This window comes from Pedobacter sp. WC2501 (genome assembly GCF_052682415.1).
Genome location: NZ_JBQZFI010000001.1, coordinates 4,149,779 through 4,265,121 on the forward strand (window position 1 = coordinate 4,149,779; position 115,343 = coordinate 4,265,121).

Consider the following 115,343-nt stretch of genomic DNA (forward strand, 5'->3'; position numbering starts at 1 on the left):
CTGTTCGTATCTTCTCTCTTACCAGTTCATTTCCTTCTGTATCCAGATAAGTACAGGTCATTTCTTCCAAATCAGTTACCCATTTTTCCACTCCTGCATCTGCCGCCTGTTTACAGAAAGTAATATAATCTGTTTCACCTTGTTGATGTACTTCTAAAGCGTGCTCTAACTTTCCGGCAGAAGATTCTTCATTGATAACCAAAGTTGGATATTCATCAGGACTCACCTGTTGTGCATTATCTTCGTCATCAAAATAGATCGACAAACCATTGCTTACATAAACATCGTTCCGTTTAACACCCAATTCCTTAATTTCTTTTATAAACTGTGGGAAATCTGCACCAGTTTTAATTTTTGATTCTGCTGCCCGGATGTTTTCGATGTTGAACATAATTTATTTGTTTAATGAAACTTTGTAAATGGTTGTTTGCGTGTACAAATCTTCTGGTCTTAATATGGTACTTGGAAATTCAGGGATGTTTATTGCATTGGGGTGATGCTGTGTTTCCACACAAAAAGCACCGAAGCTGCCGTAATCCCTTCCGCCTTTACCATTTTTTACATCCAAATATTTTGAGGTATAAAGATGTGCTACCGGCTCTGTTGTATATACGCTTAAAACTAAACCGCTTTCTTCTTCAATTGTTTTGGTTGCCAGCGATAAATCGCCATATATTTTATCCAGAACGTAAGTTTGGTCGTAGCCTTCTTCTTCATCCCAATCCTGCCCAATCGCTTTAGATTTTGTAAAATCCATGTGCGTACCTTCAACAGGGATCAGTTTACCTGTTACAGAATAATTACTGTCCTGCTCTAAATAATTCGAAGCGAAAATCTGTTGCTTATGGTTTTTGACGTTTCCGCCTTCAGGAGCCAGGTTAAAATAACCATGGTGTGTTAAATTGATTGCAGTAGCCTGATCAGTCTCTGCTTCATAACTTAAAATCAATTCATCATTTTCGGTAAGGTCGAAAGTAAGGTCAATGATCAGGTTGCCTGGGAAATTCTCTTCGCCATCCACACTTTCATACTGTAAAGTAACCGACGATTGTGACCCTTCGCCCACTTCAACAACATCCCAAACTTTTTTATCAAAGCCTTCTATACCTCCGTGTAGCGTATCAGTACCAGCATTTTGTGCCAGTTGATAGTCTTCTCCATCAATGGTAAAACGGCCATTTTTGATACGGTTGGCATAACGTCCCACAATAGCACCCAAATATGGATACTGGGTTAGGTAATCTTGATTAAGGTATTCGTCGAAAGTATCAAAGCCCAATACAATATCCTGCATTTCGCCTTTGGCATTTTTAACGATGAATTTATTAATAATCGCACCATAATTGAATATTTTAACATAAGTGCCTTTACTGTTGATTAATTCGATTGCGATAACTTCTTCGCCATCAATAATTTTTCCGGTAGGTATTTGCTGAACGCTCATAAATTGTAACTTAGGGCTTTTGTTTCCTAAACAAACATACTATTATTAATGCTTTTAATAAATATATTTTAGCCAAATGAATATTAACCTTGAGGAAAAATTTGAAGCGCAATACCATAAAAAAGCAGCCGCCATATATTTCACACCCGGTCGCGTTAACCTCATTGGCGAGCACATTGATTACAATGGCGGTTTAGTAATGCCCTGTGCCATTACCCTCGGAACCTGGTTGGCCATTGCGCCTAATAACGATAACAAATTTAGGTTTAAGAGCCTGAATTTCGAAATGGAAACCACTGTTGAAAGCAATGTTTTAAATGAAAAAGACGGAAGCCACTGGGCCAATTATCCTATAGGTGTAATTAATGAAATGATCAAAGATGGAAGAGAGATCACCGGATTGGATTTTCTTTTTTATGGGAATATCCCCATCGGATCAGGGCTTTCTTCTTCTGCATCAATTGAGATTGCTACGGCTTATGCCTTAAACAGTTATTTTAACCTGGGTTACGACCGATTGGATCTTGTTAAGATTGCCAAACGGGTGGAGAATGATTTTATTGGCCTAAACTCAGGCATAATGGATCAGTTTGCGGTTGCTTTCGGCGAAAAAAACAAAGCGATTGTTTTAGACTGCGAGACTTTAAAATATAAAATGGTTGATATTGACCTAGGCAACTACGTGCTGGCCATTATCAATACCAATAAACCGCGTGAACTGGCAGATTCTAAATATAATGAACGTGTTGCTGAATGTCAAACAGCCTTAAAGCTATTAAACGAAGAAATTACACTTCACTATCTTTGTGAGCTTAATGCTGAAAAATTTGCTTTGCACAGCCATTTAATAACAGATGAAACTATTTTAAACCGTGCAACACATGTAGTTAAAGAAAATGATCGGGTTCATTTGGCTGCTAAAGCATTAAACGGCGGAAACCTGGAAGAATTTGGCCGCTTGATGTATGCCTCACATGAATCGTTAAGAACATTATATGAAGTAAGCGGTAAAGAACTGGATGCTATAGTAGATTTCTGTACCGGCTATGACCATATAATCGGCGCCCGCATGACAGGAGCTGGTTTTGGAGGTTGTGCAATTGCATTGCTGGAGAAAGGTTACGAAGAAGACTTTGCAAAACACTTAACAGATTATTATGTAGCTAAAATTGGCTACCCTGCTGCAATTTATATTAGCGAAATTGGTAATGGTCCAATTAAGTTGTCGGTGTAATCACTTTTAAAATAATGAGAAAATTAAAATTAGACGAGTTAAACCGTCCTGATATTGAAGCTTTTAAGGCCCAGGAAAAATTGCCTGTTGTAGTGGTTTTGGATAATGTGCGCAGCATGCATAATGTAGGGTCAATATTCCGTACTGCTGATGGGTTTGCTTTAGAAAAAGTGATTCTTTGTGGCATAACTGCACAACCACCACATCGCGAAATTGAAAAAACGGCTCTGGGTGCTACACAATCGGTAGACTGGATTCACTATACAGACACTTTACAAGCTGTTGATGCCCTTAGGGATTTAGGATACGAAATTATTGCCATTGAACAGGCAGAGAATAGCACGATGCTAAATACTTTCACACCTGATCCCGATAAAAAATATGCGCTTATTTTCGGGAATGAAGTTGATGGTGTTAGCGATGAGGTAATGGCTAAAATTGATGATTGCATTGAAATTCCGCAATTTGGGACCAAACATTCTTTTAACATCGTAATTTCTGCGGGGATAGTATTTTGGGATTTCTTTGCTAAATTAAGACTTTAATAACTTCATTTCGACTGAGGTGCAACGGAATGAGAAATCTGTGATTATTTATAATTCATAGATTTTTGCCACAGATTAACTGTTAATGGTTAATTTTTTTTACAAAAAATAAGGGAATTGAGAGGACAGATTAAGATAAATCGTCCTTTTGACAGCATTGGAGAAATCTTTGAATTCTGTTTACAGCTGAAAAGTCCTACCCTCTACAGCCAACTCAGTATTTTCGAAAACAGACTGTGCTTCTTCTAAAAGCATTTGTAAAGTTTTGTAACGTGAAGAAAAATGGCCGATGAGTAATTTCTTAGCTCCACTGATTTTTGCTACCTCTGCTGCCTGTAAGGCGGTTGTGTGATGTGTTTCTTTAGCCCTGTCCAATAAGTCGTGCATAAAGGTAGCTTCGTGGTATAAGGTATCGCAATCTTTTATGGTAGCAAAGTAGCTTTCGTCAAACAAGGTATCAGAACAATAAGCATAACACCGTGGTGCATCTGCCGGTGTGGTGTAATCTTCACTGCGCAAAATATCGCCATTGGGCAGTTCTACATCAATTCCTTTTTTTAAGGTCGTATAATAAGCCATAGGCACTTGATCAGTTTTCTCTTTTATTAATTTACGTTGTCGTTTCTTTTGCTGAAAGATAAAACCTGTAGTAGGGATACGGTGATTTAAAATAATGGTTTTAACTATTAAATCGTTATTCTCGAATATCTGTATTGACTGATCGGCTTCGATGGGAAAAAACTCAATTGGATATCTTAACGTTGTATCAGAATATTTAAACTGGATCTCTAAAATTTCCAATAAAGGTCTGGGACCAAATATCTGCATGGGTTTTAACCTGCCATTTAAATGCAAACTGGAGAGCAATCCGATTAAACCGAAGTAATGATCGCCATGTAAGTGGCTGATAAAAATATGATCTATACGGGCTGCTTTAAGGTTGTATTTAGCCAATTGTTGTTGGGTTCCTTCACCACAATCAATCAGGTAATATTTTTCATTACAATTTAACAGCTGTGCCGAAGGATTCCTGTTAAATACAGGGGTTGCAGAACTGCTTCCTAAAATTGTAACTTCAAATTTCATCATGATAAGATATAAAAAGCCTCGTAGATTTTTAGAAACTACGAGGCCGGAATTTTATTTAAATATTTTGTTATTTAGCGCCTCTAAACTCTTTCTCCAACTCATCCATAAAGATAAAATCAGTAGCCTCATCTATTGTATTAACAAACGTTACTGATTGAAATATGTTTGATAATTCGATAATTGATGCCAACTCGTCGTTAATTCCCGTTACGATAAATAATCCGCCTGCCGATTTGCAAAGCCTGTCGCCAACCAATAAGCAGCTTAAATCCTGTGCATCACTACACTCTGTAACATAACTTAAATCAACAATGATGTTCTGAAATCCCCCGGCATTAAGCAAATAGAACTCTGATTTTAAACCTGGGGCGTTATCGTTCGTAAACTTATGTTCTTCTAACTTTAAGGTTACATATTTGTCGTGTTTATCTACTGAAAATTTCATCTCTCTAATCTTTATGGTACTAATGTATAAATTTCTTTCGAATTTAAAGTGTTTCTAAAGCCTTTAAAACATTAGTTTCAATACGGCTTGAAATTGCATCAGCATCAGCTTTTATAAAGGTCTCCCCTACAATTTTTTCATAAAGTTCAATATAACGTTCTGAAATTGAATTTACGATTTGCGGTGTCATTTCTGGTACAACCTGCCCATCTTTTCCCTGAAAACCATTTTCAATTAACCATTTTCTTACAAACTCTTTTGAAAGTTGTTTTTGTGGTTCATTATTGTCCTGGCGATCCTGATAACCATCGGCATAAAAATAACGTGAAGAATCTGGAGTGTGAATTTCGTCGATAAGGTAAATTACGCCATCAGCCATACCAAACTCGTATTTCGTATCAACTAAAATCAATCCGCTTTTTGCCGCAATCTCGGTTCCCCTTTGGTATAAGGCATGCGTATATTCTTCTAACTTTTCATATTCGGTTATGGAAACAATACCTTTTGCTAAAATATCTTCTTTTGAAATGTCTTCATCATGCCCTACTGAAGCTTTAGTGGTTGGTGTAATAATGGGTTGAGGCAGTTTATCATTTTCCTTTAAACCTTCAGGTAAAGAAACACCGCAAACAGAACGTTTGCCAGCGCTATATTCTCTCCAGGCATGTCCGGCTAAATAACCTCTGATCACCATTTCTACTTTAAACGGTTCGCAGATACGGCCAATAGTAACCATAGGATCTGGAACAGACAAAACCCAGTTGGGAACGATATCTTGAGTAGCTGCTAAAAATTTAGCTGCAATCTGGTTTAATACCTGTCCTTTAAATGGAATCGCTTCAGGCAATACTACATCGAATGCAGAAATACGATCTGATACCACCATTACCATAAACTGATCGGCAATTGTATATACATCGCGTACTTTACCTTTGTAAAAATTACTTTGATTCGGGAAATTGAAATGGGTTTCTTTAAGTGCTTTCATGAGGGGATAAAAATAGGAAAAAAGTGTGAAAGTCCGAAGTCTTGAGTCCATAGTCCAAAGTCAATTTAGACTCAAGACTATAGACTAGCGACTCGGGACTCAACTACTGAATATCACCGTAAGCTTTCAGGATATCTTTCACCAATTTATGTCTCACCACATCTTCACCGCTTAAGTAAATAATATCAATTCCTTTTATATCTTCCAAAATCCTTAAGCCGTTGAATAAGCCCGACATTTGTTTTTTAGGTAAATCGATCTGTGTAACATCACCGGTAACAATAAATTTAGCTGTTGGTCCCATACGGGTTAAAAACATTTTTAACTGCATATCGGTGGCATTTTGTGCCTCATCTAAAATCACAAAGCAATTATCTAAGGTACGGCCCCGCATAAATGCCAGGGGAGCAATTTCTATTGTACGGTTTTCGATGTAGAATTTCAACTTCTCAGCAGGGATCATATCATCTAATGCATCATATAGCGGGCGTAAATACGGATCGATTTTTTCCTTTAAATCGCCTGGTAAAAAACCCAGGTTCTCTCCTGCCTCAACCGCCGGCCTAGTTAAAATGATGCGTTTAATTTCTTTGTTTTTTAAAGCCCTAACCGCTAGTGCTACTGCAGTATATGTTTTTCCCGTCCCGGCAGGGCCTATGGCAAACAGAATATCATTTTTAGCAATACTGCTTACCATTTTACGCTGATTTGCAGTTCTTGCTTTTACCAACAGGCCGTTTGTACCAAAAACAATCACTTCTCCTCCTCCACCTGTTGGTTGTTCTACATCTTTTTTTGCAACGCCCGTTGCCTTTGCACCTAATATTGTCTCAACATCATTATTGCTTAGTGAGCTATATTTTTCAAGATGTGCAATCAGTTGGTTAAACTTCTCTTCGAAAGCCTTAAGTTCCTGTTCATCACCGAGAACCTTAACATCACTTCCTCTCGCCACCAGTTTTAACTTTGCGAAAGCGCCTTTAATCATTTCGTAATTCTCATTGTTCGGCCCCCAAAAGTGAGCAGGATTTACGGTATCCAGGGTTAATTTTAATTCGTTCAAACTGTAGTATTTTAAAAAGTTATCGGGGTATATTAATTAAAATTTGAATATTTGCAGGCGCTTAGGCCTGTACACAAGAATAAGCAATAATAATGAATTTTTAATGGGGATAATTACTTTAACAACAGATTTAGGTTCAAAAGATTTTTACCAGAGTGCCCTTAAAGGTAGTCTGTTGAGTCTTATGCCTAATGTTAATTTAGTTGATATTACCCACGAGGTTCCATCATTCAATATTTCCTACGCTGCCTTCGTTTTAAAAAATGCTTATCCTTACTTTCCGAAAAATACCGTGCACCTAATCGGTATCGATTCTGTATACAGCGAAAACACCAAATACATTGCTATAAAGCATCGTGATCATTTTTTTGTAGGCGCTGACAATGGCATTTTCTCGCTTCTTTTTGATGATGTTCCTGAAGATGTGGTAGAGCTAAACATTATGCAGGACCTGAAATATTTACATTTTCCTTTGGTTGATATTTTTGTTAAAGCAGCAACGCATCTGGCTAAAGGAGGCAAACTAAAAGACATCGGTTTACCTGTAGCAGAGATTGAACAGAAGATGCTTTTGCACCCTGTAATTGAGCGGGATGTAATCCGTGGAAGTGTAGTTTATATTGATACTTTTTGCAATGTGATTACCAATATCACCAAAGATCTTTTTACTAAAATTCAGAAAAACAGGGACTTCACTTTATACTTCAGGAAAAGCGAAACCATTACACAATTAAGCTGGCACTATAATGAAGTGCCGGAAGGCGAAAAACTTTGTCTGTTCGGCATTAGTAACCATTTAGAAATTGCCATTAACAAAGGAAAGGCAAGTGGATTGTTAGGCTTACACCTTGGTGATATCGTAAGGGTTGAATTTCATCCTTAAAAGCGAAAAGACCAAAGATAAAAGACTAAAGCGGAAAAATCCATATAGAAATTATCGTCCTTTCGACCGAAATGGAGAAATCTATTGCCGAACTTATTTCCTGATAGATCTCTCCGTTCCCTTGTACTTCAGTTGAGATGACGAATATTTTGGGAACTTTGCATTACAAATGAACTAATGACGACCGAACCAATAAAACAACTTCTACCCTTTTCGCGTTTATATCCACATGAAGAAATATTTTTATCTGCTCTCGCTTATCTTATTTAGTTTTCAAGTTTTTGCGCAACAGGATACTGCCGCTTATGCAGCACAACGGATTAAAGTAAATTCACTGCTTCAAGAACGAAGCGCAAAATTTGGCCAATATGATGAAAGCTTAACGCAGCGTTCAGGTATTTTTGGCTGGCAAACGAAGAAAGACATCAAAAATTCAAATGAAATTCTCCGTCAGGTGGTTTTAACCGATAATAATATTTTTAAGGAACTGAAAATTTTAATGGATTATAAAGACCTGCAGAACCAACAGAAAGTAGCTGTGGCAGACAATTCGCAGGAGCGCATAGAACGTTATATGCAAACCATTAAAAAATTACAGGATCAGAATGCACAGCTTAAAGAAGATTTAGAGAAAAAAAATAAAGGAGGTTTATCAACTTACATCATTGTCTTTTTGATTTTAATAATGGCTGGTGGATTTTATTTCTTCAATAGAAAACTACAGAGGTATGAAAAAAGGACTGTTTAAAATCTTGGCGAAGATAAACAAGGCTGTTCTGCCAAGCTTGTATAAAAAAGATCCAAATAAACTCACTACTTTTCAGAAAGCGATATTGGGCTATCGGTATTGGGTTACAACGAATGCGTTGGACTAGTTTAGAAAAGAGGCTGTATCATAAATTGTAATTCAATTGAATTTGTCACGTTGAGCTTGTCGAAACGCCTTGTAAGACATTTAAAACAGGCCCTTCGACAAGCTCAGGATGACAATTCTATATTTATGAAACAGCCTCTTAAAATATTATTACTTCTTAAAATGCTCAATAATCAACGTAGCCAATTCCGTACCAATACGTTCTTGTGCTTCGTTTGTTGATGCGCCGATGTGCGGTGTTAAAGAGATTTTAGGATGGGTTAAAATTTCTGCCAATGGAGTTGGTTCGTTATCGAAAACATCTAAACCCGCAAAAGAAACTTTGCCTGAATTTAAGGCTTCAATTAAAGCTGGTTCATCAATTGTTCCACCGCGTGAGCAGTTTACAATACCAACACCGTTTTTCATTTTAGCAAATTCTTCTGCACCCAAAATCGGTTTATCGGCAAATGGAGTATGTAAGCTGAAGAAATCACTTCCTGTAATTACTTCATCTAAGGAAACCGTTTTAATTGGAATACTTACCGATTTACCACCCTGGAATTCCAAAGTAATTTCAGATTCTGAAGGATATAAATCGTAAGCCAATACATTCATACCTAAACCTAAAGCCACTTTTGCAGTTGCACGACCAATACGACCAAAGCCGATAATACCGATGGTTTTGCCGCTTAACTCAGTTCCTTTAGCATAAGCTTTTTTAAGGTTATTGAATTGTGTAGCACCTTCAACAGGCATTTTACGGTTAGCATCCTGTAAAAACCTGATACCGGTAAATAAGTGTGAAAAAACCAACTCAGCAACAGATAAGGAAGATGCAGCTGGTGTATTTACTACTGCAACACCTTGACTGCGTGCGTATTCTACATCGATATTGTCCATACCAACGCCACCTCTACCAATTAATTTGATATTAGGTACAGCATCAATTAATTCTTTTCTAACTTTTGTTGCGCTACGAACAGTAATGGCATCGTAGTTTTTTAGAGCTTCTGCTAATTTATCCTGAGGAATGGTTTCTGTATCAACCTGGAAACCTGCTTTTTCTAATAATTCTTTTCCGATCGGATCAATCCCATCGTTTGCTAATATTTTAATCATTATATATATGATTGCACAGATTTGATTGATTACAGCGATTAAATAATCGCTGTAATCATCTGTGGTTAAAATTTAAATTAATTTGTTTTTGCTTGTTGTTCTTCAAATATCTGCATGGCCTCTACCAAAGCATGAACACTTGTAATTGGCAAGGCATTGTACATCGAAGCTCGGAAACCGCCTACACTTCTGTGGCCTTTAATCCCCACAATACCTTGTTCTTCTGCATATTTTAAAAATGGTTTTTCCAATTCTGAATTTTCCATTACGAAACAAATGTTCATTCTGGAACGGTCTTCAACTGCGCAAGTTCCTTTAAACAATGGATTACGATCGATCTCCCTGTAAAGTGCCTCAGCTTTTTGTTTGTTTTCTTTTTCAATTTCTGCAACACCACCTTTTGATTTTAACCAACGAAGGTTTAATAAAGCAACATAAATAGAGAAAACTGGAGGTGTGTTATACATTGAACCGTTATCAATATGCGATTGATAGTTCAACATTGATGGAATTTTACGGTCAATTTTACCTAAAATTTCATCTTTAACAATAGCAATGGTTAAACCTGCTGGACCAACATTTTTTTGCGCTCCGGCATAAATTAAATCGAACTGAGAAACATCGATTACACGGCTCATGATATCTGACGACATATCGCAAACTACAGTAACATCGGTTTTAGGTACTTCGAAAAGCTCTGTTCCATAAATAGTATTGTTTGAAGTATAGTGGAAATACGCACTATCAGCAGGAATTTCAAAATCTTTCGGTATGAACGTATAATTCGCATCTTTAGACGATGCAACTACATTCACATTGCCGATAAATTTAGCCTCTTTTAATGCTTTGGTTGCCCAAACACCAGTATCTAAATAACTTGCTGTTTGTCCGTCTCCCAATAAGTTCATCGGTACCATTGCAAACTGTAAACTTGCGCCACCTTGTAAAAATAAAACGGAATAACCCGATGGCACATTTAATAATTCTTTTACCAACTTATCAGCTTCAGCAACAACTGCCTCAAATTCGGTTGTTCTGTGCGAAATTTCTAAAATTGATAATCCATCGTTAAAATCTAAAACAGCCTGAGCTGCTTGTTTAAACACTTCTTGAGGTAAAATACAAGGGCCTGCGCCAAAATTATGCTTCATCTTATTATATAATGTTTTATGGCAGTAAATGTAAAATTTTTAAAGCAGTTATGCCCATAAAATCGTCACCTAAAAAATTAAATTTTGTTAAAAAAAAGCATGAAATTGATTGATTTATTGCAGTTTTTGCAATTAAATCGTTTTATTGAAATGAGACGAAAAAAACCAGTTATATTCGTAAACCTTTTAGGTTAAAATGTAGCAAAATCAGCTCCCAATACAAGCCCAGTAGGATAATACGATTTGAAAATTACAGTAATCATCCCGCGAAGTTTTCAATACTTGAAGATTCTTCCGGTTCAGTTTGCAATTCTCTATTAACGATTTACAATTAGATTGACAGTAAAGAATTAAAAGCCTTTTAAGACTAAGCTTAGTTTTTCAACTTCACAATTAACTTTAAATTAAACTGCCGGCCGGTTAGATAATTTGGAATGGCATATTGTACATTATCTACATCTTTTAGCCAGAGATAAGAAACGGTATTATTGAGATTCAGCATATTAAAAACTTCAAAATACAGAATTACAGCATTAAAATTTCTATCCAGAAATTTTGGTTTATGTATGGCTGCATCATCTAAAAAATCTTTCGAAAATCCGATATCAACCCGCTTGTAAGATGGAATGTAAAATTTATCTAAATATCTGGGCGTTTGCGATGGACCAATTGGCAAACGCGAACCATAAAGTGCGTTAAGGTGAACTTTATAAGTTGGGCTATTCAATAGTTTATCCTGAAAAAATATGGAAAAATTCAGGCGTTGATCTGTTGGTCGTTTTAAGTAGCCCGGATAAATTGTGGTTCCATTTTGAACATAACTATCATCAATAATATCTTCATTGGCATGCATTACCGACATCCTGAAATAGGAAACCAGATCCTTTACAAATTCGCCGCCAATACTGAAATCAGCGCCGTAAGCATAACCACGCGAGACTTCATTCGCCAGGTACTTAATCCTCAGATTATCAATTTTATAGGGGATTAAGCGGTCTGAATATTTAAAGTAGGCTTCTGAAGTAAACTTTAACCTTGTCCCTAAAGCATCAAAAGCATATTCGTAACCCAGCGAAGTATTATATGAACTTTGGGCTTTTTGGTTGATATTTAACTGCCCGGAAAAATCGCGTATGGTACGGTATGACGGTGGTTGTTTGTATACACCTGCAGAAAACCTCAGAATCTTATTGTTCGAATTTGGCCTATAGGCGATCAATATCCTCGGGCTGATCAGTAATTGTTTACTTAAAGAGCTATAAGTCGACCTCGCTCCCAGCTGCAATTCTGCAGAACCGGAAAGTGAATAACTATCCTGGATATAAGCGCTATAATTGCTGATATCAAGATTGTTTTTTACATTGATTACGTTTTGCAAAATAATGTTTTTGGAGTTATTGGGTAAGATAAACCCAGCCGAATCGGTATAATTGTATTCGTTTAACTGATCCTTATATAAAGATTTATCGAATTTTAAGCCCCAGGAAAAAACATGGTTATCAAAATTCTGGTCGACCTTAATTTCAGAAGCAAAAATTTGGGTATTTAAACTATTTCTTCCATAATTATAATAGCTGCCAATCCCCTTATTTTTACTTACCGGCCCAAAATTCTCCCTAGGAAAGCTATTATCCACTTCGTCAAAAATATAGCTGCCGTTGATATCAAAACGTTCCCTTTCAATAGTGTTAAAATAGCTATTGATAAACTTGATGACTAGGTTTGGTTTGGGAGAATAAGTAGCGGTAACAGCGCTACCTAAGGTTTGGTAATCGTCAATCTCCTGTCCAGTGTAATCTACATTTAACCTTAATGTAGTGCTTAAAGTACCAAACTGTGTTTCTCTGTTTGTGGGTACCAGTTTAAACTGCCCAAGATTAAAACTTCCCAAATAACTGATATTGAATTTCGGCGAAAAATCGTACTGATAAAGCAGCTGTGCATCGGCAAAATTAGGACTATAACTACCTTGCTCATCTTGTTTAAGCAGCACGCTCGAATTATTTTTATAGCGTAAGCCAGCCAATAAAAAACTGTTTTTAAATATCCTTTTTGTAACTAACGAGGTATTTAAAAGACTGGTGCTAAAAGTAGTTTGATTGCTATCTGGTTTATCGTATCTGATATCTAAAATAGAAGAAAGTTTATCGCCATATTTCGCTTCAAAACCACCGGCAGAGAACTTTGCTTTACTGACTAGGTCTGAATTGATAAAACTCAGCCCCTCCTGCTGTCCGTTGCGGATCAATACAGGCCGGTTAATTTCTACATCGTTTATGTAAATCAGATTTTCATCAAAGTTGCCTCCCCGAACACTATATTGGGCACTTAATTCGTTATTTGTGGATACACCGGGCAGCGTTTTGAGCATGGTTTCAAAATTACCAGAAACCAATGGCATGGAGGATACATCCGCAATATTTATGGTAGTGGTGTTACTTAGCTGATTCTGTTTATTGGTGATGTTAACCTGCTCTAACTCATTAATATTAGCGATTAAGTTTACTTGCTTAACAATCCGCGCACCAGAACGTTCATTAAATTTGATGGTTTGGGGCTGGTAACCTAAAAGAGAATATTTAATGCTAAATGTTTTCGACTTGGAATAAATGGTATAAACACCAAATTCGTCAGTAACAGTTGATTGCGCCTGACCTAAAACAATAACGGTAACCTGTGATAGAGGCAGTTTCTCATCGCTATAAACTATTCCTGAAACCCTTACCAATGGCTGTGCTAAAGCAAAACTGCAACCAGCAATTAAAAGGAGAAGGATTAGCCGAAATTTGAGCATTTTTAGTAGCGAGATGTAAAAGTATCAAGATAAAAGTATTGAGTATCAAGATGATTACAACTCTATCCCCCCTTATCATTGGAACAATTTAGCAATAAACAATTAAATGCTTATAGTACTGGTTAACTGTTGTTTCATCTTAGCAATCGTTTCAGTCGGATTATCTGTTGCAAAAATTGCATTTCCGGCCACAAAAGCATTGGCACCTACTGATGCTAACATAGCAATATTTTGTAAACCCACACCACCATCTATTTCAATAATCAAGTTTTCGTTTACCCCTTGAGTCAAGGCTTTTAAATCTTTAATTTTCTTATAAGTATTATGAATGAACGCCTGCCCGCCAAAACCCGGATTAACCGACATAATCAGCACCAGATCCAGATCTTCAATTACATCCTGTAATAAGGCTACCGGTGTATGCGGATTCAAGGCCACACCAGCCCTGCAACCAGATGCTTTAATTAACTGGATAGTTCTATGCAAATGCGTGCAGGCTTCATAATGTACTGTAATTCGATCTGCTCCTGCTTTCGCAAATTCACCAATAAATTTATCCGGCTCAACAATCATTAAATGTACATCCAAAGGTTTAGTGGCATGTTTTTTTACAGCAGCCATTATCGGGAAACCAAAAGAAATGTTAGGAACGAAAACACCATCCATTACATCAACGTGGAACCAATCGGCCTCACTTTGGTTAATCATTTCAATATCGCGCTGTAAGTTGCCAAAATCGGCAGAAAGTATGGATGGGGCAATGATGTATTTCATTTAATGATTTCTTAGTACTAAAGTAACATTTTAAAATGACCGTCACCCTGAATTCATTTCAGGGACTTATGAGTAGGTAAGATGCTGAAATAAATCCGATAGCTATCGGATCAGCATGACGGTATGATGCAAGTTACAAAAGAACTGTGAAAATTTTTAAGTTAGAAACAAAGATGCTGAAATAAATTCAGCACGACGAAGCGCATTAATTCGATTTAGAAATAAAAAGCCCTTTCAGTTTTACACTAAAAGGGCTAATCTTAATATCTTCCGACTCCGGTCTCCCCGACTTCGGACTTGTTTTACGCTTGTGGCGCAGCTGGTTTTTCTGGTCTTGGCAATAAAACTTTGCGAGAAAGTTTCATTTTACCTTGTTTATCGATGTCTAACAATTTAACTTCGATTTTATCACCTTCTTTTAATACACCATCCATGGTTTCTAAACGTTCCCATGAAATTTCAGAGATGTGTAATAAACCATCTTTACCCGGCATCACTTCAACAAATGCACCGAATGGCATAATTGATTTTACTTTACCTTGGTAAACCTCACCAATTTCTGGTTTAGCTACGATGTTACGGATACGGGTAACTGCAGCATCGATAGCTGCTTTGTTATCAGCAAAAACTTCTACAATACCTTTACCATCAACTTCTTCTATAGAGATTGAAGCACCGGTTTCGCGTTGCATTTCCTGGATAATTTTACCTCCAGGGCCGATAATTGCACCGATAAATTCTTTATCAATTGTTAAAGAAACAATACGTGGAGCATGCGGTTTGTAATCTTCGTTAGGTGAGCTGATGGTTTTCTTCATCTCGTTTAAGATGTGTAAACGACCTTCTTTAGCCTGTAACAAAGCTTTAGTTAAAACTTCGTAAGATAAACCATTGATTTTTAAATCCATTTGACAAGCAACAATACCATGTTCAGTACCGGTTACTTTAAAGTCCATATCACCTAAGTGATCTTCATCACCTAAAATATCAGAAAGGATTGCATATTTACCAGTTTTCTCATCGGTAATTAAACCCATTGCGATACCAGAAACCGGAGATTTGATTTTAATACCAGCATCCATTAATGCTAATGTACCAGCACAAACAGTTGCCATTGACGAAGAACCGTTAGATTCTAAAATATCAGAAACAATACGGATGGTATAAGGATTTGCTTCACCTTGAGGCAATACTTTTTTCAATGAACGTTGTGCTAAAGCACCGTGACCAATTTCACGACGGCCAGCGCCTCTGTTTGGTCTAACCTCACCAGTTGAGAAACCAGGGAAATTATAGTGCAATAAGAATTTGTTATAACCATTAAAGAAAGCACCATCAATCATTTGCTCATCATCTTTGCTACCTAAAGTAACCGATGTTAAAGATTGAGTTTCGCCACGTGTAAATACAGCCGAACCGTGAGCAGCAGGTAAATAACCAACTTCACTCCAGATTGGACGGATTTCTGTAGTCTTACGACCATCTAAACGGATACCTTCATCTAACAATAAATTTCTGATCGCATCGTACTGAACATCATGGTAATAATGTTTGGCCATTGCTTTGGTCAAATCTGCAGTATCTTCTGGCATTGCTTCAAAGAATTCGTTAATGATTGCAGTGAAACCTTCTTTACGAACATCTTTATTGCCACCAGCTTTTGCTACAGCATAAACTTTATCGTAAGTATCAGCATAAACTTTAGCTTTTAAATCAGCATCATGATCTTCGTGGTTATATTCACGTTTAACCGTTTTGCCTGTCGCCTCTGTTAATTCAACCTGAATAGCACATTGAACTTTAATTGCATCGTGTGCAAATTTTAAAGCTTCAACCATTTCATCTTCCTGAATTTCATCACACTCACCTTCAACCATGCCTATATCGTTAGCTGAACCAGCAACCATAAACTCTAAAGTTGCGCGTTCTAAATCGCTGGCTTTAGGATTGATAATTAATTTACCATCAATTTTAGCCACACGTACTTCAGAAATCGGACCGTTGAAAGGGATATCAGAAACTGATAATGCAGCAGATGCTGCTAAACCTGCCAAACAATCTGGCATAATATCTTTATCAGCAGAGATTAAAGAAATCATCACTTGCGTATCAGAGTGATAATCACTTGGAAACATTGGGCGTAAAGCTCTGTCCACTAAACGAGAGATTAATACTTCGTAGTCAGATAATCTTGCTTCACGACGTAAAAAGCCTCCCGGAATACGGCCTGTAGCCGCGTATTTCTCCTGATAATCAACCGATAAAGGTAAAAAATCAGTACCTGGTTTAGCACCAACAGTAGATACAACTGTTGCTAACAACATCGTATCGCCCATTTTAACTACAACCGAACCATCAGCCTGTTTAGCCAGTTTACCAGTTTCAATTTCTACAATTCTGCCATCGCCCAAATCGAACGATTTTTTTATTACATTCATTTAATTAGAATTATGGTGTGTTTTCCTCTTTCTACACACCGTTGTTTATATATGTTTTTGTTTTTGCAAACGAAGATAGGATTAAAAAAGCCTATCCATAATAAAACCCGTTAAAAAAATTAACAGGGAAGTAAAAAGCCATTCCCTAAAGAATGGCTTTTAATGATAAACTTGCGCTTATTTTTGTTTGATGATATCACGAAGCGATAAAGCTTTGATGATAGCACGATAGCGCTCAATATCTTTTTTGTATAGGTAAGCCAAAATACCGCGGCGTTTACCTACCAATTTTTGAAGTGACAACTGAGTAGAGAAATCTTTACGATTTTTCTTTAAGTGTTCTGTTAAGTGCGCAATACGGTATGTAAATAACGCTACTTGACCTTCTGCAGAACCCGTGTTGGTTTCTACTTCGCCGTGCTCTTTGAAGATTACAGCTTTTTTCTCTGGACTTAAATACATTCTTGAATAATATTAAAGCAATAAAAATTAATTAATTGTGGCGCAAAGATAAGGTTATTTTGGTTAAAAACAAGTGGTGTTTTTTATTAACATGTATCAGATAAGTCTGTAGAAAAGTCGTCATCTCGACTGAAGCATAGCGAAATGGAGAGATCTATCTTGACTGATTTAGCTTCGCTCGAAATGACGACTTGAGACTTATAATCGCTAATATTTTAATGCTTTTGACTAAAAAAATAATCTCACTATATGACGATCGCACAGGAAAGATTAAAAATTAAATTATCAGAATAAAAATTAAACTGCTACTTCTTATCAAAAGATATTATATGGTTGGCTTACGAATTACAAGCCCCTTGCCTTGCGGAGATTTTAATGGCTTGCCGCCGTTCATGGTACCCGAAATGTAATTAAGCTGCAGAACGCCAAAAAAACGCTGCTCGGGGGGTAAGGCTCAAATAAATAGCATCACATTCCTTAACAATTGTTTCGCGTGGAGTATTGACATCATATAATTTGAGTTTTCCCATTTCACATCAAAAATACGAAAAAAGATTAGATATATTTACATCAAGACGTCTTTACGTCATATATCAAAAGCTATTTATACTTTTGCACAAAACATTTACCTTGGAAAAAAATCAATACAGCATTTTTGAAAGCGAATTACGCGTCCGTCCTGATGATATCGATATGTTTAATCACGTGCATAACAGCAAATACCTGGATTATGTACTGGCAGCCCGCTACGAGCAGATGGAAAAGTTCTACGGTATGCCCTGGGAGCATTTTACCAAACAAGGTTTAGGCTGGGTAGTGAGCCATGTCGATATTAATTTCAAACGCCCACTTTTAATGAACGATTTGATGTTAATACGCACAGGTATATTAACCATGCATGATAAGGGTTGCTCGGTGCAGTTCGAAATCATCAATAAGAAAACAGGAAAAGTAGCCTCCGATGGAATTTTCGATTATGTACTAATTGATTTAAAGACCAGTCGCGGAACAAAAGTTACTGATGAAATGATAAAAGCGTATAGCATATAAAAAAATTCAATCTTATTAAATGAAAACCATTAAATTAATAATAGCTATTAATATCCTATTGATTTCAATATCCTGCAATTCTCAACAGCGAGAAACTTCGGAGTTTTACGTAAAATATAAAGCCAATAATACTCCTTATAAAATTCTCTTTTTAAAACCTGATGAAAGTGTTTATGATATCGATTCTACTACAGCTATCAGAAAATTTGAGCATTTAAGGGATAGTGTAATTATAGACAATGATAAGGCGGATTTTAATTTCTCCTTTTACAAAAACAGTAGCCCTTCAAAAGCTAAAAATATAATCTTCATTATTGAAAAGAGTTTCATATTAGCTCCCAAAGAATATAAAGTTGCTGATTTTGATTTAGACAAACCAATTAGTTTTGAAAAAAGAAATAATGGCTATGATGGTTTAGCAGAATATAGCATGCCAAATGGACGATTATATTCTTGGCAATATTCGTGGGTAAAAAATCATAAACCAGCAAAATGGACCATTACAAAAGTGGATAAGGCTACTAAAACAATATCAGGTACTTTTTCTTTTACAGCAACACAGGCAGATAGTGATGGAAATACTGATCTTAGTAAGAAAAATACATTTCTAAAAGTTATCGAGATTGATATTACAGAGGGAGAATTTCATTTACCATATAGTGAATTGAAACATTAATTGGCTTTCTATATTATCTTTATCTTATCTTTTTAAGGTAAGCATTTATTCCTCCATTATGCCCATTTTCATTTCTTAAAATTTTTAAATTAATAATCAAAATTACCTATCTTTACATCATCAAAAAGACCAGGGCCATGATAGTATCTGCAATCCGTTTGAGGTTCTAAACAACCGAGGATTCCCTCCATTTCAATTTAGGTATGTACGCTTAACTGCGTATCATTGGTTTATACATCACATTTATTTTTATTATATGTCACAGTCTAGAAAGGCACAGGGCAAACTATCGTCATTTTTCGATATTCTAATCCAGTCTATAAAAGGTCACGAAGTTGACCTCACTTCCATTAGTATAAAACGCGCCATTATTTTATTGGCCATTCCCATGATGTTGGAAATGGCTATGGAATCGGTTTTTGCTTTGGTTGATTTATATTTTGTTGGCCACCTGGAAAATAGTAGTCATGCTATACAGACCGTTGGTTTAACGGAATCGGTTTTAACCATTATTTATTCATTAGCCATTGGCTTAAGTATGGCTGCAACTGCTGTGGTTGCACGTAGAATTGGCGAAAAAAATCCAGAAGCGGCATCAAAAGCCGGAATGCAGACCATTATAATAGCTGTTTTCATAAACATTATTATCAGTATCCTGGGGTTAATTTACGCCAGAGATATTCTATTGCTCATGGGGGCTTCAGCTGAAACTGCTGAGCAAGGTGTCGCATTCGTCCGCATTATGATGGGCGGAAGTATCATTATTGTACTGCTATTCTTGATTAATGGAATTTTTAGAGGTGCTGGTAACGCGGCAATCGCAATGCGGAGTTTATGGATCGCCAATATTGCCAATATCATCCTCTGCCCTATTTTTATTAACGGTTTTGGACCAGTACCTGCATTTGGTTTAACGGGCGCTGCAATTGCAACTACAATTGGTCGTGGTTTGGGAGTAAGTTATCAGGTATACAATCTATTTAGCGGTAAAAATGCGCTTAAGATACGTATCAGCCATTTTATTCCAGATTTTACGCAGATTAAGGCGATTGTTAAAATTGCCGCTCCTGCTATTTTTCAGTTTGTAATTGCAAGCTGCAGCTGGGTGTTTTTAGCAGAGCTGGTTGCCACGACTGGTGGTGATACGGGATCGGCAGGTTATCAAACAGCCCTGCGACTCATGATGTTTTTTATGTTACCAGCCTGGGGTTTAAGTAATGCAGCCGCTACGTTGGTCGGTCAGAATTTGGGTGCGGGCCACATAGATCGTGCTGAAAAGTCCGTTTTCCAGACCTTAAAATATATTTTGATTTTTATGGCGGTAGTAAGTGTACTCTTTCTTACTTGTGGGCATTTGTTCGCTGCATTTTTCACTTCAGATGAAAAGGTAATAGCTATTGCCGGTAAGGCCCTTAAAATTATGAGCCTCGGTTTTGTGATTTATGGAGCGGCAATGGTATTTAGCAGCGCATTTAATGGAGCCGGCGATACCTGGACGCCTACAAAAATTAATGTTTTTGCATTTTGGCTGTTCCAGATTCCTTTGGCTTATTTCCTGGCTAAATATTTAGAAATGGGCCCAACCGGAGTTTTTATTGCTATACCAACGGCAGAGGCTGGAATTGCTGTAGCTGCTTACTTCTTATTTAAAAAAGGTAAATGGAAGAAAACGATGGTTTAACAGGATTTAACCACAGATCAAATGGATAGACACGAATGAATTTATCTGTATTGTTCATCACCATCTGTGGTTAAAATTCTTATTGCTATTCCTCTATCCCTTTTAAATCGATTTTATTAAACATAATGAAGTAGTATAAAACACAGCTGCCTAACAGCACTAAGCTGAACAAAAGATAATAATGGCCGAGTATCGACCACATGGCAATAAAAAAGAAAAACAGCAGCCATTTCAGATAGTTGTCCATATTTAACCTAACTATATATAATAATGTTAAAAGAAAAGATAATCCTGCAATGCCGAATAAAATTCCATTCGCTATAGCATATAGGTTAAGGCGAGCAGCGATGATCAAAAATATCCATTCAGGGATTAAAATAAAGACAAAAACCAATAACCAGTTTAGCATTCTTTTGAATATAGAGATCTGCAGGCTTTTATTAAAATTTAAAAATTCAGTTTCAAATTTTAGCAGGGTAAAAACTAAAACTGCATGACATAAAACAGATGCCAGTAACGCAACCAATATTACACGCATATCGTTACGCACATCAGCAAACATCCATAACATTCCCTTAAAGAAAATGAATGATAAGACCTTGCACATCAGCAACATTAATGGTTGTTCTTTCAATAAATGAAACAGCGGCCAGCTAAAGAATGGTTTATTTACCTTCAGCCCTACTGATATCGATTGTTTGTCTTTTTTCAGAAAGCCTAATGTTACGGATTGATAGGTAAGCCAGAATAATCCAAAAATTATCAGTGAAAAAACAATTAAAATAAATGCGATACTAATGAAAAAGTGGTGATGGATACTTAAACCAATGAGCAGAAAAACATAAATAATAACCGGTAAGAGAATGGAAAAATAAAACCTTAACCACAATGTTAGCTGCATCTTTTTTTCCAGAGCAGCTGTTTCTTTAATAAAATTATACCTGGCTGATGCTAATTTTTGTTTCATAAAGAAATGAACTTTTGTGGCGTATAAAAGCCAGGATATAAATACAACGGCCATTCCGATCGGAGAAGAAACACCAGCTAATAATAAGGCTGTTTGGTAGCTGACTAATTGCGAGGGCTCTACTATGCCAAATAACATGTAAATGCCAACAAGAAAAAAGCCAGCATGTTGCTGGTAAAATTCTTTCGACAGCGTATTAATCAATAACTTCAGCATTTAGAATTGAATAATTTGTTTATCAACGATTTGAAGCACAGTATTAAGCTGAAGTTTATCGTTATTTACCTCTTGGTGTGATGATAAAAGAAACCCCTTTCCCTGCGCTGCTTTTTCTGTAATTAATTGATACAGTTTATCTGCCGAGTTTACATCAATAGTAATTAAAGGTTCATCTAAAATGTATAAATCGGAGTTACCAATAAATGCGCAGATCAGCGAAAGCTTTTTTAACATTCCACTAGAATAACTCCCTATTTTATTGCCAAGAAACAGCGTCATTGCAAAATATAGTGCAAGATCTTCTGCCTGTTTTCTTTCAGCACCCCGGGTTTCAATATAAAAATCGATCAACTCCTGCCCGGTTATAAATAAAGGATATTGGGGCTCAGCTTCGGCAAAACTAATGGTGGATTTAAATTTTACGGGGTCTTTTTTAAGGCTGATACCATTAAGCTCTACTTCTCCTTTAAAAGGTATTTGTCCGGAAATAATGCGAAATAAGGTTGATTTACCAGTGCCATTCCCTCCTTTTAACCAATGGATTCCGTTATCGATTTTCCATTCGCTAAAGTTTAATACTTCGTGGCTACCGTATTTTTTGTTGATATTCGTTAAACTGAGCAAAATGTTTGATTTTAGTTCTCTTTTAGATTTCATGATGTTTAATTTGTTACTTACTAAAGCCTCTTGCCAGAAAAATGCAAATAGTACCATTATCTTAAGTTTAATAAACCTGATTGGAACGAACACGCAATGCAATGGAGTAAAGTGGAAAGGTACTGTCTTTAAAAGCAAATAAAAGTTGATAAAAATTTAGCTTTTGAGAAGCATTAATTTAAATGCCTTCCATTTGTAAAACAGCACAATAACTTTACCTTTGTTTTAGTGAAAACTTCCTTCTGGAATTTTATCATGTGTAGCTCTGGATTTTTCTGGAGCTATTATTTTTTCTAAATGATTGAATTGGGGATTGTATTTCTGCTCATTTTTCCAAAGATGGTACATCATTACCAATAGTTTCTTTTGCACGGCTACATAGCCCTTCATTTTAAATCCTGTCCGCTCAACAACTCTTTGATAAAGATTTTTGAATTGCGGCTGGTCATCCCTTACCGCACAAAATGCTGGCATAAATAGAATTCTTCTGATCCGGGAATTTCCCTTTTTTGATATTTTTGTTTTCCCTATATGCTTGCCTGATTGGTTTTCTATCACATCGTAACCTGAGTATTTCACCAAAGATGCCGAACTTTTAAATAATGTAAAGCCATTGGTTTCAGCTACGATTACACAAAAAGATAGCAGGTTAATTCCTTTTATTGCCGTAATGTTTTCATAGTGAAGATTTAAGAGCTTGTCTGTTTTAACAAGCTTTTCCATTGCCTTTTCCATTTCTAATACTTGTTGCTCAAGCAGTTTTATCGTTTTGTTCAGCTGCTTTATAACTTCCCTGCTTTGGAATTGACCATGGTTCAGTGCCTCAAGCTGGTTACTGATAACATTGATGGTCTCTTTTAGGTTTTGATGCTGACGGGTATAGTGTCTGAGTTCATACAATTTCTCACTTCCCGGAGCCCAAGGTCCCAGGTTCTTTTCTGCACCAATTTTAGCAAGACCGCGGGCATCTATACTGTCATTTTTAGAGTTTGCTCCGTCTGCCTGCAGGTACTTCTTAGCCTTATTTGGCAATAAAATACTTAACACTAAGCCTTTGGAATGCAGAAACCATGCAAGTTGTTCATGGTAGACGCCAGTGGCTTCCATTACGATGCGAAGGGGCAGGTCTTCTTTCTGGTGCTGTTTGATCCATGCCAAAAACTCTTTAAAACCGCCAGGACTGTTGGATAACTTACGGCTGGATTTTACAGTTACTTTCTGGTGCTGTCTATGACCGACAAACAGCAATGAAAATCTTTTTTTGATACATCAATTCCGATAGAATACTTTAAGTTGATCATACCTTTTTTATTTAGATTGAAATAATCAATAATCTCTTAGTTTTTGCTCATGATATAGATGATCCAAATACAGCGAAATGGTCAATAGGTACTGTTCAAACTTTAAGAAATAAAAAAAGGGAGGGTTATCCTTTCACAACGGCATCGGTTAATTTTTGTGCCTTGCGGGACTACAAGTTTTTCTCCCTCTTCTGATTATTTTTATTATAAAGGTAAAGATATGAGCAGGACTACTGTAACCGAAAAGCCACTGCATTTGCTTTTCAAATCAAAGTGCTTGAAGCAGATATTTTCTAGATTAAAAATTACCTTAAAAAACATATCTTTGCGCAAAGATGAAGCATATACGTAATTTTTGCATTATAGCACATATCGACCACGGTAAGAGCACCCTGGCCGATAGGTTATTAGAATATACAGCGACGATTTCGCAGCGTGAAGCGCAGGCGCAATTGCTCGACAACATGGATTTAGAGCGTGAGAGAGGCATAACGATTAAAAGTCATGCCATACAAATGAACTATAAGGTCGGTGATATTGAATACAATTTTAACCTGATCGATACACCTGGACACGTAGATTTCTCGTACGAGGTTTCACGTTCTATAGCAGCCTGTGAAGGTGCATTACTAATTGTAGATGCTTCGCAAGGGATTCAGGCACAGACTATTTCCAATTTATACCTGGCTTTAGAGCACGACCTTGAAATTATTCCGATTTTAAATAAAATGGATTTACCCGGGGCTATGCCTGAGGAAGTTAAAGACCAGATTATTGATTTAATTGGCTGCAAACGTGAAGATATTATTCCTGCGTCTGGTAAAACAGGTTTAGGGATTCCTGATATAATTCAGGCCATCGTAGACCGCGTTCCTGCTCCTGTTGGCGACCCTGAAGCGCCCTTACAAGCCTTAATTTTCGACTCCGTTTTTAATTCTTTTAGAGGGATTATCGCTTATTACAAAGTGGTAAATGGTGAGATTAAAAAGGGAGATAAGGTAAAATTTATTAATACGGGCAAAGAATACCTGGCTGATGAGGTTGGTATTTTGAAGCTGGATATGGCACCTCGTAGCGTGGTTAAAACCGGCGATGTGGGTTACATTATTTCTGGCATTAAAGAAGCCAGAGAGGTAAAAGTTGGTGATACGATTACAACTGTGGCCAGGCCGTCGTTAGATGCCATTCAAGGTTTCGAAGAGGTTAAACCAATGGTTTTTGCAGGGATTTACCCTGTAGATACTGATGAGTTTGAAGAATTACGTGAGGCAATGCATAAGTTGCAGCTGAACGATGCTTCTATCGTTTTCGAGCCGGAAAGTTCTGCGGCACTTGGTTTTGGTTTCCGTTGCGGTTTCTTAGGGATGTTGCACATGGAGATTATCCAGGAGCGTTTAGAGCGTGAGTTCGATATGACGGTAATTACAACGGTTCCCAACGTATCGTACATTGCACACACTACAAAAGGTGATGAGTTTATCGTAAATAATCCATCTGATTTGCCAGATCCAAGTAAACTGGATTCGGTTGAAGAACCTTACATCAAAGCAAATATTATTACCAAGTCTGATTTTGTTGGTCCGATAATGTCGCTTTGTATCCAAAAACGAGGAGCGATTATTAATCAATCATATTTAACATCAGACAGGGTTGAGTTGGTTTTCGAAATGCCAATGGCCGAAATCGTATTCGACTTTTATGACAGGTTAAAAACACTTTCTAAAGGATACGCTTCGTTTGATTATCACCAGATTGGTTACCGTAAATCTGATTTAGTGCGATTAGATTTATTGTTAAACGATGAACCTGTGGATGCTTTATCTTCGTTAATCCATAGAAGCAATGCTTACGATTTCGGAAAGAAAATCTGCGAGAAATTAAGAGAATTAATCCCTCGTCAACAATTCGAAATTAAAATACAGGCATCAATTGGTGCCAAGGTTATTGCCCGCGAAACACTAAGTGCCTTACGTAAAGATGTAACGGCTAAATGTTATGGTGGTGATATTTCCCGTAAACGGAAGTTATTGGAAAAACAGAAAAAAGGTAAAAAACGCATGCGTCAGGTGGGGAACGTAGAAATTCCACAGACAGCATTTATGGCAGTTTTGAAATTGGATTAAAATAGAATCAAGATACAAGTATCAGGTATCAAGATTCTCGCAAATTTAAATAATAGTTAAAATTATAAAGAGCAATCAAGTAGACCATTTAGTCTTGATACTTGGTACTCACTACCCGATACTTTTAAAATGAAATTATTAGACGGTAAATACGTATCAGAAAAAGTTAAAGTTCAAATTGCGGAAGAAGCCGCTGAATTTTTAAATAAAAACGGTCGCAAGCCACACTTGGTTGCCATTTTAGTTGGTAACGATGGCGGCAGCGAAACCTATGTGGCCAGTAAGATGAAAAACTGCGAGAAAGTTGGTTTTAAATCATCACTACATAGATATGATAATTCGGTAACTGAAGCAGAATTATTAGCAAAAATTGAAGAAATTAATCAGGATGATGATGTGGACGGATTAATTGTTCAATTGCCTTTACCTAAACATATTGATCCGGAAAAAGTAACTGAAAAGATTGATTATCGTAAAGATGTAGATGGTTTCCATCCTGTAAATTTGGGCAGGATGATGCGTAACCTACCTTGTTTTATTCCGGCAACTCCTTATGGTATTTTATTGATGTTGCAAGAGTATGGTATCGACACGACAGGAATGCACTGTGTTGTTGTTGGCCGTAGTAACATTGTGGGTAGCCCAATGAGCATTTTAATGGCTCGTAACGCAAATCCAGGCAACTGTACGGTAACACTTACCCATTCACGTACTAAAGATTTAAAAGAGCAGGTCTTACAAGCAGATATTGTGATTGCCGCAATTGGCAAAAAGAATTTTGTTACTGCCGATATGGTAAAACCTGGCGCAATTATTATTGACGTAGGTATCAATAGGGAAACTTCTACTGAAACCAAATCTGGTTTTAAGTTATATGGTGATGTAGATTTTGAAAACGTAGCACCTAAAGCCTCTTACATTACGCCTGTTCCTGGTGGTGTAGGCTTAATGACGATTGTTGGTTTATTGAAAAACACACTGGCATCAGCTAGGAAAGAAATATATTCTTAAGGCTAAGGGGTTAAAGACAGAAGGTCTAAGACAAAAGCGGTTCATACATTTGAGCTGCTTTTTTTACGTATACTATTTTTAAATTGTACGTGTATTTTGTATATTTGTTTTATAAAACAACAAGACAATGGATGCTAAACTAACATTAAGCTTTAACCAAAACGTAGTTGATAGGGCAAAAAAATACGCTGCTGAAAACAACATCAGTCTTTCTCGCCTGGTAGAGCACCTCTTAACCCAGGTAACTGCTAAAGAATACAAATCTTTAGAAGACTTTCCCATTTCGGATTGGGTGAGCATGGTTGCTGAGGGTGAAGTAGAATATAAAAAAACGCCAAAATCAACACGTAAAGTTTCAAAAGATGAATTCTTTTCTTCTAAAAAGTAATCGATGGAGATATTTTTAGATGCGAATGTTCTTGTTTCTGTATTGAATAAGGAATATCCTCTTTATACCTACTCGTCGAGAATTTTAAGTTTAGCATCGCATCCAAATTTTGAAATTTATACTTCTCCACTTTGTTTAGCTATAGCATTTTATTTTGCTGAAAAAAAACATAAATCACATTTGGCCAAACAGAAAATCGATTTGCTTTGCCAACATATTAAGATTGCAGGAAATTCATCAAAAAGTGTTTTGGATACCTTGTCGAATAAATCAATTCACGATTTTGAAGATGGTTTAGAATATTACGCTGCCAAATCTGTCAATTGTAAATGTATTATCACAGAAGATATTGAAGATTTTTATTTCTCAGAAATTGAAATTTTGAACTGTCAGGAATTTTTTAAAAGATATTTGCTAAATTGATTTTATAATAGACTCGGCACTCTGATCTGATAGCTATAGGATTTATTTCAGGGCTTAATTAAAGAGGTGTTGAAATAAATTCAGCATGACGAGAGTAGATCATCTCCAAAGTTTACTCCACCAGCTTTCTTCAAAACCGATATAGAGACCATCTTGACGTAACTCTGTTTGATAGATATTGATATAGTCACCCTGTCCTTCGGCTCCCCTGCCTGTAGTTAAACTATATTCATATCGATGGATTGGGCAAACCAGGTTTCCGTTTTTACACCAGCCACCACTAAAATGGCCACCAGCATGTGGACAATGAGATTGGGTAGCAATGATTTCATCTTCATTGTTGATCAGACAGATCTGTTTTCCTGCAACCTCAATTGTTTTAATTGTATCAGGTTGAGGAATTTGATTCTTATTTAGCGCCTTAAACCACTTCATTTTGCTAAAATAATGCAAATAAATATCACTATTGTTTCATCTTTCTATTAAATTTCAAAAGAGGAACAGCATCACCATATTTTTTTAGGATATTTGCATCCTCAAAAATGAAACAAGAAATACCAGAAGACGGCACATTACTTCCTTTAATGGAAGAATTTTATACTATACAGGGCGAAGGATTTAATACTGGTAAAGCAGCTTATTTCATCCGTTTAGGAGGCTGCGACGTGGGTTGCCACTGGTGCGATGTTAAGGAAAGCTGGGACGCCGAAATGCATCCACTTACCCTAGCTGATGTAATTGTAGAGAATGCCGATAAATTTCCGGGTAAAGCTGTTGTAATTACCGGTGGTGAACCCTTAATTTATAATCTTGATTATTTAACCAACAAATTAAAAGAAAGAGGTATCCTTACCTTTATCGAAACGTCTGGTGCCTACCCACTTTCCGGAAATTGGGATTGGATTTGTTTGTCGCCAAAGAAATTTAAAGCACCAAGGCCAGATATTACACCATTTGCACACGAATTGAAGGTTATCGTTTTTAATAAAAGTGATTTTAAATGGGCAGAAGAATATGCCGCAATGGTATCTCCTACCTGCAAATTATATCTTCAGCCAGAATGGTCTAAGTCAACAGAAATTACTCCATTAATTATTGAGTATGTAATGGCTAATCCTAAATGGGAGATTTCTTTGCAAACACACAAGTTTTTAAATATTCCTTAAATTAGTTTACATTAGCTTTAATAACCAATGTTAATGTATGAGGTTTTGTCTATTCTTATTCTTGAGCCTATTCAGTGTTAATGCGTTTGCTCAGGTTTCGGGCAATAAAAAAGCACAAAACTTTTTCGAAAAAGCAAATCCGTTTATTCAAAAGCAAGATTATACCTCTGCAGAACAGGCTTTAAAAAGTGCTGTTGAAGCTGATCCTTTATTTCAAAATGCTTATATACTGCTTGCTGGGGTCTACAAAGTGCAAAAAAAATACCAAGAGGCCAGAACGGCTTACGAAAAAGCGATATTAATTAATAAAGCAGTAGCTCCTGAAGTAATTTATAACCTCGCAGAGACAGAATTTGCTACGCAGGATTATTTAAAAGCAAAACAGCATTTTAGTGATTTTTCGATGCAAAATTCTTCATCTGATCAAGCGAGAAGAGCAAAAAAATACCTTTTAGATTGCGATTTTGCTGCTATTGCAATAAAGAAACCGGTAAAATATAGCCCGACAAATTTAGGTGAAAGTGTAAATACAACCGATGCAGAATACTTTCCTGCAATAACTGCTGATGGCGAAACGCTAATTTTTACCCGCCAGGTTAATGGAAATGAAGACTTCTGGACTTCTCAGTTCAAAAATAATTCATGGAATACTGCTACTCCATTGTCAAGCAAGATTAATACGGCTAAGTACAATGAAGGTGCCCAAACCATTTCGCCTGATGGGAAATACCTGTTTTTTACAGGATGCAACCGACCAGATGGTTTAGGCAGGTGTGATATTTATGTTTCTCACCGTGAGGGGAAAGATTGGGGTGAGCCTTATAATGTTGGTCAGCCCGTTAATTCTGAATTCTGGGAATCACAACCTGCCATTAGCCCCGATGGAAGGACTTTATATTTTATTAGTAACCGGCCTGGCGGGTATGGTGGTTACGATATCTGGAAAAGTACCATTACCGATGATGCCAAATGGGGGCCTGCGATTAATCTTGGTCCAGAAATTAATACAGCTTTCGATGAGAATACGCCTTTTCTGCACGTAGATGGTAAAACGTTGTATTTTTCTTCAGATGGTTGGCCGGGTTTCGGGAATAAAGATATTTATTATAGCAGAATGGATAATGAAGGCAAGTGGCAAAAGCCAATTAATATCGGTTATCCAATCAACTCTTTCGAAGATGAAAGCGGTTTGGTAGTGAGTGCTAATGGCAATTCAGGATTATTTTCATCAACCTTAAAAGGTGGTTATGGCATGCAGGATATTTACAGTTTTGGCATGCCTGAAATAGCTAAGCCGCTAAAGGTATCTTATGTGAAGGGAATTGTGCGGGACCTGGACACTAAAAAAACGATTGAAAGCAACGTTCAGGTCGTAGATCTAAAAACCAATAAAACTGTTTTCGATGATTATACCGATCCGGAAACCGGACAATTTTTAGCTGTAATGCCTGTTGGAAGTAATTATTTGTTTAATGTAAATGCCGAAGGCTACATGTTTTATTCTGAAAACTTTGAGCTCAAAGCTGGTGATATCAACAAACCTTACCAGATTGAAGTTTACATTGAAAAAATAAAACAGGGCGGTAATGTAACCTTAAGAAACATTTTCTTCGATACCAATAAATTTAATCTTTTACCCGCTTCTATCCGTGAATTGGATCTGCTTATTGATTTTTTGCATCAAAATGAAAAAGTACAGATTGAAATTCAGGGGCATACCGATAATGTTGGTGATGATAAATTGAATGAAAAGTTATCTTTTAATAGGGCGAATGCCGTTTACGAATACCTGATTAAAAACAGTATAGATGCAAAAAGGCTTACTTTTAAGGGCTTTGGGACAAGTAAACCGATCGCTGATAATAAAACTGAAATGGGGAGAAAAAATAACCGTAGAACGTCGTTTGTGATTACGAAGGTTTAATTTTTCTTGTGTTCGTCATTATCCTTGACTTGTTTAAGAACCCTCCTCCAAGTAATCATAGTCCTGAAATAAATTAAGCATACAGAAATCTATAGCGTAAATCTAATTTTTTCCCTTTTAAGTATCCAAATTTCTGGTTAGTATCCGGTTAAAAGTTTATTTCTGGCTTGATTTGCTGCAATTACATCTTTTCTATTGTCTAATATTTTTGTAACTCCCTGGAAACAAATCATTAACAAAATAATTTTCAAAATGTTCATCCAATTTATACTTTTATAACATGGACAATGTAAAACCACTACCCGACTTATCAGCAGAAGAACAACGTGTTTTAGGCTCTTTAATAGAAAAAAGCCGTACTACACCCGATTATTACCCAATGACTTTAAATAGTTTAACAGCTGCATGTAACCAAAAAAGTTCGAGAAATCCTGTGGTAAATTACGATGAGGAGACCATAACTTTAACGCTAAACCAACTTAAGATAAAAGGTTTAATATCCACTGCTACAGGTGGTTCAAGCCGCGCAACTAAATACAAACATAATTTAGCCATTGTTTATCCTTTATTACCTTCGGAACTAGCTATTATCTGTCTGTTACTTTTACGTGGTCCATTAACACCAGGCGAAATCAATAGTAACTCAGGAAGATTATATGAATTTGAGAGCATAGAAGAGGTTTTAGAACAACTTCAAAAATTATCAGATGACGAGCCTGCATTTGTAAAACAATTGCCTAAAAAACAGGGACAAAAGGAAGCACGTTTCATTCATCTTTTAGGTGAACAAGCTGAAACCACTACCGAAATGGAAACTGAAACTATGGCTTCATCGCAGTTTGATCCTACAGAACTGGAAAACAGAATAGAAAAATTAGAACTGGAAATTGAAGAATTAAAAGAACTGGTAAATTTATTGATGGATAAGTAGGTTTTCTGAGTATGGTCGAAGACCCTTGCAAATTAACTTTCCGTGGTAAAAACTATTAAAAAACCAATGTCTTAGCGAGACGCTAAGACTAGTATAGTTAGAACTGGAAATTGAAGAATTAAAAGAGTTGGTTAATTTGTTGATAGATAAGTAGGTTTTTGAGTATGGTCGAAGACCCTTGCAAATTAAGTTTCCGTGCTTCTGTGTTTCCGTGGCAAAAACTATTAGAAAACTAATGTCTTAGCGAGACGCTAAGACCAGTATAAATCGTGATGCAAGCGCTTTAAGATTCCCGCATGCGCAGGAATGACGACCGTATTAATGGATTCTGTCTATAGTAGTGTAACGAAGAATCTCTGCATTTCTTTGTAGCAACTTTGGAAAAGCACTGCCAGAAAACTTTCTATTACTAAAAGATTCTTCACTACGTTCAGAATGACAGGGAAGTGGAATTTGTGAGGTGGCAACTCCAGAGATGATGGCCGTATTAAAACTACATCCATAAAAAAAGTGCCTGGCGATTAACCAAACACTTAATAAAATCCCTAATTAAGCTGGGAATAATAAAATCAATTAAGCCTTGTACTTTTTAAAAATAGTACTCGCGGTGTGACCGCCGAAACCAAAAGTGTTATTTAAAACGTAGTTGATCTCTTTTTTAATACTTTCTCCTAACACGAAATTCAGTCCTTTTGGAATATTTTCATCCAGATTTTTAGTATTAATCGTAGGCGGCACGATATTATCTCTGATCGATAAAATACTGATTACACTTTCTACCGCTCCTGCGGCACCAAGTAAATGACCTGTCATCGATTTTGTTGCGCCAATCACCACTGGTAAACCATTAAATACAGTATTAATTGCCTGAAGCTCACTTAAATCACCCAATCCGGTTGAAGTAGCGTGTGCATTAATATAATCGATTTTATCGGCAGTAATTCCGGCATCTTTCAAAGCTTTAGTCATACCCAGGGCCGCACCGATTCCATCTGGAGGTGTTCCTGTTAAATGATACGCATCAGCTGCCATTCCGCCACCAACAATCTCGGCATAAATATGTGCACCACGCTGTAAAGCGTGTTGCAGCTCTTCTAAAACCAAAGCACCTGCGCCTTCACTCATCACAAAACCATCTCTATCTTTATCAAAAGGTTTAGAAGCCCCCTGAGGATCGTCGTTATTTTTTGATAGCGCCTGGGCGGCGTTAAATCCGCCCACTGATGATTTAGTTAAGGCTGCTTCCGAACCGCCGGCAATCATGATGTTTGCTTTGGCCAAACGAATGGTATCAAAAGCATTAATAATGGCGGTATTAGACGATGCACAAGCCGATACGGTACAATAATTGGGGCCACGTAATTTATGACGGATAGAAATGGCTCCGGCAGCAATATCAACGATCATTTTCGGGATAAAATAAGGATTAAACCTCGGTGTTCCATCTCCGGCATGGAATTCTTCCAACTGTGATTCAAAAGTACCGATACCACCGTTTCCAGTTGCCCAGATTACCCCAACTTCTGCCAATTGCCCATCATTCATGGTACTAAAATTCAATCCGGCATCTTTTATCGCCTGATCACTCGAGCCGATAGCATATTGCGTAAAAAGGTCGTACTTTTTAATCTCTTTTTTCTCCAGGTATTCTTCAGGATTAAAATCCTTTACTTCACCTGCAAATTTCGTTTTAAATTTACTCGAATCAAATTTTGTAATTGGGCCAATGCCACTTTTTCCAGCTAATATTTGTTGCCAAAATTGCTCAACAGTATTGCCAAGCGGGGTTATCGCACCTAAACCTGTTACTACTACTCTTTTCATTTTATTGTTTTTTAGTCAATTCCCCTGGATAAAAATCAACATTAACTATCCAAAAGGTATTTTAATATAGCAGGAATAGCTACAAAGACCCTATCGTTTCATTAAGATTGAGTAAATACAGGATTTACACTTAATGGCGCGAAAGTAACAATTCCTATACTCAAAAGCGTCATCTAAATGGAAACAACAATTTCTTTTGCTTTCCTGCTATATTATTTTATTGCTCAACAGAATCGATCCAGGCTTTTCTATCTGTATTCATCACATTTAAAGCATCAACTGGCGACTGCCTGAACAGTTCATAAATTTTAGCCGTATCACCTACCCTGATTTCAAATTCATCACTAGCTAAAGCGGCCAAAAGCTCATCGGCTACAACCGAAGGTTTAATTCCGTTATGTCCACCAATTTCTTTCGAAAATTCGGTATCAACCAATGGTGGCATCAATTCAAAAACTTTAACAGTTGTTTCTTCTAAACTTAATCTTAACGAAGTGCTGTAAGAATGTAATGCTGCTTTACTGGCCGCATAAGTGGGTAAAGTAATCCCTGGAACGTAAGCTACGATAGATGAAACGTTTACAATAGCTGAAGTTTCTTGCTGTTTTAGTATCGGTAATAACTTTTGGTTAATCCTGATGATAGACAGGTAATTGGTTAACATTTCATCCTCTGCGTTGGCAAAAGCATCCTGGTTTGGATCGGCCAAATTATAAAGCGACGCTCTTCCAGCGTTATTGATCACGATGTTCAATTGGGGAAATTCTGCTTTGATTCGAGCCACCAATTGATCCACATCTTCAGCTTTGCTCACATCAGAAAGAATGGTGGTTACATTTTGTAGCGATGCTGCAGCTGCATCAAGCCTTTCCTGGTTTCTGCCGGTAATAATTACATGGTTATCCAAAGCAGTTAATTGTTTTGCGATTTCTAAACCGATGCCAGCTGTTCCGCCGATCAATAAAACGGTATTTTGTGAAGTTTTCATTTTTATATTTTTTAAAATTTTAAGATTAAACAAGTACTCAGGGCATGAGTCAGCGGAAATTTATAACTGCTCATGGCTTCAGATAATCAACACCATTCATCTGTAGCGCTTCCTTTGCTCCTCTAATGGGATATTCCCAAGTTATTATTTTGGTTATTTATTTAATAAAATACCAATCGGTATATTTTTAGTTAAAAATTTTTAGCCGAGGCTTTCAACATATTTTTTTAGTGACCCCATAATGAGGTTCCAATATTCCATTTTTGAGGTCAGCTTCGAAATCATGATGCCTCCTTCTACCATTGCGATAATGGTTAAAGCAATCTGTTCAGGATTTTGATCTGGATTGATCTCTTTACTGGCAATGCCGGCTTCAACCAGTTTGGCAATTTTGTTTTTCCAATCTAAAACAGCTTTTAACACTCTTCCACGTAATTCGGGGTGGGTATCGTCAGCATCAATTGCAGTATTCAAGACCGGGCAACCTCCTTCTGATAGTGAGCCATCCATAAATTTTTGATAAATACTAATGTATACTAAAAGCTTATCCTTTATGCTACTTTTCCTATTCATTTCAACGTCTATCGTTGATGATACATTTTTCAGGTTATAATCAAAAGCTGCTAAGGCCACTTCATCCTTATTGGCGAAGTTGCCATAAATGCTCCCCTTAGTTAAGCCTGTAGCAGCAGTGATATCATTTAGAGAAGTACCTGCATAACCTTTCATATTAAAAATCGGTGCGGTTTTCTCTACAATAAAATTTCTCGTTTTTTCTGCTTTGGTCATATTGTTCTGAATTGACGATGCAAATATATACCAATCGGTATATTAATTCCAAATTGTTTTATCACCAGAATCTCCTTTTCGCATGAAGCTATTATCAATTAATGTATGCCAAAGAAAAAGTGCATTATTTGTTTTACGTTTGAATTTTGTAACTTTGATTTATGAACAAACCAGAAAGCATCGAAGACTTTTATCAGAATAAATTTAGTTTTCTTCCCGATAATTTACAAAACGGCGTTGGACACTTTAACGTTTTTAAACTGGAAGATTGTTTAAGGGACGATTCAAAACCGATGAGTTATAACCGAAGGGATTATTATAAGATCTGTCTTACCCGTGGTCATAATGTATACCATTATGCTGATAAGAGTATCGAAATTAATGGCACTGCACTCATTTTTTTTAATCCGTTGGTACCTTATACCTGGGAACTCGCCACTGGCAATAAAAGTGAAGTAACGGGTTATTTCTGTATTTTCACAGAAGCTTTTTTTAAGGAAAAGATCCGTGGAAACATTGGTGATCTGCCCATGTTTACGCCTGGGGGGAAACCTGCATATTTTTTAAATGAGCAGCAGGATAAACAGATAGAGGCTATCTTCGGTAAAATGTTTGATGAAATCAACACTGATTATGTGTATAAATACGATCTCCTTAGGAATTACATTACTGAAATTACCCACTTTGCGCTAAAAACCCAGCCATCAGAAAGTTTATTCAAACATACCGACGCCAACACCAGGATTACTTCCGTTTTTACGGAACTACTGGAACGCCAGTTTCCAATTGAAACTACCACGCAAAGGCTTACCATGCGCTCGGCCAAAGATTATGCCTCACAACTTTCGGTACATGTAAACCATTTAAACCGGGCCATTAAAGAAACTACTGGTAAAACCACCACAAACTATATTACAGAGCGTTTATTGAGTGAAGCAAAGGCTTTACTGAAGCATACGGACTGGAATATATCAGAAATAGGTTATTGCCTGGGGTTTGAGGAACCTACTCATTTTAACAACTTTTTTAAAAAACTGACCAACCATACCCCTACTTCTTATCGGATTGTTTGAATTTCGTAATCATAAGTTTGATTAACGTAATAAAGTGAATCCATCTGCGCCGTAATTTTGTCTTAACAAAAAGGATAAAACTATGGGCATGAAAAAAGTTTGGTTTATTACCGGAGCTTCAAAGGGCTTAGGATTAAGTTTAGTTCACCAACTCTTAAAAGCTGGCCAATCAGTTGCGGCCACCTCAAGAAATATTGATGAACTTAAAAAAGCAGTAAATAATAACGGTGGAAAATTTCTTCCACTGGCCGTCAACCTGGCCGATGAAAAAAGTGTTGAGGAAGCGATACAGGCTACCATCGCAAAATTCGAAAGAATAGATGTTGTGATCAATAATGCAGGTTATGGCATTGGGGGCAGTATTGAAGAATTGAGTGATTCAGAAACGCGCAACAGTTTTGATGTAAATGTTTTCGGAACGCTAAATGTAATCAGAAAAGCTTCACCTTATTTAAGGGCACAACGTTCGGGGCATATCATTAACATTGCATCAATTGCAGGTATTGCTGGCGCAACCGGCTGGGCAGTATATGCAGCAGCAAAATCAGCTGTGATTGCATTATCAGAAGTATCGGCCGAAGACCTTAAAGAATTTGGCATAAAAGTAACCGTGGTTGCTCCGGGCGCATTTAGAACCAGTTTCTTAACTGCTGATTCGTTGATGTTGGCTGCCAATCCCATTGCTGAATATGAAGAAGTAAGGGCAATCCATTCCAAATATTTAAAAATGGATGGCCAACAGGTTGGAGATCCGGAAAAAGCAGCTGCAGCCATGATCTCGCTGGCCAGTATGCCTAATCCACCGGTACATTTACTATTGGGAAATGATGCTTTTCAAAGGGCAAACACGAAGATAGAGACTTTAACAAAAGAGTTCAAAGACTGGAAAGCCATCACGATTTCGACGGATTTTGACAATTAATTATGAGCTAATGGCGATTTAGCAATCAAAAAAGAGGTTGTATCATAAACCTAATTTCACTAGAATTTGTCACGTTGAGCCTGTCGAAACGCCTTAAAAAATGTTATGGGATGTCCTTCGACAGGCTCAGGATGACAGTGTTATTTTATGATACGCCTTATCAATTCATTTCATTCTAAAAAAAAATATCATGGAAAATCAAAAAGTTTGGTTTGTAACAGGCGCGTCCAAAGGTCTGGGATTAACCTTAGTAAAAACATTATTAAACAATGGCATTAATGTTGCTGCAACTTCAAGAAATTTAAACGATTTAATCAAAGCGGTTGGAGAACACGAAAACTTTTTACCTTTAAGCGTTGATTTAATCAATGAAGAAAGTGTAGAGACTGCAGTGAGTCAAACGATCAGTAAATTTGGTCAGGTAGATGTGGTGGTAAACAATGCTGGCTATGGAATGCTTGGTGCATTGGAAGAATTGAGCGACAAAGAATCGCGTCAGAATTTTGATGTGAATGTTTTTGGTTCGTTAAATGTAATCAGGAAAGTGCTTCCTCAATTGCGGAAGCAACAATCGGGTCATATTTTCAATATTTCCTCTATCGGTGGATTCTCTGGGAATTTCCCAGGCTTCGGAATCTACTGTGCCACAAAATTTGCAGTAGTTGGCTTTACAGAGTCATTAGCGGCTGAAGTAAAATCACTAGGCATCAAAGCAACAGTGGTAGAGCCTGGTTATTTCAGAACAGCATTTCTTACAGAAGGATCATTAGCAGTGCCAAGCTCACCGATTGATGCCTATAAAGAGGTGCGCGACTCGCAAGCGGCACATCAAAACGACATCAATAACCAACAGCCAGGCGATCCGGCCAAAGCAGTTGAGGTGATTATTGAAGCTGCAAAAAGTGAAAACCCACCGCTTCATTTATTCTTAGGCCCTGATGCTTATCAGGTAGCTGATGCAAAAATTGCAGATGTACAAAGAGATATGGCGAATTGGAAATATCTGGCGACAGCTACCAATTTTGATGAGGTTGGAGCTTAATATCTAAATCAATCGTCATTGCGAGAAGGCTTTTCAGCCGACGAAGCAATCTTACAACGATCGCTAGTCGCGTGAGCTTTAAGATTGCTTCGTGCCTCGCAATGACGATTTTTCTACTTGATTTTGCCCTTCAAAATATCTCCTCCTAAACCACTTCGCCACGTTAACCAATGCAATTAATGCTGGTACTTCAACTAATGGACCGATTACACCGGCAAATGCCTGTCCAGAATGAATTCCAAATACACCAATGGCCACAGCAATTGCCAGCTCAAAATTATTGCCTGTAGCCGTAAATGCAATAGCGGTACTTTTTCTATAATCTGCACCAAAATATTTACCAGCAAAGAAGCTGATCACAAACATTACCACGAAATAAATAACCAACGGCAGGGCAATTCGCAGCACATCCATTGGGATCTGCACAATTAATTCTCCTTTTAAACTAAACATTACCACAATTGTAAATAGCAGGGCAATTAAAGTTACCGGCGAAATCATTGGAATAAAAGTTAAGCGGAACCATTCTTCACCTTTCCATTTAATCAGTATTTTTTGACTTAAAATGCCCATTAAAAATGGAATGCCCAGGTAAATACCCACACTTTTTGCAATCTCTATAATAGAAATTGATACGGCCAAGCCTTTTAAACCGAATAAAGGAGGCAAAATGGTAATAAAGAAATAGGCGAATACACTATAAAGCAATACCTGGAAAATACTGTTCAGTGCGATTAAACCTGCAGCGTATTCGCGATTCCCATCGGCAAGCTCATTCCAAACCACCACCATGGCAATGCATCGCGCCAAACCGATCATAATTAAGCCGACCATGTATTCAGGATAACCATGTAAAAAGATAATCGCCAGGAAAAACATCAGGATTGGTCCGATTATCCAGTTTAAAACGAGCGATGTGCTTAATATTTTTACGTTTTTAAATACTTCACCTAAATTCTGATATTTAACTTTTGCTAAAGGAGGATACATCATCAGGATCAATCCGATGGCTAAAGGAATATTTGTACTCCCGCTCGAAAATGAATTGATCAAGACCGCAGATGAAGGAAATAAATAGCCCAACGATACACCTAAAAGCATGGCTAAAAAAATCCAGAGTGTTAAATAACGATCTAAGAAGCCTAGTTGTTTTCTTTGAGCTGCCGATGCACAAACGTTTACTGACATATTAGCCTTTTAAGTTTTTGTTTACAAAATCTTCCATGTAAGCCTTTACCAGATCTCTCGTGCTTCTAAATTCGACCATAATTTCCTCATCACTACCTACCGCTTTTGCAGGATCGGGAAAGTTATGGTGTAGTTTTATTGCCTGCGTCGGGAAATATGGGCAGCTTTCTTTAGCGTGGTCGCAAACAGTAATCACATAATCGAAAGGCACATCAAAATACTCCTCAATATTGTTAGAGGTTTGACCTGAAATATCGATTCCATCTTCAGCCATTACTTTTATCGCCCTTGGGTTAACGCCATGAACTTCGATACCCGCGCTGTAGATTTTAGCTTTGTTTTTAGCGAAATATTTTAAATATCCTTCTGCCTGTTGACTTCTGCAACTATTTCCGGTGCAAAGCACCAATACATTTTTCATCATTTTAAAATTTAAATTCTTAACAACAACCGCTGCCTGGTGTACAACTATTTTGATCAGCAGCGAGGTTAACCAACTCGATTTTTCTTTTTAAAGGCTGAGCAGGTGCACAACATTCTTCACCTGCTGCAGTAGTGCCACAACTTCCGCCACGGTTAATTGCTTTACATTGGGTAGCATCAGGTGTTAGATCCAAAATCAGGTTCTCGCCGTCAATTTTAAATTCACCTGGAAACATCTGCCTGGTATCGAACGCAGAATTGCCGAATTCAATTTTCACAATTCCATTGGGGTTTAGCTGCAGTTTACTTTCTACCAGTTCGATAATTGACAATGCTTTTTTAACCTGCATCGCCCTACCCTCTTCTTCTTCGGTGGGTTCCCATAACTGTATAATAATTTCAGTCCAGGCGTTCATCACTCCTCCACAATCTACCGAAACAATCGGTGCCTGTTTAATTTCGGTGATGTGATAATTGGCATTCACCCATTTACCCGGAGCATATTGAAACTGGAATAGCAATTCTGGATGTTGTTGAAGTTGGGCCTTAAAGATGCTCCATGTTGTCGAAGATGTATTGATCATAATATTGCAATTTAACGATTGATTTAGATAAAAAATTTTAACAGCAGTTTTGTTCGCCTTTATATGACGCAAAGAAATCACCCAGCTGTGTTTGTAATAACTTCCAGGTTTTAGGTTCAATGCAATAACAAATGCTCACTCCTTCAATGGTTCCCTGTATAATACCTGCATTTTTAAGTTCTTTTAAATGCTGAGAAATAGTTGCCTGAGCTAAGCCAAGTTCTTCAACTAAATCACCACAAATACAGGTATTCGATTTAAGGATGCGCTGAAGAATCGCAATCCGCGCAGGATGTGCCAGCGCTTTTAATAACGCTGCCATCTGGTTTTGTTCTTCAGTAAAGATTTCTGTTTTGGTAAGTCCCATAATTTTACATCGCAATATTACGATAGATAAATTAGATATAAAAATTTATTTTTAATTATAGGTTTTCAAAACAGATTATTTAGAGAAAGAGTTGGTGTGTTTTTTTTGCCACGGAGGCAAGGAAAAACACGGAAATTTGGGCGACAATGGCCCTTGCCTTTCACTCCGTTATAAATGCAGAGAATTTAACAAAAAGTATCGTCATCTCGACTGAAACGCAGTGGAATGGAGAGATCTATCTCGAGATAGATTTTGCTTCGCAGAGCCTTCGGGTTCTCGACTACGTTGCACTCCGCTCGAAAGGACGACATTCGAAGGGTAAACAAAAAACCGTTGACCAAAAATTAGTCAACGGTTCAATACTAAAGTGATGTATCGCCTATTTCTTCGGTTTTGCGCTCATGTAAAAAGTAAGCTTTCCACCGTTGGTGATATCTGCATGTCTGATTTTATGATCGGTAATTTCTTTGCCGTTTAATAAAACTTTTTCTACATAAACAGTTTTATCGCTTTGTTTGATAGCTTCAACAGTAAATGTTTTACCGTTCTCTAAGTTAACTACAGCTTTATTAACCAACGGACTACCCAATGAATATACATCAGAACCTGGTGCTACCGGATAAAATCCTAACGAAGAGAACATATACCAGGCGCTCATTTGTCCACAATCGTCATTTCCACCCAAACCATCAGCAGTAGGTTTGTACTGCATGTTTAGGATGTGGCGGATCTGTGCCTGTGTTTTCCATGGCTGGTCGGTCCAGTTGTAAATGTAAGCGATATGGTGCGCGGGCTCATTACCATGCACATATCCGCCAATAATACCTTCGCGGGTAATATCTTCAGTATGCGCAAAAAACTCGTCGGGTAAATGCATCGTAAACAAAGTATCTAAACGAGTTGCAAATTTCTTTTTACCGCCCATCATTTCAATCAGCGAAGCCGGATCTTGGGGAACAAAGAAACTGTAATTCCAGCTATTACCTTCAATAAAACCTTGCCCTTCGGTATCTTTTGGATCAAACTCCTTTTTAAAAGAGCCATCTGCCAATTTAGGGCGCATGAAACCAGAAGCACTATCGTAGTTGTTTTTCCAGTTGTTAGCGCGTTTGATAAATTCGTCGTAAACATCCATACGGTTTAATTTCTTAGCCAGTTGCGCAATCGACCAATCATCGTAAGAATATTCTAAGTTATTGGAAACAGAAATACCCGATTTTTCTGCAGGGATATAACCTTTATCCATATAATAGCCAATTCCTTCATAGTCGCGGTGTTTTGCTGTTGCAATGCAGGCATCCAATGCTTTGTTCGCGTCGCCATTGTAGGTGCCCTTAATAATCGCATCAGATATTACAGAAACACTGTGGTAACCGCTCATACACCAGTTATCGTTGGCATAATGCGACCAGATCGGCAACATGTGCAAACTACTTTGATCGTAATGCGCCATCATCGATTTCACCATGTCATTACTTCGGCTTGGTTGCATAATATTAAAGAATGGATGCAGGGCGCGGTAAGTATCCCAAAGTGAGAATGTAGTGTAATTGGTAAAACCATCAGCTTTATGCACCCCTTGATCTAAACCTTTGTATTCTCCGTTAATATCGGTATATGTTGTTGGATTGATAAAAGCATGATATAAGGCGGTGTAAAAGTTGATTTTATTATCGTTAGAAGTTGTTACCTGTATTTTATTCAATTCTTTATTCCAGGTAGCTTGTGCCTGTGTTTTTACTTTTTCGAAATCCCAGCCTGCAATCTCTGCACGCATATTCTGCAAGGCATTTTCCTGACTAACCGGAGATAAAGCAAATTTAATCTTGATCTTCTCCCCTTCCTGGGTATCGAAATCAAAGAACATTTTTAACTTCTTGCCTGCAATTTCAGGGAAGTTCTGTTCCTGGTTAAACTTTCCCCAAAAACCTCTATAAGCCTGTTTAGCATCGTAACTTTTACGTCCATAGCTTTTAAAAGGTTTAGAAAAACTCATTGCAAAATAAACTGTTCTGGTTCTCGCCCACCCATTGGTTTGACGGTAACCGGTAATTAGTGTATCATTCACAACACGAACGTAAGTCCACACTGTTTTTTCTTCGTAATTGTAAATACCAGCCATCAGGTCCAAAATAATATGCGATTGATCCGATTTAGGAAAAGTATATTGATGCATTCCTACCCTTGTGGTTGAGGTTAATTCGGCGGTAATGTTATCATCGTCCAATTTAACTTTGTAATAACCTGCCTCTGCAACCTCATTGGCATGAGAAAATGCAGAACGGTAACCACCTTTTGGATCTGATGCTGTACCTGGATTCAATTGTAATTTACCCTGAGTAGGCATAATCAGAAAGTCACCTAAATCTGAGTGGCCGGTACCACTAAAATGCGTATGACTAAAGCCGGTAATGGTTTTATCCTCATATTTATAACCTGCACAGTATTTATATACATCGCCATTGTATTTTCCGTTTACTTCGTAGGATAAAGTATCTGTCTCGGGGCTTAGCTGAACCGAGCCAAATGGAACTGTTGCACCAGGATAGGTATGCCCCATTTTAGATGTACCAATAATGGGCTTGACATACTGCACCAGGTTCTGCTGTGCCGATGCCATCATGGCTGAAAGCAAAAGACAAGGCAGGATAACTTTTTTAATCATATCTTTTAAAATTTAGCTTGTTTTTTTATTGAATTTTTATTGAAAATTCTAAGGTATTAATTTATCTTCAAATATGCATAATTCACACAACTAAAACGTTTAAGTAAAACAAAAAATACATTTTAGATTATTGAACATACCATTTATTATTGCTTTAAACCACACAGGCTTTTATAACCTGCGAGTTTTGGAGAAAAAGAAGTCAATTTTTATATGCACCACGCTATTTTAAACTTGACTTCTTTTGTTTTTAGGCCAAATAGTTTACTAAAAAAGCTTTTTCTCTGCTATGGAATACAGATTCTGTTAAATAAACCTGATATAAGCGTAAAGCCCACATCCCGATTTTTCATCGGGAGAGAACTTGCAGCGATAGCGGGGCTACGAACAGCTATTAACACTGAACCGCTCATTTTCAAAGTAACGTTGACCACCTTAGCCACCTTAAGGAGATAAAGGCAAGTAATTTAGTCGCTGCTTTTTACAAGTAACTGACTTCCTTTAAATAATTTCAGCTAAATAAACCTTATTTTTGCATCCAATATTTTTAAGATGAGTAAACACGGTAGAATTCTGGTTGCCATGAGTGGCGGGGTTGATAGTTCGGTAGCGGCTGTAATGTTGCACGAGCAGGGTTATGAGGTTATTGGCTTAACTATGAAGACCTGGGATTATGCTACTTCTGGTGGGAGCAGTAAGGAAACTGGCTGTTGCTCATTAGACAGCATTAACGATGCCCGTACACTTGCCGTAAACTATGGTTTTCCGCATTATATCCTCGATATCAGGGACGAATTCGGCGATTATGTAATCGATAATTTTGTTGATGAATACCTTGCCGGAAGAACGCCAAACCCATGTGTATTATGCAATACACATATTAAGTGGGAAGCGCTTTTAAAACGTGCCAATAAGCTGGATTGCGAATTTATTGCAACCGGGCATTATGCCAATATCCGTCAGCAAGACAGCGGCCGTTATGTAATTTCGAAAGGAAAAGACGAAAATAAGGATCAATCTTATGTACTGTGGGGTGTTTCGCAAGAAAACCTCTCACGAACCAAATTCCCATTGGGCAGCTTTGCAAAATCTGATATCAGACAGATGGCTTTAGATATGGGGCAAGAGGAACTGGCTAAAAAATCGGAGAGTTACGAAATCTGTTTCGTTCCGGATAACGATTATAGGGCTTTCCTAAAACATAAAGTAGAGGATTTAGAAGACAGAGTAGCCGGTGGAAATTTTATTTTAAGTAATGGAATGGTTGTTGGGCAACATAAGGGTTATCCTTTTTATACCATTGGTCAACGTAAAGGTTTAGGCGTTGCCTTTGGTGAGCCCATGTTTGTGACGCAAATTCTGCCTGAGAGCAATACCGTAGTTTTGGGTAAAGCTGAGGAACTTGAACGCCGCGAAGCTATGGTACGTAACATTAACCTGATAAAATATGCAAGCATTGAAGAACCAATGAATGATGTAATTACTAAAATCCGTTACAAAGATGCAGGTATGTTAAGTACAATTGTTCAGGAAAAAGATAAAATGCGTGTAGTTTTTGATCATAATGTTTCAGCAATTGCCCCTGGTCAATCGGCTGTATTTTACGAAGGAAATGATTTACTGGGTGGTGGGTTTTTGGTTTAATAGATTGTCAATTCTTCTTATTGAGCATTAATATAATAGGCGGCGACTCTAGATCTAAGCGGTCGTCATTTCGAGCGGAATGGAGAAATCTGTCTAGATAGATCTCTCCATTCCGCTGCGCTTCAGTCGAGATGACGATCTTTTTTTATAAAAGAATTTTATAACTATTCACTTCCCTTAAAAACATTAATCGATGCGGTTTTCCAGTGGATGTAACCTAAATTACCGCAGGTTTGCGCTACAAAGTTTTCTACATCCTCCGGCACATCGTTAACTACACGCCATCTGATTTTATATTTTGGGTTATAACTGATATAAACCACCAAATCATCACTACGTTGCCCGATGGCTTGTAAATGCTGCAAATGGATGTCCTGCAAATCTGCAGCAGCAATCCTCAGTCTTTCATTCATGATTTTACCTAATGAAAGATCTGGTCTGAAATCTGTTTCGAATATGGCTAAAACGGTAACGGTCATAGAAAAATAAATATATCAGCAAACAAACCAAGCTAGAAGCTTTTTGTTTAAAATCATCAATTAAATACATCGAATTATCTTGATGATAGTTCCTGTATCTTGTCTCTCCAAAAGCAAATCTATACTAAAAAAATTAGTATCAAAATTTATTTTTATATTTTTTTTAGTCAGCGTAAAAATTATAGAAACGTATGACAAGAGCCACTAATAAGGTTAATAACTCAGGAATTGTGCATAACTATCTTAAACATCTGATAACTAGATTAGTTATCCATATAACAAAAGTAGAGCTTATGAAAAAGTGCATCTATGTAGTGGAAGATAATCCGAGTATCAGAGAAATCATCGAATTTTTACTGATCGAAGAACTTTACGAGGTAAAAACCTGCCCTAACACCTACGATTTTTGGTTCGAAATGAGTAAACACCTGCCAGATATGGTAATTCTTGACATTATGTTACCAGATGGAAACGGGCTGGACATTTGCAATACCCTTAAGCGAAATATTAAAACATACAATATTCCGGTAATGATGATGTCGGCCAATAACCATTTAAATGCAGTTAAGGCAAAGTGCGATGCAGAAGATTTTATCAATAAACCTTTTGATCTAAATGATTTTGCCAGCAGGGTTGAGAAATATTTAGCAGCGTAATTTTTTAGTCTAAAGTCATTAGTTCACAGTCTTTAGTCGATTATTTATTTTACTAATGACCAGTGAACTAATGACTAATTAACCATCTAAATTGATATACTTTCGATTGCTTTATCCAAAGCCATATCCTTTAAATCTGGAATGCTTACGCCTTCTGCGCGATATGCGGTAATATCGGTCATGCCCATAAAGCCAAGAACGGATCTTAGATAAGATTCTGTAAAATCAAAAGGTTTCATCGGTCCTTCTGAATATACACCACCGGAAGAAATCGCCAGGTATACTTTTTTATTTTTTACCAAACCTTCAGGGCCTTTTTCTGAGTAGCTGAATGTTTGACCGGCACGTGCAATATGATCGATCCATGCTTTTAAAGTAGATGGGATGCCGAAATTATACAATGGCGCACCGATTACAATCACATCAGCATCTTTAAGTTCGGCAATGGCCTCATTTGAATGTTTTATTGCTTCCGTAAATTCTGCGGTGTGATTTTCTTGCGGTGTAAAAAAAGAATTGATGTGCACCTCTTCCAAATGTGGAAATGGGGTATTGGTAAGGTCGTGAGTTGTTAAAGTACTATCGGGATTTGCAGCCTGTAATTTTTCTACGATCGCATTTCCCAATTTAATACTGAAAGATGCGTTGCCTCTAGGGCTTGATATAAGATGTAATATTTTCATTTTTTGCCTTTTATGTCTGGCAAAATTATGGATACAAAGTATCAAAAAGCTATTACTATACCAAAGGATAGTGCTATCCTTTGGTATAGCTGTCTATTTTTTTAGAACAAAAAAATCCTATTTATTTGATTTACTGGCTAAAGCATTCACCTGTTTTAAATGTTTTTTCAATACGGGTAAATATTTATTGGCATATACTTTAACCTCCGGATCAGTAGACTGCGATGCTTTTTCAAACAAAGAAGTCGCACTTTGATGATCGATAGCCATCATCTCGATATAGGCTTTATCAAATGAAGTCCCATTTAAGTTTTTCAATTTTTCAATCGCATTGGTCACGTCAGCTTCAGTAGCACCATTTGCAGTTATTTTCGCCAGACCTGCATTACCTGCTTCACCGCCGGCATTTTTGGTTCTTGAAGTATCCCGCATGTTCTCAGGTGATGAATCTACCCTTCCATCTGGTCGTAGTTCACCTTCTGGCCTGCTCATTGGTAAATTTACTTTCTTAAGTTTTGCCAATGCTCTTAATTCTTCATTGGCCCTGGTATGATCATCAATCATCATCTTGCCAAATGCCTTGATCTTTTTATCTGTTGCTTTCTCTGCCGCAAGTTTACCTGTCAATACCTCTTTCATTCCTGCAATTGCTGCTTGTTGCAAAAATTGCGCAGTTGTTAATGTATCTTGTTGGTGCGTATAATCTGTTAAAATTGAATAATGCCAATCAGCTTTTGCAATCGCATTAAATGAAGTAGCTGAAATTATCATTCCCACTACTGCTATTTCCCTGGTATTGAAACGGTTTTTCATGATTAAGTAATTAAGGTAAAACGCATTAATAGAACCCGGTTAAGACATAAAAAGTTTGAATAATAAACCTCATTATTTAAAATGGTACAACACCAGGGGTTTAAGATTTTAAATTTTCACTAAACTTAATCCAATTTTATCCTGTTCTATTATAAAAAACATATACTATGGAAAATCAAGAAAACAACCAACCAGAAGAAGAAATTCAAAATATTGAACAGTTCCAAATCAACCGTTCGGAGGGAAATGCAGCCGATGGTCATGCGACTCCTGATCCATCTGAAGATAATGAATATACAGAGGATGAAGTGCAATTTGCTGATGGAGAAGGCACACAATTAAACGAAGAGATTGAAGATCCGGAAGACGAAGAAGATGATGATGAAGCAGAAACAGATGATTACAACGAGTCGGATGTAGAAGAGTTGGATAAAGATCCAAACGCCTACGAAAAGGAAGATGGCGAAATGCTATAAAGCAATTCTATATCAAGAATACAGGATGCCAGGCAAAATTGTCTGGCATTTTTATTTAAACAATGACGATCCGCAGTATTTACAAAAAAGTGCATCACTATCGTGCCCTTCCCTGCTACAACCCGGACACGATTCTGGCATTTCTTTTTTATGTTTTGCAGCCATAGCAATATCGTGGGTAATGATTCCTGTGGGTACAGCAATAATGGCATAACCGATTAACATTACAACAGAAGCTACAAATTTACCTAATGGCGTAATAGGCGAAATATCGCCATATCCAACGGTGGTTATGGTTACAATAGCCCAATAAATACTTTCGGGGATGTTTGAAAAACCATTTTCCCGTTTTTCTACCAAATACATAATAGAACCCAGAATTACCGTGATGGTTAAAACAGTAAGCAGAAATATGCTAATCTTTCGGACGCTATTTTTTAAGGCCTGGGTTAAGAAATTAATCTCTGTTAAAAAATGTCCCAGTTTGAAAATCCTGAATACCCGAAGCAATCTTAACGCCCTAAAAACCAGCAAAGATTGTGCACCGATGAAAAATATGCTTAAATAAGAAGGCAATAAGGCAATCAAATCTATAACACCCAAAGGACTAGTGATATACCTGATTGGTTTGCGGATACTCACCAACCTTAAAATATATTCGATGGTAAACAGCGCGGCAAAAATCCATTCCATGATATTGAACAGCTTACCATAATGTTGGTGAATACCAACAACACTATCAAGCATTACCACAATAATGCTCGAAAATATCGCAATCAATAATCCAACATCAAAAGCCTTACCGGCTGGTGTATTCGATTCGTAGATAATTTCGTGCAGTTTAAAACGCCAATCTTTAGGTGAATCTGATGCCATAATTTTTCAAGTAGTTTTAAAGGTAACAGAAATTACCCATTTACCACTTCTCCACCATTAACATGTATTACCTGCCCCGTTATAAAAGAAGCATCTTCAGATGCAAGAAATACATAAGCAGGTCCAAGTTCTGAGGGCTGTCCTGCCCTTTCCATTGCGGTTTCACTACCAAAAGATTTGATCTTTTCTTCGTCAAAAGTAGATACAATGAGTGGTGTCCACACAGGTCCGGGTGCCACCGCGTTTACACGGATCCCTGTTTTGGCTAAATTTGTAGCGAGTGAACGGGTAAAAGATGTTATTGCACCTTTAGTTGAAGAATAATCGATCAGGTTTGGCGAAGAACGATATGCCGTTACCGACGTGGTATTGATAATGCTATCGCCTGCCTGAAAATGTTTCAATACTTCATCAGCAAAATAAAAATAACCAAATATGTTGGTGCGGAAAGTATCTTCCAGCTGTTTTTCATCAATTTTTTGTGGGTCTTTTTGTGGGATTTGCATTCCCGCATTATTGACCAGAATATTGATCTTACCAAATTTTTTAACCGTGGTTTCCACAGCTTTTTTGCAAAAGGTTGATTTTTTTACATCTCCTTTAATCAATAAACAATTTTTACCTTCAGCTTCAACCATTTTCTGGGTTTCTTTTGCATCAATATCTTCATTCAAATAAACAATAACTACATCAGCCCCTTCCCTTGCAAAATGAACCGCTACTGAACGGCCAATGCCGCTATCTCCACCGGTAATGAGCGCTACTTTCTGATTCAATTTTCCGACACCTTTATAACTAGCCTTTATTACTTCTGGTCTTGGATCCATTTTCGCTTCTATGCCCGGTTGTTTGTTTTGTTTGGCAGGTGTTTTTTGTGTTTTCATAGCTTATTATCAATTAAAATTCCTTCGTGCTGCCATTTAAACAAGAATTGCATCATCAAAGTTTTAATAATACTTATCACATAAAGAGACACCTAACCAATTTAACTTAATATTTTGCTCATATTCCATCATTTTAGAAGCCTCTGGTGCAGTAAATTAGCTATTTAAATGCTAACCAAAAAAAACCACAAATGAGAAAAATAATCCTGACAGCTTTATTTGTCATCAGTTTAACCTTACCCAACTTTGCTCAAAAACGTTTGAGCAATGAAACCCCAGTCCAAAAAACCAAAAGAATGGAATGGTGGACGGATGCCCGTTTTGGCATGTTCATCCACTGGGGTTTGTATGCATTGCCCGCGCGCCACGAATGGGTTAAAAGCAATGAACACATCACCAACGAAAACTACCAGAAATATTTCGATCAGTTTAATCCCGATTTATTCAACCCAAAACAGTGGGCTAAGGAAGCAAAAGCCGCTGGAATGAAATATGCCGTACTCACCACCAAACACCACGAAGGCTTTACCTTGTTTGATAGCAAATACACCGATTATAAAGCCACCAATACACAGGCAAAAAGAGACCTGGTAAAAGAATTTGTGGAGGCTTTCCGCGCAGAAGGCATCAAAGTAGGTTTTTATTATTCGCTGATTGATTGGCACCATCCTGATTTTACAGTTGATAGGTATCATCCCTTAAAACCTAATAATGATAACGAAGCTGAATATACAGCATTAAACAAAAACAGGGATATGGCTAAATATCGTAAATATCTATACGATCAGGTAACGGAACTGTTAACCAGGTATGGGAAAATCGATATTCTATGGGCCGACTTTTCATATCCCGGCAAACACGGTAAAGGCCGTGATGATTGGGGCTCGGTTGCACTACTTAAACAAATTAGAAAACTGCAACCACAAATTATTGTAGATAACCGTTTGGATCTTAATGATTATGAGGATGGTACAGATTTCGAAACACCAGAACAGGTTAGTCCGAAAGAATTGGAAAAATACCGCGGAAAAGTTTGGGAAACTTGTCAAACATTCTCAGGCTCATGGGGATACCATCGAGATGAAAACACCTGGAAAAGCAATAGAAAACTATTGGATCTACTCATTACATCGGTAGCCAACGGAGGAAATTTATTACTAAATGTTGGTCCTACCGCCCGCGGTGAATTTGATAACAGAGCAAACATTGCTTTAGATAGCCTAAGCCTTTGGATGCATGCGAATTCGAAATCGATTTATCACTGTACTTTTGCCTCATCTGAATTTAAAGCACCTGAAGGCGTAAAACTTACCTATAATAAAGGCACCAAAAAATTATATGTGCACTTGTTCGAATACCCTAATACTGGTTCCATTACTTTAGAAGGTTATAAAGACAAAACGAAATATGCGCAGTTTTTACATGATAATTCGGAGGTACAGATCGACTATGAAAAATCAACTGGTAATACGCTGGTATTAAAACTACCCAAGAAAAAGCCTGATTTTGAAATCCCTGTAATTGAATTAACGCTCAACTAATCAACCCATATTAATCATCGAGAGCCTGCGAGTTAAATCCTGCAGGCTTTTTGTTGATCGGGCTTTATGTTCTCTAACCAAAATTGAACAAAACATATCTTGGTTTTTATTGTCTTACATTAAAAACTATCATGAAAGTAAAAGGTGCATTTATTTATACCCTTAAAACAGGCGAAAATGCTTTGATTCTATTAGCAGATAATAAAATAGAGCAGGATAAACTTTATCAGCATTTAGCCGTTGATGCTTACCAGTTTAAAAAAGAAATTGTAGCAGAAGAGCCACGTATCGTATTGATATCCGCCGGTTATAAAAATGAAAATAATGAAATAACCTGGAACCGGGAATATATACCAGTACCCAAATGGTACGATCTAAATTAAATCAGGCTAAACATATTAGGGGCAGCTGATGTTAAATTATTTATGAAGTTTGTTTTACCATTACTTTTACTCTGTTTCTGTTATGCGAAATCCTTTGCTCAATATACCGATAGTACCAATTACCATGTATTGCTTACCTCAACCGGATCGGTTAACCGCACAAATGACGACCGTGCCTATTTGTTGAATAATGCACTAAATTTTGGCATGAAAAAGAAAAGTTTTGTATTAAATTCTACTTCAGCCTGGCTTTATGGCAAACAGAACAGTGATTTAACCAACAACGATTTTTCTACTACCTTGAATTTTAACCTGTATAAAACCTTCCCGCATTTTTATTATTGGGGTTTGGTGAATTACAATACCAGTTATTCTTTAAAATTAAAAAATCAGTTGCTTGCAGGTGGTGGCATCGCCTATAGCATATTAGACAAACCCAATGCCTATATCAACTTGAGCGACGGGGTATTATTTGACCAAAGCAGTTTAATTGTAGGCGATAGCTACCACACTTATCGGAATTCATTAAGGTTACAATATCATTTCGCAATAAAGGAACTGATTACCATTGACGGGAATCATTTTTTGCAGAATTCATTCTCCAGAAAAGGTGATTACATTATCCGTTCTTCGGCAACTCTTGGATTAAAACTTCGCAAATGGATAAGCCTCACCACGGCACTGAATTATAATAAATTGAATATTACGCGTAGCGAAAACCTGAACCTTACCTATGGGTTAACGCTTGATAAGTATTTTTAGGTTAGTCTTGAGTCGGTGGTCTGGAGTACAATAATATTCTTTGTCATCTTGAATGCAATGAAAGATCTCTCACGTTGACCCGATAACCGTTTACCAAGTTTTTACCATGTAAGAAATATAAGATCATTTAAGTTCTTAATTGATGATTAATTCAGAATTGATAACCAATTTAAACACTTACCCTATTAGCTGACCATTAAGTAGTTAAGAGAGTTAATGTTTTAGCAATCCTATAAGCGACCTGTCTATCAGATAATAAGCCTTCGTTTGAGCTTTTGGCATCAACTGGTTGAACCAATTACCCTATCTACGCCGACAACAATTCTGCCTGATTCAGATTCGCATAGGCTTTAGCCTGCACTACATTACCAATGATAATAATGGCCGGGTAAGTTAAACCAGCGTTTTCTGCAGATTCCTGTAAATGCTGCACCGAACATACTACTTGCTTTTGATTGGGTAAGGTAGCGTGCTGAATAATTGCGGCAGGCATGTCACCCAAGCCCGCATCCGAATAGGCTTTAGAAATTTCGCCAACTTTTTTCATACCCATATATATTACTACTGTAGCCGAACTTTTCATGGCACATTTTAAATCGTTGGTTAAACTTCCATCCTTTTTAGTTCCGGTAAGTATCCATACACTTTCACTAATTCCACGGTGTGTTAAGGGCACGTCAATAAAACCTGCCCCCTGCATACTACTTATACCTGGAATATAATGACATTTAATCCCTCTAGCCTCTGCATAAATTAATTCTTCGAATCCTCTACCGAAAATAAAAGGATCTCCACCCTTTAAACGCACTACTACCTGGTTATTTTGGGCATTTTCGACAATTAATTCATTTATTTTCTCTTGTGGGGTGTATTTTCCATAGGGTTGCTTGCCAACATAAATCATTTTACATGTTTTCGGAGCAATTTCGAGCAATTTTTCATTACTTAAGTTGTCATAGAGAATAACTTCTGCTCTTTTTAATACATTAAATGCCTTCATTGTAATTAATTCCGGGTCTCCAGGACCTCCCCCCATTATAAAAAGTCCAAAATCGGTAGTTTTTTGATTCATAATTTTAATGATTTAGCTATTTAATCATAAAAGTGATTAAAATTTATTAAAAAGTTAAATATTTTATGATAAAAATCATGTTAATATAAATTTTTATACAATTAATATATATATTTGACTATCAAAAATCATATAAATATTAAAAACTATAATTCAATTATGATTATTTAATAATAAAAAGCATCAAATCGAATAATCTGAAATTAAAAACAACCAACAGGAACTAAAAAACACTAAACACCTTGAGATTTATGAAAGAACCACAAATAATCGTAATAGGAAATGGAATGGTGGGATATAAATTCTGCGAAAAGCTTAGATCAAAAACTTCTTCTTTTAATCTTATTGTTTTTGGAGAAGAACCCCGTAGAGCTTACGATCGTGTTCATTTAAGTGAATATTTTAATGGCAAAACCGCCAATGACCTCTCCCTATCTACAGAAAACTGGTATCAGGAACAAAATATTACCCTATTTCTCAATAACCCAGTTACTAAAATAGACCGCGACCTTCAAAAAGTTTATACTGCCAATGGTGTGGATTACAACTACGATATCCTCGTTTTTGCTACGGGTTCTGGTGCTTTTGTTCCAAACATTCCCGGAATTGAGAAAGAAGGTGTTTTTGTTTACCGTACTATAGAAGATCTTGACCTTATTAGCAGCTATGCAAAAAAGGCTAAAACGGCTTCAGTTATAGGCGGAGGTTTATTAGGACTGGAAGCAGCTAAAGCCTTGATTGATCTGGGTATCGAAAAAACAAGTATTATTGAATTTGCACCGCGCCTAATGCCAAGGCAAATTGATGCTGCCGGTAGTGACATGCTTAAATCAAAGCTGGCAGATTTAGGTTTACAGATCCATCTAAATAAAAACACCACGAGTATTGAAGGTGATGGCCGTATTACTGCATTAAAGTTTAGTGATGATACCGCTTTAAATGTTGATATGCTGGTGATTTCTGCCGGCATAAAACCACGAGATGAGCTAGCGAAAGCCTGCGGCATTGAGGTTGGTCCAAGGGGCGGAATTGTAGTTGACGAAAAAATGCAAACCAACGATCCGGCTGTATTTGCTATTGGCGAATGTGCTTTATACGATGGAATGATTTATGGTTTGATTGCGCCTGGCTATGAAATGGCCGAAGTGCTTGCTGCAAATCTTTGCGAAGGTGACAAATCCTTTACAGGATTTGATATGAGTACCAAACTCAAACTGATCGGTATTGATGTAGCCAGTTTTGGTGATAATTTTATTACCGAACCAGATTGCCGCACCATCATCTTCGAAAACAAACACAAAGGAGTTTATAAAAGAATAAATGTTAGTAATGACGGGCAATACCTTTTAGGAGGTATATTAATTGGAGATGCAACAGCATATAACCTGCTGTTGCAAACCTCTAATAATCGTATTGTATTACCAGAAAATCCTGAAGAACTGATATTGGGTGCCCGTGGCGGAAGCGAACCTGCAGGTGGAGCGGGAATTACAGGTTTACCAGATAGTGCATTAATATGCAGTTGCGAAGGTGTTAGTAAAGGCGACATCTGCTCTGCAGTAGCAGATGGTTCTTGCGAAAATATTGATGACCTGAAGAAATGCACCAAAGCAGGTACAGGTTGTGGCGGCTGTTTGCCGATGGTAAAAGATTTAATGACCTACACCTTAAAATCGCAGGGCAAATACATCAAAAATGTAATCTGCGAGCACTTTAATTACAGTCGGCAAGAGCTTTTTGACCTCATTCATATTCATGAACTAAAAAGTTACGACGAAGTATTGGATGCTTTAGGCAAAAATGACGGTTGTGAAGTCTGCAAGCCGCTGGTATCCTCGCTCCTTGCCAGTCTTTGGAACGAAATGATCCTTAAAAAAGGAAACGACGTAGCGCAGGATAGCAACGACCGTTTTCTTGCCAACATTCAAAAAGGCGGCTCATATTCTGTAGTGCCAAGAGTTCCGGGTGGAGAAATTACACCCGACAAATTGATTGTAATTGGCGAAGTAGCTAAAAAATACAACCTCTATACCAAAATTACAGGCGGCCAGCGGATTGATATGTTTGGTGCACACCTAAACGACCTTCCTGTTATCTGGGAGGAATTAATTGCTGCAGGTTTTGAAAGCGGACATGCTTACGGGAAAGGTTTAAGAACTGTTAAAAGTTGCGTTGGGAGTACCTGGTGCAGATTTGGCTTGCACGATAGTGTAAGTTTTGCCATTAGGATTGAAGAAAGATACAGGGGGATCCGTGCGCCGCACAAATTCAAATCAGCGGTAAGTGGCTGTATCAGAGAGTGCGCAGAAGCCCAAAGCAAAGATTTCGGCATTATTGCCACCGAAAAAGGCTGGAATCTATACGTATGCGGAAATGGTGGAAGCAAGCCTCAACATGCCCTTTTATTGGCAACAGATCTCGATAGCGAAACCTGCATTAAATACATCGATAGATTTTTGATGTTTTACATCCGCACAGCTGATCCCCTTACCCGAACCGCAACCTGGCTGAACAAAATGGAAGGCGGGATAGATTATTTACGGAATGTAATTATCAACGATAGTTTAGGCATGGCCGCCCAGTGGGAAAATGAAATTAAAAACTTGATCGCTTCTTATAAATGTGAGTGGAAAGAGGCCGTAGAAAACCCTGCGATCAGAAAGCGTTTCTCTCATTTTGTAAATGCACCGGAAGACAAAGACCCAACCATAGAATTTGTTGAAATGCGTGGACAAAAAAGAACAGCTGAATGGAAAACAGTTTAATCAAGAACCTTTACAAACCTAATAAACCCCTAAATGATGAATGAACAATCAAATTGGCTTGCAGCCTGCCGAGTCGAGGATGCCATTGAGAACGGTGGCGTTTGCGTAAAACATGGTGAAGATCAGATTGCACTTTTCTATTTCACCAGGAGAAATGAATGGTACGCCACACAAAATGAATGCCCGCACAAAAAGCAAATGGCATTGAGCCGTGGAATGATTGGCTCTACTACCGACGAACCTAAGGTAGCCTGCCCTTTCCATAAAAAAACATTCTCATTGAGTACCGGCGAATGTTTAAGCGGCGATGAATGCGCCATAAAAACCTATCCTGTAAAGATAGAAAACGGAACTGTTTATATTGGTATAATGCCAAAATCTTAACCTGACCCCGTAAGATTTAAACTTTTCGGGATTAAAATTTAACCCAAACCAAACCGACATGAAAATTTCTAATTATGTAGCCCTAACAGGCTGCCTTGCACTTACATTGTTCTTTTTTTCAGCTAAATCGCAAACTAAAGCCGTTTTATTCGACGGTACTATTGTTGCCGGATATGTTGATCATGGTGCTTTTATAAACTGTACAGGCCCGAGCATCAAATTCAGTAAAAAACCTTACACTGTTTTATTGGGACTATTGCCCAGTTTAAGAATTAAAGAAGATAAAGTTGCTGCGGGAGCGCCAAAAAACGCGGCACTTACTCCTAATCTTGGTTTTGGGTTAACAACAGCGTTTCGCCATATCGCCTTACAAGTGCCCTTATACTACAACCCTAAAACTGCAGTCAAAAATGGCGAATGGAACGTTGGTGTAGGTTTGGGCTATAAATTTTAAAAGAACCTATTCATTTACGCTTAAACCAAACGTTATGACACTAAACACCATTACTAAACCGCTAGATAAATTAAATATATTTTCGCTTAAAGGTGTTCAGATGAAGACCTTTCATATTACCTGGTTAACTTTCTTCTTCTGTTTCTTCGCCTGGTTCGGAATGGCGCCTTTGATGAAGATTGCAAGAGAACAGCTTCACCTTACCAAAGATCAGGTGGGTAACATTCAGATCGCTTCCGTATCAGCCACCATTATTGCCCGTTTATTAATTGGACGATTAATTGATAAATTTGGTCCAAAGCTGATCTATACTTGGCTTCTGGTGCTTTGCGCCATTCCGGTTTTATTAATCGGAACCAGTCATTCTTACACTTCCTTTTTGCTTTTCCGCCTGGCCATTGGGGTAATTGGTGCATCGTTCGTAATTACGCAATTTCATACTTCGATTATGTTTGCACCCAATATTAAAGGAACAGCCAATGCAACGGCAGGAGGTTTTGGTAACGCGGGTGGTGGCGCAGCAAATTTATTTATGCCTTTAATTGCTTCCGGCTTTACTGCACTGGGCTTTTGCAGCACCGAAGACAGCTGGCGTTATGCTATGATTTTCCCTGGTGTAATGCTTTTAATCTGTGCTTTTTTATATCACCGTTATACTTTAGATACCCCACAAGGAGATTTTAAGGATTTAAAAGATGAAAACGTAAAAAGCACCAAAAACACCTTTTTGATCGCAGCAAAAGATTACCGCACCTGGATTTTAACCATTGCCTACGCAGCTTGTTTTGGTGTAGAAATTACGGTAGACAACTTTGCACCGATCTTTTTTACAGATTCATTTGGCGCAACCATAGCTGTGGCTGGAATGGTTGCAGGCATTTTTGGCTGGATTAATATTTTTGCCAGGCCATTGGGCGGAATTGTTGCCGATAAAATTGGTAAAACCTGGGGATTTGATGGCAAAACACTTTTGCTCGCCTTATTGCTCCTGGTAGAAGGGGTTGGTTTAATCTGGTTTGCAAAATCGGGCAATATCGGGATGGCCATTTTCATGATGTTTGTTTTCGGCTTAAGCCTAAAAATGGCCAATGGTGCAACTTACAGCCTTGTTCCATTCATTAATCCGCTTGCAGTTGGTAGTGTAGCAGGTATTGTAGGCGCTGGCGGAAATATAGGAGCCATGCTTATTGCCTTTATGTTTAAAGCCAAAGCCAGTCACGCTTCTAAAAATGTAATTGAAAATGGCCTTAACGTTCAAAAAGACCTGATCGATTATACCAGCGCGTTTACCTTACTTGGTTTTATTATCCTCGGAATTGGCATTGCAGTATTCATCTTCAGAACCGTTATGGCCCAAAAAACATCACAAATAGAAGACCTCGTGCTTACCCCTGGCAAATAAAGAACAAAACAAAATCTACTATAAAAGCCGATCATTTGAAAGAAGAAAAAAATATATCGCCGAATAAAACAACCACCTGCTGTTATTGCGGGGTGGGCTGTGGTATTGTGGTAAATAAAGATATCCATGAGCGGATAACTGTTGAAGGAGATAAAAATCATCCTGTGAACAAAGGCATGTTGTGCAGCAAAGGCATGAATCTTCATTATACAGCAAATGACAAAAGCGACAGGTTGCTTTACCCCGAAATGCGTTACAATAAAAACATGCCTCTCCAGAGGGTAAGTTGGGATACCGCATTGGAAAGGACAGCAGCCGTTTTTAAAGCATTAATTAAAAAACACGGTCCTGACAGCGTTGCTTTTTATGCCAGCGGACAATGTTTAACAGAAGAATATTACGTAGTAAATAAATTAATTAAAGGATTTATCGGTAGTAATAACATCGATACCAACAGCCGCTTATGTATGAGCAGCGCGGTTGTTGGTTATAAAATGAGCTTAGGCGAGGATACCGTGCCCATTAGTTACGATGATATTGAAATTGCTGATTGTATTTTTGTTGCAGGCGCAAATCCAGCATGGTGCCATCCTATCCTGTGGCGCCGTGTTGAAGCCGCAAAGCAGAAAAATCCTGATTTAAAAATTATTGTTAGCGACCCCCGTAAAACACAAACCTGCTCATTAGCAGATGTTCATTTACAGCTTAATCCGGGTACCGATATTACCCTGCACCATGCCATGGGCAGATGTTTGATTGAAGATGGAAAAATCGATGCTGATTTTATCATCAACAGCACTAATGGTTACGAAAAATACCGTGCTACTGTTTTCGCAACTTCATTGGAAGAAGCGGCAGACATTTGCGGTATCAAAGAAAGTGACATCCGTTTAGCTGCATCTTACATCGGTAATGCAAAAGGTTTCATCAGCATGTGGACGATGGGGCTTAACCAAAGTGTAGTGGGCACTAATAAGAACCTTTCGTTAATTAATCTGAACCTGATTACAGGTCACATTGGCAAGCCTGGAAGCGGTCCTTTCTCGCTTACCGGACAGCCAAATGCCATGGGTGGCCGCGAAGTTGGCGGTTTAAGTAATTTATTACCGGCACACCGTGTTTTAGGCAATGAAAATCACCGCAAGGAGGTTGAGAAATTTTGGCAGATCCCCTTGGGTACCATAAAGTCTAAACCAGGGTTAACTGCCACCGAAATGTTCGATGAACTTAATACCGGTAAATTGAAAGCAATATGGATTCTATGTACCAATCCGCTGATCAGCCTTCCAGATGTCCGAATGGCCGAAGAAGGTTTAAAAAAAGCAAAGTTTGTAGTTGTTCAAGACATTAGCAACAAAGTAGAAACCTTAAAATATGCTGATGTGGTTTTGCCTGCAGCGGCCTGGGTTGAAAAGGAAGGCACCATGACCAATGCAGGGCGTTATATTTCTTACCTAAGCAAAGTAACTGAAGCACCCGGAGAAGCGCTGCCAGATTCGGAAATCATCTGCCGGTTTGCAAAAAAAATGGGCTATCACGGTTTCGATTTTAAAAATGCAAGCGAAATATATGATGAACATACAGCCCTTACCGAAGGAACCAATATTGATATCAGCGGACTTAATTATGAAATTTTAAGAGAAAAAAGAGCCGTTCAATGGCCGTATCCGAAGCAAGAAAAGGCATTTGGAACAGCCAGGTTATTTACCGATCATCAGTTTTATACACCAGATAAAAAAGCCAATATTCTATCATTTGATGATCAGAACCAATCGGAAACTTTAACGTCAGAACATCCACTGATTTTAACCACCGGAAGAATCAGAGACCAATGGCATACCCGAAGCAAAACAGGCAAGGTAAATAAACTGAACCAGCACATCAGCGAATCTTTTTTAGAAATCAACCCAATTGATGCCAGAACCCGGAATATTAACGATAATGATGTTATTGAAATTTCCAGTTTGCGCGGAAATGTACGTGTAAAAGCAAAATTCTCTGAAGACATTAAACCCGGAGTAGTTTTTATGCCCATGCACTGGGGTAAAATTCTAAGAAGTGATTTAAACCGGGTAAATAATCTCACCAATAACCTGGTCGATCCGCAGAGCAAAGAACCTGATTTCAAATTCAGTGCCGTACAAGTTAAACTATATAAAAAAGCCCGGCAAAAGATTATTGTGATCGGTGCAGGTGCCGGTGCCTGTGGTTTTGTTAAAAGCTACAGGGCCTTAAATACCGAAGACGATATTGAGATCTTCAGTAAAGAGAATTTTCCGTTTTACAACAGGGTACTTCTCCCCGATTATATCATTGGCACGTTACCCTGGCATAACCTCATTAAAATGAGTGATAGTGAGGAAACAGACTATAAGATAAAACTACACCGAGGTTTAGGTATTGATAAAATCGATAAAGAAAATAAAACCGTTACCGATAGCAACAGAGAAGTCCACCACTACGACGTTCTGCTTCTGGCCACCGGAAGCAGGGCTTTTGTACTTAAAGATCTCCCGAAACTAAACGGCATATTTACCATGCGAAGCAGAAATGATGCTGATAGTTTTAAAAAACACATCGACACCACAAATGGAAAAGTAGTGATTGTAGGCGGTGGTTTATTAGGAATCGAACTGGCTACATCTTTGGCCGAAACAGGATCAAAAGTGACGATAATCCAAAGGATATCGAGATTAATGGGCCGCCAGTTAGATGCATTGGGTAGTCAATTGTTGCATGAAGAACTGATTAGCAAAGGCATCGAAATTTTCTACAACGATGAGGTAGACCGCATTATCGGTGAAAAAAGCATTACAGGTCTGCGTTTAAAAAGCGGTTTATTGCTCGATTGTGAATCGTTAGTAATTGCCATAGGTACCGTCCCAAACACAGAACTGATTAAAGAAGCAGGAATTGAATGTAAACGAGGAGTCGTGGTTGACGAATACCTGAGAACCAATGAAAGAGACGTTTATGCCATTGGCGAAATTGCAGAATTTAATGGTCAGATGTACGGTATTACCGCAGCAGCAGAACAACAGGCCGAAATTGTAGCGCGGTTTCTCTGTGGAGATATTGCGAAATTCTACCAGGGCAGTTTACTGATGAATATCCTAAAAATGCACAGTTTAGAACTCTGCTCTTTAGGTTTGGCAGAAATACCGAATAACGACCCTACCTATGAGGAAATTGTTTTTATCGATAAAGCCAAACGTTACTATAAAAAATGTATTGTACACAACGATAAGCTGGTTGGCGCCATATTAATTGGAGATAAAAGTGAGTTCCTGGAATTCCGCAACCTGATCGAAAATAAAATGGAGCTGAGCGAAAAGCGACTCCAACTGTTAAGAAGCGGCAAAACAACCGAACCTATTATCGGCAAAACCGTATGCAGTTGCAACAATGTTGGGGAAGGCAACCTGATCAATAAAATAAAAGATGGCTGTAAAGATCATTTGCAGCTTTGCCAGCTCACAGGTGCAGGAATGGGCTGTGGGAGTTGCAGACCAGAAGTAAAAGCGATTTTAGATTCGTTTGTAAATGTGCTTAAGACAGAACCAAAACCTGCTTTAATAGCATAATGATAAACTGTGTTGGTTCTTCATCCTGAGAATAAGTTTTGGAAAAAATCAGGGTCGAGGTGGTCGGGCGCTGGATATCGTCATTCCCAACTTGATTGGGAATCGTAATGCCACGGCAGGTTTGTAGGTTGCATTAAGATTCCCGCCCGCGAGGGAATGACGAGGGATTGTTAAAGAATATTTAAACTAAAATAACATGACGAAAATAAAATTCACTCCTTCAGAATTTAAAAACTTAAAAGGGATTGAATATTTTAAGTTCGAAGAAGATTTTATTGAAGAAAATGTGCGTTGTATCCCCATGATTGTGCGTTTTAAAATGGATGCCGCAGGAATAAAATTAAAATTGGCCGAATGGAGCAGATTTCTTCCTGCTGAAAGAGTTCAATTGGCAATACTTCCGGTTTCAACTCAGGAGCAAACAGATAATTATCATCAGTTTTTAATCGGCTTGATTACTAAATACACAGGAAACCAGGCGACAATCCTGCCCATCGAACCCTTACCCGACTGGGGAAATTTACATCAAATCCCTGCAATGCTTAAGGACAAACTGACTGAATTTCAACTGCATCTTTCCATCAACCAATGGCGAAAACTCACTAATATACAAAGATTTGCACTTTTAAAACTATGTTGGACAGGGCACGAAAATAAGAATTTCCCTAAAGCAATAATAGAATTTGGACTTCTAAATCGTTAAGTCATGTATCAAACCATTATTATTAATTTTCCGGGCGGGATCATATCACCGGGCAATCTGTACAACATTCTGGTTGCGGCGACAAAAGCGAGGATTCAGTATGTTCGTTTCGGCCTTCGCCAGCAGTTATTGCTTGATACTACAACCTACAATATTGACATCTTTACCTGTGAATTGGATAAACTTGGGATCGACTATGAAGTTGACAATAATAATTTCCCGAACATCATCAGCTCATACCCGGCAGAAGAAATTTTTATCCGTAAAACCTGGCTTACTGAAGGCGTATATAAAGATATTCTGGATGACATCGATTTTAAACCCTCAATAAAAGTAAATATCTGCGATAGCGACCAGAGTTTCACGCCAATGCTAACAGGAAATATTAATTGGATTGCCTCTTCACAATCAGAACATTACTGGCATTTGATTATTCGCTTTCCTAAAACCAACGTAACCTACGAATGGAATCAACTCTGTTATACTAATCACATTGCTCAGGTAACCAAGTCGTTAGCAGTCATTATCAGAAATAACCCAACACGTTTCATAGATAATGCTCTGGCTAATGGCGAAGAGCTTTTTGCACTTTTAGATCAACAAAATTTTATTCTTAAACCAGCCGAAAACACGGTATCCCTATCTTCATTCAACCTACCTTATTACGAAGGTTTAAACCGCTACAATAATAAATATTGGCTGGGTATTTACAGGCGCGATGAACTGTTCAGCATTGCATTTTTAAAAAAACTATGTCAGCTTTGTTTAGATACCAAACTCGGTCAATTGTGCTGTACATCCTGGAAAACCATTATTGTAAAAGGGATAGACGAGAAAGATAAAAACCTTTGGAATGCCTTGCTTGAAGAATTCGAGATCAATATGCGGCATGCGGCCAACGAGCTAAATTTTCAGGTGGAAGATAACTGCAACGAAGGTTTAGCATTAAAAAGCTTCCTGGTTAAACATTTAAGCATTGATGATACCCGAACTTTTGGCATTTGTTTAGGAATTAAAACCCGAAAAAAAAGTGAGGTTTTTAGTAGTATTTTGATCCAAAAACGTCATCTCATTAATTTGTTGGGTATAAAACTGTTCCCTGTTTATGATATTTTGTGTGCGAAAGATTTTAACCCCAACGAGCGTACCGGTGAAATCTTTAGCCGGAGCAATCCCAGTTTTCTACTGCCAGAACAACTTAGACGCGCTATATTTAAATTTTACAAATACCGTTTAAATGCAATTAACACAGGGAAACAAAAACAGAACAATCAAACAGAAGAAACCGCAATAAAAGTTGGCACTTTTTTATATCAATGTAACAATTGTTTAACTGTGTATAACGAGCGGATCGGGGAAATTGAAAATAATATCAATCCAGATACGGCATTTAAAGATTTACCAGATGATTATTGCTGCACACTTTGCGAAGGAAAGAAAAGTAATTTCACTAAAATTGATCAATCCGTATTACAGCATTTGTAAAAACACAATAGGGATCTTCATGTTGAATCATTTAAATACTTTCGCATTTCCATCCAGTTAGGCCATAGCACGGTATCCTCGTTCTACTTAAATCCGGCCTAACAAATTTTTCGGGCGGCACTGTTCTGGCCGAACAACTGGCTTCAAAAGAAAACGGCGAAGCCCTCATGAATGCAACTGAATTTATAAACAACAAATGAATAAATTTTCAGCCGGCATTTTTTGTCTCTTTTTGATGCCAAAAAGAGAGAGCCTTTCGGCGGCGGCGAGCCGAGGCAAGAGCGTGGTGTATGCCAAAAGCAACCAATTACACGTCACTAATATTGATTTTATAAAATAAATTATATCTCAGTGTGAGGTTAGCTATTTATCTCCTCTTGCGAGTTAAAATTCCCGAAATAACGGTATTCATGGTCATCTACGCTAATTTCACAAACCCGCAAATTACTTAAAGTGTATTTCATGCTGTGCCTGGCTAATCCATTGGATTTTAGCAGCTTTATAATATTCTTCAATCCTTCCGCTTTATAAATTCCACACAAGGGCTCCTGTTGCCCATCTTTGGTAAAGATATAGGCATCGAAAGCATCATCATCTTTGGCGGAATGGATAAGTTTTTCCAACAATCTGGTTTCCATCAACAAAATATCGCAAGCCAATAAAAATAAATCTTCTTCAGGATTGGATAGATGAGCAGAAAGCACGCCCAATAATGGCCCTCTAACATCAAGCGAAGGATCATCGACAATCAGCTGCTGATCGTTGAAATAACCGGCATAAGTGGGTTGCTGCAATGGATTAATTGAAAACTTTACAGGGAGATCAAGCGATCCCAATTTATCAGCCGAAACCTGTGCCCATATTTTATCCTCAAGGTTAAGTAATCCCTTATCAGTGCCCATGCGCAAACTTTGTCCGCCACATAAAACGATTCCCAACATATAATTATCAATAATTAAAAACTATTTATCAGTTAAGCCGAACAAAATAAACGTTTAGCAAAGACACTTCGACTACGCTCAGTGTGACACAGCGAATTTTTAAAAATTAAAAAGTATAAACCTTAATTATTTACTGCTCAAATCTATTAACCCTGCCTCGTTTAAAATGCCGATCTGCTTTCCATTAACTACCACTAATTTTTCAGCGAGTAACTCATTCATTGTTCTAAAAACAGTTTCATAAGTTGCGCCGGTAAAGGCAGCCAAATCCTGACGGCTTAAAGCCAGATTTAAAAATCCCCCTTCGTCTAGTCCAAACTGATCTCGCAATCCTAAAATGGCTACTGCAAGTCTTCCTTTTACCGACATTAAAGCCAAATTACGCATTTTCTTTTCCGAAGCATGTAGTTCGTCTGCATAAAACATCAATAAACCATAGGCAAATTCCTGGTTTACTTTTATGGTGGATTTAAAAAATTCGATATCTACAAAACAAAGTTTAGTGGTTTCTAAAGCCGTTGCTGAGATTGGGTAGGTAGAAGTGTTGCTGCTGATTCCCCGATGTCCGATTATGGCGCCATCATTTGCAAAGCGTAAAATCAGTTCTTTATCTCCCCATTGTTTATGCACTTTCACATTGCCTGAAGTTACAAAATAAACACCACTAACAGGATCGCCTTCTTTGATAATCAACTCCCCTTTTTTTGCAATAAAATTCCGTTTATGACCTTCAATAGCAGGATGCCATTCTTTTAATGTGAGTTGGCACATAAAGCAGGTTTTAAGATCGCAGCTATTGTTTTTCTTCATATTTATCAGGGATGTTGGGTAAAAATAACAAATGATTGCACAATTTTATGCTATGCCACACAAATTCGGCGGTTCTTCACTATTGTTGAAAATTTTATAAGAATAAAACTAGCTGAAATAGAACACTTAGCATTTTTTATTTACACGCTTGCAACAAAGAAGTTTAAAGATATGCCTTCAAATGATAATTTTGTGTTATGGCAAATACAAACGTTAGAAAATCAATCCAGAATAAGATCGAATCATTAGGTAAGGAAATTGAAACCTTACAATCAGAATTAAAAAGATGGGAAAAAATTGCAGCCGATTATGAAACCAATTCGGAAAGTATTGATTTGATTTTATCGATACAACTACCTGAAAAACCTGAACCAAAAGCTAAGAGGGTAAAATTGTAAAAGTTTAAACATTAAGAAGCTGTATCATAATTGTATTCAATCGAATTTGTCACGTCGAGCCTGTCGAAACGCCTTGTAAGGCATTTAAAACAGGTTCTTCTACAAACTCGGGATGACAATTCTATATTTATGATACAGATTCTTTCTTTTATCGTCACCCTCACTTATAATTTATAATAAAGAAGTCGTAACTGATTGTTCTCCAAACGCACAACTATTCAAAAAGCTAAAACCCTTTTGCATTACAACATGTTATCCATATACAACAAAAACAATGGATATGAAAAAGTTAATGTATGTAATGGCCATTTCGACCCTAGCCTTTCAGGCCTGTAATGGTGGAAATAAAGATGCCAAAGAAAGTGCCGACAGTTTAAATAGGACAAAAGATACCACCACAAATACCACAGCTACAGGTGGAATTGCAGTTGAAGAAGCTGATGCTAAATTTACTACTCAGGCAGCTGTTGGTGGTATGGCAGAAGTAGAATTGGGAAAAATGGCCCTCGAAAAAAGCAGTAATCCGCAGGTTAAAGAATTTGCAACCATGATGGTTAAAGACCATGGTATGGCAAATACCGAATTAATGGCGATAGCAAAACAAAAAAACATTACGCTGCCAAGTACAGTAGATGATGAGCATAAGAAAAAAATGGAAGACCTAAGCAAAAAAACAGGTGCAGATTTTGATAAAGCTTATGTAAGCGCAATGGTCGATGGACATAAATCTACCTTAAAATTAATGGAAGATGAATCAAAAGATGGAAAAGACGCAGATCTTAAATCTTTTGCAACTAAAACTGCACCAATTGTTCAAAGCCATTTAGTCATGATCAATAAAATAAACGACAGTATGAAATAAGACTGCTGAACGTATTAAAACGCCTGACATGTATGACGTTTTAATACGTTTTTTTATTACTGAAATTTCCTTTCCATCTGTCTATATCGCAATCTCAAATGTGTTTATAACTTATATTATCTTAAACTTCTGGCGGGGTATGCCAATCGATAAAGGTTTTTCTCTTTAACATTTCCAGGTACGGGTAATTTCCGTTTAGTTGTTTACGCTGTTTTAGTTCATATAAAAAATGTCCGCCTAAGTCAACAATAATTTTAGCGGTAGCTAAATACCATACACTATGCGGCTGTTTCCAGCAAAAAGAATATAGGTTTGAGGTGAATTTAACTCCCTGTAAATCCGGATGGTAAAAATTAAGTATTTTTGGATTGGGTATTCCCTGCATTACCTCAGCTTTTCTAACCATTGAAAGGTGATCGGAATGGCAGAACTCATAATGCTTTAGTTTCGGATCATCCACATCAGGCAGGTGTTTCAATATTTTAAAACCTTTAAATTTTTTACCATTTAATACCCATATCAAATTTGGGTAAAAAGCCTCTCTGCTATTCAGTTCGGCAAGTGTTATGGGAGAGTTTTGAAACTCGATGGTATAACCCGACGGGGTAAAAATATCTGCCCGGTGAGTATCTGAATTTGCAGTATCATAGAAGGCAACCTCTCTAAACGACGGTGGAAAAGCCAACTTCCAATCCCGGTGCCACACCGTTTCTTTTCGGTAATGTTCCTTTTTAAATGAAGAAACATCCGGAACGATTTCAACATGATGTAGATCTTTTCTTATTTCACTATTATCCATTCTCTAGCCACACAATACAAAAACAATTATTTTAGGGAAGCACAAATTTAAACTAAAATTTTTAGTACAAAAATAAACTACACCTCTAATCAGAATAATATTTAAATCATTATGATTGAACATTAGGCAAATACCAACTAACAATAAATTTAATTCGATCTGCTCAAAATAGAATGATAACTTTGTAGGATGACCATCCAAGAAATACAGCAGCTAGAAGATTTTTTTACCCAAGCAGGAAAGCAAGAGGTTCCAATTTATCTGAATCAGGCTACCGTAATCACCGATTATGCCCATTTTTTGGAAAGTCATTTTATGCCTTTAAAGCTTAATCCCGAAGCAAAAGTGAACCTGCCAATTATGCATCGGCTGAAAATGTTAAAGTTATTGATTGAATCTAATACATAAAAAACGGATTAAAAAATGGCTTGTTTTAAAGGTGAAGACCAAATTGATCTGGTTTTTTTCTGGCCGTTAAGCCCCATTTAATAACGGGTTTGTGTAACCTTTTAAAACTTAACCTACTTTAATTTTTAAAATAAATATTTCCAACTATATTGGGCGTAATTGGTTATTCTTATACATTGCTCCTTATTTATGACTAAAAATATATTCATTGCTTCGGCCGAACCCTATACCGGAAAATCAGTAATTGCTTTCGGGATGATCAATATGTTACTGGCAAAAACCCAGAAAGTAGGTTATTTTAAACCGATTATTGCACAAGACGATCCGAATAAAAAAGATGAACATGTAGAAGCGATGTTAGATTATTTTTCGCTTCCTGTTAAATATGAAGATGCTTTTGCCTTTACCCGGCAAGAAATGCTCCATCAATCAGAAGATAGCGGAGCGATTATCAATACCATCATCAGTAAATATAAAAAACTAGAAGACAACTACGATTTCACCGTAATTGAAGGAAGTGATTTTTTAGGAGAAGGCATGGCATTTGAATTCGAATCGAATGCTTTAATGGCCAAAAACTTAGGTGCACCTGTTTTAATAGTGGTATCAGGGAAAAACAAAACGGCAAGTCAGCTTTTTAAATCAGCTATTAATATCTACCGGAACTTCCTGTTGCGTGATGTACAGGTATTAGGTGTAGTGGCCAATATGGTGAATCCGGAGGAAGCGGACCGTATTAAACAAGCTTTAATTAATCAGTTACCGGCGGAACTGCTTATCGCCGTTATTCCAACTGAAAATGGTCTGCAAAGTCCAACCATGAACGAAATTACTTTAGCCTTAGGTGGCGAAGTGCTTTTTGGCTCTGAATTATTAGATAATCAGGTTGATAATTTTGTAACGGGCGCCATGATGTTACCTAACTTTTTAAGGCACATTAAAGATAACCTGCTTATTGTTACCCCAGGTGATCGCGGTGATATTATTATTGGGGCGCTTCAGGCCAATTTATCAGCCAATTATCCAAAAATCGCTGGTATTGTTTTAACCGCAGGCAGCTTACCTGATGAGCCAATTATTAAATTGATTGAAGGTTTACAGACCATTATCCCAATTATTGCTGTACAAAAAGGAACTTTTGAAACCACTACAACCATTGGTGGCATCCATTCTAAAATTACGATCGAGAATAAGAAAAAAATTGCGTTAGCGATAGAACTTTTCGAAAAGTATGTGGATATTAAAGCACTCGATGATAAAATTATCACCTTCAGCTACCAGGGCATTACGCCACACATGTTCCAGTACCAATTGGTTAAATGGGCCAAACGTGATAAAAAACATATCGTTTTGCCTGAAGGTAATGATGAACGCATTTTAAAAGCAGTCGAAAAACTTATCACCCAGGAAATTGTAGACATTACACTCTTAGGTGATCCGATTGAAATTACCAACAGCATTAAGCGACTCGGATTAAATTTAGATACAAACACCTTAAAAATTCACAATCCTGGCCGTTCTGTACATTACAACGATTATGTAGATACCTTGCATGAATTGCGCAAAGCCAAAAATGTTAATCTGGAAATGGCCAGAGACATGATGACTGATGTTTCTTATTTCGGTACAATGATGGTTTATAAAGGGGATGCTGATGGAATGGTTTCGGGTGCCGTACATACCACACAACATACCATCAGGCCGGCTTTGCAGTTTGTTAAAACCAAACCCGGCGTATCAGTGGTTTCTTCTATTTTCTTTATGTGCCTGCCGGAGCGTGTTGCCATATTTGGCGATTGCGCGGTTAACCCCAATCCTACTGCCCAGCAATTAGCCGAAATAGCAATTTCCTCAGCAGAGAGTAGTGCAAAATTTGGCATTGAACCCCGTATTGCCATGCTTTCTTATTCTTCCGGAACATCTGGTGAGGGTGAAGATGTAGAACGCGTAAGAGAAGCTACCGCAATAGTAAAAGCAAAACATCCGGAATTAAAAATTGAAGGCCCAATACAATATGATGCTGCTGTAGATCCACTTGTGGGTAAACAAAAACTACCGGGATCTGAAGTGGCAGGTAGAGCAAGTGTGCTTATCTTTCCCGATTTAAACACAGGTAACAACACTTATAAAGCGGTACAGCGTGAAACCGGGGCATTGGCAATTGGCCCAATGTTACAAGGTTTAAACAAACCAATAAACGATTTGAGCCGTGGCTGTACGGTAGATGATATTTTTAACACCGTTGTAATTACAGCGATTCAATGCCAGGATATTTAATATGAACATTTTAGTAATCAATTCGGGAAGTAGTTCCTTAAAATACCAGCTTTTTAAAATGCCCGAAAAAGCGCCAGTTTGCAGTGGGCTGGTAGAACGGATTGGCATTGAGGGTTCGTTTATAAAACATACAGTTTATGCCAATAGCGAAAAACACAGCATAGAAGAAGCAGGTTTTATAGCCAACCATGGTGAAGCTTTAAAACAGGTTTTGGCACTATTAACACAGGGAGAATACGCAGTAATTACAAGTCCTGATGATGTTACAGCTGTTGGTCATCGTGTAGTACATGGTGGTGAACATTTTTCTGGTCCTACAATTATTACTGACGAGGTAAAACAGCAGATCAAAAAGTTGTTTTCACTTGCTCCATTGCATAATCCTGTTAATTATAAATGTATTGAAGTAGCCGAAGAGACTTTTGTAAACGCGAAACAAATTGCGGTATTCGATACGGCATTTCATCAAACGATACCAGAACAGGCCTATCGTTATGCTATTCCGGAATGGTACTACAAAGAATATGGCATCAGGGTATATGGATTTCATGGCACCAGCCATAAATATGTAAGCGAACAGGCGATTAATTGGTTAAACAAAAAAGACAGTAAAATAATCAGCATCCACTTAGGAAATGGCTGCAGTATAACTGCCATTAAAAATGGTAAATCAATAGATACTAGCATGGGTTTTGGCCCTTTAAGTGGCTTAATGATGGGCACACGTTCCGGAGATATCGATCCATCTGTTATTTTTCATCTGATGGAGCATTCCGGATATACCTTAGAGCAACTAAGCACCCTGGTTAATAAACAGTCCGGGCTTTTGGGTGTAGGTGGATCGAGCGATATGCGCGACATCAGAAAAATGGTAAATGAAGGAAATGAAGCTGCAGTTTTAGCCCTTAAATTATATGCTTACAGGATTAAGAAATTTATAGGGGCTTATGCTGCTATATTGAACGGCATTGATGCTATTATATTTACCGCAGGGGTTGGTGAAAACGACAGCAACATGCGTGAAGCTGTATGCTCAGAACTGAATTATCTAGGTATCGAAATAGATCCGGTTCAAAATACAGGCTATAATGGCGAATTAAAAGAGATTAACGCAGCCGATTCAAAGGTTAAAATATTGGTTATTCCAACCAATGAAGAATACGAAATTGCACATCAATGTTTTGGGCTTATAGGCTAATTGCAAAACTTCCGAAGTTTGGGGTAAAAGACTTCCGAAGTTTGCACTATGGCCTTTGCGCTTTGCCAACTTCGGAAGCCTTGCCAAGCCTATCTCCTTGGTCTGTGTCCTCACAGACCGCACTCATAAATCCATACCATCACAAAACTTCTTAAAGTGTTATGCGCTATCAAACTAATCTGAATTAAATTTATGGTCAGTGGCTCACCGACCATTGAATAGGGAAAGACTTCCGAAGTTTGCACTATGGCCTTTGCGCTTTGCCAACTTCGGAAGTCTAGCCAGGCTTAAGAAGTTTCTAAAATAGACAAAATATTACCAGCAGGATCTCTAAACCAGGCAATGTTTGGTCCTCCGTTTCCACGTGAGATGCCTTTATTGTCTGTTTTTAAATACTCTTCATTGTAAATCTCGAACTTTACTCCCTTGGCAATCAATTCGTCGGCAGCCTGATCGATATTTTCTACAGGAAAGTTAAGTACTGTGAAAGTTGCAGGTACATGATTTGGCTTTGGATAAAGTAAAACATTTGCTGATCCGGGAATAACCAATTCGATTAAGCCCATTGGATTATCTTTAACTTCAATATCCAATACTCCCTGATAAAAATCTTTTGCTTGCTGTACATCATCTACTGAAAATGAACTGAATGCTTTTGAGTTTTGTAACATAAAATCTATTTATTAATCAATTTTTATGAGAACGAACAGTTAAATTTAGCGGATAAAAATAATAGTAACCGGCTGCATAAGCGGCAAAGTACGGGTTCAAACGAGACAATTTCCTTAGCTTTTCCAGGCACCCAATAAACGCCTGATGACAACAATCTCGGCAATATGATAAGCATTATGATCGGCAATTTGTAAGGCTTCACGTAAGATACTTTGTCCATCACCATGTGGAATTGGCACATATAAATCTGAAGAATCTAGCAAAGCTATAAATTCTTCCAAGTCATCATCAATCTGTTTTAGGGTATTGTTCCAGGCATGTTCATCTTGAGGTGCCGGTTCTTTCGGCCAATATTCGTCCGGCCATTTAGGCGATTGATGCGATCCATCCTTACTAAATTTAAGCATATCCCACTGAGCGATTCTAATGTGTTCGGCCAATTGCCAAATACTGTATGGTAAGTTGTAAGGCTTTTCGCCCAGGAGATTAAAAGTCAGGTTAGCGACAGCATCTTTAAAGCCTACATGTGCTCCACCCCCATTTAATAATTTTTTAAGTTCTGTAACCAGTATTGATGTTTGATTTTCCATAATAACATTAGCATTGTATTAACCTAACAAATGCGATTCTCATAGGTTTGTATAAAAATTAATTTCGGGGCAGCATTTATTTTTTTAACGCACAATTCTTTTAATTTTGAGCATGAACCTATCTTTTCCGATCCTCACCGCATATACCTATCTCAACACGGCTAATTCAGGCATTTTATCTACCAATCTGGCAGAATGGAGAACTAAACATGATCAAGACTTTATTGCCGGCGGAAGTATTTTCAGAATGGAAAATCTGCCCATTATTACGGAGGTTAGAAATAACATGGCTAAACTCTTCAGTTCAAAATCTGATAACACCTATTTGGTTCAGAATTTCTCAGTTGGTTTTAATACTTTATTAAGTGGGTTAGACAAAAAACATCGTTTTCTATTGCTGGAAGAGGAATATCCATCGGTGAGTTACCCTGTTATCAGCATGGGTTTTGATTATCATAGTATTCCAATCGACGAAAAACTAGAAGAGAATATCATTAATGCCATTGAAAAATTTAAACCTACCGTACTGGCATTTAGCATGGTGCAATACATTAGTGGCTTCAGAATGGATGAGGATTTTATCCGGAAACTAAAAACAAGCTACCCTGCCCTTTTATTAGTTGGAGATGGAACTCAGTTTTTGGGTACTACTGTCTTTAATTTTGAAAAATCAGGCCTTGATGCTTTGATCGGAAGTGGTTACAAATGGCTTTTAGCCGGATATGGAAACGGTTATGCCTTGCTTTCCGATCAGATGAAAGATGCCATTTATAATAAAAACAAACTGGCCGAATTACCTACAGCGCCTTTCTTAAAAGGCAAAGATCATTTATCTATGTGTTTCGAACCCGGGCATCTGGATACCTTAAACTTCGGCACGTTAAACGAAAGTTTAAATTATCTTGGTTCATTTGGTTTCGATTGGATTGAAAACACCACACAGGCAATTTCTAACAAAGCCAGGTTAGCCTTAAATTCAAGAGGGTTAATTCCAGATTGGATATTGGAGAGAAAATATCAATCTACTATCATGAGCATGCCGCTTGAGCAGAAAATGGTAGACAAAATCGCTGCTGCCAAAATTCTTTGTTCACCAAGAGGAGCAGGCACAAGGATTTCATTCCATTTTTATAATACGGAAGAAGATTTAAATCAATTGCTCCACGTTTTGGATAGCCACAGTTAACCTAATTTCCAGATCGCATCTAAAAAATATTGATGCTGATCAAAGAAACGTTTAAGCGGTTTAAACCCGGTTTTTTCTGCAAGCCGATCAATATCATTAAGTGAATACTTTTGTGATATTTCCATAAAAACATACTCGTTTTCTGCAAAGTGAATGGCATTTTGACCAATATTAACAATCTGTTTTTTTAAACTGATAAGGTAACTTTTACAGGCTCCTGATTCGGGATCGTAACTGGCATAATGCTCAAAATTGTCCAGGTCGAAATTGCCATCTAACTCTTTATTGATGCGCTGAAGCAAATTGAGATTAAATGACCGGGTAATTCCACCTTTATCATTATAGGCAGCTAAAATCTGTTGGGGATTTTTTTTCAGGTCGAATCCAATTATTAATAAATCCTTTGGGGAAAGTAGTTCTTTTAATGTAGAGCAGAATTTTCCGGCATCGGTTATACTCATGTTTCCGATGTTTGCCCCCATAAAAAGCACTACTTTTCTGCGATCAGATAATTCTGTAGCATTTTTGAGCATATCAAAATAATCACCATTTAAACCTTTCATATTCAGTCCGGGAAGTTTTTGAGGTAAACTTTCTTCCAGATCTGAAATTACATGCTCGGAAATATCAATCGGGAAATAACTAAATTCTGCCTGGTTATTTAACAATGATTTGAGCAGATGAATAGATTTTGTGGCATCACCGGCACCAAGTTCGATTAAATCAAAAGCACTCCCATCAGCTGATATCGCCTGAGAAATCTGGTCGGCCTGGTATTGCAGAATTTCCATTTCTGCTTTGGTTAAATAATATTCCTCCATTTCCATGATCTGCTGAAAAATACGGTCTCCGGTAGCATCGTAAAAATACTTAGAAAGCATAAATTTTGGTTCGGATTGTAAGCCTGCTAAGGTTTCTTGAAGGAACTGTGTTTTGTTGTCTGTTTTTGTTTCGATAGTGGTGGTGGTCATGTTTATACTATTTTACTAATCGGATGCCTGTATATTGCCATCTTAAATGCGGGTGGAAGAAATTTCTATATGTAATTCGTGAATGATTTTCTGGCGTAGCGGTTGACGCGCCACGAAGCACTTTCTGGTTAACCATAAACTTTCCATTGTATTCGCCAATGGCGCCTGGTGCTTTACTAAAACCAGGATATGGCAAATAGGCGCTTTCAGTCCACTCCCATCTTTCGCCCCAGTTGAATTGTTTGGCTGCTATTTCCCATTCAAATTCAGTTGGTAAACGCATGCCGCTCCAACTGGCATAGGCATAAGCTTCATAATAACTGATGTGGCTTACCGGCGCATTCGGATCAATTGGCAAAAGCCCGCCCAAAGTATAATTATACCATTCTCCATCAATCAAATGCCAGTACATGGGTGATGTGATGTGGTTGCTTTTTACCCAATCCCAGCCCTCAGAATGCCAATAACTAAAATTTTCATACCCTCCTGCATTGATAAACTCCAAAAACTTAGCATTGCTTACCAGGGTTTTACTAATGGCAAAATCGTGTAGGTAAACCTTGTGACTGTTTAATTCATTGTCAAAGCTGAAATCTGTTCCATCATAACCAATCTCATAAACACCTTCGGAAATATTGATAAAGCTGGGTTCTGATTTGTTTATGGTTAAAACTTCTTTTCTATCTTTCGAATAGACGGGAAAAAGCGGATTGTTACCCAAAATAAATTTAATATCAGTAAGTAACAGTTCCTGATGCTGCTGCTCGTGGTTAAAGCCTAAAACCAATAATTCCTTAACTTCATCCTTTAAAGGTGTGTTTAAAAAAATTGTCATGGCTTCATCTACATAAGCCCGGTATTGGTAAATTTCGTTCACGCTTGGCCGGCTTAAATTACCACGATCAGTACGGATTACCCGATTGCCAACGGTTTCGTAATAACTATTGAACACGAAATTATAATCATCGTTATATACCTGATAGTTAACCGAAAACGGCTTCAATATAAAGGTTTCGAAGAACCAAGTGGTATGCCCCAAATGCCACTTAGGCGGACTTACATCTACAACAGGCTGCACCACATAATCTTCAGTTTGTAAAGGTTCACAAATCTGCTCGGAGTATTTCCGAATCTGTAAGTATTCTTCTAGCAGTGTCATTAATTTTTATCCAGATAGTTCTTAAGATCTGTGATGCTATTAACATTCAGATCTTTTGATTGTTTTTGCCGCATCATTAAAGCATAAGAATTATTAAAACCGATTGGTTTTAGCCATTTGATTTTAAATTTTTTCTCAAATTCAGCATTTACATAGTTGTAAGTTTTCTCTTTATCGTGCGCCATTTCCTTTGCAATTTTTGGGTTTGGCTGCAACAAAACAAGAAGACCTGTCCCGGTATATTCAGGGTAAAAGTCAATCTGATCGTTCATCAGCGCATCAAAACATATTTTCGTTCCACCGAGTCCCGTTTTGGTAGACACCCCGTAATCTGTATTACCTTTAATCAACATGCTGTACATTTCAGCTAAAATGTATTGTTCACCAAAAATCTTTGATCCTATCCTCACTACTCCATTATTTCCATTTTTAGGCGCTTTATACAAACCATTGCTGATCAGGAAATCCTTTGCGACACGTTCTGGTGTTTGATGCAGGTAATCTGTTCTATAATTTAGATCGGTCATTACTGAATCAGTTATTTTGCCAGCTAACAGATTTAATGTTTCTTCCAGCTTTGAAAATTGTTTCAAGGCTTCATTCCTTACTATTGGTGCTGCATAGTAAGGCGGAAAAATATTCTTATCGTCTTTTAAAATTTTCAGATCGAAAGCTTTTAAGCGGCCATCGGTAGAATAACCACTGATTACATCCAGTTCTTTTGCAAAAGCAGCTTTGTACATCACTGCATCGCTGATCACGATGGTATGTATTTTTAAACCATAAGTTGATTTTAATCCGAGGTCGCCATCCTGCCTGCCCATAAATTCGGGAGTAAATCCAGCTGTTAAAGTAGAGCCATAAGCGGTTGGTAAGGCATAAAAACCACCCAAAATCAAAATCACGACAGGAAAAACGTACAAGGCTTTCCTCAGCTTCTTAAAATCCATTTTCTGGACAAGTGAAAGTAAGGCATCCAGAATAATGGCCAGTAAAGCAGCAGGGATAGCCCCTGCTAAAATCATATTGGTATTATTAAGCGAAATACCGCCAAAAATAAACTCGCCTAAGCCACCCGCAGCAATAAAAGAGGCCAATGTAGCGACGCCCACATTAATCACTGTTGCAGTACGGATACCGGCCAAAATAACGGGCATAGCTAGCGGCAATTCTACTCTTAGTAAAATCTGGCCTTTACTCATCCCCATGGCCCTGGCAGCTTCTTTAACATGCTGATCGATGCCAATAATGCCCGTATAGGTATTGCGGATAATCGGTAACAAGGCATAAATAAGCAGTGCAACGATAGCCGGTTTGGCACCGATCCCTAAAACCGGGATCATAAAACCCAATAAAGCGATGCTTGGTATAGTTTGCAACACCCCTGCAATGCCCAAAACCGTTCCAGAAAGTTTACGCTTTCTCGCAATCAATATACCTAATGGTAAACCGATGGCAATAGCGAGGATTAAAGAAATAAAGGTTAAACCTACATGCTGTAAAGTTTGACTGAGCAGTTTATCAGACTGCCCTGACATAAATTGCCATAAGGTTTGCTGTTGCTCATTCATGCAGTTGTGCGTTTTGGTATTGATTAAATCCTTTGGTTAACTGCTCGAAATTGATCGATTTGATTGCCTCATCAGCGCCTGAAACGAAAAGCTCAGACTGGTCATTATTCCTTAATAATTCCATGGCTTCCCATATACTTAAATCAGCAGAGTTACTTTCTCCCTCATGAATGGTTTCTTCAGGTAAATAAGTCCAAATATCCTGGATATTAATTACTTTAAACTCTAAGGCCAGCCTTTGTCCAGCGAGAAAATTCCTTGCAAAATCGTTTATAGGCCGATATAATAATTCTTTGGGTATTCCAATCTGAACTACCTCACCTTTATCCATTAAACAGATCCGGTCTGCCAGCTCAAAAGCTTCCTGAACATCATGTGTCACCATCACAATCGTTTTTCTTTTCAACTCTTCGAGTGCCTTAAATTCTTTTTGGATACTGGTACGCGTAACGTTATCTAAGGCTCCAAAGGGCTCATCCATCAGCAATACCGATGGATCGGTAACCAACGCACGGGCTAGCCCTACGCGCTGCTGCTGTCCGCCACTTAACTCATGCGGATACATCGCCAGCGTGCTTTCCGGTAGATGAAGTTTTTGGATCAATTCCTGCGTACGGCTTTTAATTTTTTGCTTGTCCCATTTCAAAAGTTTAGGTACAAGTGCAATGTTCTCCGCAATGGTATAATGAGGAAAAAGACCAATATTCTGCATCACGTAACCTATACCCTTGCGCAATACATCAGGATCCTGATCAGTAATGTTTTCATTATTGATCAAAATCTGGCCTTTATCGGGCTCAATTAAACGATTGATCATTTTTAAAGTGGTGGTTTTACCACATCCACTGGTACCTAACAATACCAATGTTTCCTTTTCGGCAACTTTAAAAGAGACTTGCTTTACCGCCTCGGTATCTCCAAATTTCTTGCTTATTCCTTTTAATTCGATCATATTATTTATCGAGTTTCATAAATAAGTTATTCAGCGATTCGGTATAGGTAGGGTGTGCAAAAACGCAATACCTGATCCTATCGTAAGTAATGCCGCCTTCCATTGCCATTTGCAGAACAGACATAATTTCTCCGCCTTCTGAGGCCAGGATAGCAGCACCCAAAATCTCTTTAGTGTCAGCATCTACAACTGCTTTCATCAGTCCCAAAGTTTCGTTTGTTTCGATACCGCGCGCAACATTCGACATTGGCAGAACGGCGACCTTATAATTCAACTTCTTTTCTTTAGCTTCTTTTTCTGAAATGCCAATCCGCCCAAGCTGAGGGTCGGTAAACATGCAGTATGGTATCGGCCGATCGTGAATAGAATATTTCGTTCCTTCAATCAGGTTAAGGTAAACAATGGTATAGTCATTATAGGCGATATGGGTAAAGGCAGGCCCACCTTTTACATCACCCAATGCATAAATTCCTTTAATATTGGTTTCCAACTTTTCGTTCACGATTACATGTCCTTTATCATCTAATTTAACACCACAATTTTCGAGGCCTAAATCAGCGGTTTGCGGTATGCGTCCGGCTGCAATTAATACATGACTTGCCGTAATGTTCTTTTTTGTTTTATCCGATTGGATTGAAAGATGAAGCTGTTTTTTATCCTGACTGATTTTATCAATCTTCACAGCCGTAATGATTTCAATCTTTTCATCCGTTAAGATTTCGGTAAGGGCTGATGAAATATCCTGGTCTTCTTTAGCCAATATGCCTGATGATTTTTCCAAAATGGTTATTTTACTGCCAAAGCGATTAAACATTTGCCCAAATTCCAGCCCGATGTAATTGCCGCCGATCACCACCAAATGCTCTGGAACGGTTTCAAGATCTAAAATTGTTGTGGATGTAAGATAATCAATTTCATCAAGTCCTTCTATATCAGGTATGGCAGTTTTTGCACCAGTATTGATAAAAATCAAATCAGCAGTTACTTTTTCTTCACCACCATCGTTAAGGGCGATGGTTAACTCTTTTTCAGCGCTGAATTTTGCTGTTCCGAAAATGAGCCGGAGTCCCTTGGTATTGTTAATTCCCTTTTCTGACGATGCCCTAAACTGTTCTACAATATCATCTTTGCGCTGTTTTATCTTCTTGAAATCAATTTTGATGGTTCCAACTTCTACGCCAAGTTCAGTTGCTTTTCTGGCTTGATAAACTGCCCTTGCAGAAGCAATCATAGCTTTTGTTGGTGTACAACCATCGTTGATACAGGTACCCCCAACCAATCTTTTTTCAATTATGGCTGTTTTTTTACCCGCTTCAGCAAGTTTTTTGGCTAATGGTGTACCTGCCTGCCCCGCTCCGATAATTATCGCGTCGTAATATTTCATTGATAGGATTTGTTTTGTTGTAATGATAACCTGAATAAGTAGATCAATGTTTGACCAGGAATAATTTATTCTTTAACTGGAATATTATTAAATTTTAAATAAAAAAGTTACAAACTATATTCAAAAATCTACGTTAAATAACCATAGACATTTAATTGATAAACATAAACCAGACCGCTATGTATACTCAAGCCGCAGAAAATACGAACCTTACTGTTTATATCCAGGACGATACTTCTATTGAAGATAAAAGAGAAATTTTGTTGAATGGTTTATTGGATGACCTTAATAACGAGACAGAGTCTTTTAATTAGGCTTTTATACAAGGTTAGTGAACACGTATGTTAAAAGCAGCTGGAGATAAAACCTAAGCCAAGTAAATAACTACTTTGGGTTCATTGGATTACTTTCATAACCCAATATTACTCATTTATTTAGAACCCGATTTACAGCATTTTCGATATCTCCCGCATGATTCCATATGTAAACGTAAAATAGAGCAACTGTAACAGAAACCATATTACCTATTAAATAATAGCTGTTAAATTTTTCTGTCTCCCCTGTTTTATCGTCATGTTTTAACCTAGTTGCTAACTTTAATGCACTAAAAAAAGTTAGCGCATGAGGAATACCATTAAACATAAAGATTGTCAGAAAAAGACGTTCGATGAATCCTTTGCTAATTGATCTAATATCTATTTCCGACTTTTTGTAATACTGTTGTGCAATAAGTGAAAACAAAAAGGCAAGTATTAGCTCGCATGTGATAATCAGTATGCCTATAATTAAGATTGAGATCATGGTAATTCTGAGATGTAATTTATTAATGATTTAGCTGAAAAGTACTCTTCTATTTTAAGGCTTTTTTCTCTTTTCCATATTTGAGAACGAGTTTTCCCTAATTGTTCTGCAACAACTTTATAATCCCTTAATTTAATGAATTTGGTAATCAGATCATAATCTTTGCTAATTTTCCAATTATCAACGATGCTTTGATATAAAAACATGCTATTTACTAAGGCTTCACTTTTAGTTTTATTTCTAAGATCAAAATAATACCTAATGTTTGAGTTCTTGTGTACTGCCAGTGCTTCACGCGCCTGTGTTAATCCATCACCAAGCATTTCATAGGCAATGGTTTTATTAATTGGTGTATCTATTTTTCCTTCAACCAATACAAATCTTAATTTAAATCCAGCGTTGAGATGTATAATTTTCTCCTCAATAGAAAATATCAATTTCACAGCTGCTTTAGCATCATTAACTATTCCCTGGAATTCATCTCCTAAAGTAATTGTCATCGGAGATAGCATGAGTTCATTATTTTCATAATTAGTTTCACTAACTACTGTTTTAAAGTTACTCATGAGTTTATTTTGATCACTTCTTCTACTATCAACTATATCCGCCATTAATACAAAGTAGTCTTTCATATCATCTTTTTAATTTACCATTAATTATATCAAATATAATGAAATAATTAATATTATTTCACAATTAATGACATAAATTATGTTATTTCACAAAAAGTGAAATAACTACTTAATTCATATTTGATCTATAAAGTGATTTCAAAGAGTAACTATATGTGAATATTAAAATTAAGAATAAGTAAGTCAATCGGCTTCCAGTCCAGATCTGAAAAGAAAAGGGCAAACAAATTAATGCTTACCCTTTTCAAATCTAAATTAACGCTCTCGCGACGAAAGTATAAATTCTTCATAAACCCGTTTGTAACAAATTTATTTAATCAAACGTTAATGCATGATGATTTGCGCCCGTCGAAGGTTATCGGTAGTCTGCAAAATTTTATCCCTTAATTTTGGATTGTAAGCAGGATGTGATTTTAAGAAATCTTGCACTATGGCATTTGCTTCTTTGTTATTGTAACCCGAGAAGGTAGCCGCTAACCACGATTGCGGAAAAAATATATCTCCAGTTTGCTGTATTTCTACTAATAAACCTAAGCTTTCTTTCAAATAATGAATAGATGTTTTTTGCCTAATGGGGTGATGCAAATAAGATAAAGCCGTAGTTACCCAAGCTTCTTTCTGTCGGTTTTTCCGGTCTTTTAAACCATTAAAAAAACGATCTCTTTCCTTAACATTTAAAGATAATGCGGGCATTAAATAAATTAGTCGGTTTTTACGGTCTTCATTTTTGGTCCGTTCCAGCTGATCTTTTAAGATCGTGTTAGCCGTATCTGTTTTAAGCGCCAACGTTAAAGCTAACGCACTATAATCATCTTCTAACAATTTGATTCCAGTTGGCGCAGTTTGCTTGAGCCAGATATTATACATTCTTTTTCCAGCTTCGGCACTCAGATATACATTTTGGTAAGCATTGAACAAAATTTTCTTGTTGTTTTGCATTTGCTGTTGCTTCATTGCTTCCCAAATTGTTTTTTCCATCACCGCATGAATACCCGTTCGTTTTTCGTCAGCTAAAAATGTCCAGTAAATATTGGTCATATACCCTGTGATCAACCTTAGGTTCATCTCATTCTTTTCCGTAGCTATACCTTTAAGCAATACATTTAAAAGCTCCTCAGGTTTATCACTTTTGCCCGATAGCATATTTTCATACGCATTGATATAGGCCGATGCACGTTCTAAAGGATCAGTAATATTATAAAGATTTGCCATCATCTCTTTCTCCATCGGGAAAAGACCATATCCCGCACCGTTTGCATTAAACAAAATATACAGCGGCTTCGGAAGACCTTTTGCTTCATTTAAAACAGTTTGTGCATTCATTGCATTTACTACCAAGAACTTACTATAGGTTGGATAAACCAGCTTAATCGTAAAAGATTGTGGCCACACCCGAGCCTGCCCCATTTCACTGTTCTGACTTAAGCTTAAGTTACTTATTTTATCGCCACTGTATTTAATATCATAACTAAAAACCGGCCGGCCAGGTTCATTTACCCAAACTTTATTCCAACTCAGCAGATCACTTTTACTATATTTACTTAAAATGGCAATCAAATCGTTCCAGGTGGCGTTGCCATAACTGTATTTTTTCAGGTATTCCCTGATCCCTTTTTGAAAGTTCTCTTTGCCCATTAACAGCTCTAATTGACGCATCATAATTGGTGCTTTATGGTAAATAATATTTCCATACATCGATCCAGCTTCTTGTAAGTTATCCAATTGCTGGCGAATAGGATTAGCGCCCAATGTCCTGTCTACGCCGTAAGCTGCCGGATAATGATCTTGTAAAAATTTAAGATCAAAAGTGTTTTTGCCCATTAACTTTTCAGTTACCTTATCGGCCATAAAATTGGCAAAAACCTCTTTCATCCAAACATCATTAAACCACTTCATGGTCACCAGATCGCCAAACCACATATGCGCCGTTTCGTGCGAAATTAGATTTGAACGCGAAATGAACTGATCTTTGGTTGCGCCCTGATCTAAAAACAATGCAGATGCTTTATATTGCACCTCACCAGGGTGCTCCATACCACCAAACTGGAAATCAGGAATGCTGACAAAACCTATTTTCTGAAAGGGATATTTAATCGCAGTCCAATTTTCCAAAAAATCGATGGCATCGCGATGGGCTATAAAAACAGAATCTACACTGAGTTTAATTTTAGCTGAATCGGTTTCCCTGTGCAGAAATTCCATATCACGGTCTTTCATTTTCTGATTAACAAGCGTGTATTTCCCTGCAGTAAAAGAGAATAAATAGGTGGGTAATTTATCCGAATGATTAAAATGATAGGTGATCGCATTAGCTTGAACCACAGAATCTTTTTTAACGGCATTAGCCATTACTTTCCAATTGGTTGGAACAGTTAATGAGAGTAAAAATTTAGCCTTTAAATCGGGCTGGTCAAAGCAAGGAAATACCGTTCTCGCATGATCAGGAACAAAGAGTGCATATAAAAAATCTTTATTTCTGTTTAGCGATTCGTTACCGGCAATAAATTCGATTTCAATATGGTTATTCCCAATCTTTAAATATGCTTGCTTGATTAAGATGTGTTCCGCTTTAAAATCGACAGGTACGGTTTTTCCATTAACCGATACTTTTTTGATATGGTCTGCATCTTGCTTAAACTCGATTTGCAGGTAAATTAACTTATTCAACTTAAAATCAATATTTTCAGTTGACTGAATTGACTCTATTTGTGCTGCCGGTATAGTAAAATGAAGCTGATACTGAATATTACTTATCGCGGCACTTCTGGAGTTTGCCAGGGCAAGAGAAACACCAGGTTCAACAGCAACAGCCTGTGTGGCCTGCTGCGCGAAACAGGTAGAATTCAATAGTAAGAAAAGGCAAAGGTATTTCGTAATTGTAGTCATGTAAATAAAGATTTATTCTCCGTTCATCATCTGTAAAATGGTTCCGTAACTCATCCAAACCATGATTAATACCACAGCTAAACCTGTTAGTGTTAACCAAAGTGGTTGTTTATAATTTGCGATAATTTTAGTTCTATAGGCCGCAATAAGCATAATCCCCAATGCAATGGGTAAAATAAAACCATTAATAGCGCCTACAGTAAGCAATATTTTTACGGGTTTACCGATCAGGATAAAAATAACACAGGATATGGATATAAAGGCAATGATAATCTCTCTGTTAAACTTTAAGATCAGTGGGTGAAAACTTTTAATAAAAGAGATGGAGGTATATGCCGAGCCCACAACAGAAGAAATTCCCGCAGCCCAGATCACTACACCAAAAATTTTATATCCTATTTCGCCGCTGGCCAATTTAAAAACCGAGGCGGCCGGATTGGATGGATCTAAGGTAAAACCTTTACTTACTACACCCAAAGCAGCAATAAATAATAATAAGCGCATGATAGATGCCAGTCCGATGGCACTTAATGCACCTTTATTTACGGCGCCTAAATTTTGGATTCCGGTTTGCCTGGCATCTAATAAGCGATGAGCGCCCGAAAAAGTAATATAACCACCAACGGTTCCACCGACAATGGTTAATACGGCGGTAAAACTAAACTGTGTAGGGTTTACAGCCCTTAATGCCGCTTCTGCCAATGGTGGCGAACTGGTGTAGGCAATAATTAAGGCCAGTACAATTTTTATCAGCCCCATGGTTTTGGCGAAAACATCCATTGCTTTGCCCGCTTCTTTGTAAATAAAGATCCCTATTGCCATAATAGCGCTGATTACAGCGCCCTGCCCTACACTAATGCCAAATAACACATTTAATCCTAAGCCAGCACCAGCAATATTACCAATGTTAAAAGCCAAACCACCTAAAAAAACCAGAAATGAAATAAAGTAACCCAAGCCCGGAAAAACCTTATTGGCTATATCCTGAGCAGGTTTATCAGCAACCGCAATAATCCGCCAAACGTTTAACTGTGCGATGGCATCTAATATGATGGATAGCAATATGACAAAGGCAAAACTAGCGCCTAGTTGTTGGGTAAAAACTGCTGTTTGTGTTAAAAATCCAGGACCAATGGCCGAAGAAGCCATTAAAAAAGCTGCCCCTAAAAGTACACTCCAATTGTATTTTGGCTTCATATTGCTGGGGCTTTAATTACGATACCTTCTTTTTGTAATCGTTCAGCTATTAATTTAGCAAAAGCAACAGCGTGTTCACCATCGCCATGCAAACAAACCGTTTCTGCTCTTACGGCGATACGATTTCCGTTTATACTCTTTACTTCCTGCTTTAACGCAAATCCCAAAACCTGATTTACAGCATCTTCTTCGTTAGTAATTAAAGCGTTGTTTGCTGAGCGTGGAGTAAGTAAACCATCATCCTGATAACTACGGTCGGCAAAAACTTCTGATGCGGTAACTATGCCTGCTTTTTCAGCTTCAGCTATCATCTTACTTCCTGCCAAGGCATATAAGATCAAACCTGGATCGAAATCGTAAACAGCCTGCACAATCGCTTTTGCTAAAGTGGTATCTTTTGCAGCCATATTATATAGTGCACCATGCGCTTTAACATGATGTAATTTACCACCTGCAGCTTTTACAAAAGCACTTAATGCACCAATTTGATATAAAGTAAGCTGATAGGCTTCATTTGGGCTGATCTTCATTTCTCTACGACCAAAGCCTTGCAAATCGGGCAAACCAGGGTGCGCACCAATGGCTACTCCTTTTTTTAAGGCTAAAGCTACAGTTCGCTGCATTACAGCCGGATCGCCGGCATGAAAACCGCAGGCAATATTTGCCGATGAAATATAATCCATTAGTTTTTCATCATTGGGCATGGCATAATTTCCGAATGCTTCTCCCATGTCGCAATTAAGATCGATCATTTTCATGTTTTGATATATTTAAGGCTTATTGCAGTAGTAATTAATGATAAATCGTGTTCACGTTCCAGGTAAAGTTCTTCTGCCTCATCGCTCGAAATTTCAGAAAAATGAATGGTGTCACCGGGTTTTAACTGGGCACATAAAGGCAAATCGACCGCAGCAACATGGGCAACGCGGGGATAACCGCCAGTTGTTTGACAGTCGGCCATGAGTATAATCAAGTCGCCACTTCCGGTGACCTGGATAATCCCGGGAGTTACTGCTGTACTGAGCAATTCCTTTTTAACCTTCCTCACTAATGGTTTTCCAGATAAATGATACCCCATGCGATTACTCCTTCTATCGACGGTATAAAAATTGGTTAAAAATGAAATAATGGATATTGCATCTAACCAGCCGATTTCATTGCCCAACACAACTCTAATGTTTTGCCTTTTCTCTGGCAATAAACTTTCGCGCGAAATGCGCCAATTTGGATAGGTTAACGACCTATGAATTAATTTGTCTAATATCTCTTTTGATACTTCGCTAATAGTGGTATCACCGATCAAAACATCTGCTTTTTGCAATGCTCTTCCCTTAAAGCCACCAAAAGCAGCAGCAAGAAATGTACTTTTACTTTCCATTAGATCTGGCACATTCCATCCACCGGCAACAGCCAGATAGGTACGCACACCAATTGCATTATGGATCAGCTTTATAACGGAACCAGCCGAAAAAAACAATGGCTTTTCTGCAGGCATTACTTGATCATTATAAACCAGGAAAGCTCCATCACCGGAATAAGCTACTAAAATATCAGTTTCAGCTTTAAACGAAGCATCGGCATAGGTAAATTCTATGGTCGCATTATCATCATTGTTACCAACTGCTTTATTGGCTAAACGGTGAGCCAACTCATCCATAGCGCCAGAAACAGGTACAGCCTGCGAGAGGTATCGGTACCTGCCCAGATCCTGAATAGTACTTAACAAACCCGGCTTAATGATGCTGATTTTCATACTCATATTTCAGCATACGCATTAAACTCATCTATACCAATGGATTTAAAAGTAAGCAGGTCACCTCCCTTTAAAAGTGATGGTTGCGAACGGTTTACCTCAAATATCTTTAATGGTGTTTTTCCAATAATCTGCCAGCCTCCGGGTGTTTCCATTGGATAAATACCGGTTTGATTGCCTGCAATACCTACTGATCCTGCTGGTATTTTAGCATCAGGAACTTCTTTCCTGGGGGTTGATATTCTGGTATCCATCCCGCCCATATAAGCGAAACCTGGCACAAAACCGATCATAAAAACAGTGTATTCACCAGCCGTATGGATATCGATTACCTCAGTTTCGGTAAGGTTATTGGTGTGGGCTACTATTGAAAGATCCTGACCAAAATTGCCGCCATAACATACCGGAATAACCAGTTTATTAGCCATTACTTTCGATTTTTCTCTTTTTATTTGTGCAATTTTATTTAAATGAGTGGATACTTTTTCAAAACAAACCTCTCCCGGGAGATCTGATAACATCACACTTAACGGATCAAAGAAAACAGTTAAGGTAGTGTAAGCCGGGACAGTAGTAATAAAACCAGAAAAAGGATTTTGCAACAGCAATTGATTAAAATCAGTAATCAAACGTAACAAATCGTTATCGATAGCCGCTCCGAACGTTATTGTAACCGATTTTTCGCTCAACCCGTAAATTTTTAAGGGCATATTTGTCCCAAAATACCCTAACTGGTCATTCATACAAAAACAGTAAGGTTTAATAATAAATATTCATCATCATACGGGACTGACAGCTATACTGCCGCTATAAAAATGAATATATATTCTTAAAATAACAAAGATTTTGACAATAGGATAAAAAAAGCAGGAATATCAGCATGAAATCACTAAATCACTGATAAAATATAAATCTAATTTTTAGACGCTTCAAGGCCTTTTATCAATTTCCATAACTCATCCTGCTCTTCGGCTTCTAATTCGATCATACCATTAAACATTTCAAAAATTTCATCACGGAGGTTAGAACGCATTAAAAGATCGATCAGGCGTACAATGGTTTTTTTCTGATCGGTATTCAAACTACTAAACAGTTTAGGCTCCACTTCATATAATGCCTTAATTAAACTAACCAACTCAGGCTTCCTTAATTCTTGCTCTCTTTCGCTGGCATAAACAGGAAAAATCTCATCCTCTTCGTAAGTTTCAATCAGGCGGTTGGCATATTCTTTTAAAAAAGGTTTACGTTTACTTTTAAGATATTCCGTTAATGCTTTAATCAAAAACCTATATTCGGCCGAAGATTTAGCTGCACCAAATATGGCCACCTGTCCTTCATTTTCGAAACTCTTAAAATCGAAATCACGAAAAAAATCACTATCAATATAAACACTATGAAAATAATCGTCGCTCTTTTTATTTAAGGTGGTGTAATCTTTATATATTTCTTCTCCACTGGTTAAGAAATAGTATTTAGAGAGTTCTTTGTGCAGATTTTCTTTCCAATGAACATATTTAATCTTAAAATTAACGGCAGTATCGGGATAAAAAAGATTAAACTCTTCTACAGTTTTAATATTGCTGCTAAAATCCAATGCTTCGCCATTTACAATAATGGAGTAATTTTTGTGTTTATTCAATTCAATAAACCAACAGAATTCGTTTATCAAAAAAGGAATCACTGTTCCTTCTATATCTTGTTGACTGATCTTCAAATTAGTAAATGAAACGGTTGTTCCGGTTTCACCAGTATTGCCAGGAACGCTGGAAAAATCGTGGCTGTAACTATTTAAACCACCAGTATTAATTCGTATCTCGCCAGAACAAAATCCTTTTTCTGATTGGTAAGTGGTTTGCCAAACGGCATTATGCGCAAAGGTAAAAAAGGTAAGTCTCCCTACCCCATTACGGCCATGCATTTTCGAGGTGTGCTTTGGTGCTACAATCTGAATAGATTTTTCAGATTCGAAAAACGGATCGAATTTTTGTTGTAAGCGATCAAAATTAATTCCATAACCATTATCAGCAATAGTTAACTGCTCCAAAAGGCCAAGCGCATTGGCTACATAATCTACACGGATGGTATTCGCATTGGCATCAAAACCATTCCAAATATATTCCCCAATAGCCTGCTTTTCATTATAGTTCTTAAGTACCTTTTGTATTCCTTTTGAAGTGATATTAACGTTTACCGACATGATTGCTAAATTAATTAGCAAATATATCATTATATTTTAATCATTCCAGGTGTTAATCATAACGATTGATATACACCACACTAATTGGCTTGATTTATCGCTTTGCATCATGCTATCAGCCAGAAGTTTATCGTTAAATATCCCGCTGACTAAAATGTCTGCGAAGTTTTTCTTCTTCGAGATCCAGCAGCTCTAATTGTTCCCTGATCAACTCATCATTAATCTGCTCTTTTTTATTTAGCCCTTTTAACAAAATACGCTGTTCAGACATAATATCTTCCAATGCAATGCGGTAATCGTGATAAAAGTCTTCGGACCGTGAAATGTTTTCTTCTTTTTCCCAATCCCTCAATAATTCCATCTCAGCCTCGATCCGGATTTTAATTGACCTGATCATATCGTTATGTTCTAAAGCATCATGATATTTTTCGTCAAGAATTTTTAGTGATAACATGGATAATTTTTTCCTCACCATCTGTTTCTGCTGTTCAAAAGGAATGGTATAATCCGGATCAGGCATATCCACCCATTTAATAAGTGCTGGCAATGTTAAACCCTGTAAAACTAAGGTTACCAGGATTACACTAAATGTAATGAACAAAATCAGGTTGCGCTGAGGGAAAGCTTCGCCAGATTTCAAAGCTACTGGAATAGAAAGTGCTGCAGCCAGAGAAACTACACCGCGCATACCTGCCCAGCCAAAAAGTAATGGTGCCTTCCAGCTTGGATTCGGATCAGCCGTTGTAATGTACCGGCTAATGAAACGCGTAAAATACAAAGCGCCGTAGGTGCTGGCCAATCGCACCAGAATGAGTACCAAACAAATAATAGCGCTGTAACGGATAGCAGGCAAAAGGCCATTTTCTCCTAAACCATTGATAATAACGGGAAATTCTAAACCGATCAGTAAAAAAACGAAACCATTAAGTACAAAGGCTACAGCTTCCCAAACATTAATACTTTGCAACCGGCTTCGATGGGTAAGGATTTGATCTCTACGGGCTGAAAGAAATAAACCTCCACTTACCACAGCCAATACGCCAGAAAAATGAAATTCCTCTGCAGTCATGTACATTGCGTAAGGCGTTAAAAAAGTAAGGATAATATCGATATTGGTGGTGGTTGGCAACCATCTGTGCAAAGCATAAAAAATCAGGGCTACCGCAATCCCAATCAAAATCCCCATTACAATAACCACTACAAAATTGCCGGCAGCTTTGCTAAAGACAAAACTTCCCGTCATTACTGCAGCCAATGCAAACCTAAATACAACCAAACTGGACGCATCATTCAATAAACTTTCGCCCTCTAAAATAGTAGTGAGCCTTTTAGGTACTTTAACATTTTTGAGTATGGCCGATGCAGATACCGCATCTGGCGGTGAAATGATACCACCTAATAAAAAGCCCAGGGCGAGGGTAAAGCCCGGAATTAAACTACGGGAAATTAAGGCAACAACTGTTGAAGTAAAAATAACAATGGGAAAAGCAAAACTACTGATTACCCTACGCCACTTCCAAAAATCTTTCCATGAGGTATTCCAGGCCGCTTCGTACAATAAAGGAGGTAAAAAGATTACAAAAATGAGTTCTGGTTCTATTTCAATATCTTGAAGGATCGGCAAAAAACTCAGGGCTAAACCTGCAATGACCAATAAAATGGGATAAGCAATACGGATTTTTTGCGCCAGCATTACCACGAAAAGAATTACTGCAAGCAAAAAAGCGTATTGTATAATCAGTTGATGCATATTATTTAGGCTTGGTCTAAAATACAAATTTGAAGCGAATGCCAAACCATTAAGATTACATAGGAAAACCCTTTGAGATGGAAGCCATTACTCAAAGAGTTCTAATACTTTTATCAAAGAAGCCCGGCAACATTAATGATTTAAACTCAACCAAAAAGATCGCTGCTCAGGTAGCGATCTCCCCGATCGCAGGCAATAAAAACGATGGTTCCTTGATCTAGTTCACCAGCAAGCTTCAAAGCTGCTGCACAGGCACCGCCCGAACTCATGCCCGCAAATAAACCTTCTTCTTTGGCCATCCTCCTCGACATCATTGTAGCTTCTTCCTGCGCAATGTCCATCACACGGTCAACACGTTCCGGTTCGAATATTTTTGGAAGGTATTCTGTTGGCCATCTTCTAATTCCTGGAATAGAAGAACCTTCAGTAGGTTGACAGCCCACAATCTGAATATCATTATTTTTTTCCTTGAAAAATCTCGAACAGCCCATAATGGTTCCTGTTGTTCCCATAGAACTTACAAAATGTGTGATCTGCCCTTCGGTATCTCTCCATATTTCTGGTCCGGTTGTTTTATAATGCGCCAGGTAATTATCTGGATTTGCAAATTGATTTAATAAAAAATACCCTTTTGAAGCACCTTTTTCTTCCGCATAATCCCTGCATGCTTCAATACTTTCCAACAATGTTACTTTTGCACCAAAGGCTTCCATCGTTACCTTACGTTCACGTGTAGAATTGGCTGGCATAACCAGTTCAATTTCTAAGTTATATAAACTTGCAATCATGGCCAGTGCAATTCCTGTGTTACCACTTGTGGCCTCCACCAGTTTAGTTCCGGGGGCTATATCACCACGTTCTATTGCACTTCTGATCATATTGAGCGACGCCCTGTCTTTAACACTACCGCCTGGATTATTTCCTTCTAATTTGGCAAATACCTTTACAGCCGGGTTAATATTCAGCTTTTGAAGTTCAGCCATTGGCGTATTTCCAATCAGGTCGATTATTCCTGCCATATTTTATTATATTAATTGGTTTCTTTATGGTTTCTAATGGTAATTATTGGCGAATGATAAGCAGTAGAAAAAGCAGGGATACTTTCGGTAAGCCATACGTTCCCACCAATGATACTATCATGCCCAATGATGGTTTCTCCTCCCAATATGGTTGCCCCCGAATAGATTACCACCCTATCTTCTACCGTTGGGTGGCGCTTGCTGCCCGCCAACGTTTTTTTAACACTCAAAGCACCAAGTGTTACCCCTTGATAAAGTTTGACGTAACGGCCTATTGTACTGGTTTCTCCGATAACAATCCCAGTTCCATGGTCGATATGGAAGTATTCGCCAATACTGGCTGCTGGATGGATATCGATACCTGTTTTAGAATGGGCATATTCCGTAAGAATTCTCGGAACCAGTGGTATACCGAAATTATAAAGCATATGGGCAATTCTGTAGAAACAGATGGCATAAAACCCCGGATAAGTTCTGATTACCTCAAACCTGCTTTGTGCCGCCGGATCGCCTTCATAAATGGCTAGGATATCGGTATTCAATACACGGTAAAGCGATGACAGTTCTGCAAAAAACTGACCCGCTGCATTTTTGCACTCGCTGTTCCTTAATTTACAACTTGCCGAAATAATATCATAAAGTTCAAGTTCTAAAGTAGAAACCTGCTCTTTAACTTCCTCAACCGTTGAAAAGGCTTTAGCAGCATTTTCTGGAAAAAGTACCTGGATCAGTTTTTCGGCCCATTTCGATATTACTTCATTCGGTGGTATATTGTGCTGCTCAAGTGGGTTTTTAAATATTTGTTCAAAAAAATGGTTATCCATAACTGGTGGTCAAACCTGGCCGATCTGCTCATCGACTAGATATATAGATTTAATCGCTAATGTAGGTTTTGTTTTTTTAAACCAAAACAACTCGTCGAGTTTTATTATAAAAATTGCCGGGAAATAACAAAAAAAGTCCATAGTCGGAAGTCGATTAGCCTGGAGTTGAGAGAAAATTAAACCTTCTTCGGTTTGTCACCTTGAAGGATAGTTTATGGTATAAAAATCAATATAAATGGACAGGAGAATTTTTAACGAGCTGTAGACTGTGAGGAATCGTCATTGCGAGAAGGCTTTTTCAGCCGACAGCCTGCCCCGATTTTCGGGGAAGCAATCTTACAACGATCGCTACTAGCATGCGCATTAAGATTATTCATTTTTGCAGTTGTTTTTAAAGGTATTCATGAGTAACTTCGTTCGGTTATCTTTGCTCCTCGCAATTGACGATTTTTCTATTGGTGTCTGTCAATGGTAGACGTTAGAATCTTTCAAATACATCGGAGGTTGATGACAGTATAAAGGGCGTCATTTCGACCGCAGTGGAGAAATCTTTTAGCATAGTTCAAAGATTTCTCCATTTCGCTGCGCTCCAGTCGAAATGACGGCGATTTTTTAAATCTGTCGATGGTAACGGAGTCGAAGGGCTGAGAGATAATTTGGTGTAGATTGATTTGAACAATAAATGTGAGTGACAGCAATTAATTTACGCTTAAAAATCACTACAGTTATCTTCATTTCGAGCGGGGTACAACGGAAGGCTCTGCGAAGCTAAATCTATCTGGATAGATCTCTCCACTTCGCGTTGCTGCGGTCAAGATGACAGCCTTTCTACAGCAGAGCAATGAACTAATGACTGGTGAACCAATGACCAATGAACTAACGATTACTCCTTTAAGGAATAAGGATAAGCCAGTTTCTCAAAACCAGACCGGTTTGGCAATGTTACCAATACATGTTGATAACTGTAGAAACGACTGTAAAAGAATTAGATAAGATTTATATCGGTGAGGAGATCACTTTTGATAAAAAATCTGGCCTGGTATACCGCATCGCTATTTTTAAGTCGGTGAGTATTTCCAGTTATATCTTTCAGTTGGTTCACGGGGAAATTATTATTATCCGCAGGAATTGTTATTAGCAGCAACCCCAAATTAAAATAGCATTTCCGATCGATATACTACCGGAAATGCTATTACTTACTATTTATTATTTCTTCTGTTCAGATAAAAAAGAAACTAAAGAAGCCAGTTCTTCGTATGATAATGAATTGGCAAGGCCTTCCGGCATCATCGAAGTTTCCATTTCTTTCCTTGATAGGATATCACCCGCTTTAATGGTGAAAACCTCACCTGCAATATTACGAACAACTACCTTGGCAGCTGTTTCTTCTGTAATAAAGCCCATATACGTACGGTCGCCTTTGGCTGTAATCATTACCGAAGCAAATCCCTGAGAAATTGAAGCATTAGGTTTTAATATTGATTCTGCAATCTGCTCACGGTTCATAATAGAGCCAATCTGTCCCATAAAAGGACCTTTCATTTTCTCGCTTTTGCTTAAACTATGACAGGCAATACAGCCTTGACTATTGAAAATATTCTTTCCTTTTAACGGGTCGCCTTGTAATTTATTTATAGCCAATAATACATCTTCTATAGATGATTTACCTACCTGACCTTTTTTGTTTTTGATTTTATCCAAATCAATTTTTGGTTCCTCAGCCGCCACTACCTTTTCTTCTTCGGCAAATTCAGGGATATCCATCCTTTGGCGTGCATTTAAATCAACGTAAAATTGTTTTCCATGTGCTCCAGCTTTTGTAGCTTCTTCTTTAAGGAATTTCTCAATAATTGGAGAACCTTCCCATGAAACGGCTTTAAAGTATGGCCCATGAGAGTCAGGACGTGTACCCCACCACCAGGAAGCATCGTAGGCAATCTCTTTTTTATATAAACGGCCTAAGGTAACCAGGATTTGTTGTTTTAATTTTTCATCTGTTGATTGTTTGTAGTTTTCGATCAGTCCGTTAACAGCTTTTTCGGTATGTATATAACGTAAGGCCCAAAGCGCAAGGGTAGAATTTTCAGTTTTAACTGCAGCAAGCAAAGCATCGACAGCTTGAAGATCAACTAAAGCACGCACAGCTAAGTGAGGCAAAATAATAGCTGAATTTGGTGTTGCATGAGGTCCTTCAGTACCTTTGGCAGGTGCCGCAAATGAAGCTGGCACCTTGGTTTGTAAAAGCACATTGGCAACCTCTGCCCTGCCCAAACGGTTTAAACCAATAATCGAAGCCACCTGAACACGCGGTGAAACATCCTTTAATCCTTCTAAAAATGGTTCAACAGGTACTTTGTCTATATAGGATTTGCGATCAGCAAGTGCTTTTAAAGCAAATTCCTTAAGTGCTTTGTCTTTGGTAAATTCAACTAAAGTTGCGATACCACTTTCTTTGGTCAGCTGTGCATAGGTATGCATACCGGCTATACGCACATCAAGCGCTAAACTTTGATCGGAAGCCACTTTTAAAGCCGCTGCAATAGCTTGTTTATTGTTGCGCAAAATCAATTCCTGTGAGGCAGTTAAACGGGCTACTGCACTATTCGATTTAATTAACCCGGTTAATTTTTTAATTGAAGCTTTTTTAACATCAGGAAAAGCTTTGTATGTCCAGTTGTTGGGTACTGCACGAACAACATAGCCTTTATTTGGGCTACCAGAATAACCTGCACCATCCCAGGCTGATAAATATAGTCTTCCTGAACCATCTACATCAAGATCTGTAATTTGAGGTAGCTTAATAAACTCTTCGTCTTTCTGTGTAAAGGTTGGCCCATCAGCGGTCACTCTGTGAATATAAAGCATGCTTCTGCCCCAATCGGCCATCATTGGTACATGGTTATATTGTTCAGGCCAGTTCGGTTCATCCATAAACAATGCTCCGGTACCCGATCCTCCACCCAAATCAGCAAGTGCTGGAATAATTTCGTCGGTAAAATTCTGAAATAAAACGGGATAACCATACTCGCCAGATTGTATGTGGTGCGAGAAACGAACATTCCAACCACCACCATCGTTGGTATTTTCCCTGGTAAAAACATTCATGTAAGGATCGATAGCTACATCATAAACATTACGTGTTCCATGTGTATATACTTCCATTTCAGTTCCGTCAGGGCGGACACGTAAAATACCACCACCCAACATCGTTAATTTTTTGCCTGAACGGTCAACCGCATCATGGAATCCAAAATCACCTACAGAAATATAAATCCATCCATCAATACCCATTCTTATACCATTGGTGGCATGGTCGGTGCCACGTTCACGGATATATTTGGCATTACTGATATGCTCAATAAGCGGTTTTTCGGGGCCATCTGCCTTTCCATCACCATCTTTATCTTCGAAAACAACTAAATTCATGCCCGTAGCCTGTTTTGTTTCTTTCGAAAAAGTGGTATGCAATACATAAACCTGGCTACCTTGAACAATAATACCCCGGGGATTATCCACTTCGGCAAAATCTATATGTTCATCCATTTTACCATCGTTATCCTTATCTATCAATTTAAGGATATGGCCTTTACCAGGATCTTTACCTAAAGAGCCCATCATATCAACACCAACATATACTTCTCCTGTTGGCGCTACAGCTAAACACGCTGGGCTAGGTGTAATATCGGGTCCAGCAAAATTGGTGATTGTTAATTCGGGGGGCGATACGCGTTGTATCTCTGGTTCACTAAAAAAGTTTTTTAATCCAAAAAAAACTAGCGTAAAAGAAATTAAGCTTAAAGAAAATTTAATCATTTGTGTGTTATTGTTTCTGGTCGGTTTCTCGGTAAACTTACAAAAAAATATAAATTCTCTTGTGCCACAATTTTGTGCATTTTAAGTTAATTATCAACCATTTGACACTTTTACTTACTGACCTCTAAACTTATTTACTTCATTTTAAAGTAAAACAACTTCACAAACGTTATCCTGGTAAAGATCCACATTAATTTAAAGCGACAGTTCAAGTTAATTACAATGGGCAACTAAATAAGCTTCAAACAGCTATAATTATGCATAACAACAAGTAAAACATAAATTAATGAAGAAAAAACACGATATAAATAAGGTAAAAAACCACTTCCATCAGAATCAGGTAAATTATTTCGTAAAACACTTGCTCCAAAGTGGATATTTTATTATATTTACTAAATCCAATAATCATTAAATCAGTATGTTATGAAAAATATTTTTTATTTCTTCCTGACGGCCCTGATCTCCTCCATTGCGTTGCTAACTACAAGGGATTCATTTGAGCCCGAATTGGTTTATAGCACAGTGGTGTTAATATGGATGCTGTACATCTGGTACCATATTTATGCTGCTAATAATAAGAGGAATTACAGCGAGTAGCCTGCATCTTAATTAAGTCGAATTCTCCAATTGAATATAATTTGGAGCCCAGATATTACTGACCAATGCTTTATGGTCATTTGTATTTTATTAATGTGTCCAGTATCGTCCCATTGTCTGTAAAAGAACTAATTCATTGTCTTGTCAAGACATTCATAATTATTAATGTGATTGTCAGGAAGCATCACTGTTAATTTACTATCTTCGCCGAAAACTAAAACACAGTAGTTTACGTTTATAACTAAGTCTGGCCAATTGGCCAGGTTATACATTAAGCTTAATGAACTTGGAGCATCGACCTCGTACATGGGGTAGATTAGCGCACAAGATCATGAAATTAAAAGCAAAATTCCCATGTTTAGCAGGGAATACATTTTACTCGGAAGTTCGTCGCAGAGTAAACAACGACTTTAAAGAAAACAACAGAAGTATTAACGCCAATGTGCTGATGTGGTTTAAAGCCTTTCTTTTCCTTAGCATATTTCTGGTACTTTACTTTTCCATACTCCTTTTAAACTTGCATATCGCTATACTTTTGGGACTAACCGTTTTACTTGGCGCAACTTGTGCATTTATTGGTTTTAATATCTGCCACGACGCTATCCATGGATCGTTTTCGAGTTCTAAACGCATCAATTCATTTTTTAGTTTTCTTTTTAATATGGTTGGGGCTAGTCCGTATGTATGGAACATTACGCACAATGTAGTGCACCATACCTATACCAATATTCCCGGTCATGATGAAGATATTGAAGTGGCACCGGGTTTAATACGAATCTGCGCAGAGGATGAGTTAAAGCCCCATCAACGATTCCAGCAGTGGTATGCCTTTCCGCTCTATAGCCTGGCTTCGCTTTCCTGGGTGTTTCGTAAAGATTATAAAAAGTTTTTTCAAAAAAGTGTGGGTGCCTGCCAGAACAAGCATCCGAAGATCGAATACTTTAATCTCTTTTTCTATAAGTTTCTTTACTATTTTATTTTTATTGGTTTACCGATACTGATTATGCCGCTTGCCTGGTGGCAGATTGCAATTGGCTTCGTGGTGTTACACATGGCACAAGGATTAACCATGGGACTTGTTTTTCAACTGGCTCATGTAGTGGAAGGAACAACTTTTCCTACAACCAATGCAGCAGGCAATATGGAAGAGGCCTGGGCCGAACACCAAATGCGTACTACAGCAAATTTTGCAACGCAATCACCCATCTCAGCATTTTTTCTTGGTGGATTAAACCGACAGATCGAGCACCACCTTTTCCCTAAAATATGCCATGTACATTATGGACGAATCTCCATCATTGTAAAACAAACCGCTCTGGAATTTGGATTACCTTATCATGAAAATACCACTTTCCTTTCGGCACTCCGCTCCCATTACCGCATTTTAAAAAAAATGGGACGACCTGAAACAATTTAGTGGCTATTAATTAAGGACGATCATCCAAACTTAATTTTCTTATCCTTGGGCAATATGCATTCAAGACCGATGAACTAGTGAACCTAAAGCTGATAACATAAACTTAATATACAATCCATTCTTCAAGAGGTAGATCTTTTTATCTTTAACGATATGTACTGGTACGAAGAAGAAGTTAAACAATTGGAAAGGGCGCATCGCTTGGATCGGGAGCATCCAGGGGTTGTTTTTTATGGCAGTTCATCTATCAGATTGTGGAATAGTCTCGAAGATGATTTTGATTACATGAAAGTAACCAATTTAGCCTTTGGCGGCTCTACATTAGCAGCATGCGTATGGTTTTTTGAGCGGATTATGATAGACTACAGGCCGAAGGCACTTGTGGTATATGCAGGTGATAATGATCTTGGCGATGGCAGAAACCCTGAAGAAATATTTATCTTTTTCCAGCAGTTAATGGTTAAAGTGAACCAGCGGTTTGGCATATTGCCCTGTTATTTTATTTCCTTAAAACCCAGTCTTACCCGTTGGCAAATGGCCGATCAGTTTAGATACACCAATAACCTCATCGAAAGCGAAATTATTAAACTCAATAGCCATTGGAAATTTATTGATGTGTTTAAGAAAATGCTTAACAAAGATGGTCTGCCAAACCCTGCACTTTACGATCATGACGGACTGCATCTGAGTGAAGAAGGTTATCGTTTATGGGCCGCTATTGTTAAAGAGAAATTAGGTTAATCATTACGCTCAATTAATATCCTGATAACATTGATGCCTTAATTTTCCACAAAAGAATTAACGCGATGAACAGGGAATATCATAAATGGTTCAGCCATAATCTTCAACGGGATATGGAGTTGCTGATTTTCGGCCATGCCGGAAGGGCGGTTATCTTTTTCCCCACCCGTATGGCCAGGTTTTACGATTACGAAAACTGGGGAATCATAGCTTCGCTGAGTCACCAGATCGAAAATGGAGAACTCCAGGTTTACTGTGTGGACAGTATAGATGGAGAAAGCTTTTATAACGATGAAGTATTTCCATCGGTACGGATAGACAGGCATTTACAATATGAAAAATATATTCTCGAAGAAGTATTACCGCTTATCTATCAGAAAAATGATGGCAATTACGTAGCAACTGCTGGCTGTAGCATGGGCGCTTACCATGCTATAAACCTGGCGATGAAATACCCCTGGTTATTTAAAAAAGCAGTCGGCATAAGTGGAAGATATGACCTTACAGACAATATCGGCGATTTCAGAGACCTGCTGAACGGGTTTCACAACGATAAGGTTTATTTTAATATGCCAACGCAGTATATCGCTAACCTTAACGATGATAAATTACTATCTGCAGTTAGAGAGATGGAAATAATTCTGGCTGTAGGTGAAACTGATCCTTTTTTAAGCGGAAACCAGCATCTTAGCAGTTTATTGTGGGAAAAAGGTGTACCCAACCAATTTCATACCTGGGAGAGTAATGCACACCGCCCCCACTTCTGGCGAAAAATGGCACCTATGTATATTTAAATTATCGCATTACATAAGCGCCGCATCTTATTTCACTGCTAAATTAAAATATTGTTTAATGTGGAGTGTATCTACAGGTTTTTTAGATTTTTCGTCAGCAAGAACAATATGAGCATCAAGTAACCATTTTTCTGCTGATGTATTAACGTTAGCTACTTTAATTCCTTTAACCGTACCTGCAATTGGAGTTAAGTTAATATAATCACATGAAGCACAAGAAAACAGATGTTTTACTTTTCCGGCCAGAATATCAGCATCAGTTAATAAAAATTTATCATCCTGCATAGGTGCTTGAATATAAACTCGCGTGGTGCTGAAGCTATTGCTCTTTGTGGCCAAAAAAATCCGGTATTGACCAGTTGTAAGTGCCGCCTGCTGATCGGCCATTGCTGCATAATTAACATACTCAAACAGGCAGCTTCCTTCGGTACAGGGAGTTAGATTTTGTGTATCAATGGTAAAATCCATTGGGTTATCAGTTTTCTTTTTGCAAGCGCTCAAGGTGCTTAATGCAATTAAAAAGGTAACAATTACTTTAAAAGCGTTTTTCATAATTTGATTTTCTATGAATACGGTACAAATTGAGGATACGCTACAGCCCGGGCATTATTTTTATTAAATAAATACATAAGAAAGAATACTATTAAATACACCTGATAATTTTATCCAAAAAACTGACTATTCAAAAGACTTTATTTAATATTGGTTGAACAAGAAAATATTAAGTTTGCACATAAACAGATTAAATCTACAAAATATATGAAACAAGGATTATTAATAGATATGGATGGGGTGATTTATAGCGGGGAAGAATTGATATTTGGTGCTGATAAATTCATTAAAAACTTAATTGATGAAGATATTCCTTTTGCATTTATGACCAACAACAGTCAACGTACTGCTCTGGAGGTGGTGCGAAAACTAAAAGGACTTGGTATAAAAGTAGAAGAAAGCCATGTATATACCAGTGCGATGGCTACTGGAAAATTCCTGTCTGATCAAAGTCCGAACGGTACCGCTTATGTATTGGGAGAAGGTGGTTTATTAAGCAGTTTACACGATCATGGCATTACTTTGGTTAATACCGATCCGGAATTTGTGGTATTGGGAGAAGGCAGGAACTTCACACTAGAAATGGTTCAGCGTGCAGTTGATATGATTCTTGCGGGGGCTAAATTTATCACCACCAACAGAGATCCATCACCAAAAAAACCAGGATGGAATAACCTGGGGATCGCCGCAACTACAGCCATGATTGAAGAAGCAACAGGCAGAAAAGCATTTGTTACTGGGAAACCAAGTCCGGTGATGATGCGCTCGGCACGTAAATTTCTGGGATTAGAAACCAGTGAAACTACCGTTATTGGCGATACCATGGAAACTGACATACAGGGAGGTGTACAGATGGGTTATAAAACCATTTTGGTGCTTTCGGGCATATCAAGTAAGGATACCTTAGGACATTATGCTTTTAAACCAGATATGATTGCAAGTTCTGTTGATGAAATAAAGTTTCCATTGACCTGGTGGGAAGGTAAGTAGCTGGGAGTTTGAAGTCGCCTCAGGGTATCGTCATTGACGAGCCTTTCTGTTATGTAAATGGTGGTTAGTCGAAGGACCTGCTAAATACCCTGAGGTGTTTCGACACGCTAAACATGACAGCGTCTAAAGTAAAATTGCCATTAAAATACAATCTACTCAAAACAAGATAGCTGACCAGCGAAAAAGTGAACTGATTATTAGTGAACAAAAGCACTTTCAGGAACCATATTCTATTTATTCTCTTAAAGCAACCGAGCTATTTCATTTTACCGATTGTAATAACCACCCTTAGTTGAGGTATGCGGTTTAAAAATGCTCAATCGATAATCAATTGAATATACAGTAGGTTTATGATCAAAGTTAGAAGGCGCACCATCACGATTGATCAACGTAAATGAAGCTGAATCATTTACAACCTGCTTATGTACTGGTACATCAGGCATTTTTTTGTCAGTAAATTTATTCGCTTTGGTTAAAAGCCCAATTGCTGGAATAACCATTAATAGCGCTACGCAAGAAATCAGTCTCATATCATTGTGCTTAAATTTTCTTATTATTTGGTTCGCCTTGTTAAACAAATATGAACCGATGTTATTAGTAAGATGATTAGCCAGTATTATGAAATTGTTAAAGTTACAGCGCAGTTTTAATTCCATATTAAGTGTAGCGCGATTTAAAGAAATAAATTAGTTTTTACAGCATCAGATAATCAACTAACTCATCTCCATTACGTTGCACTACATCCAATAGTTATCGGATCGGATGACGACGATTCTATTGGAGTCTTTTCAATGATAGCGGAGTCGAAGGGACTATTGGTGCTTTAATGTAGTTACGAACAACATTCGCAAGTGCTGCGCGTGGGGACACGAACCTTAGAATCCAGTTAAACGCCCAAATCTCAATGCCCTCTGTGAGTCTTTTCTCTGTGTACTTTGTGGTTAAAAGAAACACGGATGCACGGAAAACACGGACTATTTATTTGCAGGCCCATCCTCTCGTTAAGAGTTACCCTGAGGAATATCGTCATTATAAGGAGGAACTAAGAAGCAATCTTAAAGCGCTCGCTACCAACGATAGTTGTAAGATTGCTTCGTTGGCTGAAAGCCTCCTCGCAATGATGGATTTATACTTAATGATGGAACTAATTTATTTCAACTCCTCAAACTTCAGCACCACACTCATTCTATCCGTATTTAAAACGGGGTTGAAACCCACTTTCATTAAAAAATCGCCTGTATAGATTTTGTTGCCATCAATTGGTGATTTTGTACCAGGGAACAAGTTAATTTCCTTAATCTGGTATTTTTTTGCTGCATCCAATCCATTCAATTTAACGGGATATTTACTGCCTTCGCCATAACGGTAATTAACCAGGTAATTAAAAATTACACCTTCCGTTTTCTGATCGTTTACATACAACATCGAAGCTAAACTACCACTTCGAGGATCGGCCAAACGATATTGTTCACCCTGCCAGATAATTCCTTTCACTTCATTATAATTTTTAATGGCTTCCTGACAAAACTGAAGTTCCTTTTCAGGCAGTTTACTCACCACAATATCGAAACCTAGTTTACCCATCATGGCTACATCTGTACGGAACTTTATGGATTGTTTGCCCCAATCAGTAACATGGTTAGAACTGCTGATGGCAGGATAAAAATAAGAATATTCCCATTGTATAAATATGCGTTCTAAAGGATCAGTATTATCACTTGGCCAGAACTCCGTAAAATACTGTAAGGCAGCATAGTCTACCCTGCCACCTCCACCAGAGCATAACATCATTGGTACAGTTGGATACTTTGCACGGATTCTTTGTAGCACGCTATATAATCCCTTTACATAATCAATGTAAAAATGGGATTGATTTTTTAAGTGGGCAGAGTATGCATTGTAAATTACAGCATTGCAATCCCATTTAATGTAGGCCAGTTCCGGATTTTTGGTAAAAAGACCGTCAACCACTTCGAAAACAAAATCCTGCACCTTTGGGTTCGAAAGATCAAGCTCCAGCTGGTTCCTAAAATAATATTCAGGTCTGTTTGGTTGTTTCACCACCCAATCCGGATGTTTTTCGTACAGTTCGCTTTTAGGACTCACCATTTCAGGTTCAATCCAGATCCCGAACCGTGTCCCAACATTATCGGCTTCTTTTACCAGTGAGGCGATACCGTTTGGCAGCTTCTTTTTATTTTCCTGCCAGTCGCCTAATGCCGCATGATCGTCGTTACGTGGATATTTGTTCCCAAACCAGCCGTCATCAAGCAAAAAGAAATCGACGCCTAGTTTTTTGGTGTCTTTTAACAATTCGGCCAGTTTCTGTTCGTTAAAATCGAAATAAGTGGCCTCCCAATTGTTCAAAAGTGTTAAGCGGCTGCCTTTACCATCTAATATCTTATAGTTGCGTGCCCAATTCTGCAATTTTCTGCTTGCATCGCCTTTCCCCTGATCAGAAAAAGTATACAAAAACGCAGGAGTAGCAAAAACTTCTCCCGGTTTTAAGCTATAAGGCGAAGCATAATTATTCATCCCTGCAATAATGCGCAGGTTATTTTGATAATCAAGTTCCAGATCTATCTTAAAATTACCGCTCCACTCCAAAGCGCCATACAAAACATTTCCTTCGTTCTCTTCTGCAGGTTTATCCATGGAGATCATGAAAACCGAAGGCTGAAAAAGGTTGGCCCTAGTGCCCAATTTGCTATCCAAAGTTTTAATCCCATGGGTAATTTCACTTTGCTCGGGCTGCATCTCCTTTGCCCAATCGCCATGATACTGGTTAAGCCAAAAATGTGGCGATTTTAAATGCAGGTTGGCCGAAGCATATTTTTGCAACACCACATTACCTTTTTCGCTATGTTTAATTTCTGTCCACTGCTCTATCACATCCTGCTTGTAAAATGATTTATAGAACAGTGTTACTTCGAAATTATATACCGGATCTTTGAGCCTGATCTTTAATAAACTTACATTATCATCAATTGCGGTAACGGTATGATCTACATATTTCAGATCGAGCGAATTATTGCCGTCGGCATGGGTAACACTAATGGCAGGTTCTACCAGGTTTCTTGTCCCAGATGGCGTATAAGCCGAATTTAACTGTCCGGTATAATCTTCTGTTTGTTTATACTGACCGCTAACCTGGGCATATTCCTGTTTATTAGCGAGTTTTTTTCCAAAAAAAATGGTATTTACATCTTTTTTTGCATCAGCCTGTAAAACAAGTGCATTATGGGCGGTTTCTATAGGTATAATGGTCTGCGCTTTGCTATTCACCACTGCAAAAAGAGAAATGGCAATTGCCAAGGCACCCTGCCTGAAGTAACCTGTAATTTGATGTGATCTATTCATTTGTGTATTCAATAATAATCTATAATGTTTTATAGGTAGAGGGTTGATCAATTTATGGTTTGAGCGTAATTTTAAAGATAGCTGCGTCTTTCGCCATGAGCTTGAGTGTTTGGTTATTTTTAAAACTTTCTTTTTTTCGACTAATTAAATTTTCAGTATCATATACCTGATCTAATTTTAAACCGATCCTGGAGAAGTCGATATTGAAATCCTTTGCTTCATCGGTATAATTAAATACAGTCAGATATTTCACTCCGTTGAGCTCTTTTACAAACAGTTGTGAAGCCGATTTGCCCCTGTTTCCTTCTACCGGAACAAATGCCTTTCCATCTTCCAAAACCTTTAAAATTTCGGTATTGTTCAATAATCGTCTGGCGGTGCCTGTCCATTTACCCTGATGCGAAAAATCATCGCCAGTGATGCAGGTGCCCGTAACAATGGCCGATAAAAACCGGGCGGTATTTTCTCCGTCTGATTGATCAGAAAACACAACATGATCAGCATCGATATAATCGTAAAGGTAAGTTTGCCACCAGCCATTGCTCACACTGTTTAAGGTATATTCAGTATCTTTTATCGATTTAAAGGCATCGCAGGCAATCCGGCGTATATGTACGTACCGGCCAGAAGCCATGCTCGGCGAAATAGCGGCGTAAACCACCATTTTACCATCAAGCTGTTTTAACAAAAATTCCATTCCTGTTTTATAGGCCTGCATCCCTGTTGTGATCTTTGGATCGTAAAAATGATCGGATTCTATCGCCGCATGGCCTAAAAAATCAATTTTGATCATTTCGAAACCGCATTCCTTAAACTTATTAATTACGGTTGTAATCCGCTGCCGCGTACCAGGATGTGTAGGATCCAATGCACGTGCACCATCAAGATCGTGGTAGGCTCCGCCAACTTTTGTCCACATACCATCAAAAGTATAAAAACTACCATCTGCTACCCGTCTTCCGCCAGCTGCAAAGCCCCAATCTACAAATGGTGCCCAGTAAATGCCAGGTTTTAATCCCTTCGATTTTGCATGATCTGCGAAAGCTTTTAGTTTTGAATAATTGCCATGCAAACCACCATTTAACAGGTTATCCCAATATGAATCAAGATCGATAAATGCAACGTCGCCACTCCTGAAACTTTTTAAGCTATCGGCAAAAAAATCACTCACCTGGTTGGCTTTTTCGAGCGTAATTTTTTCCTGCATAGCCCCCCAGCTGTTCCAGCCTACAGGTGTAGCATTATTCCATTTAAAAACGATGGGAGGTTCCGAAATCCTGTTTAGTTTGGCATAAGTTTCCATGCCCAAACGCCAATCGGCAAAAGCACCGAAAAATACTTTCGCTGAACTTACAGAATTGCCTTTTAAATAACCATGCGCAATTTTATCGCGGGTAATACTTTCTTCGGTATAACCGCAGATGGCCTGTACACTGATCTTTTTATCGCTATCCATTGCAGTAATTAGACCTGTTTTCCAGTTGCTGTGTTCAACTGATCCGATTACAAAACCTTTTCGCGATTGATCATGGTATAAAGCAGTAACCTCGGCACTTGGATTGCTCACACTGGCTGTTAAGGGCACTGTATTGTAAGAAATGAAAGTATCGTTATCAAATGGTACAAATAAACTCGTTGGGATATCCGAAGGTTGTTGATCGATCAGGTTTCCGCTTAGGGGAACAATATGATTAATGGATAAATTAGCCCCCCGTAAGGTAATTCCGATCATAAAATAATCTTTATCGCTATAGGTATAAAAAACTTGTTGCATGGTTGGTAAACCAGCCTGTTTTAACAAAAAAACATGTTTGAAACAATTACCAAAAGCATCCTTAACAGCTGTTTTACGGTAACTGATTTGTTTATAATCTTTGGAACTGAATAGCTTTTTCTGGTATTCGGCCTGCGAAAAACCATTTAACAATAGTTGAGCCGCTGCATCTGAAACATTAAAGGTACCGGTCTTAAGGTTGTAGTCTATTTTTCCGGTTTTACCATATTCGATAATGATTGCCGAAGCTGGTGTAACCCAAAAAAATAAGATGCTTAAAATTAAGAGCGCCTGATGTTTGAATAAAAATTTAAAGATCATGTATTGTGCTAATTTTAACCGAAGTTATAGTGCTCAGTTTTCCGTTTATTTTTACTTTTAACTTTTGTGGTATTGCCGAAGCTATTTTGTAGGAAGTAATTTTACCCTCTTTCCACTCCATATCAACTGTAAAATTGCCCCTTGCTTTTAATCCTTTAATTTCGCCAAAGGTTTTCCATGCATCCGGAATAGCTGGTAGCAATTCGATAAAACCATCGTGACTCTGGATTAGCATTTCGGCAATTGCCGCGGTGGCACCAAAGTTACCATCAATCTGGAACGGTGGTCCGGCCGATAACATATTCGGATAAACGCCCCCGCCTGAACCATAATTAATATCGGTACGCAAAGTAGGTTTTAAAATCTCCCTGAACAATTTAAATGCCCGGTTCCCATCCTGTAACCTAGCCCAAAATAACTGTTTATAAGCAATCGACCAACTTGGTCCATCGTCTCCCCTAACTTCGAGTGTTTTTTTAGCGGCTTCAGCCAATGCAGGGGTTGAAGTTGGGGTAATCAAACCTGCCGGATAAACGCCATATAAATGTGAAATGTGGCGGTGCTGCGGGTCGGTTTCCTTATAATCTTCTAACCATTCCTGTAAACGCCCGTCTTTACTGATTACCCCCACTGGTGGGATCGATTTCAGTTTTTCCTGCAGCGATGCACTGAAGGCGGCATCAGTTTTAAGAAGTTTAGCTGCAGTAATTACATTGTTAAAAAGTTCTCTCACAATCTGGTTATCGATAGTTGGTCCCATCGAAATACTCGCGGTTTTCCCATTTGGCAGGTAAAAGGAATTCTCTGGCGATACCGATGGCGAGGTAACTAACCAGCCCGTTTTTGGATCTTTAACTAGCGCACTCTGGTAAAATGCCGCTGATCCTTTTAAGATTGGGTAAATACTTTTCAGGTATTTTAAATCACGACTATAATCAAAATGATCCCAAAGGTTGCTGCACAACCAGCCTGAGCCTGCATTTGAGGCACCCCATGAAGCACTTTCGCCAGGTTCGGTAAAGCCCCAGACATTGGTAATTACATGCGCAATCCAGCCATCTGCATTGTAATAAGCTTTAGCCGTTTTTGCACCATGAGTGGTTAAATTCCTCACCAACTCAGCCAAAGGAAGATTTAGTTCCGATAAATTGGCCGGCTCAATGCCAAAGTGGTTCATTTGTACATTAACATCCAGATGGTAATCGCCATTCCATGGGGTATTAATCTGGTTGGCCCACAGCCCTTGGAGGTTTGGTGGTAAAAGTCCAACTCTGGTACTGCTAATGCTTAAATAGCGGCCAAATTGGAAAAACAAAGCACTTAGAGATACATCTTTCTTGTAATCTTTATAAAAATGATCTAACCTTAAATCTGTAGGCAACTTAGCAGCTTCACCTTCGCCGAAATTGATTTTTAAACGGTTAAACAGTTTGCCAAAGTTTGCGCTGTGGTTAGCCAGTTCCAGCGCATAACTCTTCTTTTTTGCTTCCTGCAACGCATTTTTAACTCTTGCCACGAAATCTGTATGCTTAAAATCGGTTTCGGCGGCAACATAAACAATGATTTCGGTAGCATCTTTTATTTTAAGGATATTGCCTTCGGTTGTAACCAAACCATCTATAAGTTTAGTGCTTACGCGGCTCATGTATCTCATGCCTTTACCGTCAGTTCCGTTATCGAGCTGACCGGACATTAACAGTTCATTGCCATGGGTGGCTAAAGTGGCTTTTTCGGGTCTGCTGATAGATATGTTGCAATTTAGTTTTTTAGGCTGATTGGCAGTAATCCGGATGATATTTACATCATCATCAAAACTGCAGAAATATTCCCTTTTGTATTTTATGCCGTTGAGCGTAAATTCGGTTGTGGCCACCGCCTTATCCAAGTATAAAGTTCTTTTATAAATGGCTGGCTTTACTTCTTTAACGCCTGGATAGTCATAATCAAGCTGCAAATTGCCCAATGTTTGGTATTTACCCCAGGTTGCCCCTCCAGATCCCTGCCCTTTACAAACAAAATCGCGGTTTACGAGTTCCTGTGCTTCGTCATTTTTACCTTCCAATATCAGCTGCCTGATTTTCGGGAGACTTTTGTAAGCTTCGTAATTGTTGGCGTCCTGTTTACCCCCGCTCCATAAGGTAATATCGTTTAGCACAATATTTTCTTTGGTTATGCCACCATCTGGTGTCATGCCCAATTTACCATTGCCCAGGGGAAGGGTTTCTTCCCAGATTTTGGCAGGTTTATCGTACCAGAGTAACAATGGTTTTTGCTGGGCAAAACTATATTTACCTATAAAAAACGAGAGGAGTAAAATAATAATCAGTTGCTTTTTATACATTTTTTCATTTGTGTGTTGTTGTACGCAACAATCGTCATTTCGAGCGGAGTGCAGCGAAGTCGAGAAATCTATCAAGATAGATCTCTCCGTTCCACTGCGTTCCATTCGAGATGACGACCGGTTTGTTTAAATGCTTCAGTCGGGACGATCCTCTAATAAGATTACTGTATATTCCAGAACCTGATTTCGCTCATATTACTATAATTCCCATCGCCAGTGGTTACATGCTTGATCCTGATGCGAATATAACGAATCGGTTTACCTCCGTTATCCAGTTCAGAAATAAAAGCAATTTTGCCATCATCCGTTCTGGTTACATCTTTTAAAAGCGTCCAGCCTTTATTGGTAGCTTCAGCAGGCCAACCGTTATCGCTGGCTGATAAATTGGTGGTTGCATTGCTTAGATCGGCCGTTCCCCAAACTTCAAAACGATCAGGATTATTACAGCAATCTCTTCCGGTTTCTTCTATTCGGGCTAAATTGGTGTAAATTTTACCTAAATCGAAAGTAATTACGTGCGGCATACCGCTGTTGCCCGCGCTGTGAAAAATATTCGGATAACCCTGCGGACCAACACTTCCATCCCACAGTTTGCTGATGCTGGTACCAGATTCATAAGTCTGCGCATCGCCCGGTAATCGCACTTCGGCAAAAAGTGAACGATCGCAGAGTACGTAGGTGGAAATCTGAGGAAAAATAGAATATCCACTCACAGCAAAAACATCTAACGAACTTCTTTCAGGCATATAAGAAGAAAGATACTGTATTTCAGTCCCCGATTTATAGCTCGGAAGAACAATCGAGTTATCTTTAGGTAAAAGCGTAAGTTCTGAAGCACTGCCTGATGCATTTGTGTATTTAATAATTGTCCCTGTATTAATCGTATCTGGAACATTAAAGTTAAGTTTAACAGATCCATCGGCATTTACCACATAAGGTTCTTTGGCATTATAAGCCCTGTTCAGCAAGCCATTTTTGTAAGTCGAGCCATATACCTTTACGTTGTTTACTTCCTTTGGAATTGATCTGTTCCCGTTTTTATCATAAGAGTAAATCGTAAAAGAATAAACAAATTCCTGAAGGTTCGGGATCGTCGCAAAAACACTATCTGTTTTGCCATTGATAGCTATTACCTGAGAGTCTACTTTATTATTATAGTAGATCACGTACTTTACTATACTTGGGTCGGAACTTGATTTCCATTTTAACTGGGCACGAAGATTTCCGGGTCTGCTCAGTACTTCCTTGGGACTACCTGTATAGATAATTTCATGCCCGTCAAAAAAGTCTCTGAAATCTGTTTGCTGTTTTTTGCAGCCCATTGTAATAGCCAATGTAAAAAGGCCTACGAAAATTATAAGATTTTTCATCTGTATATAATTATTTTTTATGGCGATGAAGCGACCATAATTTATTTTAAGTGTAAATAAATCATTGATGGTTTCATCTTTTTAAATTTTGATATCAGATTCTGTTAATAATATTATTGTGCGGTTCCATAAGGCGTAATTTCCATAATGTGGGCAGCTGCTTCGTTGCCCCATACCGTTTGTACGGCAATCCTCAGGTATTTCACAGCCGGGGCTGCCGATGGCACTTTAAAGCTCACACCATTTTTAACAAAATCATTGTCTGATGAATTGATTGCTGTAGGAAGGTTACCCGATGGCGGATCTGGAAAGCGGAAATTCCCAAGATTTACCCAGTTGCCGATAACAGTACCTTCTGCAGCTGTTACAGGAAGCGGGGTGTCGGTAGGCGCAGATGAGTTTGTTCCCCAAAGTGCAAATACTTTTGGATTTGCAAATTTGTAGGTGTACTGATCTCCTGTTCTTTCGTAGAGCACAAAACGACTTAATTTATAGGTTTTTCCAATACCAAAACTACAAGAATAGGGAAGTGAAACACCATATCTCGTATGCCAGCCACTTCCATCCTGCTTTCCATCCCATAAATTTGGCAGCGTCCAGCCAAAGTCAATCGGGCTGTCTGTGTTCAAGTTTAATACGCTGAATTTTGATTTGTCAACCGCTTCTTCTGCCAGCGGGATTATTGCTTTCTGAAGCGTATCTGAAATATTGCCCCATCTGTCTGTAACGTATACACCAAATCGACGTTCTGTTGATGAAAAACCCGTAACCGAATAATCGATTTTTGCATCTTTGGTAAAACGCTGATCCTCAATTTCCAGGGATTTTGTATTGTTATTATAACTCAATACCACAATACCGATCTGTTTCTTTAGTGGATTCTCAGCTTTAATATTTACCCCGCCAAAATCAGCGGAAAGGTCTACCGACGGACGCACCACCGAATAAACAGGAGTTAAGGGATTAACCGTAACAGTAATAGGATCAGACATTACATTTGCCCTTGAAACCGTATAAAGGGTTACCTGGTATGCTTTTGCTTTTGCAAATCCTTCAACAACTACCGTATCCTGGTAGTACGATGATTTTGTTTCGCGGTCTACATTATCATTTACCTTATACTTGGCCAATACGTAAAGGATATTCTGCGAATTGGGCAGGTTGTAGGTGATGTTTGCCCCTCCGTTAAAATTATCGACCTTAATATTGCTTACGGGTAAAGGTTTAGTTGTATCTTCAGAAATAACGGCGTTAAAACCATTATTTTTCTTGCATGCCACCATGCCAATAATAATCAGCATGATAAAACAAGGAAAACTATATTTTTTTATATTCATGATCAGATCTTCTTTTATGATTACCAAAATGGGTTTTGAACTAGATTGGGGTTAACCGCCAGATTATCTGACTTAATAGGCCATAGATAATCCTTTGTGCTGAACACCGGCACAAAAAGATTACGCGGACGATAGTAGTTTACCGCTTGATCATCGAAAATACTCCATCCCTGCATTGGTTTGGCCATTACCGTCTGAAGTTCTTTCCATCGGCGTAAATCCCATCCTGGCATACACTCAAAAGCAAGTTCAATCCTTCTTTCCTGATGAATGATTTGACGAAGACCTGCCTGCGTGTTGTATTTTAAAGGACTTGTAGAAAGCTGGGCAGTCCACGCTTCTGCAACTGCGGGGATCTTTGCTCTTTTTCTTACCTCGTCTATATAAGGCAATACTTCAGAATAGTTTTTTCCCTGCTCATTCAAAGCCTCCGCATAGAGCAGATAAAGATCTGAAAGCCTCATTAATGGAAAATGGAAATCTTCGTAGGATAAACGATCATTATAAACCGTTAGATAATTGACCAGTTTTTTTGGCCAATAGCCTGAAATGTTAGTATGACTTCCATCTTTCGGACCTGCAAAACTCGTTGTACCACGTGCCTGTACATAGTTTGCATTTGCCGGATCGCCCAGTTGACCATTACCATACCAAACGCCACCATCAAATCCAATAGATGCGTAAAATCTGGGTTCACGTTTAAAATGCGCTTTAACAGTTTCATACCCATTGTGCACGTAGTATTGATCCTCAGTTCCTGCAGTTTTTAAAGTGTAACGGTCTCTGTAATCCCAGGTTTTATCTTCATCAATAGGTAGGCCGTTGTTGGTATAAAACAACTCTTGCTGCGCAATGGGTACAGCGAAGAAACCCTGAGCACTACCGATGCTCAAGGCAGCGGCAGCATTAAGACGAGGGATACATCTTTCCTGTTTTCCAAATCCGAAAACTGGAGCCATACCCCATATCAATTCTGTGTTTTGCTCCCATTTGTCGGTAATTGCCGTCTGGAACGAAAGTACATTAATCAATTCCTGAGGAAGGTTAGCGGGCATATTTGCTGTTGGGGTAAAAGTGTGTAACCTCAGTCCTGCCGCCAAACAGGCCTTTAATGCTTCATCGCATGCCTGGGCAGCGCGGTCCCATTTCCGTTGATCTTTTTGTGGGTTGAACAGCTGTTGGCCATCTTTATTACTCAGCCCGGCATAATCAGCATTGCCATTAAACAATGGGCTTGCTGCAGTCACCAAAATCTGGGCTTTCACCGAGCGTGTAATAAGGGAAGTAACCCTTCCAAGTTCCTGTGTCTGATTTTGGATCTGGGTCGGTAAATCAGGTGTAGCCTCATCCAATAGCTTAACCATATAATTTACTACTGAATCTACAGGTTTTCTTTTCACACGAGTAGCTTCTATCGAACTGTTAATCGGCAGGTTAACATTGGTGATTGGAATAGGGCCATACATCCTGAATAGGTAAAAGTGATAATAGGCTTTTAGGAATTTTACCTCAGCAATCCATCTCTTTTTTTCTGTATCGCCGAGATCTATCGGCTTGTCGATATTTTCAAGCATGGTATTACACCGTCTAATGGCATTGAACATCGCCTGCCCCCCCTCATTTCCATCCCAGTAGTTTAACCCCGGGTTGTTGCTGGTTTGCGTACCCCTCATCATGTTAAAGCCAACAGCATTAATACCTTGCGAATCGTTCAATTCATTCTGTCCCGGGAAAACAATTTCACCGGAAGTAGAAAAACCTCCGTCCATCCAGGGTTCCTGCAACCGCTGTAGCGTGCTATAGCAGGTGAAGAGATAATTTTCAGCCTCATTGCGGTTCCTAAAGGCATAATCTATTGTACCTACGTTATCGGGGGTAACGTTCAGGTACTTTTTGCATGATGTCATGGACAATACCATAACAGCAGCGAATAAAATTTTTGAATATAATGACTTCATACCCTAATTCTTTGTTTTAAACTATAAA

At 38.0% G+C, this 115,343-nt stretch carries 103 protein-coding genes (2 of these 103 running past the window's edge); 43 read left to right on the forward strand and 60 right to left on the reverse strand.

All coding sequences use genetic code 11. The features are described 5' to 3' along the window. Both ACUN24_RS17500 and ACUN24_RS17505 read right to left on the reverse strand, forming a co-directional pair. Nucleotides 1–391, reverse strand: partial view of a DUF1398 domain-containing protein gene (locus ACUN24_RS17500; RefSeq protein WP_445563671.1) — the 5' portion only. It extends 5 nt beyond the left edge of the window; the window shows 391 of its 396 coding nt (coding positions 1–391); the start codon lies at nucleotides 389–391; its stop codon lies off the left edge, out of view. Between the two features lie 3 nt (nucleotides 392–394). Beyond that, nucleotides 395–1,444: an aldose epimerase family protein gene (locus tag ACUN24_RS17505; protein WP_445563672.1), complete on the reverse strand. Its 1,050-nt coding sequence runs from the start codon at nucleotides 1,442–1,444 to the stop codon at nucleotides 395–397. A 76-nt stretch (nucleotides 1,445–1,520) separates the two neighbouring features. On the opposite strand from ACUN24_RS17505, the gene ACUN24_RS17510 reads away from it, so the two are divergent. Next, the gene (locus ACUN24_RS17510) at nucleotides 1,521–2,678 is read left to right on the forward strand and encodes a galactokinase (RefSeq protein ID WP_445563673.1); all 1,158 of its coding nucleotides are present in this window, start codon (nucleotides 1,521–1,523) and stop codon (nucleotides 2,676–2,678) included. A gap of 14 nt (nucleotides 2,679–2,692) precedes the next feature. Further along, nucleotides 2,693–3,223, forward strand: a complete 531-nt coding sequence (locus ACUN24_RS17515; protein ID WP_445563674.1) for an RNA methyltransferase — start codon at nucleotides 2,693–2,695, stop codon at nucleotides 3,221–3,223. A gap of 180 nt (nucleotides 3,224–3,403) precedes the next feature. Here the strand turns inward: ACUN24_RS17515 and ACUN24_RS17520 are convergent, their stop codons facing one another. From ACUN24_RS17520 to ACUN24_RS17535, 4 genes are all read right to left on the reverse strand, one after another. Continuing rightward, on the reverse strand, nucleotides 3,404–4,309 hold the full coding sequence (locus ACUN24_RS17520) for a ribonuclease Z (protein ID WP_445565145.1): 906 nt from the start codon (nucleotides 4,307–4,309) through the stop codon (nucleotides 3,404–3,406). 70 nt (nucleotides 4,310–4,379) lie between these two features. Continuing rightward, nucleotides 4,380–4,757, reverse strand: a complete 378-nt coding sequence (locus ACUN24_RS17525; RefSeq protein WP_193420667.1) for an STAS domain-containing protein — start codon at nucleotides 4,755–4,757, stop codon at nucleotides 4,380–4,382. Nucleotides 4,758–4,800: 43 nt separating this feature from the next. Beyond that, a complete protein-coding gene (locus ACUN24_RS17530; RefSeq protein ID WP_445563675.1) occupies nucleotides 4,801–5,745 on the reverse strand; it encodes a phosphoribosylaminoimidazolesuccinocarboxamide synthase in 945 nt (314 codons plus the stop codon). Nucleotides 5,746–5,848: 103 nt separating this feature from the next. Beyond that, nucleotides 5,849–6,808, reverse strand: coding sequence for a PhoH family protein (locus ACUN24_RS17535; protein ID WP_445563676.1), 960 nt, complete (start codon nucleotides 6,806–6,808; stop codon nucleotides 5,849–5,851). Between the two features lie 103 nt (nucleotides 6,809–6,911). Here ACUN24_RS17535 and ACUN24_RS17540 point away from each other — a divergent pair, with 103 nt between their 5' ends. Both ACUN24_RS17540 and ACUN24_RS17545 read left to right on the forward strand, forming a co-directional pair. Next, entirely contained in the window at nucleotides 6,912–7,691 is a 780-nt protein-coding gene (locus ACUN24_RS17540) for an SAM hydrolase/SAM-dependent halogenase family protein (protein ID WP_445563677.1), read from the forward strand. A gap of 229 nt (nucleotides 7,692–7,920) precedes the next feature. Further along, nucleotides 7,921–8,439, forward strand: coding sequence for a hypothetical protein (locus ACUN24_RS17545; protein ID WP_445563678.1), 519 nt, complete (start codon nucleotides 7,921–7,923; stop codon nucleotides 8,437–8,439). A gap of 276 nt (nucleotides 8,440–8,715) precedes the next feature. Here ACUN24_RS17545 and ACUN24_RS17550 read toward each other — a convergent pair whose 3' ends face one another. The 6 genes from ACUN24_RS17550 to rpsO form a co-directional block, all read right to left on the reverse strand. Next, complete coding sequence (locus ACUN24_RS17550) at nucleotides 8,716–9,666, reverse strand: D-2-hydroxyacid dehydrogenase (protein WP_315421466.1); 951 nt, start codon at nucleotides 9,664–9,666, stop codon at nucleotides 8,716–8,718. Nucleotides 9,667–9,743: 77 nt separating this feature from the next. After that, nucleotides 9,744–10,817, reverse strand: coding sequence for a 3-phosphoserine/phosphohydroxythreonine transaminase (serC, locus tag ACUN24_RS17555; RefSeq protein ID WP_445563679.1), 1,074 nt, complete (start codon nucleotides 10,815–10,817; stop codon nucleotides 9,744–9,746). Between the two features lie 373 nt (nucleotides 10,818–11,190). Beyond that, nucleotides 11,191–13,611 carry a TonB-dependent receptor gene (locus ACUN24_RS17560; protein WP_445563680.1) on the reverse strand — a complete coding sequence of 807 codons (2,421 nt, stop codon included), beginning with the start codon at nucleotides 13,609–13,611 and terminating at the stop codon, nucleotides 11,191–11,193. A 102-nt stretch (nucleotides 13,612–13,713) separates the two neighbouring features. Further along, nucleotides 13,714–14,385: a ribulose-phosphate 3-epimerase gene (rpe, locus tag ACUN24_RS17565; RefSeq protein WP_445563681.1), complete on the reverse strand. Its 672-nt coding sequence runs from the start codon at nucleotides 14,383–14,385 to the stop codon at nucleotides 13,714–13,716. 302 nt (nucleotides 14,386–14,687) lie between these two features. Beyond that, complete coding sequence (gene pnp / locus ACUN24_RS17570; RefSeq protein ID WP_315421478.1) at nucleotides 14,688–16,823, reverse strand: polyribonucleotide nucleotidyltransferase; 2,136 nt, start codon at nucleotides 16,821–16,823, stop codon at nucleotides 14,688–14,690. A gap of 177 nt (nucleotides 16,824–17,000) precedes the next feature. Next, the gene (rpsO, locus tag ACUN24_RS17575; RefSeq protein WP_055913898.1) at nucleotides 17,001–17,285 is read right to left on the reverse strand and encodes a 30S ribosomal protein S15; all 285 of its coding nucleotides are present in this window, start codon (nucleotides 17,283–17,285) and stop codon (nucleotides 17,001–17,003) included. Between the two features lie 630 nt (nucleotides 17,286–17,915). On the opposite strand from rpsO, the gene ACUN24_RS17580 reads away from it, so the two are divergent. The 3 genes from ACUN24_RS17580 (at nucleotide 17,916) to ACUN24_RS17590 (ending at nucleotide 20,692) form a co-directional block, all read left to right on the forward strand. Next, complete coding sequence (locus ACUN24_RS17580; protein ID WP_445563682.1) at nucleotides 17,916–18,335, forward strand: acyl-CoA thioesterase; 420 nt, start codon at nucleotides 17,916–17,918, stop codon at nucleotides 18,333–18,335. A gap of 19 nt (nucleotides 18,336–18,354) precedes the next feature. After that, entirely contained in the window at nucleotides 18,355–19,011 is a 657-nt protein-coding gene (locus ACUN24_RS17585) for a hypothetical protein (protein ID WP_445563683.1), read from the forward strand. Nucleotides 19,012–19,267: 256 nt separating this feature from the next. Continuing rightward, complete coding sequence (locus tag ACUN24_RS17590) at nucleotides 19,268–20,692, forward strand: MATE family efflux transporter (RefSeq protein WP_445563684.1); 1,425 nt, start codon at nucleotides 19,268–19,270, stop codon at nucleotides 20,690–20,692. 85 nt (nucleotides 20,693–20,777) lie between these two features. Here the strand turns inward: ACUN24_RS17590 and ACUN24_RS17595 are convergent, their stop codons facing one another. The 3 genes from ACUN24_RS17595 to ACUN24_RS17605 all read right to left on the reverse strand — a co-directional run bounded on the left by ACUN24_RS17595 (nucleotide 20,778) and on the right by ACUN24_RS17605 (nucleotide 23,783). Beyond that, on the reverse strand, nucleotides 20,778–21,875 hold the full coding sequence (locus tag ACUN24_RS17595) for a hypothetical protein (protein WP_445563685.1): 1,098 nt from the start codon (nucleotides 21,873–21,875) through the stop codon (nucleotides 20,778–20,780). After that, the gene (locus ACUN24_RS17600; protein WP_445563686.1) at nucleotides 21,876–22,592 is read right to left on the reverse strand and encodes an ABC transporter ATP-binding protein; all 717 of its coding nucleotides are present in this window, start codon (nucleotides 22,590–22,592) and stop codon (nucleotides 21,876–21,878) included. A gap of 168 nt (nucleotides 22,593–22,760) precedes the next feature. Further along, nucleotides 22,761–23,783 (reverse strand): IS110 family transposase, encoded by a 1,023-nt coding sequence (locus tag ACUN24_RS17605; protein WP_445563687.1) that lies wholly within the window; start codon nucleotides 23,781–23,783, stop codon nucleotides 22,761–22,763. Between the two features lie 388 nt (nucleotides 23,784–24,171). Here ACUN24_RS17605 and lepA point away from each other — a divergent pair, with 388 nt between their 5' ends. From lepA to ACUN24_RS17625, 4 genes are all read left to right on the forward strand, one after another. Next, nucleotides 24,172–25,959, forward strand: coding sequence for a translation elongation factor 4 (gene lepA / locus ACUN24_RS17610; RefSeq protein ID WP_132397529.1), 1,788 nt, complete (start codon nucleotides 24,172–24,174; stop codon nucleotides 25,957–25,959). 129 nt (nucleotides 25,960–26,088) lie between these two features. Continuing rightward, a complete protein-coding gene (locus ACUN24_RS17615; RefSeq protein ID WP_445563688.1) occupies nucleotides 26,089–26,970 on the forward strand; it encodes a bifunctional 5,10-methylenetetrahydrofolate dehydrogenase/5,10-methenyltetrahydrofolate cyclohydrolase in 882 nt (293 codons plus the stop codon). A 127-nt stretch (nucleotides 26,971–27,097) separates the two neighbouring features. Beyond that, nucleotides 27,098–27,358 (forward strand): DUF6364 family protein, encoded by a 261-nt coding sequence (locus ACUN24_RS17620; protein WP_445563689.1) that lies wholly within the window; start codon nucleotides 27,098–27,100, stop codon nucleotides 27,356–27,358. Nucleotides 27,359–27,361: 3 nt separating this feature from the next. After that, a complete protein-coding gene (locus tag ACUN24_RS17625) occupies nucleotides 27,362–27,781 on the forward strand; it encodes a PIN domain-containing protein (protein WP_121284763.1) in 420 nt (139 codons plus the stop codon). Nucleotides 27,782–27,880: 99 nt separating this feature from the next. Here ACUN24_RS17625 and ACUN24_RS17630 read toward each other — a convergent pair whose 3' ends face one another. Next, nucleotides 27,881–28,216 (reverse strand): Rieske (2Fe-2S) protein, encoded by a 336-nt coding sequence (locus ACUN24_RS17630; RefSeq protein ID WP_445563690.1) that lies wholly within the window; start codon nucleotides 28,214–28,216, stop codon nucleotides 27,881–27,883. A gap of 107 nt (nucleotides 28,217–28,323) precedes the next feature. On the opposite strand from ACUN24_RS17630, the gene ACUN24_RS17635 reads away from it, so the two are divergent. From ACUN24_RS17635 to ACUN24_RS17645, 3 genes are all read left to right on the forward strand, one after another. Continuing rightward, nucleotides 28,324–28,947, forward strand: a complete 624-nt coding sequence (locus tag ACUN24_RS17635; protein WP_445563691.1) for a 7-carboxy-7-deazaguanine synthase QueE — start codon at nucleotides 28,324–28,326, stop codon at nucleotides 28,945–28,947. 37 nt (nucleotides 28,948–28,984) lie between these two features. Then, complete coding sequence (locus ACUN24_RS17640) at nucleotides 28,985–30,871, forward strand: OmpA family protein (protein WP_445563692.1); 1,887 nt, start codon at nucleotides 28,985–28,987, stop codon at nucleotides 30,869–30,871. A 280-nt stretch (nucleotides 30,872–31,151) separates the two neighbouring features. Continuing rightward, nucleotides 31,152–31,802, forward strand: coding sequence for a YceH family protein (locus ACUN24_RS17645; protein WP_445563693.1), 651 nt, complete (start codon nucleotides 31,152–31,154; stop codon nucleotides 31,800–31,802). 573 nt (nucleotides 31,803–32,375) lie between these two features. Here ACUN24_RS17645 and fabF read toward each other — a convergent pair. The 3 genes from fabF to ACUN24_RS17660 all read right to left on the reverse strand — a co-directional run bounded on the left by fabF (nucleotide 32,376) and on the right by ACUN24_RS17660 (nucleotide 35,403). Beyond that, entirely contained in the window at nucleotides 32,376–33,626 is a 1,251-nt protein-coding gene (fabF, locus tag ACUN24_RS17650) for a beta-ketoacyl-ACP synthase II (protein WP_445563694.1), read from the reverse strand. Between the two features lie 217 nt (nucleotides 33,627–33,843). Then, a complete protein-coding gene (locus tag ACUN24_RS17655; protein WP_445563695.1) occupies nucleotides 33,844–34,614 on the reverse strand; it encodes an SDR family oxidoreductase in 771 nt (256 codons plus the stop codon). A gap of 201 nt (nucleotides 34,615–34,815) precedes the next feature. Beyond that, on the reverse strand, nucleotides 34,816–35,403 hold the full coding sequence (locus ACUN24_RS17660; RefSeq protein ID WP_445563696.1) for a TetR/AcrR family transcriptional regulator: 588 nt from the start codon (nucleotides 35,401–35,403) through the stop codon (nucleotides 34,816–34,818). Between the two features lie 161 nt (nucleotides 35,404–35,564). On the opposite strand from ACUN24_RS17660, the gene ACUN24_RS17665 reads away from it, so the two are divergent. The 3 genes from ACUN24_RS17665 to ACUN24_RS17675 all read left to right on the forward strand — a co-directional run bounded on the left by ACUN24_RS17665 (nucleotide 35,565) and on the right by ACUN24_RS17675 (nucleotide 38,440). Next, nucleotides 35,565–36,476, forward strand: coding sequence for a helix-turn-helix domain-containing protein (locus ACUN24_RS17665; RefSeq protein WP_445563697.1), 912 nt, complete (start codon nucleotides 35,565–35,567; stop codon nucleotides 36,474–36,476). An 88-nt stretch (nucleotides 36,477–36,564) separates the two neighbouring features. Next, on the forward strand, nucleotides 36,565–37,398 hold the full coding sequence (locus ACUN24_RS17670; protein ID WP_445563698.1) for an SDR family NAD(P)-dependent oxidoreductase: 834 nt from the start codon (nucleotides 36,565–36,567) through the stop codon (nucleotides 37,396–37,398). 190 nt (nucleotides 37,399–37,588) lie between these two features. After that, entirely contained in the window at nucleotides 37,589–38,440 is an 852-nt protein-coding gene (locus ACUN24_RS17675; protein ID WP_445563699.1) for an SDR family oxidoreductase, read from the forward strand. 78 nt (nucleotides 38,441–38,518) lie between these two features. Here ACUN24_RS17675 and arsB read toward each other — a convergent pair whose 3' ends face one another. The 5 genes from arsB to ACUN24_RS17700 form a co-directional block, all read right to left on the reverse strand. Further along, on the reverse strand, nucleotides 38,519–39,628 hold the full coding sequence (gene arsB, locus ACUN24_RS17680; RefSeq protein ID WP_445563700.1) for an ACR3 family arsenite efflux transporter: 1,110 nt from the start codon (nucleotides 39,626–39,628) through the stop codon (nucleotides 38,519–38,521). Nucleotide 39,629: 1 nt separating this feature from the next. Further along, nucleotides 39,630–40,049, reverse strand: coding sequence for an arsenate reductase ArsC (locus ACUN24_RS17685; RefSeq protein ID WP_445565146.1), 420 nt, complete (start codon nucleotides 40,047–40,049; stop codon nucleotides 39,630–39,632). A 19-nt stretch (nucleotides 40,050–40,068) separates the two neighbouring features. Beyond that, nucleotides 40,069–40,635 carry a DUF6428 family protein gene (locus ACUN24_RS17690; protein ID WP_445563701.1) on the reverse strand — a complete coding sequence of 189 codons (567 nt, stop codon included), beginning with the start codon at nucleotides 40,633–40,635 and terminating at the stop codon, nucleotides 40,069–40,071. A gap of 37 nt (nucleotides 40,636–40,672) precedes the next feature. Further along, nucleotides 40,673–41,002 carry an ArsR/SmtB family transcription factor gene (locus ACUN24_RS17695; protein ID WP_445563702.1) on the reverse strand — a complete coding sequence of 110 codons (330 nt, stop codon included), beginning with the start codon at nucleotides 41,000–41,002 and terminating at the stop codon, nucleotides 40,673–40,675. A 379-nt stretch (nucleotides 41,003–41,381) separates the two neighbouring features. Next, nucleotides 41,382–43,667 carry a GH92 family glycosyl hydrolase gene (locus ACUN24_RS17700; protein ID WP_445563703.1) on the reverse strand — a complete coding sequence of 762 codons (2,286 nt, stop codon included), beginning with the start codon at nucleotides 43,665–43,667 and terminating at the stop codon, nucleotides 41,382–41,384. 552 nt (nucleotides 43,668–44,219) lie between these two features. Here ACUN24_RS17700 and mnmA point away from each other — a divergent pair. Continuing rightward, a complete protein-coding gene (mnmA, locus tag ACUN24_RS17705) occupies nucleotides 44,220–45,311 on the forward strand; it encodes a tRNA 2-thiouridine(34) synthase MnmA (protein WP_121284999.1) in 1,092 nt (363 codons plus the stop codon). Nucleotides 45,312–45,475: 164 nt separating this feature from the next. Here mnmA and ACUN24_RS17710 read toward each other — a convergent pair whose 3' ends face one another. Further along, nucleotides 45,476–45,790, reverse strand: coding sequence for a hypothetical protein (locus ACUN24_RS17710; protein WP_230141584.1), 315 nt, complete (start codon nucleotides 45,788–45,790; stop codon nucleotides 45,476–45,478). 293 nt (nucleotides 45,791–46,083) lie between these two features. Between ACUN24_RS17710 and ACUN24_RS17715 the strand changes: the two genes are divergently transcribed. After that, nucleotides 46,084–46,446 (forward strand): response regulator transcription factor, encoded by a 363-nt coding sequence (locus tag ACUN24_RS17715; RefSeq protein ID WP_445563704.1) that lies wholly within the window; start codon nucleotides 46,084–46,086, stop codon nucleotides 46,444–46,446. Between the two features lie 86 nt (nucleotides 46,447–46,532). Here ACUN24_RS17715 and ACUN24_RS17720 read toward each other — a convergent pair whose 3' ends face one another. After that, nucleotides 46,533–47,129 (reverse strand): FMN-dependent NADH-azoreductase, encoded by a 597-nt coding sequence (locus ACUN24_RS17720; RefSeq protein WP_445563705.1) that lies wholly within the window; start codon nucleotides 47,127–47,129, stop codon nucleotides 46,533–46,535. 117 nt (nucleotides 47,130–47,246) lie between these two features. Further along, nucleotides 47,247–47,942 carry a DUF4142 domain-containing protein gene (locus ACUN24_RS17725; RefSeq protein ID WP_445563706.1) on the reverse strand — a complete coding sequence of 232 codons (696 nt, stop codon included), beginning with the start codon at nucleotides 47,940–47,942 and terminating at the stop codon, nucleotides 47,247–47,249. A gap of 167 nt (nucleotides 47,943–48,109) precedes the next feature. Here ACUN24_RS17725 and ACUN24_RS17730 point away from each other — a divergent pair, with 167 nt between their 5' ends. Beyond that, nucleotides 48,110–48,418: a hypothetical protein gene (locus ACUN24_RS17730; RefSeq protein WP_445563707.1), complete on the forward strand. Its 309-nt coding sequence runs from the start codon at nucleotides 48,110–48,112 to the stop codon at nucleotides 48,416–48,418. 51 nt (nucleotides 48,419–48,469) lie between these two features. Here the strand turns inward: ACUN24_RS17730 and ACUN24_RS17735 are convergent, their stop codons facing one another. Both ACUN24_RS17735 and ACUN24_RS17740 read right to left on the reverse strand, forming a co-directional pair. Continuing rightward, nucleotides 48,470–49,294 (reverse strand): ion transporter, encoded by an 825-nt coding sequence (locus ACUN24_RS17735; RefSeq protein ID WP_445563708.1) that lies wholly within the window; start codon nucleotides 49,292–49,294, stop codon nucleotides 48,470–48,472. 32 nt (nucleotides 49,295–49,326) lie between these two features. Beyond that, a complete protein-coding gene (locus ACUN24_RS17740) occupies nucleotides 49,327–50,178 on the reverse strand; it encodes an SDR family oxidoreductase (protein ID WP_445563709.1) in 852 nt (283 codons plus the stop codon). Between the two features lie 191 nt (nucleotides 50,179–50,369). Between ACUN24_RS17740 and ACUN24_RS17745 the strand changes: the two genes are divergently transcribed. From ACUN24_RS17745 to ACUN24_RS17755, 3 genes are all read left to right on the forward strand, one after another. Continuing rightward, entirely contained in the window at nucleotides 50,370–51,719 is a 1,350-nt protein-coding gene (locus tag ACUN24_RS17745) for an alpha-L-fucosidase (RefSeq protein ID WP_445563710.1), read from the forward strand. Nucleotides 51,720–51,850: 131 nt separating this feature from the next. Next, nucleotides 51,851–52,102 (forward strand): hypothetical protein, encoded by a 252-nt coding sequence (locus tag ACUN24_RS17750; RefSeq protein ID WP_445563711.1) that lies wholly within the window; start codon nucleotides 51,851–51,853, stop codon nucleotides 52,100–52,102. A 42-nt stretch (nucleotides 52,103–52,144) separates the two neighbouring features. Continuing rightward, nucleotides 52,145–52,864, forward strand: a complete 720-nt coding sequence (locus ACUN24_RS17755; RefSeq protein ID WP_445563712.1) for a DUF481 domain-containing protein — start codon at nucleotides 52,145–52,147, stop codon at nucleotides 52,862–52,864. Nucleotides 52,865–53,171: 307 nt separating this feature from the next. On the opposite strand, the gene cobA is transcribed toward ACUN24_RS17755, so the two are convergent. Next, nucleotides 53,172–53,936 (reverse strand): uroporphyrinogen-III C-methyltransferase, encoded by a 765-nt coding sequence (gene cobA / locus ACUN24_RS17760; protein WP_445563713.1) that lies wholly within the window; start codon nucleotides 53,934–53,936, stop codon nucleotides 53,172–53,174. 251 nt (nucleotides 53,937–54,187) lie between these two features. Between cobA and nirB the strand changes: the two genes are divergently transcribed. The 7 genes from nirB (at nucleotide 54,188) to ACUN24_RS17795 (ending at nucleotide 64,713) form a co-directional block, all read left to right on the forward strand. Beyond that, nucleotides 54,188–56,701 carry a nitrite reductase large subunit NirB gene (gene nirB / locus ACUN24_RS17765; protein ID WP_445563714.1) on the forward strand — a complete coding sequence of 838 codons (2,514 nt, stop codon included), beginning with the start codon at nucleotides 54,188–54,190 and terminating at the stop codon, nucleotides 56,699–56,701. A gap of 33 nt (nucleotides 56,702–56,734) precedes the next feature. Further along, nucleotides 56,735–57,085 carry a nitrite reductase small subunit NirD gene (gene nirD, locus ACUN24_RS17770; RefSeq protein ID WP_445563715.1) on the forward strand — a complete coding sequence of 117 codons (351 nt, stop codon included), beginning with the start codon at nucleotides 56,735–56,737 and terminating at the stop codon, nucleotides 57,083–57,085. Nucleotides 57,086–57,143: 58 nt separating this feature from the next. After that, nucleotides 57,144–57,539 carry a hypothetical protein gene (locus tag ACUN24_RS17775; protein ID WP_445563716.1) on the forward strand — a complete coding sequence of 132 codons (396 nt, stop codon included), beginning with the start codon at nucleotides 57,144–57,146 and terminating at the stop codon, nucleotides 57,537–57,539. 34 nt (nucleotides 57,540–57,573) lie between these two features. Then, nucleotides 57,574–58,941, forward strand: a complete 1,368-nt coding sequence (locus ACUN24_RS17780) for an MFS transporter (protein WP_445563717.1) — start codon at nucleotides 57,574–57,576, stop codon at nucleotides 58,939–58,941. 35 nt (nucleotides 58,942–58,976) lie between these two features. Then, nucleotides 58,977–62,525 carry a molybdopterin-dependent oxidoreductase gene (locus ACUN24_RS17785; protein WP_445563718.1) on the forward strand — a complete coding sequence of 1,183 codons (3,549 nt, stop codon included), beginning with the start codon at nucleotides 58,977–58,979 and terminating at the stop codon, nucleotides 62,523–62,525. A 196-nt stretch (nucleotides 62,526–62,721) separates the two neighbouring features. Further along, a complete protein-coding gene (locus ACUN24_RS17790) occupies nucleotides 62,722–63,228 on the forward strand; it encodes a nitrate reductase associated protein (protein WP_445563719.1) in 507 nt (168 codons plus the stop codon). Between the two features lie 3 nt (nucleotides 63,229–63,231). Then, complete coding sequence (locus ACUN24_RS17795; RefSeq protein WP_445563720.1) at nucleotides 63,232–64,713, forward strand: rubredoxin; 1,482 nt, start codon at nucleotides 63,232–63,234, stop codon at nucleotides 64,711–64,713. Between the two features lie 359 nt (nucleotides 64,714–65,072). On the opposite strand, the gene ACUN24_RS17800 is transcribed toward ACUN24_RS17795, so the two are convergent. Further along, nucleotides 65,073–65,654 (reverse strand): molybdenum cofactor guanylyltransferase, encoded by a 582-nt coding sequence (locus tag ACUN24_RS17800; RefSeq protein WP_445563721.1) that lies wholly within the window; start codon nucleotides 65,652–65,654, stop codon nucleotides 65,073–65,075. A 126-nt stretch (nucleotides 65,655–65,780) separates the two neighbouring features. Next, the gene (locus tag ACUN24_RS17805; RefSeq protein WP_445563722.1) at nucleotides 65,781–66,464 is read right to left on the reverse strand and encodes a Crp/Fnr family transcriptional regulator; all 684 of its coding nucleotides are present in this window, start codon (nucleotides 66,462–66,464) and stop codon (nucleotides 65,781–65,783) included. A gap of 197 nt (nucleotides 66,465–66,661) precedes the next feature. Between ACUN24_RS17805 and ACUN24_RS17810 the strand changes: the two genes are divergently transcribed. Both ACUN24_RS17810 and ACUN24_RS17815 read left to right on the forward strand, forming a co-directional pair. Continuing rightward, the gene (locus ACUN24_RS17810) at nucleotides 66,662–66,862 is read left to right on the forward strand and encodes a hypothetical protein (RefSeq protein ID WP_315422576.1); all 201 of its coding nucleotides are present in this window, start codon (nucleotides 66,662–66,664) and stop codon (nucleotides 66,860–66,862) included. 280 nt (nucleotides 66,863–67,142) lie between these two features. Further along, complete coding sequence (locus ACUN24_RS17815) at nucleotides 67,143–67,724, forward strand: DUF4142 domain-containing protein (RefSeq protein WP_445563723.1); 582 nt, start codon at nucleotides 67,143–67,145, stop codon at nucleotides 67,722–67,724. A 121-nt stretch (nucleotides 67,725–67,845) separates the two neighbouring features. Here the strand turns inward: ACUN24_RS17815 and ACUN24_RS17820 are convergent, their stop codons facing one another. Then, complete coding sequence (locus ACUN24_RS17820; RefSeq protein WP_445563724.1) at nucleotides 67,846–68,523, reverse strand: competence protein; 678 nt, start codon at nucleotides 68,521–68,523, stop codon at nucleotides 67,846–67,848. A 189-nt stretch (nucleotides 68,524–68,712) separates the two neighbouring features. Between ACUN24_RS17820 and ACUN24_RS17825 the strand changes: the two genes are divergently transcribed. From ACUN24_RS17825 to ACUN24_RS17835, 3 genes are all read left to right on the forward strand, one after another. Continuing rightward, entirely contained in the window at nucleotides 68,713–68,931 is a 219-nt protein-coding gene (locus tag ACUN24_RS17825) for a DUF6965 family protein (RefSeq protein WP_445563725.1), read from the forward strand. A 189-nt stretch (nucleotides 68,932–69,120) separates the two neighbouring features. Next, on the forward strand, nucleotides 69,121–71,208 hold the full coding sequence (pta, locus tag ACUN24_RS17830) for a phosphate acetyltransferase (RefSeq protein WP_445563726.1): 2,088 nt from the start codon (nucleotides 69,121–69,123) through the stop codon (nucleotides 71,206–71,208). 1 nt (nucleotide 71,209) lies between these two features. Continuing rightward, on the forward strand, nucleotides 71,210–72,406 hold the full coding sequence (locus tag ACUN24_RS17835) for an acetate/propionate family kinase (protein WP_445563727.1): 1,197 nt from the start codon (nucleotides 71,210–71,212) through the stop codon (nucleotides 72,404–72,406). Nucleotides 72,407–72,693: 287 nt separating this feature from the next. On the opposite strand, the gene ACUN24_RS17840 is transcribed toward ACUN24_RS17835, so the two are convergent. After that, nucleotides 72,694–73,077 carry a VOC family protein gene (locus tag ACUN24_RS17840; protein ID WP_445563728.1) on the reverse strand — a complete coding sequence of 128 codons (384 nt, stop codon included), beginning with the start codon at nucleotides 73,075–73,077 and terminating at the stop codon, nucleotides 72,694–72,696. 114 nt (nucleotides 73,078–73,191) lie between these two features. Continuing rightward, nucleotides 73,192–73,668, reverse strand: coding sequence for a DinB family protein (locus ACUN24_RS17845; RefSeq protein ID WP_445563729.1), 477 nt, complete (start codon nucleotides 73,666–73,668; stop codon nucleotides 73,192–73,194). A 112-nt stretch (nucleotides 73,669–73,780) separates the two neighbouring features. Here ACUN24_RS17845 and ACUN24_RS17850 point away from each other — a divergent pair, with 112 nt between their 5' ends. Further along, the gene (locus tag ACUN24_RS17850) at nucleotides 73,781–74,854 is read left to right on the forward strand and encodes an aminotransferase class V-fold PLP-dependent enzyme (RefSeq protein WP_445563730.1); all 1,074 of its coding nucleotides are present in this window, start codon (nucleotides 73,781–73,783) and stop codon (nucleotides 74,852–74,854) included. Here ACUN24_RS17850 and ACUN24_RS17855 read toward each other — a convergent pair. Genes ACUN24_RS17855 through ACUN24_RS17875 form a run of 5 tightly spaced genes read right to left on the reverse strand, consistent with a single transcriptional unit; the run spans nucleotide 74,851 to nucleotide 80,891 of the window. Beyond that, nucleotides 74,851–75,825 (reverse strand): L-histidine N(alpha)-methyltransferase, encoded by a 975-nt coding sequence (locus tag ACUN24_RS17855; RefSeq protein ID WP_445563731.1) that lies wholly within the window; start codon nucleotides 75,823–75,825, stop codon nucleotides 74,851–74,853. The genes ACUN24_RS17850 and ACUN24_RS17855 overlap by 4 nt on opposite strands. A gap of 7 nt (nucleotides 75,826–75,832) precedes the next feature. Continuing rightward, nucleotides 75,833–76,984, reverse strand: a complete 1,152-nt coding sequence (gene egtB, locus ACUN24_RS17860) for an ergothioneine biosynthesis protein EgtB (RefSeq protein ID WP_445563732.1) — start codon at nucleotides 76,982–76,984, stop codon at nucleotides 75,833–75,835. Further along, on the reverse strand, nucleotides 76,984–78,555 hold the full coding sequence (locus ACUN24_RS17865) for an ABC transporter permease/substrate-binding protein (protein ID WP_445563733.1): 1,572 nt from the start codon (nucleotides 78,553–78,555) through the stop codon (nucleotides 76,984–76,986). Before ACUN24_RS17865 ends, egtB begins: the two co-directional genes overlap by 1 nt. Further along, nucleotides 78,548–79,507 (reverse strand): ABC transporter ATP-binding protein, encoded by a 960-nt coding sequence (locus ACUN24_RS17870; protein WP_445563734.1) that lies wholly within the window; start codon nucleotides 79,505–79,507, stop codon nucleotides 78,548–78,550. Before ACUN24_RS17870 ends, ACUN24_RS17865 begins: the two co-directional genes overlap by 8 nt. A gap of 1 nt (nucleotide 79,508) precedes the next feature. Further along, nucleotides 79,509–80,891 carry a mercuric reductase gene (locus tag ACUN24_RS17875; protein WP_445563735.1) on the reverse strand — a complete coding sequence of 461 codons (1,383 nt, stop codon included), beginning with the start codon at nucleotides 80,889–80,891 and terminating at the stop codon, nucleotides 79,509–79,511. Between the two features lie 179 nt (nucleotides 80,892–81,070). Between ACUN24_RS17875 and ACUN24_RS17880 the strand changes: the two genes are divergently transcribed. Further along, the gene (locus ACUN24_RS17880) at nucleotides 81,071–81,205 is read left to right on the forward strand and encodes a hypothetical protein (protein WP_255511958.1); all 135 of its coding nucleotides are present in this window, start codon (nucleotides 81,071–81,073) and stop codon (nucleotides 81,203–81,205) included. 483 nt (nucleotides 81,206–81,688) lie between these two features. Here the strand turns inward: ACUN24_RS17880 and ACUN24_RS17885 are convergent, their stop codons facing one another. From ACUN24_RS17885 to epsC, 10 genes are all read right to left on the reverse strand, one after another. Continuing rightward, entirely contained in the window at nucleotides 81,689–82,324 is a 636-nt protein-coding gene (locus ACUN24_RS17885) for a SatD family protein (protein WP_445563736.1), read from the reverse strand. 324 nt (nucleotides 82,325–82,648) lie between these two features. Further along, on the reverse strand, nucleotides 82,649–85,210 hold the full coding sequence (locus tag ACUN24_RS17890) for a M1 family metallopeptidase (protein ID WP_445563737.1): 2,562 nt from the start codon (nucleotides 85,208–85,210) through the stop codon (nucleotides 82,649–82,651). A gap of 12 nt (nucleotides 85,211–85,222) precedes the next feature. After that, entirely contained in the window at nucleotides 85,223–86,407 is a 1,185-nt protein-coding gene (locus ACUN24_RS17895) for an NRAMP family divalent metal transporter (protein WP_445563738.1), read from the reverse strand. Further along, a complete protein-coding gene (locus ACUN24_RS17900; RefSeq protein ID WP_445563739.1) occupies nucleotides 86,404–87,159 on the reverse strand; it encodes a 5-oxoprolinase subunit PxpA in 756 nt (251 codons plus the stop codon). The genes ACUN24_RS17895 and ACUN24_RS17900 overlap by 4 nt, the downstream gene beginning before the upstream one ends. Before the next feature lie 2 nt (nucleotides 87,160–87,161). Next, entirely contained in the window at nucleotides 87,162–88,160 is a 999-nt protein-coding gene (locus ACUN24_RS17905) for a 5-oxoprolinase subunit C family protein (protein ID WP_445563740.1), read from the reverse strand. Nucleotides 88,161–88,162: 2 nt separating this feature from the next. Continuing rightward, on the reverse strand, nucleotides 88,163–88,903 hold the full coding sequence (gene pxpB / locus ACUN24_RS17910; RefSeq protein WP_445563741.1) for a 5-oxoprolinase subunit PxpB: 741 nt from the start codon (nucleotides 88,901–88,903) through the stop codon (nucleotides 88,163–88,165). Nucleotides 88,904–89,073: 170 nt separating this feature from the next. Beyond that, entirely contained in the window at nucleotides 89,074–90,357 is a 1,284-nt protein-coding gene (locus ACUN24_RS17915) for an ATP-binding protein (RefSeq protein ID WP_445563742.1), read from the reverse strand. A 133-nt stretch (nucleotides 90,358–90,490) separates the two neighbouring features. Continuing rightward, nucleotides 90,491–92,107, reverse strand: coding sequence for a Na+/H+ antiporter (locus tag ACUN24_RS17920; RefSeq protein WP_445563743.1), 1,617 nt, complete (start codon nucleotides 92,105–92,107; stop codon nucleotides 90,491–90,493). 146 nt (nucleotides 92,108–92,253) lie between these two features. Then, nucleotides 92,254–93,126 (reverse strand): cysteine synthase CysM, encoded by an 873-nt coding sequence (gene cysM / locus ACUN24_RS17925; protein ID WP_445563744.1) that lies wholly within the window; start codon nucleotides 93,124–93,126, stop codon nucleotides 92,254–92,256. A gap of 11 nt (nucleotides 93,127–93,137) precedes the next feature. Further along, nucleotides 93,138–93,950 carry a serine O-acetyltransferase EpsC gene (epsC, locus tag ACUN24_RS17930; protein WP_445563745.1) on the reverse strand — a complete coding sequence of 271 codons (813 nt, stop codon included), beginning with the start codon at nucleotides 93,948–93,950 and terminating at the stop codon, nucleotides 93,138–93,140. A gap of 952 nt (nucleotides 93,951–94,902) precedes the next feature. Here epsC and ACUN24_RS17935 point away from each other — a divergent pair. Continuing rightward, nucleotides 94,903–95,088: a hypothetical protein gene (locus ACUN24_RS17935; protein WP_121284921.1), complete on the forward strand. Its 186-nt coding sequence runs from the start codon at nucleotides 94,903–94,905 to the stop codon at nucleotides 95,086–95,088. Between the two features lie 68 nt (nucleotides 95,089–95,156). On the opposite strand, the gene ACUN24_RS17940 is transcribed toward ACUN24_RS17935, so the two are convergent. Then, complete coding sequence (locus tag ACUN24_RS17940) at nucleotides 95,157–97,763, reverse strand: DUF7133 domain-containing protein (protein WP_445563746.1); 2,607 nt, start codon at nucleotides 97,761–97,763, stop codon at nucleotides 95,157–95,159. A 423-nt stretch (nucleotides 97,764–98,186) separates the two neighbouring features. Here ACUN24_RS17940 and ACUN24_RS17945 point away from each other — a divergent pair, with 423 nt between their 5' ends. From ACUN24_RS17945 to ACUN24_RS17960, 4 genes are all read left to right on the forward strand, one after another. Beyond that, nucleotides 98,187–98,360, forward strand: coding sequence for a hypothetical protein (locus tag ACUN24_RS17945; protein WP_445563747.1), 174 nt, complete (start codon nucleotides 98,187–98,189; stop codon nucleotides 98,358–98,360). Nucleotides 98,361–98,691: 331 nt separating this feature from the next. Further along, entirely contained in the window at nucleotides 98,692–99,777 is a 1,086-nt protein-coding gene (locus tag ACUN24_RS17950; RefSeq protein WP_445563748.1) for a fatty acid desaturase family protein, read from the forward strand. 153 nt (nucleotides 99,778–99,930) lie between these two features. Continuing rightward, entirely contained in the window at nucleotides 99,931–100,518 is a 588-nt protein-coding gene (locus tag ACUN24_RS17955) for a GDSL-type esterase/lipase family protein (RefSeq protein WP_445563749.1), read from the forward strand. 65 nt (nucleotides 100,519–100,583) lie between these two features. Next, nucleotides 100,584–101,312 (forward strand): esterase family protein, encoded by a 729-nt coding sequence (locus ACUN24_RS17960; protein ID WP_445563750.1) that lies wholly within the window; start codon nucleotides 100,584–100,586, stop codon nucleotides 101,310–101,312. A 27-nt stretch (nucleotides 101,313–101,339) separates the two neighbouring features. Here ACUN24_RS17960 and ACUN24_RS17965 read toward each other — a convergent pair whose 3' ends face one another. Beyond that, nucleotides 101,340–101,780, reverse strand: coding sequence for a hypothetical protein (locus ACUN24_RS17965; protein WP_445563751.1), 441 nt, complete (start codon nucleotides 101,778–101,780; stop codon nucleotides 101,340–101,342). Between the two features lie 291 nt (nucleotides 101,781–102,071). Between ACUN24_RS17965 and ACUN24_RS17970 the strand changes: the two genes are divergently transcribed. Continuing rightward, the gene (locus ACUN24_RS17970) at nucleotides 102,072–102,854 is read left to right on the forward strand and encodes an HAD-IIA family hydrolase (RefSeq protein WP_121285161.1); all 783 of its coding nucleotides are present in this window, start codon (nucleotides 102,072–102,074) and stop codon (nucleotides 102,852–102,854) included. A gap of 266 nt (nucleotides 102,855–103,120) precedes the next feature. On the opposite strand, the gene ACUN24_RS17975 is transcribed toward ACUN24_RS17970, so the two are convergent. The 8 genes from ACUN24_RS17975 to ACUN24_RS18010 all read right to left on the reverse strand — a co-directional run. Beyond that, nucleotides 103,121–103,510 (reverse strand): hypothetical protein, encoded by a 390-nt coding sequence (locus tag ACUN24_RS17975; protein WP_445563752.1) that lies wholly within the window; start codon nucleotides 103,508–103,510, stop codon nucleotides 103,121–103,123. Between the two features lie 493 nt (nucleotides 103,511–104,003). Next, nucleotides 104,004–106,214: an alpha-galactosidase gene (locus ACUN24_RS17980; RefSeq protein ID WP_445563753.1), complete on the reverse strand. Its 2,211-nt coding sequence runs from the start codon at nucleotides 106,212–106,214 to the stop codon at nucleotides 104,004–104,006. A gap of 52 nt (nucleotides 106,215–106,266) precedes the next feature. Continuing rightward, on the reverse strand, nucleotides 106,267–108,309 hold the full coding sequence (locus ACUN24_RS17985; RefSeq protein ID WP_445563754.1) for an alpha-galactosidase: 2,043 nt from the start codon (nucleotides 108,307–108,309) through the stop codon (nucleotides 106,267–106,269). Then, nucleotides 108,299–110,650: a glycoside hydrolase family 95 protein gene (locus ACUN24_RS17990; RefSeq protein ID WP_445563755.1), complete on the reverse strand. Its 2,352-nt coding sequence runs from the start codon at nucleotides 110,648–110,650 to the stop codon at nucleotides 108,299–108,301. The genes ACUN24_RS17985 and ACUN24_RS17990 overlap by 11 nt, the downstream gene beginning before the upstream one ends. A gap of 161 nt (nucleotides 110,651–110,811) precedes the next feature. Then, nucleotides 110,812–112,020: a DUF4998 domain-containing protein gene (locus tag ACUN24_RS17995; RefSeq protein WP_445563756.1), complete on the reverse strand. Its 1,209-nt coding sequence runs from the start codon at nucleotides 112,018–112,020 to the stop codon at nucleotides 110,812–110,814. A gap of 113 nt (nucleotides 112,021–112,133) precedes the next feature. Next, a complete protein-coding gene (locus ACUN24_RS18000; protein WP_445563757.1) occupies nucleotides 112,134–113,357 on the reverse strand; it encodes a DUF4959 domain-containing protein in 1,224 nt (407 codons plus the stop codon). 20 nt (nucleotides 113,358–113,377) lie between these two features. Then, a complete protein-coding gene (locus ACUN24_RS18005) occupies nucleotides 113,378–115,315 on the reverse strand; it encodes a RagB/SusD family nutrient uptake outer membrane protein (protein WP_445563758.1) in 1,938 nt (645 codons plus the stop codon). Nucleotides 115,316–115,336: 21 nt separating this feature from the next. Next, nucleotides 115,337–115,343 carry the 3' portion of a SusC/RagA family TonB-linked outer membrane protein gene (locus ACUN24_RS18010; protein ID WP_445563759.1) on the reverse strand. It continues 3,269 nt past the right edge of the window, so 7 of the gene's 3,276 nt are visible here — the last part of the coding sequence; its start codon lies beyond the right edge, outside the window; the stop codon is at nucleotides 115,337–115,339.

What these genes read in the sequence shown, in the direction of transcription:
- ACUN24_RS17675 (WP_445563699.1), top strand. Translation starts at nt 37,589, where the DNA reads ATGGAAAATCAAAAAGTTTGGTTTGTAACAGGCGCGTCCAAAGGTCTG.
- ACUN24_RS17665 (WP_445563697.1), top strand. Translation starts at nt 35,565, where the DNA reads ATGAACAAACCAGAAAGCATCGAAGACTTTTATCAGAATAAATTTAGT.
- ACUN24_RS17600 (WP_445563686.1), bottom strand. Translation starts at nt 22,592, where the DNA reads ATGGTACTATTTGCATTTTTCTGGCAAGAGGCTTTAGTAAGTAACAAA.
- ACUN24_RS17645 (WP_445563693.1), top strand. Translation starts at nt 31,152, where the DNA reads ATGGACAATGTAAAACCACTACCCGACTTATCAGCAGAAGAACAACGT.
- ACUN24_RS17980 (WP_445563753.1), bottom strand. Translation starts at nt 106,214, where the DNA reads ATGAATAGATCACATCAAATTACAGGTTACTTCAGGCAGGGTGCCTTG.
- ACUN24_RS17635 (WP_445563691.1), top strand. Translation starts at nt 28,324, where the DNA reads ATGAAACAAGAAATACCAGAAGACGGCACATTACTTCCTTTAATGGAA.
- ACUN24_RS17835 (WP_445563727.1), top strand. Translation starts at nt 71,210, where the DNA reads ATGAACATTTTAGTAATCAATTCGGGAAGTAGTTCCTTAAAATACCAG.
- nirD (WP_445563715.1), top strand. Translation starts at nt 56,735, where the DNA reads ATGATGAATGAACAATCAAATTGGCTTGCAGCCTGCCGAGTCGAGGAT.
- ACUN24_RS17595 (WP_445563685.1), bottom strand. Translation starts at nt 21,875, where the DNA reads ATGCTGAAGTTATTGATTAATACGCTGTCGAAAGAATTTTACCAGCAA.
- pta (WP_445563726.1), top strand. Translation starts at nt 69,121, where the DNA reads ATGACTAAAAATATATTCATTGCTTCGGCCGAACCCTATACCGGAAAA.
- ACUN24_RS17850 (WP_445563730.1), top strand. Translation starts at nt 73,781, where the DNA reads ATGAACCTATCTTTTCCGATCCTCACCGCATATACCTATCTCAACACG.
- ACUN24_RS17815 (WP_445563723.1), top strand. Translation starts at nt 67,143, where the DNA reads ATGAAAAAGTTAATGTATGTAATGGCCATTTCGACCCTAGCCTTTCAG.
- ACUN24_RS17965 (WP_445563751.1), bottom strand. Translation starts at nt 101,780, where the DNA reads ATGGATTTTACCATTGATACACAAAATCTAACTCCCTGTACCGAAGGA.
- ACUN24_RS17590 (WP_445563684.1), top strand. Translation starts at nt 19,268, where the DNA reads ATGTCACAGTCTAGAAAGGCACAGGGCAAACTATCGTCATTTTTCGAT.
- ACUN24_RS17515 (WP_445563674.1), top strand. Translation starts at nt 2,693, where the DNA reads ATGAGAAAATTAAAATTAGACGAGTTAAACCGTCCTGATATTGAAGCT.
- ACUN24_RS17540 (WP_445563677.1), top strand. Translation starts at nt 6,912, where the DNA reads ATGGGGATAATTACTTTAACAACAGATTTAGGTTCAAAAGATTTTTAC.
- ACUN24_RS17990 (WP_445563755.1), bottom strand. Translation starts at nt 110,650, where the DNA reads ATGTATAAAAAGCAACTGATTATTATTTTACTCCTCTCGTTTTTTATA.
- ACUN24_RS17790 (WP_445563719.1), top strand. Translation starts at nt 62,722, where the DNA reads ATGACGAAAATAAAATTCACTCCTTCAGAATTTAAAAACTTAAAAGGG.
- ACUN24_RS17995 (WP_445563756.1), bottom strand. Translation starts at nt 112,020, where the DNA reads ATGAAAAATCTTATAATTTTCGTAGGCCTTTTTACATTGGCTATTACA.
- ACUN24_RS17620 (WP_445563689.1), top strand. Translation starts at nt 27,098, where the DNA reads ATGGATGCTAAACTAACATTAAGCTTTAACCAAAACGTAGTTGATAGG.
- ACUN24_RS17855 (WP_445563731.1), bottom strand. Translation starts at nt 75,825, where the DNA reads ATGACCACCACCACTATCGAAACAAAAACAGACAACAAAACACAGTTC.
- rpsO (WP_055913898.1), bottom strand. Translation starts at nt 17,285, where the DNA reads ATGTATTTAAGTCCAGAGAAAAAAGCTGTAATCTTCAAAGAGCACGGC.
- pxpB (WP_445563741.1), bottom strand. Translation starts at nt 88,903, where the DNA reads ATGAATGACCAGTTAGGGTATTTTGGGACAAATATGCCCTTAAAAATT.
- arsB (WP_445563700.1), bottom strand. Translation starts at nt 39,628, where the DNA reads ATGTCAGTAAACGTTTGTGCATCGGCAGCTCAAAGAAAACAACTAGGC.
- ACUN24_RS17695 (WP_445563702.1), bottom strand. Translation starts at nt 41,002, where the DNA reads ATGGGACTTACCAAAACAGAAATCTTTACTGAAGAACAAAACCAGATG.
- ACUN24_RS17940 (WP_445563746.1), bottom strand. Translation starts at nt 97,763, where the DNA reads ATGATTAAATTTTCTTTAAGCTTAATTTCTTTTACGCTAGTTTTTTTT.
- ACUN24_RS17745 (WP_445563710.1), top strand. Translation starts at nt 50,370, where the DNA reads ATGAGAAAAATAATCCTGACAGCTTTATTTGTCATCAGTTTAACCTTA.
- lepA (WP_132397529.1), top strand. Translation starts at nt 24,172, where the DNA reads ATGAAGCATATACGTAATTTTTGCATTATAGCACATATCGACCACGGT.
- ACUN24_RS17970 (WP_121285161.1), top strand. Translation starts at nt 102,072, where the DNA reads ATGAAACAAGGATTATTAATAGATATGGATGGGGTGATTTATAGCGGG.
- ACUN24_RS17615 (WP_445563688.1), top strand. Translation starts at nt 26,089, where the DNA reads ATGAAATTATTAGACGGTAAATACGTATCAGAAAAAGTTAAAGTTCAA.
- ACUN24_RS17805 (WP_445563722.1), bottom strand. Translation starts at nt 66,464, where the DNA reads ATGAAGAAAAACAATAGCTGCGATCTTAAAACCTGCTTTATGTGCCAA.
- ACUN24_RS17740 (WP_445563709.1), bottom strand. Translation starts at nt 50,178, where the DNA reads ATGAAAACACAAAAAACACCTGCCAAACAAAACAAACAACCGGGCATA.
- ACUN24_RS17530 (WP_445563675.1), bottom strand. Translation starts at nt 5,745, where the DNA reads ATGAAAGCACTTAAAGAAACCCATTTCAATTTCCCGAATCAAAGTAAT.
- ACUN24_RS17505 (WP_445563672.1), bottom strand. Translation starts at nt 1,444, where the DNA reads ATGAGCGTTCAGCAAATACCTACCGGAAAAATTATTGATGGCGAAGAA.
- ACUN24_RS17640 (WP_445563692.1), top strand. Translation starts at nt 28,985, where the DNA reads ATGAGGTTTTGTCTATTCTTATTCTTGAGCCTATTCAGTGTTAATGCG.
- ACUN24_RS17750 (WP_445563711.1), top strand. Translation starts at nt 51,851, where the DNA reads ATGAAAGTAAAAGGTGCATTTATTTATACCCTTAAAACAGGCGAAAAT.
- ACUN24_RS17630 (WP_445563690.1), bottom strand. Translation starts at nt 28,216, where the DNA reads ATGAAGTGGTTTAAGGCGCTAAATAAGAATCAAATTCCTCAACCTGAT.
- ACUN24_RS17885 (WP_445563736.1), bottom strand. Translation starts at nt 82,324, where the DNA reads ATGAAAGACTACTTTGTATTAATGGCGGATATAGTTGATAGTAGAAGA.
- ACUN24_RS17520 (WP_445565145.1), bottom strand. Translation starts at nt 4,309, where the DNA reads ATGAAATTTGAAGTTACAATTTTAGGAAGCAGTTCTGCAACCCCTGTA.
- ACUN24_RS17510 (WP_445563673.1), top strand. Translation starts at nt 1,521, where the DNA reads ATGAATATTAACCTTGAGGAAAAATTTGAAGCGCAATACCATAAAAAA.
- pnp (WP_315421478.1), bottom strand. Translation starts at nt 16,823, where the DNA reads ATGAATGTAATAAAAAAATCGTTCGATTTGGGCGATGGCAGAATTGTA.
- ACUN24_RS17715 (WP_445563704.1), top strand. Translation starts at nt 46,084, where the DNA reads ATGAAAAAGTGCATCTATGTAGTGGAAGATAATCCGAGTATCAGAGAA.
- ACUN24_RS18000 (WP_445563757.1), bottom strand. Translation starts at nt 113,357, where the DNA reads ATGAATATAAAAAAATATAGTTTTCCTTGTTTTATCATGCTGATTATT.
- ACUN24_RS17840 (WP_445563728.1), bottom strand. Translation starts at nt 73,077, where the DNA reads ATGTTACAAAACTCAAAAGCATTCAGTTCATTTTCAGTAGATGATGTA.
- ACUN24_RS17625 (WP_121284763.1), top strand. Translation starts at nt 27,362, where the DNA reads ATGGAGATATTTTTAGATGCGAATGTTCTTGTTTCTGTATTGAATAAG.
- ACUN24_RS17935 (WP_121284921.1), top strand. Translation starts at nt 94,903, where the DNA reads ATGTTGATAACTGTAGAAACGACTGTAAAAGAATTAGATAAGATTTAT.
- ACUN24_RS17690 (WP_445563701.1), bottom strand. Translation starts at nt 40,635, where the DNA reads ATGATCAATACATCTTCGACAACATGGAGCATCTTTAAGGCCCAACTT.
- ACUN24_RS17655 (WP_445563695.1), bottom strand. Translation starts at nt 34,614, where the DNA reads ATGAAAACTTCACAAAATACCGTTTTATTGATCGGCGGAACAGCTGGC.
- ACUN24_RS17985 (WP_445563754.1), bottom strand. Translation starts at nt 108,309, where the DNA reads ATGATCTTTAAATTTTTATTCAAACATCAGGCGCTCTTAATTTTAAGC.
- ACUN24_RS17700 (WP_445563703.1), bottom strand. Translation starts at nt 43,667, where the DNA reads ATGATTAAAAAAGTTATCCTGCCTTGTCTTTTGCTTTCAGCCATGATG.
- ACUN24_RS17755 (WP_445563712.1), top strand. Translation starts at nt 52,145, where the DNA reads ATGAAGTTTGTTTTACCATTACTTTTACTCTGTTTCTGTTATGCGAAA.
- ACUN24_RS17825 (WP_445563725.1), top strand. Translation starts at nt 68,713, where the DNA reads ATGACCATCCAAGAAATACAGCAGCTAGAAGATTTTTTTACCCAAGCA.
- ACUN24_RS17810 (WP_315422576.1), top strand. Translation starts at nt 66,662, where the DNA reads ATGGCAAATACAAACGTTAGAAAATCAATCCAGAATAAGATCGAATCA.
- cobA (WP_445563713.1), bottom strand. Translation starts at nt 53,936, where the DNA reads ATGAATCAAAAAACTACCGATTTTGGACTTTTTATAATGGGGGGAGGT.
- ACUN24_RS17870 (WP_445563734.1), bottom strand. Translation starts at nt 79,507, where the DNA reads ATGATCGAATTAAAAGGAATAAGCAAGAAATTTGGAGATACCGAGGCG.
- ACUN24_RS17900 (WP_445563739.1), bottom strand. Translation starts at nt 87,159, where the DNA reads ATGATCGATCTTAATTGCGACATGGGAGAAGCATTCGGAAATTATGCC.
- ACUN24_RS17725 (WP_445563706.1), bottom strand. Translation starts at nt 47,942, where the DNA reads ATGAAAAACCGTTTCAATACCAGGGAAATAGCAGTAGTGGGAATGATA.
- ACUN24_RS17730 (WP_445563707.1), top strand. Translation starts at nt 48,110, where the DNA reads ATGGAAAATCAAGAAAACAACCAACCAGAAGAAGAAATTCAAAATATT.
- ACUN24_RS17780 (WP_445563717.1), top strand. Translation starts at nt 57,574, where the DNA reads ATGACACTAAACACCATTACTAAACCGCTAGATAAATTAAATATATTT.
- ACUN24_RS17585 (WP_445563683.1), top strand. Translation starts at nt 18,355, where the DNA reads ATGAAAACCATTAAATTAATAATAGCTATTAATATCCTATTGATTTCA.
- ACUN24_RS17915 (WP_445563742.1), bottom strand. Translation starts at nt 90,357, where the DNA reads ATGTCGGTAAACGTTAATATCACTTCAAAAGGAATACAAAAGGTACTT.
- ACUN24_RS17820 (WP_445563724.1), bottom strand. Translation starts at nt 68,523, where the DNA reads ATGGATAATAGTGAAATAAGAAAAGATCTACATCATGTTGAAATCGTT.
- ACUN24_RS17975 (WP_445563752.1), bottom strand. Translation starts at nt 103,510, where the DNA reads ATGGAATTAAAACTGCGCTGTAACTTTAACAATTTCATAATACTGGCT.
- ACUN24_RS17865 (WP_445563733.1), bottom strand. Translation starts at nt 78,555, where the DNA reads ATGAATGAGCAACAGCAAACCTTATGGCAATTTATGTCAGGGCAGTCT.
- ACUN24_RS17895 (WP_445563738.1), bottom strand. Translation starts at nt 86,407, where the DNA reads ATGAAGCCAAAATACAATTGGAGTGTACTTTTAGGGGCAGCTTTTTTA.
- ACUN24_RS17890 (WP_445563737.1), bottom strand. Translation starts at nt 85,210, where the DNA reads ATGACTACAATTACGAAATACCTTTGCCTTTTCTTACTATTGAATTCT.
- ACUN24_RS17720 (WP_445563705.1), bottom strand. Translation starts at nt 47,129, where the DNA reads ATGAAAATATTACATCTTATATCAAGCCCTAGAGGCAACGCATCTTTC.
- ACUN24_RS17875 (WP_445563735.1), bottom strand. Translation starts at nt 80,891, where the DNA reads ATGAAATATTACGACGCGATAATTATCGGAGCGGGGCAGGCAGGTACA.
- ACUN24_RS17920 (WP_445563743.1), bottom strand. Translation starts at nt 92,107, where the DNA reads ATGCATCAACTGATTATACAATACGCTTTTTTGCTTGCAGTAATTCTT.
- ACUN24_RS17670 (WP_445563698.1), top strand. Translation starts at nt 36,565, where the DNA reads ATGAAAAAAGTTTGGTTTATTACCGGAGCTTCAAAGGGCTTAGGATTA.
- ACUN24_RS17880 (WP_255511958.1), top strand. Translation starts at nt 81,071, where the DNA reads ATGTATACTCAAGCCGCAGAAAATACGAACCTTACTGTTTATATCCAG.
- ACUN24_RS17735 (WP_445563708.1), bottom strand. Translation starts at nt 49,294, where the DNA reads ATGGCATCAGATTCACCTAAAGATTGGCGTTTTAAACTGCACGAAATT.
- ACUN24_RS17955 (WP_445563749.1), top strand. Translation starts at nt 99,931, where the DNA reads ATGTACTGGTACGAAGAAGAAGTTAAACAATTGGAAAGGGCGCATCGC.
- ACUN24_RS17905 (WP_445563740.1), bottom strand. Translation starts at nt 88,160, where the DNA reads ATGAAAATCAGCATCATTAAGCCGGGTTTGTTAAGTACTATTCAGGAT.
- rpe (WP_445563681.1), bottom strand. Translation starts at nt 14,385, where the DNA reads ATGAAATACATCATTGCCCCATCCATACTTTCTGCCGATTTTGGCAAC.
- ACUN24_RS18005 (WP_445563758.1), bottom strand. Translation starts at nt 115,315, where the DNA reads ATGAAGTCATTATATTCAAAAATTTTATTCGCTGCTGTTATGGTATTG.
- ACUN24_RS17660 (WP_445563696.1), bottom strand. Translation starts at nt 35,403, where the DNA reads ATGACCAAAGCAGAAAAAACGAGAAATTTTATTGTAGAGAAAACCGCA.
- nirB (WP_445563714.1), top strand. Translation starts at nt 54,188, where the DNA reads ATGAAAGAACCACAAATAATCGTAATAGGAAATGGAATGGTGGGATAT.
- ACUN24_RS17710 (WP_230141584.1), bottom strand. Translation starts at nt 45,790, where the DNA reads ATGACCGTTACCGTTTTAGCCATATTCGAAACAGATTTCAGACCAGAT.
- ACUN24_RS17560 (WP_445563680.1), bottom strand. Translation starts at nt 13,611, where the DNA reads ATGCTCAAATTTCGGCTAATCCTTCTCCTTTTAATTGCTGGTTGCAGT.
- ACUN24_RS17685 (WP_445565146.1), bottom strand. Translation starts at nt 40,049, where the DNA reads ATGAAAAATGTATTGGTGCTTTGCACCGGAAATAGTTGCAGAAGTCAA.
- fabF (WP_445563694.1), bottom strand. Translation starts at nt 33,626, where the DNA reads ATGAAAAGAGTAGTAGTAACAGGTTTAGGTGCGATAACCCCGCTTGGC.
- ACUN24_RS17845 (WP_445563729.1), bottom strand. Translation starts at nt 73,668, where the DNA reads ATGGAAAATCAAACATCAATACTGGTTACAGAACTTAAAAAATTATTA.
- ACUN24_RS17960 (WP_445563750.1), top strand. Translation starts at nt 100,584, where the DNA reads ATGAACAGGGAATATCATAAATGGTTCAGCCATAATCTTCAACGGGAT.
- ACUN24_RS17775 (WP_445563716.1), top strand. Translation starts at nt 57,144, where the DNA reads ATGAAAATTTCTAATTATGTAGCCCTAACAGGCTGCCTTGCACTTACA.
- egtB (WP_445563732.1), bottom strand. Translation starts at nt 76,984, where the DNA reads ATGACACTGCTAGAAGAATACTTACAGATTCGGAAATACTCCGAGCAG.
- epsC (WP_445563745.1), bottom strand. Translation starts at nt 93,950, where the DNA reads ATGGATAACCATTTTTTTGAACAAATATTTAAAAACCCACTTGAGCAG.
- ACUN24_RS17545 (WP_445563678.1), top strand. Translation starts at nt 7,921, where the DNA reads ATGAAGAAATATTTTTATCTGCTCTCGCTTATCTTATTTAGTTTTCAA.
- ACUN24_RS17550 (WP_315421466.1), bottom strand. Translation starts at nt 9,666, where the DNA reads ATGATTAAAATATTAGCAAACGATGGGATTGATCCGATCGGAAAAGAA.
- ACUN24_RS17945 (WP_445563747.1), top strand. Translation starts at nt 98,187, where the DNA reads ATGAAAAATATTTTTTATTTCTTCCTGACGGCCCTGATCTCCTCCATT.
- mnmA (WP_121284999.1), top strand. Translation starts at nt 44,220, where the DNA reads ATGAGTAAACACGGTAGAATTCTGGTTGCCATGAGTGGCGGGGTTGAT.
- ACUN24_RS17795 (WP_445563720.1), top strand. Translation starts at nt 63,232, where the DNA reads ATGTATCAAACCATTATTATTAATTTTCCGGGCGGGATCATATCACCG.
- ACUN24_RS17950 (WP_445563748.1), top strand. Translation starts at nt 98,692, where the DNA reads ATGAAATTAAAAGCAAAATTCCCATGTTTAGCAGGGAATACATTTTAC.
- ACUN24_RS17525 (WP_193420667.1), bottom strand. Translation starts at nt 4,757, where the DNA reads ATGAAATTTTCAGTAGATAAACACGACAAATATGTAACCTTAAAGTTA.
- cysM (WP_445563744.1), bottom strand. Translation starts at nt 93,126, where the DNA reads ATGGCAGGAATAATCGACCTGATTGGAAATACGCCAATGGCTGAACTT.
- serC (WP_445563679.1), bottom strand. Translation starts at nt 10,817, where the DNA reads ATGAAGCATAATTTTGGCGCAGGCCCTTGTATTTTACCTCAAGAAGTG.
- ACUN24_RS17800 (WP_445563721.1), bottom strand. Translation starts at nt 65,654, where the DNA reads ATGTTGGGAATCGTTTTATGTGGCGGACAAAGTTTGCGCATGGGCACT.